We start from the raw sequence: 115,343 nt of genomic DNA, 5'->3' as shown, positions 1-115,343 counted from the left end.
ATCTGGTCCCGCTTCACTTTAAACAATTGGTTCGATGGCGCGTTTTCTCTATTCACGTATATATTTACGACAGAGCCTTTCTTGCCACGCATCAATCGATCAACAACTTTTTGTCCAATGTTTCGTCCAGAAACAAATGTCGTATCAATACGAATTATACGATCACCTACTTTCAAACCTGCTTTTTCTGCGGGACCATTTCCCACCACACCAACGACCAGTAAAGTGTCATTGAGATTAAAAAAATCTAAACCTATACCTTCGAAAGTACCTTCTAAAAGTTCATTTTGATTTTTGGACTCATTAGGAACTAAATACGTGGAATATGGATCAAGGTGCGAAATAATGTGGTTTATTGCGCCATTCTGCAAAGAATCCAAATCAATACTATCCACATACGAGTTTGACAGCAAATCAAGAACTTGCTGGATTTTGTACGAATTATCCGAAAGTCCAATCGGCACAAGCGATACACCTGGATTGTTATTCTGTTGCGCAACGTAATTTTGCCCCAGTATCAATCCGAGTAAAAGCGTAGCAGCATAAGTAGCAGCTACAAATAGATTCCTTCCAGTACCTTTTTGCATGAAATAAACGCGTGAGCAAAAATAACAGTTAATTCTATTTAATGTATAGATAATTCAATATTTATTAAAACAAATTGTATTCCAATCTCTTTATTATCAATAAATAATTACCAATCTTTGAATTTAATTTGGAATTTATGCACGAAATCGAACCTTTCTACAATTGGAGACATGACTATATTGCTGCGGATGATGAGAAATCTCCATTCTACGGCACGGTTTACAATGAGTTCGAATTTGATAAACAAGTGTATAACTACCTTTTACATCCCCAATGGGATGACTTTGGTTCACAGACACTTTATCTGAAGGTCATCTATACGGATTACGATAAACAGTTTGCTGTTATTGAATTTATTGGAGAGTGGAATGACGCCATTTACAATGACATTATGCTGCTCAAGCGAGAGATAATCGACATCATGATTGGCGAAGGCATTACCAAATATATTTTAATAGGTGAGAATGTACTAAATTTCCACGGTTCTGATGATTCCTATTACGAAGAATGGTTTCAAGACATTGAAGATGGTTGGATTGCAGGTTTGCATTTTCGAGAACATGTAATAGAAGAGTTGCAATCGCAGAATATTGATTATTATTTGAACATTGGAGGCTTCTTGAATGAAATTCCTTGGCGCACTTTAAAACCAAGACAATTGTTTCATCATATCGAAGAACATATGCAGAAGCGACTGGGCGTGTAATTATTCTACGATTTTATTGTCAAAGTCTTCTCTTCTATAAATTCCTGGTGAAGCATGATCCAATTCTGGAAAATCAAATTTTACCAAATTAACAGTGGAAATTTCAGTCAAACAATACACAACTTCAGCCATGAAAGCATAGTTGCCTGTCGAACCCAATTGTTCTAAATAAGAAACATCACCTAACTTGACATATACTGTATCAGCAGAAGTTCTTGAGAGACTTAAGTCTAACTTTTCATATCGTTTATTGAGCACATCCATCACAAAATAAACAGTCAAATCATCTGGAATATCATTTTTGACCATACTATCTCCCTCCGCATCATACGTCCAAAGCGTACCAAAAACATCGTTATCTATTGTTTGAGTCGTATCAAGTGTAGCGGATATTGAATCTGAATTATCCGTATCAGAACCACGTTCGCCTACACATGAAAAAATAAGAATAAAAGCACAAACTGATAAAATAAAACCTGTTAACTTATGAACATTCATCATAACATATAATTAGAGTGAAAGATTATTAAATATACTATTTTTTGACAATAATGTTGTTTTTCATATGCAGCTGCAAGTTTCTATTCTATATATAATTCAGTAACTTTGGGACACAAAAAAATAAAACTTTACTATCATGTCATTCAGAATAGAAAAAGATACAATGGGTGAAGTTCAAGTACCTGCAGACAAATACTGGGGTGCACAAACTGAACGTTCACGTAATAACTTTAAAATCGGACCTTCAGGCTCTATGCCGAAAGAAATTATTGAGGGTTTTGCTTATTTGAAAAAAGCTGCTGCGTATGCAAACCACGAATTAGGCGTATTACCTATCGAAAAACGTGATGCTATTGCTGCAGTTTGTGACGAAATTTTAGCTGGTAAATTGGATGATCAATTCCCATTGGTAATCTGGCAAACGGGTTCAGGTACACAATCCAACATGAACGTAAACGAGGTTGTGGCTAACCGTGCGCAAGTATTGGCTGGTGGCAAAATCGGTGAAGGCGAGCCTGTATTGAAAGCGAATGATGATGTAAACAAATCACAATCTTCAAACGATACGTACCCTACGGGAATGCACATCGCAGCTTACAAAGCGGTGGTAGAAATCACTATTCCTGGTGTAGAAAAATTACGTGATACATTACAACGTAAATCTCAAGAGTTTATGAACGTGGTGAAAATCGGTCGTACACACTTGATGGATGCTACGCCATTGACTTTAGGTCAAGAACTTTCAGGTTATGTAGCGCAATTAAACTATGGCATCAAAGCGGTTAAAAACACATTAGCTCACTTAGCAGAAGTTGCTTTGGGCGGTACTGCTGTAGGTACTGGTTTGAATACACCTGCTGGATATGATGTCGTAGTAGCTAAATATATAGAAGAATTTACGGGTCATCCATTTGTGACTGCACCTAATAAATTCGAAGCTTTAGCGGCACACGACGCTATTGTAGAAACACACGGCGCATTAAAGCAATTGGCCGTTTCATTGAATAAAATTGCGAACGATATTCGTATGTTGGCTTCAGGCCCTCGTTCGGGTATTGGGGAGATTTTAATCCCTGAAAACGAACCAGGTTCTTCTATTATGCCCGGTAAAGTTAACCCAACGCAATGTGAGGCTTTGACAATGGTAGCAGCGCAAGTAATGGGTAATGATGTCGCTATCACTATTGGTGGTACGCAAGGTCATTACGAATTGAACGTTTTCAAGCCATTAATGGCAGCTAATTTCTTACAATCAGCTCGTCTTATCGGTGATGCTTGTGTTTCATTCGAAGAGCATTGTGCTGTAGGTATCGAGCCTAATTATGCACGTATCAAAGAATTAGTAGACAATTCATTGATGTTGGTAACAGCATTGAATACTAAAATTGGATACTACAAAGCTGCTGAAATTGCACAAACAGCACACAAAAACAACTCTACGTTGAAAGAAACAGCTATTGCATTAGGCTATGTGACAGCTGAAGAGTTTGACGAATGGGTGAAACCAGAAGAAATGGTTGGAAGTTTAAAATAAGCTTAGTGATTAAACTTTCGAAAAAATACAATTTAACAAGAGCATACCTATCAATTTTGCTGGGTATGCTTTTCGCTTTTTCGAGCTGCTACCGTCATTCGGATATGCAGACTGAAGGCGTGAAAGATCTTCAAGGTGTATGGGTACAAGATAGTGTTGACAATAAGGAACAATTGTTGAATTATACGCTTCACGAATTCACTTTTCGTTGTGATTCCATTTATGCAGTAATGGATGTCCATGCAAAAACCAAAACAATGCCTGACTCTTGTTTCCAGAATGGAAATTGGAAAGAATATGCTAAAGGTGTATACGTACAACGTGGCGACAGTTTAGTCGTAGAAGGCGTATATACACGTGCAAACGGCAAACAAAAGATATCTGGCTGCTACAAAAATGGTCAGTATTTGCCCCGCTTTAAAATTATTTCTATTGCTGCTGATAGCATCGTCTTGCAAAATAAGTTTGAGTCCAAACCTATTACTCTCCGCAAAACGCAAGATATTACCTGCGTCCCTAAAAAACGTTGGGAAATGTAAAATTTAAATTAAAATGCCAAATAATATTGGCATTTTTAGTTTAAATTTTTAACCCAATATGAAAAGACTTTTATTCCTTATTGCCACAATTCTTATTAATGTTTGTTATGGTCAAAGTGATAGTACCAAAACTATTAATTTGATTTCTTATATATCAAAGGGAGAAACGTTAAATTATTCCGTGACTAAAACAAGAATTGATTCTAGTAGTACCAAAGACCCCAAAACTACAGAAGCTGCCTTTAACTTCAAGATTACGGTAAAAGACTCTACAGATTCTAATTATGTCATCAGTTATTATCGAACTGCCGATGTATTTTCCAATCCAAAGTTGATTGAATTGCCAGACGAAATGCAAAAAAAACTCATTGATCTTTCAACTATCAAATTCGATTACGAAACAAATGAATTAGGAACATTTAAGCGTATCTTAAATGAAGAACAACTTGCCGACAAGATAGCCTCAGATTTGAAACAAATATTTGAAATGTTTTCTAAAAAAAAATCGGATACCAATATCCAAAAATTTCTAGAAGATTTTCAAGGTTCAATAGATCCGAAGTCATTAATCACTACATATGCACAAGATATACAAGCATTACATTATGCGCTTGGGGCTTCATTTAATCTTCAAGATACTATTCCATTTGAAGAAGAAATTGTTGCACCAATTTTAAACGCTCCTATCACCATGAATGGAATACTGTATTGTGATGAATACGAACAAGAAAATGATTTTATCTCTATAATCCAAGAGAAGACAGTTGAAGGAAATTTCATGGAAAAAGTTTTTGATTTTTTCAAAAAATACGAAAACAAAGAAAAACCTTTTAACGAACAAGATTTTAAAGATCTGCAAATGGACATTTACTTCCATAATACGTATCAATATAATTCAGTTTATGGTGTAGCTACTTATATTGAACTTTACAAAGAAATAACAGCTGATGGAAAAGATGAAAGTATCAAGAGAATTGATATTTATGAAATTTCCCTGATAGAGGAATAAAATAATAGAATTTCTCCTACTCCTAACATCGAAATGACGCATATAATTAACAAGAGGCTGTCCAAAAAGGCTAGACAGCCTCTTAACTTATTTACACTTTCTTAAATTAGTGTTTCAAAATTTAATTTTTTGCATTTTTCATTACCAAATAAAATAGCTTTTTGCTAAAATCATATTTTAAATTTTTCATTTTATACTTTTTGGACAGCCTCTACTAGTTTATTAACTTCGAATCGTCTGAAGACTTCAGCAAATTCTGCTTTAATTCGTTTTCGGATTGTAATAATTCTTGCTCTACGACTTTACGTTTTTCGCGACCATCTCGTTGAATTTGTAATACCTGTTCGATTGTGCTGATAATGTCAACATTCGCCTTTTTGATCGTCTCGATATCAACTATTCCACGTTCCGTTTCACGTGCTACATTGATTGTAGATTCTTTGAGCATTTCAGAATTCTTACGTAACAATTCATTTGTTGCATCAGTCACCGCTTTCTGTGCTTCTAAAGCACGTTGCGAATGCGCAATACCCAAAGTCAATACCATTTGATTTTTCCAAAGCGGTAAAGTATTCACAATACTCGATTGGATTTTTTCCATTAATGAAGAACTGTTGCTTTGGATCATACGAATCTGTGGGGCAGTTTGCAAAACGACCATACGCGTTAACTTCAAATCATGAATCTTACGCTCAAAACGTACGACATGTTGCTCCATATCTTTGTACGCTTGGATTTTGTGTTGATCTCCCGATTCCTCCGCTGCTTTTCGTAATTGTGGCAACGTCACCGCATGTACTTCTTGCAATTTCTCCTCTCCTGCCGCAATATGTAAAGAAAGCTCTTTAAAATAGTTCTGATTTTCTTGGAAGAGCTTATCAAAAATATTGACATCTTTCAACAAGGTTTTATAATGTCCTTCCAACTTCAGTTCAATTTGATGAATATTTTTTTCTACCGAAGCATACTCAGTACGCAGTCGTTGCACCTTTTTCTTTAGTGTATCAAAAAAAGGAATCAACGGCTTTTTATTTAGATTTTCATCAAAAGATTTGATGTCCGAACGTAGATTCAACAAAATATCCTCTGCACCGCCCATATCTTTTGTACGAACTTGCTTTAAGATTTCATTCGAAAAATTACTTACTTTCGTCTGACTCGCCACACCAAATTGAATGATATCCGTAGTCGATTGCAAGTTTATTTTATCCTTATATTGTTTGATTACCGCTTTATCTTCTTCCGAAAAGTTAACCTGAATTTCTTGGTTATTATTCGGTGTATTATCGTCGTAAGTTGTCAAATCTATTGTACTCATATTTTAGTCATTAAGTAGTTTTTTATTTTTAAGCGTTTGAATGTACACATCCGACTCCGCAGATACATCCAACAAACGGTATTTAATCAAATTTGTCACATCCTGCTCGATAGCAGAAGAAGCTTGTACCAACACCGATTCCAACTTATTTTTAGATTCTAAGGTGATGGCATTATTCAATTTTGTTTGTTCTAAATCGTAATATTCACGCAATACATTGACCACGGTGCCATGTCTTACCAAAAATTTTTCAGCTTCCATAATATCACGTTGTTCCAGCAAATGAAACATGCGTATAATCTTTTCTGTGTGCGCTTGCAACGTTCTATTCAGAATGGACTTTTGGAAAAACATCAACTTAGTAACGAATGATTGTGGCGTTTCCACTTCGGCTTGCGCCAATTCCAATCGACGCTGATGCGCAATGTTATTGACCCAAGTCAATTGTCTGACTTCCGAAAGTTCTATACGCTGCAAATAATCTTTGGATTGCCCTAATAAGAGCCCATTACCTACGATATACGAACTTATGTATCCAACAATAGTTGCCAACATGCCCGAAGACATGGCACCCGCGAAATAATAAAATGAATAGAATAAGCCAAGTTGAATAGCTAATAATACCCACGCTAACGCATACCAAGAACGCACTTTACTTTTGGAAGCTTGCGACATCATCACCAAAGGATGTATCGGCGGAACAAAAAATAAAATAGACAAAAAAGTCCATTTCAGTTGTCCAAATTCCCATCTTTTAGTTTTCTTTGTCGCAAAACCCATTTTTATCAATTAATATAATCACTTCTAATATACTCAATTTTCAAGCTTTCTGCGGAAATAAATTCCACCATATAGACAGAAAACGTTCAATTCCTACTCCAATAATCAATATTTTTACATAATGGCTACAAAAAACAACTATATCAGCTACTTACGTGTCATAGCGACAGTGTTTGTCATATTGATTCATGCCAGCACTGGTTTTTTGAATCGCTTTGATGCCGATAGCTTTGATTGGAATTACGCCAATTGGATTAATTCGGCTACCCGATGTTCTGTTCCTATATTTGTCATGTTGTCTGGTGCATTATTATTACACAAGGACGAAGAGACATTACTTTTCTATATGAAAAGGATACCAAAATTGTTTTATCCATTTGCTTTTTGGACCATTATATATCTGATTTATTATTTCTATCGATATACCAAATTCTCGCTATTGTCGTCAGAAAAAATCATCGCTATTGCACAAGATAAAATTTTACATGGCGCAAATGCACATTTGTGGTATTTATATATGATTATTGGATTGTATTTAGCTATTCCTTACTTACGCAAAATAATAAATCAGGTGAGTATACGAGAACTAGAGATATTTCTAGTATTATGGTTTATTTCGATGATCGTAATGAACAAATTTTATTTTCCTGTAGTTCCGAAATTTGACCTTACATTCTTTTCGGGCTACTTAGGTTACTTGGTATTGGGCTATTATTTGTCCATAAAATCATTCAATTGGAACAAATGGATTCCTGTAATAGGATATATTTCGATTTCCATGTTCACAGCTTACATGACGTACACATGGAGTTTATCCGCAAATAAATACAATCCCCATTGGTATCATTATGTTTTTCCAAATACGGCTCTCGCAGCTGGCTTTTTGTTTATTTTCTTCAAAAAGATAATACCACAAGACGCCAAACTTCCCAAATGGATTCAGATTGTCGATAAACATAGTTTTGGGATTTATTTGGTTCATATACTACCCCTGAATTATATTCATCCTTTTATCTCCAAATATATGAGTACAGTTTGGGTGATTCCAATAGCGACACTATTAACAATACTAAGTTCTATTGGAATAATTTATGTCTTGAGGAAAATTCCTTATGGGAAATATGTGAGTGGGTAAAAAGCAAAAAAAGCTATCTCGATCGAGATAGCTTCCACTATATTATATACGGTTTTTATTTACTAGAATGGTAAATCATCGTCATCAGCACCTGATGATGAAATATCTACTGGAGCTGGCATATCATTGTATGAAGGAGCAGAAGCAGAAGCTGTATTAGCTAATTTTGTTACTCTCCAAGCTACCAAAGAATTGAAATAAGTTGTAACACCTTGCGCATTTGTCCATGGACGGCCACGTAAATTGAAAGAAACTTCAACCTCTTCGCCAACAGCTAAATTATCAAAAATATTAACTCTATCTTGCGTCGCTTCAAAACGAATATATTCCACAAATTGTGGGTTTTCAGCGTATGCAACAATCATATCTCTCTTTTTAAAAGACTCAGTAACCTGTTGTACAGCACCTACTTCGTGAACTTTTCCTCTGATTTCCATATCATTAATTGTATTAAACCGTAAAATTACACAATTTTTGCGTTCAAGATTAATTAACTTTGCACAAATATGAAAGAAGTTTTCAACACAGCAAGCAAAGTGATTATAACTTGTAACAAGAGATTATCACCATTCCTTCAAGAAGAAATTAAAGAATTAGGATTCGAAATAAAAAGAGCATTCAATACAGGAGTAGAACTTCATGCTTCTATCAATGACTGTATTCGTTTGAATCTTAATCTGCGTACCGCAAGTCAGGTATTATATGAAATCAGTGCATTCCGCGCGAACGATCCAAAAGAATTATACGATGCATTAGTGAAAATCGAATGGGAAGCGCTTATCCCATTTGATGGTTATTTCACGGTTACATCTAATGTACACAACGATACAATCACTACCCCATTATTTGCCAATGTAAAAGTGAAAGATGCGATTGTAGACAGAATAAAAGACAAGAAAGGTGTTCGTCCAGATACAGGTCCAGACGCGCACAAAACTGTGATTCATTTGCACTGGATGGAAGATCGTGCGGAGATTTTCTTGGATACTTCGGGCGAAACATTGGCTAAACATGGCTACCGTAAACATCCTGGAAAAGCACCTATGCTGGAAGCATTAGCGACTTCGACTATCATGGCGACAAAATGGGATGGCAAATCACCATTTATCAATCCGATGTGTGGTTCGGGTACATTGGCTATCGAAGCGGCATTGATTGCACAAAACAGAATGCCAGGATTGCAACGTATGAATTATGCATTCATGCATATCATTGGTTATAATGAGGAAGTCTTTTTTGAAGAAAGAAGATTGATAAAAGATAAGGCGAATAAACACAATATTCCTCAAATCATAGCTTCTGACCTTTCGGAGCAGGCCGTAGAGATTGCAAAGATGAATGCGCAAACTGCTGGTGTAGAGCATTTAATTCAATTTGAAGTATGTGATTTTGCAGAGACTACAGTTCCCGAAGAACCAGGGGTTATCATGTTCAACCCTGAATATGGTGAACGTTTGGGAACGCACAGCAAACTTGAACTTACGTACAAACGTGTCGGTGATTTTATGAAACAAGAATGCAAAAATTACCGTGGCTACGTATTTACAGGCAATCCAGACCTTGCAAAGAAAATTGGTTTAAAAGCTTCTAGGAGATTTGAATTTTTTAATGGTAAATTAGACTGCAGATTATTACAATACGAACTTTACGACGGAACAAAAGAAAAATCACATGCAACAAACAATTGATCTAACCGTAGCATTTGTACAAGATAGGCTGAAATTTGCTGAATCAGGACATGATTGGTGGCATATACAGCGTGTTTGGAACAATACGAAATTGATACTAGAAACAGAAGAAGCCGACCATCTTGTCTGCGAATTGACTGCACTCTTGCACGATATCGCTGACAGTAAATTTCATGATGGAGACGAAACCATTGGTCCACGTGTGGCTGGCGAATTTTTAGCTTCAATAGGTGTAGATCAAAAAATTATAGAGCATGTACAGAATATCATTCTGAATATGTCTTTCAAGGCTTCGTTGGGAGAAGTAGCATTTCATTCCAAAGAATTGGAAATAGCACAAGATGCGGATCGTTTAGATGCAATTGGCGCGATAGGTATTGCCAGAGCTTTTAGTTTTGGTGGATATAAAAATAGAGAGATGTATGATCCAAACATAAAACCGAAAACGAACCTGAGTAAAGAGGAATACAAAAATACCACAGCTCCTACAATTAATCACTTCTATGAGAAGTTGTTGTTATTGAAAGATAAAATGAATACGCCTACGGCGAAAGCCATAGCGGAACAAAGACATCAATATATGGAAGGATTTTTGCAACAATTTTATGCAGAATGGGAAGGAAAAAGATAATCGTACTTTAAATTAATATAAGATATTTAAATTAGGCAGTAATTATGAAAAATAGTACTGCCTTTTTATTTATAATCTTATTTCCCATACTAAGTTTTAGTCAAACAAGTAGCGAGAAAGATTCGCTCGCATTTGTACAACAATTTTGGCAAACTAAAAAAATTGCTAAAGGAATTCTGTGGAAAAGCGCTTCTACGTCAACCATATTCAATAGCAATCAGATCATAAACATCCTTGAGATTGATCTTAAGAAGAATCAAAAGAAACTTGGACTCAGAGCGCTTCCAAAAAGTCGTGAATTGACATCCAAGCTAGCGCAAGAAGCAAATGCGATAGTGGCGATAAATGGTGGATTCTTTGATATGAAAAATGGAGGAGCAGTTGATTTTATCAAAGTTGAAAATCACGTCGTGAACCAGACACTTTCTAAAAGTGTGCGTGCCAATGCTTATTTCGCGTTCGACAAAAAAACTACTCATATTACTTCCGATTCTTCTTCGATTGGCGCCTACCCAAATATTATGCTTGCTGGACCAATGCTTTTAGCTCAAGATGTAAGAGGACAACTTTCCAAAAATGCATTTAATGACAATAGACATCCGAGAACTGCCATTGGATTAAAAGGAAATAAATTAATCCTCATTACGATTGATGGACGTAGAAATGAATCGCAAGGCATGAACTTGCATGAGTTGACCAATATCCTAAAGTGGTATGGTTGCGAAAATGCAATGAATCTTGATGGTGGAGGGAGTACTTCGATGTATATTTACAATCAGCCGCATAATGGCATTGTGAATTATCCTGCAGACAATAACAAATTTGATCATGCAGGCGAGCGGAAAGTTTCAAATATCATATACCTTACTAAATAAATCTAGCACTTACGATTATGAAAAACATTTCATTACTATTATTATTTACCCTTTTAACGAGTACAATCTTTGCACAATCCACCAAAATAGTTGCTCATCGCGGTGTTTGGAAAAACACAAAAGTGCCTCAAAATTCAATTGCAGCGTTAAAACATGCCATTGAACAAAAAGTCTGGGGAACTGAATTTGACGTGGTATTAGCTAAAGATGATGTCTTGATTGTCAATCACGATAATGACTATCAAGGTACGGATATAGCCACTAACGATTACGCGACATTAAGTCAGAAAAAACTTGCGAACGGTGAAAAACTGCCTACGGCAGAAGAATACTTGCGCGAAGGCTTGAAACAAAAACGTACTAAAATGGTTTTTGAAATTAAACCTAGCGCATTGGGGGTAGAGCGTTCTGTTCAAGCTGCTGAATTAGCGTACAATTTGGTTAAAAAAATGAAAGGTTTGAAAAAAACGATTTTTATCTCATTCAGTTATGATGCATGTTTACACCTGAAGAAATTGGATAAAAAAGTACGCGTGCAATATTTGGGAAGCAATAAAAGTCCTATAGATCTCTACAACGACGGTTTTTCTGAAATGGATTTCAACTACAATGTATTCAAAAATAATCCAACTTATCTTCCACAAGCTAAAGAACGAAAAATGAAAATCAATGTTTGGACGGTGAACAATCAAGATGATATGCAATACTTCATTGATCAAAAAGTAGATTATATCACGACGGACGAGCCTGAATTATTGAAACAATTATTAAAGAAATAATATGAAAAAGACGCTTAGTTTGGTGCTATTGCTCTGGTGCTCCTATCAAGCATTTGCACAGTCCATGCATGTGGCAACTTATAATATTCGCCAACGCAATCAGGTAGACACGGGAAATCTGTGGATAGACCGTAAAGACAAAGTCTGTAACCTTATAAAGTATCATGAGTTTGATGTTTTTGGTGTTCAAGAAGCCTTTAAAGATCAAATGGATGATATGCAAAAGCTTTTACCAAAATATGCTTACGTTGGTGTAGGACGTGATGATGGTAAAGAAAAAGGGGAATATTCGGCTATTTTCTATAAAAAAGATCGCTTCAAAGTAATCAAAAGTGGAACATTTTGGCTTTCTACTACAGATACCGAAAATCCTAACAAAGGTTGGGATGCCGCATTACCGCGTATTTGCACTTGGGGAGTTTTTGAAGATCTAAAGAATGGTAAGCAATTTATTCTGATGAACACACATTTTGACCATGTCGGAAAAATTGCAAGAAAAGAAAGTGCGAAATTGATGCTTCAAAAAGCAAAAGTTTTAGCATCGAATCTCCCATTAATCGTGATGGGCGATTTAAATGTAGATGAAAACGATGAAGCCTATTTTACATTAGCTAACTCACTAAGCATTCAAGATACTTATGAGCTGGCAAGTATTGTCTACGAACCAAATTCAACATTCAACGGTTGGGGGAAAAGCATCAAAGCAAAAGGTCGTATTGATCATATCTTCGTTTCCAAACCATTTTCGGTCTCGAAGTATGGTATTTTGACAGATACCTACTTCGGAAAATATCCTTCGGACCATTTTCCTGTAGCCGTACATATGGACTGGAAATAAGATTTTGTATTTTTGCGTTTCAATAGTATAGATATGAAAACAATTAAATATTTGGCATTAGGCATTGCTTCGTTGCCGTTATTCACAGGCTGCGAGACAATGAGTCAAATCGCTAGTACATTACCGCAATCGAATCCGGGCTCAACGACTTCGAATCCAAACTCCAATAGTGGAACGATAACGCAAACGGAGGCTGCAACAGGTATCAAACAAGCATTGAATAATGGTCTGCAAAATAGTATCAAAACTTTATCTGCTAGCAATGGCTTTTATGGTGATGTGTTGGTAAAAGTGATGATGCCACAAGAAGCACAAAAAATCGAGCAAGTTTTGCGTTCTGCAGGAATGGGTAAATTAGTTGATAATTTTGTACTTAGTTTGAATAGAGCTGCTGAATCAGCAGTAAAAGAAGCTGCACCTGTATTTGTGAATTCGCTTTCGCAAATGACTGTGACGGATGCTTTTAATATTTTATTGGGTTCACAACAAGACGCTGCAACTACATTCTTTAAAAGAACGACTTCAGCTACTTTAACACAGAAGTTTAGTCCTATAATAGAATCTGCACTAGGTAGAAATAAAGTTAATACGTATTGGACGCAGTTAACATCAGCGTACAACACATTCTCTACGAATAAAGTACAAACGGATTTAAATGCTTATGTCACGCAAAAAGCAATCGATGGTCTATTCTTGAAAGTTGCTGATGAGGAATTAAAAATCAGACAAAATATTGGTGGATCTCGAAACTCCAGTATTTTGCAATCTGTTTTTGGATGGGCTGATAAACAAAAATAAGCGGGTAGGGAAGCCATAAACTTCCCTATTTTCTTTATTTGATCTTGACAATAAACATACCTTAAAACTTTCTTTCTTTGCTACATTTGTAATGCAAAACATGTTAAAATGGATAATTCTATTATAAATAATCTATCTAATCTTTCTGTTGCAGATCGTTTTATACGTTATGTTCAGATTGATACCCAATCCGATGCAGAATCGGTGACATTTCCTTCTACAGCCAAACAGTTGAATTTAAGTAAACTTTTGGTCGAAGAATTGAAAGAAATCGGCGCTACTAATGTGGAACTCGATGAAAACGGCTATGTTTATGCGACGATTCCATCGAATACTACGAAAGATGTTCCTGCTATTTGTTTTTGTTCGCACGTAGACACTTCACCAGATTGTTCGGGCACAGATGTCAAGCCAATTGTTCACTACAATTACCAAGGTCAGGATTTGGTTTTGCCTGATGACAATTCAGTCGTGATTCGCTTTGCGGAACACAAAGATTTGGCAGAACAAATCGGTAATGATATTATCACCGCTTCAGGAACGACATTGCTTGGTGCGGACGACAAAGCTGGAGTTGCTGAAATTATGGAAGCAGCTAAATTGTTAATTGCACATCCAGAAATCAAACATGGTGACATCAAAATTTTATTTACACCAGATGAAGAGATTGGTCGTGGTGTGGATTTTGTCAATTTAGAAAAAGTAGGTGCTCAATTTGCCTACACGATGGACGGAGAAAAGGCTGGAACTATTGAAGACGAAACATTTTCTGCTGATGCTGCCACAATCACCATTCACGGAGTTTCGGTACATCCAGGATTTGCCAAAGGAAAAATGCAATCGGCTATCAAAATCGCTTCTAAAATTGTAGAATCTCTTCCGACAGATAGACTTTCGCCAGAAAGTACATCGGGCAAACAAGGTTTTGTGCATCCAACAGGCATATCAGGTTCGGTAGAAAAAGCAATAATTCAATTTATCGTAAGAGATCATAATACGGCGAATTTGGCGAGCCACGCAGCAGAATTGGAAAGCATTGCAAGGGCTGTTGTGGCACAATATCCAGGTACTACTTTTACCTTGGAAACAAAGGAGCAATACCGCAACATGAAAGAAGTATTGGATCAATTTCCACAAATCATGGAAATTGGTTTGGAAGCTATTGAACGTGCAGGAATGACAGCCGAACGTCGTAGTATTCGTGGTGGAACTGATGGTTCAAGACTGTCATTCATGGGATTACCGTGTCCGAATGTATTCGCTGGAGGTCATGCTTTTCACGGTAAAATGGAATGGGTAAGTAAACAAGATATGGAAAAAGCGGTGAAAACTATTCTTCATATTGCCGCTCTTTGGGAAGAAAAAGCTTAATTTAATTATTAAAATATTATGTCAAACGAAGTTTTAAAAGCAATTAAATACCGTAGAACGGTTAATCAAAACAGTTTTACGGATCAAGATATTTCAAAAGAAGATCTACTTACGATTTTAGAAGCTGCAAATGCTGCTCCTACACACAAACGCACACAACCTTGGCGTTTTGTGATTTTCCGTAAGGATGGCTTGGAAAGATTAGGAAGTGAATTAGCACGTATTTACAAAAACATTACGCCAGTGGAAAAATACACAGAAGTGATGAAACAAAATATGGCGAAAAAAGCTACTCAATCAAATGTAGCTATTGCCATTATTGTGAATTACACAGGTGAATTACCGGAATGGGAGGAATTAGCAGCGACTGCTTGTTCGGTTCAAAATATTTGGTTGGCAGCGCATTCGTTAAATATTGGTGGATATTGGGCGACTCCAGGATTAATCAATCATTTGGGTGAATTCCTTCAATTAGAAGAAAACCAAAAATGTATTGGTTTATTCTATTTAGGACACCACAATGCGGAACCACGTGAGCCTGCTCGCTCTCCAATCGAGGATAAAATCCGTTGGGAAGAATAATAAAAAATGTAAAGGGTTGCCAAATTGCCAACCCTTTACATTTTTATTTTAAATTTTCGATATACTGCAAAAGTGGAATTGGTCTATCCGATTGTATAACATGAGCTCCCTTTTGAATTAACCAGCCCCAAGTTTCGTCTGGCTGATTTTGTTCTACAGCTCTATCATCATCTCTTCCTGCACACAAAGAAGCCCACAGTGAATTATACCACAATAAATATCCTCTTTCACGGACTTGCTTTAGATATTGGAAAGCCTCCTCATTTTCTTGTTGAAACACGGCTTGAAACATTGTGTTTTTACGCGAAAAATAAGACTCCACATATTCTTTGTAATCTTCTTTATTAATATTGATAATTGGCATTAGTTTAATATCAGGAGGGATTTTACCAAATTTTCTTTCTATATCTTGCAATGAATTACCACCATCGATGCTGATATACACTTCGTCTTGCATGCTCATTTTTTGAATTAATTGAACGACCAATTGAAAATGCTGAAAGCCTTTGTCAAAATTCAAAAATATGCGTCCCTTACTGCTTTGCATAAATTCCTCTAAGCTTGGAATTTTATGATCTGTTGTACGACCTAAACCATTGCGTAAACGAAAAGTCTGCAATTCAGCCCAAGTATAATCACTTACTTTCCCCTTCTTATTGGTCGTTCTATCTATAGTTTTATCATGCATGAGGTACAATACAGAATCCTTGGACAATTGTACATCCAACTCATATATATGCACGCCCATAGCTATTGCATTTTCTAGACTTTGGATACTGTTTTCTGGTGCGTTACGCCAATCACCACGATGTGCTGCTACTAAAGTCTGATCAGCAGACTTTGGGTTATCCAAGATTTGTTGGGTTTTTTTATACGTTGAAGTCTGGGCCTTTGCAAAGCTTACACCGCTTAAAAAAAACAGAATAGTAAAAAATAAATAATAATTTTTCATAGAGAATGTATTCTTTAGGTTTAGAAAAATTTAGAAGTTCAAATATACTTTAAAAGAAGTAAAGTTTGCACCTCTACGTAAATAGTAGAAGCACAAACTCTTAAAAGATTATAATTGATTTGAATGTAATGACTATTGGTATCCTGGATTTTGATACATTTTTATTGGATCCAATTTGTATTCATCAAAAGGGATAGGGAAGTATCGATCTTTAGTCGTAATATTCGACAACTTCGCATTACCATAATTAGCCTGTTCTTTTTTCTTGAAATAAGTAACCAATTCCTCTGGATTGTATACTCTTATCAAATCAAACCAACGGTGGTTTTCAAAAGCCAATTCCACACGTCTCTCGTGTAAAATAGCATCTTTTAACGTTGGATATTTGTTAGCATATGTAGCATTGACTCTAGAAATCTCATACGACGGAAGGCCTGCGCGATCACGTACTTCATTCAATATTACAATAGCTTCTGCATCTTTACCTAAATTCATTTTAGCTTCTGCCAACATCAGCATGACATCTGCATAACGAATCAAAATCCAGTCATTTCCACCCCAGCCAGCTGTCCCAGCCGCTTCGCTATTGTCTCTAAACTTAGTAATAAACCAATCATTTACCCTAGAATCAGTAGCAAACTTTACCGAAAAATCCTTACGAATGTCACCTGCTTCGTATTCGTTAACCAAGTCTTTACTTGCGCGTGTTCCCACTCCTGTAGATGGAAATTGAGAATTGATAGATTCACCTCGCGCTTGGTTATTACGAGCAATACTTGAATGGTAGTTTTGATCGCCTTGCAAATATTGTATTTGGAAAATCAACTCGTCACAATTCATTTTTTGTTCTACATCAAAAACAGTACTGTATGCTATTTCGGACAACTTACCAAAGTTTCTCATTCCATACGCGGTACTCAAATGTTCCTCTGCCTTTCTAAAATTTTCTACTTTATCGGCTTCTAGGGTACTTCCTATGGTCAAGTATACCTGTCCAAGAATAGAATGAATAGCCGCTTTGGACGTTCTTCCAACCGCATAATCCTTTTGTTGATTAGGTAAATTACTATCCAAAGCATCTGTTAAATCCTTAATAATTTGTGCATACACATCGGATTCTTTGGCGCGATAAGCCAACTGATCTGCTTGTGTTTTAGTAGTAACTTCTTCAGTCGATAAAGGCACATCACCAAATTTGCGTACCATATGAAAATAAAGTAATGCACGAACAAACTTTGACTCGGCCAAATAACGCTTTTTCAAGTCTTCTGCTGCAAAGGTCATGTTGTCAATTCGGCTAATCACTGTATTCGCACGTGCGATACCATCATACATCGATGACCAATGTGTACGTAAATAGCTATTGCTTGGTAAAATCGAAAAATCATTGAATTGGAAAGGCTCACCAGAATTAGACTGATTGTCATCACGCCCCGAATTATCTGAACGTTCTTCACTATACAATGCACTTCCTTCGCCAATCGTATTGCCCGATCGCAAAATCTGATACAAACCATTCACCGCTAACAAAGCATCATTTTCTGTTTGAAAGTAACTTTCAACAGAAACCGCATTCGGATCCAATTGGTTCAAAAAATCATCTTTACAAGAGCTCAATGCTAATATTAAAAATGGTAATATATATCTTTTTTTCATGTTGTTGTAGTTGATTAAAAGTCCTGCTTTATTGAAGATGGATTAAAAAGTAACTTTGACACCGAAATTAAACGATCTAACCAACGGGTAAAGACCGTAGTCAACACCTGGTGTTAAATTACCGCGTTGATTATAATCTGGCTCTGGATTGTACCCTTTGTATTTGGAGAATGTCAATGGATTGTCTACAGTAGCGTATACACGTAACCCGGCTAATTTCCATTTTTCTACTAGATTATTCGGGACAGTATAGCCCGCCATTATGTTTGTCATTCTCAAGAATGATCCATCTTGCAGATAAAATGTAGACAGACGTGTACTGTTACTCTGTGTACCACCACGTGCTGCACGATATACTTTTCCATTACCCGGATTAATTGCTGAACGGTAACGTTGCGCTACGTCAGCATACTGGTTGCCACTTCCTTCCATATTATACAAGTAGTAATCATAGCCATCCAACACCATATTGCCTTGCGAACCATTAAATGAAGTACGTAAGTCAAAATTCTTGTATCTTAAATCTACAGCAAAACCATAAGTGAAATTTGGATGTGGATTACCGATGACACGTTTGTCGTCATCATTCACTACACCATTCCCATCAACATCTTCGAAATATAAATCACCAGGCTGTAATGCTGTTGTAGAAGCTGAAGATGGAGCTACTTTATCGTAGTTTTCTTCCGTAGCAACGCCTAAGACTTTAAATCCATAAAACATTCCGATTGGACTTCCTTCTTGCGTGATATGCGTATGGTAAGAACGCTCAGCTCCATTAGTAATAATTGTCGAGCCTCCACCCAAATCAAGAACTTTATTTCTGTTTACATTGATATTTCCACTGAAACCTAGATCAAAATCAGAAGAGCGTATTATACGTGTATCTAACTGCACATCAAAACCCTTGTTTTGAACTTTGCTATTTGGTAAATTGGTTAAGATCGTCGTCGCACCAGATACCGCTGAAACGGGCTGATTGAATAATAAATCCGTTGATCTACTTAAATACAGGTTTGTAAGCAAGTTGATTCGTCCATTAAGGAAACCTAAATCCAATCCTGCATTATATTGAGATGTTTTTTCCCAACCGATGTTTGCATCTTTCAAATCCAATGGATAATATGCAGTCTCTACACGATCTCCGATGATCACGCCCGTTGGGCTACTGAAATTGGTAATATTTGCATAATCTCCAATATTATTATTACCACTACGTCCCCAGCTTGCTCTCAACTTCATGGTAGAACCTTGGCCTAACCAATTGTTATAGAATTCTTCGTTAGAAATCGTCCATCCAGCTGATAAAGAAGGGAAAACACCCCACTTATTGTTCACACCAAATCTCGATGAAGCATCCGTACGTATAGAAGCCGACAAGAAATATTTCGAATCAAAACTGTAATTAACGCGTGAAAAATAAGACTGCAAGGTCGTTACACGCTTAAATGCATCCTGTAAAATAAAGTTTGAAGGATCGGCTCCTTTATCTGTAATTTGGCCTATGGCATCATTTTGAAACCCTCTCGCACGCACCGCTATATAATCTGTATCTGTGCGCTGCGCCGAATAACCTGCCAAAGCACCAATAGTATGTTTTTCGTTGAAAGTTTTGTTGAAATTCAAAATTGCCTCGACCAACTTATCAATCTCACTTCTGGTATTTGCGTCAGCGTATGCTGCTGTTTTAGCGTTATCTGAGAAAGGTCTATTGTTTCCATTAGAAATACTCGTTGGTCTAAAATAGTCGTATTTCTGATCATTCGTAGAAATACCGCCATTTATCTTCAAAGAGAGACCATCTACAATTTTAAAATCAGCATACGCGTTGTATAAACCACGCTTACCTAATCGTGTATTTTTAATTTTAGATACATATGCTAATGGATTTTCTGGATTTTGAATCCCATATTGCGAAGCTGATAATTGGCCCATCCCAAACTGAGCATATGTGCCATCTTCATTATAAACAGGCAATGTCGGCAAATAAATCAGTGCTGACATTGATGGACTTCTGTCGAATCGACCCGTTGTCACTTCGTCATTGTCATTGAATGTAAAAGATACATTCGCGCCTACAGTAAGGCGTTCGCTAATTTTCGAATCTACATTCGTGCGGAAATTAAACGTTTGTTGCCCCGTATTCAACATAATACCTTTTTGATCTTGGTACGATCCACTTAAAAAGTATTTTGTTTTATCTGTACCTCCAAAAGCCGATAAATTATGTCGTTGAAAAGGTGCATTTCGGTATAAAGCATCTTGCCAATCAGTATCATATTGTGCTTTTTTAGCTGTGCCTGTAGCAAAATCATAGTACTCTTCAGGAATAGTGATCGATCCTGCATTACCCACACGTGCCACACGATCCGCATTACTATCAAAGCGCATATTGTCATTCCAAGAACCACCGCGACTTATTACTAGATCACGATACGTATTGTTTCTACCATCAATTAATAAATCGATAAATTCTTCCGAATTCAATAAATCAATCTTCTTAGACAACTGTCCAAAGCCTGCCAAAGCCTCATATTCTACATTACTCTTGCCTGACTTACCACGTTTAGTAGTGATTAAAACCACACCACTAGCTCCTCTAGAACCATAAATAGCTGCAGAAGCCGCATCCTTTAAAACATCTATACTTTCGATATCATTGGGATTGATATTCAAATTATTTCCTGCTGGATAGCCATCTATTACATATAAAGGATCAGTACCCGCATTGATCGACCCCATCCCGCGTACACGTATTTTCGTACCATCATACGGTGCACCAGAAGTTTGCAAGATTTGCACACCTGCTATTTTTCCTACCATCGCTTGACCCAATTTCGGTGAGCTCAAATTTAGTTCTTCCGCTTTCACACTGGAGATGGCACCAGTAACATCTGATTTACGAACTTTTTGATAACCAATAGACACCAAGACTTCCTCGATTTGCTGACCTTCTTCTTGTAGTACAATCGTGAAATTATCAGTCTGCGCCACCGTATGTACAACATCTTTAAAGCCTACAAACTTAATAACCAACACATCATTTTCTTTTCCTTCCAATTTAAACTGACCATCTACATCAGTTTGAACTTGTACTCTTGTCGAAGAATTCGTAACCGTTGCTCCCGCAATAACATTACCTTGTTGATCTAAGACTTTACCTGAAATCTTTTGTTGTTGTATAACAGAATTCAACGAATTGGTAGCTATGCCTTTAGGCGCAGCTTCAAGAGAAAAAGTTGAAACGGATAAGGACATTAAAAGCCAGAAAAGCTTTTTTGACTTGTTTTGCATAGTGTATGATACAATTGTTTAGTCGCAAAACTAGCCCAACCGTGTTAGCTTAATACGTGTTTAATGTTAAGAAAACAAGAATTACAACGTCAGAATTGCACTGAAAAGTGATTTATATAAAATTCACGTTAAGCCTTCGTTAAATAACAACTGAATACGTTATAAACCTTAATAAATACTTTGCTTATATTTACTTTTAAACCTACAAAAACCATTATTATTTATGAAAAAAGCATTCTATCTAGTCCTTATATTGTGTTTATTGATAAAAAAAGAAATAATTCATGCGCAGAAAATAGTAGAAAAGGTTAATGTATTTTTAGGTAGCTCAGGTGATCATGGTCAAATGTCTCCAGGTGCATCTTCACCATTTCACCAAATGAGTATATTGCCACATACGTATCCTCAGCTACACACAGGTTATGAATTTTTAGCCAAGAAAATCATTGGCTTCACACATAATAGAATGGAAGGAACGGGATGTAAAGGTAGCGGCGGTTTAATTATGATAAAACCCTATTTAGGTGAAAACTTCAGTAACACTATGTTTACCAAGATTTCTGAAAAAGCAGGACCAGGATTTTATGAAATAAACTTACAAGAAGGCATTCAAGCCAATTTTGCTGTTCATCATAATTATGGGATTCATCAATATACACTTCCTAAAGGAAATAAAGGTTTTCTTATTGATTTAGGATACGCATTAAACGATGCGCTCGTAGATAATAAAATGCAAATTAGCAATCAGTTAATCAAAGGTACAATCCGCGCAAAGACGACTTGCAATATCGGTATTTATACAATTTATTATGCCGTTGAAATAGAAGGCGCAACACTTAGACAAATAGAACAACAAAAAGTAGACGTTCGCATTCCTGCTGACAAACAAAAGCAAGAAATCAAGATTAGTTTTTCTGCTGTTAGTGAAGCACACGCAGTAGCCACCTTGAATGCAAATAGGTCAAATGATTTTAATCATACAAAAAGACTTTCTGAAGATAATTGGGAAAAAGAGTTATCAGCAATACTAGTTGAAGGAAATAACGAAGAACGTAAAAAACTTTTTTACTCACTGCTGTACCGCACGATGCAGTCTCCATACCAGATTTCAGAATCCGATTACGAGTTCAAAGCAACGGATGGCAACAGATATAAAGCTACTTCCCCGAGGTACCATGGTTGGGCTATTTGGGACAATTACAAGACACAACTTCCCCTTTTAGCGCTGCTGAATCCCAATCGTTTTCAAGATATTGTATATTCAATTACCAATCTTTATAAATACGGTAAATATGATTTTGCTGGTCCAAACGAGCCCGCGAACTCTGTCCGAACTGAACATGCAGCTGTAGTCTTATTGGATGCAAGGAACAAGAATTTTTCTGTTCCTATTGACGAAATTAAGGATAAACTAATTCAAGATACTGCAACTTTCGATTTTACAAAACCAGACAAATTCTTGGAAGCCACATACGATATGTGGGCGATGAGTAAGTTGATTCCTTCACAAAAAGAACAGTTCATTAATCGCGCAAAATCCTATAAATCGCATTGGCTCAAAGAATTTAAAGATTTGACCAAAAATGATGTCGATCGTATGTCCGCACGTAAAATGTACCAAGGAACGATTCGCCAATACCGATGGAATGTCCCTTTTGATACCCAAGGTTTGACTGAATTAATGGGTGGAAAAGCTAATTTGACAGCCCAATTGGATGATTTCTTTGACAATCATTATTTCAATAGAGCCAATGAACCCGACATTCAATCACCAACATTGTATTATGCTTCTAATAAACCTTGGCGTTATCAATCTTTAGTACACGAGCTTGCATTAGATACAGTTATACAATATTACTTCAATGACAATAGTCGAGGTATTGATCCATTTATCGATCGAATCTATAAGAATGAACCGAAAGCATTTATTCGCACGATGGATGATGACGCGGGTGCTATGTCAGGATGGTTTGTTTTATCAGCAATTGGAATTCATCAACCTCTAATTGGTGAGCCAATTTATTATGTCAATGTTCCTTTCTTCCCAGAAATAACAATTAACAATGGCAACAATAAGCTGCAGATTCTTGTTAAAAATTTTAGTGATAAAAACCGCTATATAAAATCTATAAAGCTTAATAATAAGCCGTTAAATAGACTTTGGGTTACACATGAAGAAATTTCTCAAGATGCTGTATTAGAAATTGAAGCTACAGGTAAGCCTACTACATTTGGTGTGGGAAGTATGTATGTTTCTTCTTTGGATGAATAAAAGATATATAAACAACAAAGTCATTTCGCAACCAACGAAATGACTTTGTTGTTAAAATCTATAACCTACTCCCAAAAACATATCAGTAGGTCCTGCTGGATCAAAATTGAAATCTACTTTTGGTTTATATGCTGCAAATATAGATATTGGCTTTAAAGAGAAATTATAAGTAAATCCAACCGTACCTGCTAAATACCATAGTTTATAATCTACTGATAATCCTATTAAATCCTCTTTATATCTATAACGACCAAGTCCTCCTCCAAGATTAAACTCAAGTTTATCTTCAATAATAGAAAAATCATAAACATAATCTGCACCTACATAAGAAATATTATTGCGAACAGCAAAATATCCAGACAGATTTTGTTTATCTCTTAGAGAATATTGATATTGAATTCCAATTGTAACGGGTCTAGTTGATTCAGTGACAATCTCAGCATCCAAGTCAGATATAAGCGATAATCTATGTTTTTGTTCTTGTGAAAAAGTTAGTAGAGATATAGATAATCCAAATGCTAATAATAAAAGTTTTCTAATCACATTTTAAGTTTAACAACGATTGTTTATTTATTAAAATAAAACAGAAAAATAATTATCAAAAAGAAATACTTTGCCAAAAACTAATCTACGCGTAACTTATTAATCTCAAGTGTAAAACTTGAACTTACGCCTTTCCACTTAACATTTTCAAAAATTTTGTAAATTAAACTATCATTCAAATCATCTGAGGAATAAGTACGATGCTCCGATCCTCCTCCAATAACCTTTCCCCCTTTATCAAATTCAAGATAAACTATTTCGGTACCATCACTAATATTTAAACCTTCAATTGACTTAGCAATCTTTTTTTCAATATCATCCCAACCATTCATAGGAAATCCATTATTTTGTTCAGAAGGATATATTTTAACATTATATTCCTTTACCGGCATTATCTCCACTTCTGTCAGTGTCGCATTCCTGTTTTGCGGAAAATATTTCATTAATAACAACGTACACACCACCATAAACATCACACCTGCAGCCATTCCGACAGCCAAGCGTTGCCAGCTATAGAATCTTCTATTTTTATCGTTTGCTTGCTCTTGCACACGTGTCGCTAATCGCTGTTGTAATATGCTTAGTTGCTTTGCATCCACTCCATTTTGCAATCGATAACCATCAATTGCGTCTTGCAAAAATGGGTCATCCAATGCTTCTCGCTCTAACGCATGCATTTCATCACGGCTCATCAAACCATGTACATAATTATGAATTCGCGATAGTTGGTAATTATTTTCCATTTTTCTTATTCTCCATACAAATTTTGAGATTTCGCTTTCCGTTTTGAATGGCACTTTTGACTTTATTCAAGTCCAAGCCCGTTTCCTCCGCGATATCTTTATAACATTTTTGTTCCAAATAAAATAAGCGCACACATTGCTCTTGCTCAACGTTCAACGTTTGCAGACAACCTTCGAGTTTTTCAAAATCCTTTTCTTCCCACTTATCCTCGGCAACATCACTTAATTTTTGTTCACTTTCCCAAAGATTCTCTTCAATATCAACTTGTGGTCTACGCTTATCTTTACGCAATTGCATCAAGCAATAATTTTTGGTATAAACGTGCAACCAGCTTTTGAAATTATCCACCTCATGTGTACGTAATTTTGGAATCAACTCTTCAAAAATCTGCATCACCGCATCTTGGCTTTGCTCCGTATCTTGCAAATACTTGAAGCATACACCATACAACAATGACATATACGGAGCATACAATTTGCCCAATACATCGAGACTGCCTGTCGTCTTATATTGTAATAGAAGCTCCTTTTCGGTCATGCACTTTATTTGCTATAATGATGTTTTAAGATACGATTTTCCATAAAATTATCTAAATAAAACCATCGCAATCACCAATGTCACGATAATATTAAATGTCTGTGCAATCAAAAATGCGTATAAAGGCTTTTTATTACTGTGTTGAAAAAGATCTTTGAAATTGGTTTCTAATCCAATAGAAGTAAAAGCTAACACAAACCAAAGGCTTTGTAAGCTTTTTAGACTTTCTTTGACTAAAGCATTGGTCTCTGGAGAGATAACGAACGAGAAAAGTAACGAAGCAAACACAAAACCGATTACGAATTTTGGGAAGCGCTCCCAGATGATTTTCAACGTTGGTTTTTCCTTTTTCGTTTCATCATCCACGGATTTGGAATAAGTCCAGTAGATACTAATCGCAAAAGCGGCAATTCCAAGCAATACATTTTGGGAAAATTTCACAATTGTACTGATCTTTAATGCTTCTTCACCGACCAAAGAACCTGATGCCACCACGGCACCTGTTGTATCGATAGAACCGCCCAACCAAGCTCCTGTAACTTCTTGCGATAAGCCCATCCATTCTGCCATGTACGGCATAAAAATCATCATCGGTATAGCCGTAATCAACACCAACGAAATTACATAGGACAATTTTTTGCTGTCACCTTTGATCGCTCCCGAAGTAGCGATAGCTGCAGAAACACCACAAATTGAAACTGCACTGGCTAACATCAGCGACATTTCTTTATCTATTTTGAGCTTTTTGCACAGCCAAAATGCAAAATACCATACCGAAATAACTACTACCAAAGCTTGTATCAATCCTAAAGAACCTGCTTTTAATATATCACCAAAAATTACAGTCGTCCCCAAAAGAACTAGACCTATTTTAACATACAATTCCGTACTTAATGCATTTTTGAACCATTCTGGCAAGGTAAATATATTGCTGATAAGCAATCCAATACCTAATGCAAAAATCACGGCTTCCAAATTATACTCTTTGACAGTGGAATTCCCAGCCAGAATTAAAGCAATAATGGTCAGAATAAAAACAGAAGGAAATACGATAAGTAAAGATTTTATGGATTTATTCAATAATAAAGCTCCTACAATAGCCGTAATATAAATGGTAATAAATTGACTTCCAATTTTACTGAGATTAGAAATTGAAAGAACTTTATCTGTTAATTCCGAAGTAGATTCCCAGCTAAAACTTGGTTTAGGAATAATAAGACCTAATAAAGCTAAAAGAACTAATCCCAATCCCAAAATCACCACTACCCAATCTTCGGTGAATGCTATTCTTTTTGTAGACATAATTTAGTTGTAATGTTATTTTTTAGTTAGATGTTCAAAAGCAACTGATGTAGTTGAATAATTATAGTTAAAACCTTCTTTTGAAGGTTGAGTAGCATATACAGAATTTGTGAGTAGAAGCATATCGCTTTCCACTCCTTTGAAATATGCGCCCATTTTTGCAAAAAGTGTTGGCAATGGCATTCCGATTGGCATTCCCACTGACCTTCGTAGATTTTTCATAAATTCTTTATTTGATATTGGTTCAGGTACACATGCGTGATATAGTGTCGATGGTGACTCGCGATCGATAATCCACACCACCATTCGAATTAAATCCAATTCATGTATCCAAGAAACATATTGTTCACCATCTGCCACTTGTCCTCCTAAGCCGAATTTTGCTAAAGGATATAACTCCTTATACATGCCAAACTTTTTGGATAATACTGGGCTTAACCTAAGAATGACTTTATGTGTTTTAGGTGTATTAGACTGGACAAAGGTTTGTTCCCATTGTTCGGTTAGCTTAGCTAAGAAAGTATTGCCATAATCTTTTGACTCTTCGTCATGATATCCTACTACTCCTTCAAAAACAGATATGCCAGAAAAATTAATCCATAATCGAGGTGGTAAATTTAATTTTTCTATTGCTTCACCCAAAATTTGAGTAGGTTTTAAACGAGAATGAAATAACTCTTTTTTATTTTCCTCTGTAAAGCGACATTGAATAGATTTCCCACTTAGATTGATTAAAGTATCTACATCTTCGAGCTCATCAACCCAAGATCCTATAGCTTCTCCATCCCAAAGAATATATTTGATTTTTGGGTTCATTGAATTCATTCTTTGTCTACTTAAGATGATAACTTCATATCCCGACTCAGCAAATGTTTTGGACAACAATTTCCCAATATTGCCCGTCCCTCCAGCTATTACAATCTTTTTCGAAACCATTATAAATTTACTTTTATGTTGAAATGATCTTTTAAGGCAATACGAGCTGCATGAAATCCACACATTCCATGTACTCCTCCTCCAGGAGGTGTAGCAGATGAACAGATGTAAACTGACTTATTGGATGTGCGATGTGGATTCAAAGAAATGGTCGGACGTGTATACAACTGCGAAACATCCATGATTCCGCCATTGATATCTCCACCTATGTAATTTGGATTGTACGCTTCCATTTGCTGCGGACTAAATGTATATCTTGCTAGAATAGTTTCTTTAAATCCTGGCGCAAAACGCTCTATTTGATTTTCTATAATATCGGTATAATCAACCGTTGAACCATTTGGTACGTGGCAATATGCCCAGCCCGTATGCTTACCTGCTGGCGCTCGGGATTTATCAAATTGACTTTGTTGCGTGAAAAGCACGAAAGGTTTATCCGTTATTTTCCCTCGATGTCCATCTTCTTCAGACAATGCTATATCATTGAATGTACCACCAATATGTATTGTTGCCGCTTGACGAGCACGCAAATCCGTAAATGGAGTTTCTTCAGAAAGCGCCCAATCGATTTTGAACACGCCCATTCCTTGTTTGTATCGTTGCAACTGCTTCGCATAGAAAGGTGTAAAACCTAAACCTTCAATATTTAACAATTGCTTCGGTGTCAAATCCAACAATAACACTTTATGTTCTGGAAGATCAAATCTATTTTTTAGCCAAAATCCAGTCTGAATTTTTCCACCCAAGGATAAATAATACGCTTCTAAAGCATTTGCAATAGACTGAGAACCTCCTGTCGGTATCGCCCAACCATAGCGATGCCCAACTCCCATAAGCACCAACCCAATAGCGGAAGTAGTGAAATTATCTAGTGGTTGAATACCATGCGCTGCCATTCCAGCCCATAGCGCTTTCGCCTTCTCTGTTTTGAAATGTTTAGCAAGCCATGAAGCAGGTTGTATCGCATGTAAACCAAAAGTTGCAAGATTAATTGGGAATTTGGGTAATCCCAATGGCCCCATCGTATCTTTAGCCAGTTTTTCCCAATTGTTAACGACTGGTTCTATCAAGCTTCTGTAGTATTCGCCGTCCTCCCCCAACTCCCTAATCGTCTCGTGTAAATCACGATTCAACACAGAACCTTCTTCGCCAATTAACGGATGTGCAGCTTCATATTTTGCATATTCGAAAGACAATCCATAATCTGCTAATGGAATAGAACGCATAAAAGACGACGCCATTGCCATAGGATGTATAGCTGAACAAACGTCATGCTTAAATCCTGGTAAGGTTAATTCTTTCGTCCGCATTCCCCCACCAATGGTATCCGCTCCTTCTATGATAAGCGTAGAAAGACCTTGCTGCTGCAATGTAATTGCGGCGGCAAAACCATTCGGTCCAGAACCTACTATTATTGCGTCGTATTTTGTCAAGAATTTAAATTATTATTACCTACAAAAGCTCAATTCGCTTTCTAAGTTAACAGTTATCTTGGTCAATTTTATGAATCAAATTTTTTCTTTTAAGATTCTACATTTTTATATACGAAAAAAGCTGTATCAAATAATTTGATACAGATTTATAAATTGATTGATAAGCCTTTATTTTAAAAAACTAAATAGACTATACCCAGAAGTAAGTACTACTAAGACACCAACTAATATTAATAAAACTTTGGGATTTACTTTTGATGCTACATAAGCTCCGATAGGTGCTGCGATTACTCCTCCTATCACTAAGCCCAGTACAATATCCAAATGCTGTACTCCTAAAATGAAGATGAACACAATGGTTGCAAAATAGGTTACAAAAAATTCTGCCGTATTCACAGTGCCAATTGTTTTACGGGGATTGTGACCTTGACTCAATAAGTTTGAAGTAACAATGGGTCCCCAACCACCTCCGCCAATCGCATCAAACAATCCACCAAATAAAGCTAGAAATGGTGCATACTTTGTTTTTGGCTTTGCATCACCTTTCTTGCGTACTGCTTTAAAAATCAAATAGCCTCCTAAAAAGATTAAATACGCAGAAATATAGGGCTTTATGACACCTCCATCCAATACATCGGACAAGAGATATGCTCCCAATCCAGCTCCTAGAACTCCTGTAAATACAATCTTGTAAAATAATTTCTTATCCAAATTATTGAATCGGATATGTGACAAGCCTGAAACACCTGTTGTAAATATCTCTGATGTATGTACACTGGCTGATGCCAATTTAGGTGGTATACCTAGACTGAGTAATAATGTTGTACAACTAACACCATATGCCATTCCTAAAGCTCCATCAATCAATTGTGCAAAGAATCCTGCCACAATGAACAAAAAGAATGTGGTATCAAAATCTACTGTATTGTTATGTACAGCTTGTGTAATCAAATAACCAAAATAGGATATGATTACAACTTTTAGTAACAATATAAATCCTACAATTGGCGATAATAGTTTTTTCTTATTTGCAACTGTGAGTATTTCTATAGCTTGTGTTTTATTACTCATATCTTGATTAGTTTATTGAGTTAATTTACTCTAATTATTATCTCAAATTATATCTTAAAGTCACACCGTAAGTAAGTGGATCTCCTACTACACCTGCATACTGACCAAAATTTCCTGGAGCTGCCAATAGTTGCTCATAGTAATCTTTGTTTGTTAAATTTCTGCTCCAAACAATTACAGATAATCCATTGCTCGCACGGAAACCAACACGTCCATTCAACAAAGTATATGCATCAATATTCAAATGTGCTGATGGAGAAGAACTGGACGAGAATTTAGAACGATAGAAAGCATCCACACCTAAGAAATAAGTACCTTGTAGACTCAAGAAATTACCTTTTTTAGTTAATTCAGGAGCGATAGTCCACGAATATTTTGAAATACCCGGTAGCTGACCGCCAGATACATCTTTGAATGCTTGTGCTCCACCGACTTCTTCCAATGGAACTGGCGCATTAGTAAATGAATCGTATTTACCATCTGTATAAGCAAACGCTGCGTTCACTCGTAACAAATTGCTGAGTTTAATACTTCCATCCAATTCCAAACCTTTCACACTTACTTTCTCCGCATTGGCTAGATATCCTCTATTTACACCTGGATCTGGCGTTTGCACTTGAGTTTGGTAATCTTTAATACTTGTTTGGAAAATTGTTAAATTCAAGAATGCATTCTGAATTGGATTTGTTTTTACCCCAAATTCGTAGTGATTGACAGATTCTGGTTTTACCTCTGCTAATTCTGTCGCTACTTTACCATCAATAACGGGCAGACCACCTACGTTGATACCAATTGGCTTATAAGATTTAGAATAAGTGACGAAAGTATTGTAATTCAGGTTAAATTTATATTGTAAAGACAATTGTCCAGACAAATTACCTGCATCCGCATCGACATCAAATTGTTGATTAGAATATATGCTGTTTACAGCAGCTAATTGTGCATCCGTATATTTGATAGTATTCTCGATATATTTAGTACGGTCATAGTTAGCTACTTTTTTGTCATAATTGTAGCGAATACCTGGCAATACGTGAATTTTGTCCGTAATAACCCAATCTAGCTGACCGAATACTGCTAAACTTGTACTCTTAATACCATATTTTGTACGAATACCTACTTTATCAATCAAACCAGGTCCCCATTGTGTAGCCGTAGCATTATTTTGCTGAAAGCGCCATAATGCGTCACCCGCCTCTTCTGTATGTACTGGGTCGGTACGTAAATCTTGCCACAATCCAAACACACCGACAACACCACTAATTTTTTCATTGATATTACCAGAATATCTGAATTCTTGGGACCATTGGTCATGCTTCGAAGTTCCTGATGAAATGGTGTAAACTGGAATACCCAAATAATCTCTATCATTCAATGGTACCCATTTCCAATATCTCCAAGCCGAAGTAGATGTTAGAGTTCCATTACCAATTTTATAGTCAAAATTTAATGAAGCGCCCCCCAATTCGTTATCTGCCTTTGATCGCGTATCTAAATCAACTTTACGTTCGAATGCACTTTTATAAGGGATTTCATAACCCAAATCTTCAATAATCTTATTAAACTGTCTATATTCTGAACGCTGATTTTTCACTACACCAGCAACTGCCCAACCATATCCATCTGGCTTTTGAATAGTTCGATCACCCGTCAACGTAACTTTCAAGTTTTCTGTTGGCGTATACAACAATTGTCCACGTAGTCCCAAATTGCTAATATCATTAATTTGACGATCTGTATGCACATTGTAAAATAGTCCATCACGTTGTGTACCAGAAAATGAAACTCTTGCCGCTAACTTATCCTTTACAAGAGGTCCTGTAATTGAAGCTTTACCTTGTACATAACCGTAATTACCATAACTTACTTCAAAATTAGCTCCCGGAATGAAGGAAGGAAGTCTTGAGGTAATATTGAAAGCGCCAGAAGTAGTGTTTTTTCCAAACAATGTTCCTTGAGGGCCACGCAATACTTCAATCTGTTCGATATCAATGAAATCTAACGCTGTAGCTGCTGGTCGTGCTATATACACACCATCCAAATAAAAACCTACACCTGGGTCGATACCATCATTTGTCAAACCGTATGTAGATCCAAGACCACGAATATTTAAAGTTGTATTACGCGGGTTGGAAGCATACAATTGTACCGAAGGAATAACCTCTTTAATACGGCTTACGTTGAATGCTCCGGCAACTTCTATAGTGCTTGCTTTTACTAATGAAACTGGGATAGGAATATCTTGAATCTGTTCTGTACGGCGACGAGAAGTTACAAAAACCTGCTCCAAAGAATTTACGCTTTGTTTTAATTCGATAACAGCTGGAGAAGTTTCGATAACTAATTTTTGAGTTTCATAGCCCAAGTAAGAAACGATAACCGTAAAAGGTAATTTTTGTCCAGTAACAAATTGAAATTTACCGTCTCTATCTGTTCTAACTTGGTGAGTCACTGCATCCAATTGCACGGTGACACCTGAAATTGGTTCTTTAGTATCTGCATCAATCACAGTACCAACCAACGAAGCATTAATAATAGGTTTTGGATCTTTTTGTTGTGCTTGTACCGCGCCCGCAGTTCCAAGTAATAAAGATAATCCGAAGGAAATGCTATAAATAGCTTTATAATTCATAAATTTAAATCGTTTAGTAGTGAATATTACAAGTATCAATGCCAATCGAAAACTTGTTCATTATTTAACAAAATCAAGGGGAAGCCTCACACTTCCCCTATCTATATACATAAGGGGAAAAGAAACTATCTGCACATTCGCATGTTCCCACGCAAAAGATTTTGTTTAATAAGTGTAGTCCGCGCTATCAGATCTGTTTTTAGTAATTTGTAAAATTGATTCATTCTCAAAAGTTTAATATTAAGGTTGATTAATTCCATCTTTGCTCTCATAATGAATGAGATAACGATGCAAATATAAAAACAAAAAATATAATGTCTACTAATTTTATAGATTTTATATACTTTATTATTTAAAAAACTGAATATCAATAATATAATTTTTTAAAATTAACTAGAATAATATTTTAATAACCATAATTTAATCCGTATGTAGAATTATTAGCACAAAAAAAGCCCGCTAAGAAGCGGGCTAAAATCAATCAACTTAATTAAAACTGTTATTTAAAAACAATACTTATTTTCTTCTATTAATTTTCGTGCAATACGTTGACGGGCATCCTTCACGTTGAAAGGTTGAGCTTTAGTAAAACGACGAATACCTACAAGCATCATATTCAATTCATCACCTTCTCCAAAAGAATACAAGGCTTCTTTCGCAGCCACATTAACCTTATCAATTGTAGTGTATAAATATACACGAGCCATGTCCGTTGCAAGAGCGGCTGCTTTGTCCCCTTTTGTATGGTATAATTTTTCCGCACGTAATAGCACAGATTCTGCAACATACACGTAACCGATAATATCCGCTATATTCATTAAGATCTCTTGTTCTTTCGACAACGACATCATCAATTTTTGAACCGCAGCACCTGCCACCAACAAACCTGCTTTTTTAAGATTAGCGATGACTTTTTTCTCCGCTGCAAAAGGTGTTTCATCTTCTTCACCAAAATCTGGAATAGACAGCAATTCACCAGCCACCGCTTGCGCAGGTCCCAGTAAGTCTAACTCGCCTTTCATCGCACGTTTCAACAACATATCAACCACCAACAAACGGTTTACTTCATTCGTACCTTCAAAAATTCTGTTAATACGTGAATCGCGATACGCTCTTTCCATCGGTGCTTCAGCAGAATACCCCATTCCGCCATAGATTTGAACGCCTTCATCCACCACATAATCCAACATTTCCGAGCACCAAACTTTGATAATCGCACACTCAATAGCAAATTGTTCTACAGATTTTAATTTAGCTTTTGCTTCATCCATTCCCCCTGCGACTAATGCATCGTATGCATCATCGATGTTTTGTCCAGCGCGATACGTGGCAGATTCAGTAGCAAAAAGTCGTATTGCCATTTCAGCTAATTTGTAACGAATAGCACCAAATTTGGAAATCGGTAAATTAAACTGCACACGCTCATTTGCATAGTTCACCGCGCGAGAAATAACTGCACGTGCAGAACCAATCGTAGCAGCACCCAATTTGATACGCCCAATGTTTAGAATATTCACAGCGATTTTGAATCCATTTTCGCGCTCCGAAAGCATATTTTCGACCGGAACAGGGCAGTCGTTAAAAAACACTTGACGTGTCGACGATCCTTTGATACCCAATTTATGCTCTTCTGGGTTCATAGTGATACCACCAAAATCTTTTTCTACAATGAAAGCAGTTAGATTTTTATCGTCATCAATTTTGGCGAAAACAATGAAAACATCTGCAAATCCACCGTTTGTGATCCACATTTTTTGACCATTTATCAAATAATGTGTCCCTTCTGCATTCAACTTCGCAGAAGTACGACCTGAGTTCGCATCGGAGCCCGAGTTTGGCTCTGTCAAACAATAAGCGGCTTTCCATTCGCCTGTTCCCAACTTTGGAATATATTTAGCCTTTTGCGCTTCATTTCCATAATACAAAATTGGCAATGTACCTATCCCCGTATGGGCTGATAACGCTACCGCAAAAGAAAATCCACCGCCTACCGCATCCGTAACCAACATCGATGTGTTGAAATTCTTACCAAAGCCACCGTATTCCTCTGGAATGGACACGCCCAACATGCCCAATTCACCTGATTTATCCAGCAAACTTTGCATCAAGCCCTCTTCTTGCGCATCAATGCGATCCAACTTATTTAGTACTTCCGTATCCAAAAAATCCAAACAAGTCTGACGAATCATCTGTGCTTCTTCATCAAATTCCTCTGGAATGAAAATATCTGTGTATGTAGTTTCTTTAATTACAAACTCCCCGCCCTTGATTGTTGCTTTGTTACTCATAGTTTTTAATTGATTAAGGAGAAAAGAATAAGTCTTAATTTCTTATTCTTTTTATCATAATTTATAATCTTTAATGTTTGCCCTCTTATTTCTAATCAAGCATTTCAAAAATTCCTGCTGCACCTTGTCCCGTACCCACACACATGGTCACCATGCCATATTTTCCACCGCGTCGTTTCAGTTCATTCAAAACCTGCACGGTTAATTTTGCTCCAGTACATCCTAATGGGTGACCTAAAGCAATAGCACCACCATTCACATTGATTTTTGATTCATCCAAACCTAACTCACGGATAACTGCCAACGATTGTGAAGCAAATGCTTCGTTCAATTCGAACAAATCAATATCCTCTTTCTGCAAGCCAGCCATCTCCAAAGCCTTTGGAATTGCTGCAATTGGTCCAATCCCCATGATGCGTGGAGGCACTCCTGCTACTGCATAAGAAATTAATTTTGCGATTGGTTTTAAGCCAAGTTCTTTCACTTTTCGTTCGGACATCACCAATACAAAAGCTGCACCATCTGAAGTCTGGGAAGAATTACCTGCCGTAACTACTCCGTCTGCTGCGAAAACCGGTTTCAATTTGGCCAACGCATCTAACGTTGAGTCCGCGCGAGGACCTTCATCTGTATCTACGACATATTCGCGTGTTGCCATTTTGCCATCTTTGACATAATTTTCCTTGATTTTAATCGGAACGATTTCATCTTTGAAAACTCCAGATTTAATTGCGCTCACAGCTTTCTTATGTGAATTCAACGCAAAAGCATCTTGATCTTCACGTGAAACGTTAAATTCATGCGCGACAGCTTCTGCTGTCAATCCCATTCCCCAGTACCAATCAGGATTCTCCTTTGCTGTCTTTGGATTTGGAACTATCTTCCACCCACCAAATGGCATCCCTGACATCACCTCTGCTCCACCAGCGATAATAATATCCGCCATGCCAGTTTTAATCTTTGCTGTCGCTGTCGCAATAGTATCTAAGCCCGACGCACAATAGCGGTTGACTGTTACACCTGGAACTTTGTCCGTATCTAATCCCATCAGTGAAATGAAACGCGCCATATTCATCCCTTGCTCAGCCTCGGGCATCGCATTACCGACGATGACATCGTCAATTTCTTCTTTATTTAAATTGGGCACTGAAGCCACTAAATGTTTTATAACTTCTGCTGCTAAATCGTCTGCACGCAAGAACCGAAAACCACCTCTCGGCGCCTTCGCTACTGCCGTACGATATCCTGCTACTATATATGCTTCCATTTTTCTGTGTTTTAGTAGTGCGTAATGTGTATTGCGTATGGAGATTACTTCATTGATTTCATCAAATTGTAAAGCATCTTTTGTACAGCTTCTACCTCATCACATAGTTTATTCTTAATCGAATCATCTATATACTCCAATCTATTAAGCAGTTCTAATTGTGTCTCCAATTCATATGCCGAACCGTTTGCAATTCCCAAAAATTGAACAAATTCACCTTTTGTATTTCGCCCCGCATCTTCAGCAATGTTAGAACAAATTGAAACAGCACATCTTCTAATTTGAGTCAGAAGGCCAAACTTTTCCGTGATAGGTAGATTTTCTGTACTCAGATATACTGAAGTAGCTAAATCCATAGCCTTTTTCCAAACAACTAATTCTCGAAATTTATGCATACTCAATTCTCACTACTTAATATTCAATACTTCAAGACTAGTTCCTCAAAGGCTTCCCTTTTGTCAACATATGCTGTATACGCTCTAATGTTTTGCGTTCAGCACATAATTCCAAGAAAGCTTTGCGTTCTAAGTCGAGTAAGTATTGTTCCGAAACTTCCGTTGGTGCTGAGAGGTCGCCCCCACACATCACATAACCTAGTTTTTCGGAGATTTTCTTGTCGTGATCTGAAATGTATTTACCTGCACGCATCGAGTCAGCGCCTACATAGACAATGCCCAAACCTTGGTTACCCAATACTTTGATATCCGTACGTGGAATTGGTTGTACATAACCTGCTTCTGCCAATTCAATAGCTTTAGCTTTTGCATCAGCCAATAATCGTGTACGATTCATCGTAATCGCATATTTTCCTTGTTGCAAATAACCTAACTCGAATGCTTCGACAGCTGAAGTTGACACTTTAGCCTGACCTATAGTCAAAAATCTATCTTTTAAAGTAGTCTGCACAATTTGCTCTGGCTTGTACTCATCCGAAGCACGCAATGCAAATTCTTTTGAACCGCCACCACCTGGAATTACACCAACACCAAATTCAACCAATCCCATATATGTCTCAGCGTGCAACTGCACAAAATCAGCATGCATCGAAAACTCACAACCACCACCTAAAGTTAATTGAAATGGAGCTGCAACTACAGGAATTGATGAATACCGAAGACGCATCGCTGTATTTTGGAACATACGAACCGCCATATTCAACTCATCGTAATCTTGCTCTACTGCCATCATAAATATCATACCGATATTCGCTCCTGCGGAGAAATTTTTCCCGTCATTCGAAATCACTAATCCACGGTAATCTTTTTCCGCAATATCAATTGCTTTGTTGATACCTTGAATTACATCACCTCCAATAGTATTCATTTTGGTATGAAATTCACAGTTGATAATTCCATCACCCAAATCAATGATTGAAACTCCAGAGTTTTTCCAAATCGTTTTCGAGTCACGGATATGGTCTAATACGATTAAATCTTCCGTACCCGGAATTGGTTTATACGATTTGCTTGCTATATCATAATAATGGCGAACACCATTTTCTACTTTGTAAAAGCTCTCAGCACCCGACGCCAACATATCATGCACCCACTGTGCTACTTCACCTGTTTGACCTGGAAGGCGTTTTTCCTCTGACTGAATCTTGCCTAAAGTTTCACGAACTCCCAAAGCATCCCAAACTTCAAAAGGACCTATTTCCCAACCGAAACCCGCACGCATCGCATCGTCAATACGGAAAAAATCATCCGTAATCTCAGGTACACGTTTTGAAACATATTCGAACAAAGGGTAATGCATAGCGCGAAAAAGTGCAGCCGCTTTATCTGTACCTTGTTCATATACTTTCATGCGCTTGCGAATATCTTCCACCAACTTAGTAGCTTCTAATGTCGAAGACTTAACTTTTTGTTGCGAGCCATATTCTAAGGTTTTCAAGTTTAAAGACAAAATTTCAGAACTACCGTCAGCCGCTTTTACTTTTTCATAAAAACCCTTTTTTGTCTTTTCACCCAACCATTTATTTTCGACCATCTTGGTGATGTAATCAGGCAATTTGAAGACACCTTTAGCCTCGTCATTTGGTGCATTTTGATCCAAACCATTAGCCACGTTGACTAAAGTATCCAAACCAACCACATCTGCAGTACGGAAAGTTGCCGACTTAGGATGTCCCATAGCTGGACCAGTGTATTTGTCGACTTCTTCGACTGACAAGTCTAACTGACTCACTAAATGTGTCAAAGCCAACATCGAGTAAACACCAATACGATTGCCTATAAAGGCAGGAGTATCTTTACACAATACAACTGTCTTACCCAACATTTTGTCACCAAAATGCATTAAGAAATCAACAACTTCTTGTTTAGTGAATGCTGTTGGAATAATTTCTAATAATTGCAGATAACGAGGAGGATTAAAAAAGTGTGTGCCACAAAAATGAGCTTTAAAATCATCCGATCTACCTTCATTCATCATATGAATAGGAATACCAGATGTATTGGAAGTGATTAAAGTTCCTTGTTTGCGGTATTTTTCGACCTGTTCAAACACAGATTTTTTAATATCCAAACGTTCGACTACAACTTCGATAATCCAATCAACCTGCGAAATTTTGGACATATCATCCTCAAAGTTTCCTGTCTGTATTCGCTTCGCATAAGATTTGCTAAATAGAGGCGCTGGATTAGATTTTATTGCGGTATCAAGTGAGGTATTAACAATACGATTTCTTACCGCAGCACTTTCTAATGATAACCCTTTCGCTTCTTCGGCGGGAAGCAATTCCTTTGGAGGAATATCCAAAAGCAACACCTCTACACCAATATTAGCAAAGTGGCATGCGATACGCGAACCCATCACCCCCGAACCCAACACTGCTACTTTTTTAATGCTTCTCATCATAAGTTTATATTTTTTTGATTACTCTTCAACCATGACTTGTGGTTCATATTTATTTGCCAAATCATTTAATTTAGCAAGCATTTGTGCTAACTGTTGTCTTTCTTTCTCGGTAAATTGCGCATCCAAATATTCATTGAAGCCTTTCACGACATCTTTTGCAATTTTTCGTTTCTCCACCCCCAAAGGAGTTAAAAATACCTTCACAGAACGTTTATCTTGTGCGCTAGCCTCTCTATAAATGAAGCCTAAACTTTCCAAATTCACTAACACGCGCGAAAGCGATGTCGTCTTTACACCTGTCAAAGTGGCTATTTGTGATACAGGTGTTCCCTCTTTGTGAATATTGATTAATATATACCCAGCTGCCTGCGTAAAACCATACTGTGTAGCTATTGCATTGTATTTATTCGCTACAGTTTGCCAAGCGGCTTTTAAAAAATAATCAATTGTTTTATTCTGGCTCATAGTCAATTCGGTAAAATGGCTAACCTGCATTTATTATGCACGCATAACAAATCTATAGATTAGAATTTAATATTTCAAGAATTATGTTGTTTTTTTTAATAAAATTGTGTCTGAAATTGATTAAACACATCATTGGTTAATAGATATAATCAGTATCAAGGCAAAATGTGGATAACTTTTAAGCATTGATTATCTAATAATTAGCGCGAATATACGATAGGTTATAAACATAATCAATATTGTATATGCGAATAATGCTTTAACTTTGTGAAAACAAAAAGCAAAAATATGGCATTAGTGAATATTCCTCGTCTAGATCTACATGATTATACTCAGGGGTCTACCGAGCTTCGCGCTCAATTTGTACAAAATATCGGTAAAGCATTTAATGAGACCGGCTTCGTAACAATTGCAAATCATGGACTTAGCCCTGCGTTGATCGAGGAGCTTTATGCTGTCGTAAAAGCTTTTTTTGATTTACCGCAAGAAACAAAAGATAAATATGAATATCCGGAGTTAGCTGGCCAACGTGGTTATACTAGTAAAGGCAGAGAAAAAGCCAAAGACGCTAAGGTTCCAGATTTGAAAGAGTTTTGGCAGCGTGGTCAAACTATTATAGGCGAAGAGTACTCAAAAGCGGACTTCCCGGACAATCCATCTGTAGCTGAATTACCGAAATTTAACGAGATAACTGCCGAAATTTACAAAAAACTTGAAGATGCTGGGCGTAATCTGTTGAAAGCCATTGCTTCCTATTTAGAATTAGAAGAAGATTATTTTGAAAAATATGTAATCAATGGCAATTCAATACTGAGAGCTATTCACTATTTTCCTATCGAAAATCCAGAATCTATTTCTGATGATGCCGTAAGAGCAGGTGCACATGAAGACATCAATTTGATTACTTTATTAATTGGAGCTAGTGCTGATGGTTTAGAGGTATTAACGAAAGATGGCCAATGGTTTCCAATAAAAGCTAAAGGAGAAGATATTGTTGTGAATGTAGGAGATATGTTGCAACGGTTAACTAACAATAAATTGAAATCAACTACACATAGAGTGGTGAATCCTCCTCGTGAATTGATGAAGACATCACGCTATTCTGTGCCATTCTTCTTACATCCAAAGGCAAGTATGAGCTTAGAATCATTAGATTCATGTATTTCGGAAGAATATCCAAAATTATACGAAGATTATACAGCAGGTCAATATTTGGACGAACGCTTAAGAGAAATTGGTTTGAAAATGTAATATAACTACAAAAGGCAATCTTGAGGATTGCCTTTTGTAGTTATATAGTTTCTCGCATACTTTTAGGAAGGGATTTGACCACTAAATCAAAGCTATGATCAATTAGATCTAATAACTGTTTCGGGTTCAATTCTCGACCAAGAAAAACCGTATTCCAGTGTTTTTTATTCATATGATATCCTGGAAATATAGTTTGATCGTATTTCTCACGTAGTTCAATTGCATATTCAGGATCACATTTCACGTTGAAACTCAAATTCTCCACTTGATCCAAACCGATTAAAAGAAACACTTTACCTGCAATTTTGAAAACAAGCGTATCAGGTCCAAAAGGTAATTCTTCAGTGACCAATTGATGCTTTTCTAAGCAATGCGATCTAATATCTTCAATATGCATAGTAAAATTATGTACTAAGATAAAAGTTTTATGATATCATTTTGAATTTCAACACCTTTATCTTCATTATACCACTTTTGAAGAGATTCTTTCATAGCGTTGAATTCAACACCTTCTTCTTTCCAAAACAAATATAACTCTTGGAGTTTTTGAGGACGCGGTCCCCAAACAGCTAAATCATTATTATTTGCATCTCGTATAATCAGCTTAGGAATAGACTTCCCCCCATTTGTTAAATAATTCTCAATCATAAAAGGCTCCTCGTCACGCAATTGAATATCCACCTTGATATTTGCATTATTCTCCACCATATTAATCAATTGTGGAACTGAATGTGCTGCATCACCACACCATGGCTCCGTAATAATAATCCAAGTTTGTGGCTCTTGTATTGAAGAAATTAGAGCTTTGAGCTCATCGTTGGGCTCAAATTTATTTAGCCAACGATTGGTTCTTGACCAATTTAGTTTGGCATAATTGTAATAATTTTCATCTTGATAAACAGGATATTGCTCAGGATTTAAGATGATCTGCTCGAAATAATTTAAGTATTCTTCAAAAGTCATATATCAGTGTTTTAAGGTTAAACAAAAGTACTTTTTTACGAAATATTATTTGTCATAAATTTGTTGGTTCTCGATTAAACCTTTTTATAAAACTTCCATCTAAGACCCTAATACCATAAACCAATTTTAATGAAAAGCATCATTTTTACCTTTCTTGGACTTCTGATTTCAAGCTTGAGTATAGCACAATCAAATTTAAATGGGAAAATCCTGGATAAAGCGGATAATACCCCCCTAACAAATGCAACAATTATATTACTAAATCAAGATTCGATCTTACAATATCATACCAGAGCGAATGAAAACGGAAATTTTGAATTCAAGAGAATTAAAAACAATGATTATATAGTAATAATCTCTTACCCCAAATTCGAATTGTATTCTCAACCAATCCAACTTAACAAGAATACCACATTAGATAACATTCTACTGAATTCTCAAGCTAATTTGATAGAAGAAGTGGTTGTGACAGGAAGAATTCCAATTCGTATCAAAGGAGATACTATCGAGTACGATGCCGGCAGTTTTGAAACAGAGAAGAATGCTAAATTAGAAGATCTATTGAGAAGGCTTCCGGGGCTTACAGTTTCTGGTGATGGTGCAATCACCGCTCACGGAAAATCAGTTGCTAAGGTATTGATTGATGGAGAGGAATTTTTTGGTTATGATCCTAAAATCGCTATTCGTAATGTCCGCGCTGATGCGGTTGACAAAGTTCAAGTGTATGAACGTAAGTCTGAACAAGCTGAGTTAACGGGCATCGATGATGGGCAGCGTATTCAGACGTTGAATGTAGTGCTCAAAGAAGAAGCACGCGTTGGTGTATTCGGCAACATCGAAGCTAACCTCGGAACGGAAGAATTATATACAGCCAATCTCTTTGCTGCAAAGTTTAACCGAACAGAACGCATTGGAATCACCGCTAACACCAACAATATGGGCGCATCAGCGGGAGGGCGTGAAGGTGGATTACGCATGAATAGCCAAATAACAGGTGAACCAAAAAACTCATCTATTGGAGCTAATTATGAAAATCAGTTCTTTAGCAAAAAGCTGAACGTGAACGCCAATTATAATTTTAATGATGCGAGTAACCGCAACGAACGTGATAGCTACAATAAAGAGATTGTTTCTAATGATCAAATCCAAGAGACAAACAGCAGCTCCAAAAATGAGAATGCTAACCAAGGACATAACTTTAGATCACAATTTAGATGGCGTATAGATTCGACGTCCAATATGGAAGTGCATTTAAATGCACGACAAAATCAAAGTACAGGCTTTAGTAGCTCGGAGAGTTTTATGCTTAACAATGCGACCGACTCTGTACGTGACTTTAGGAGTTCTAACCGCAATTTCGGAGACAATCTTTCCAACGATTTCCGAATAAATTATCGCAAACGACTCAACGCCAATGGAAGATCGATTAATATTCACGTGAGTAATGACATGAATCAGTCCAACCAAGAAAGTGAAGTCTTTCAACGCACTTATTTACACAAAGACAATAGAGAAACAATCGTCGATCAGACAAGGATAAATGAATCTGATGGTAATAATTTTTCTACACAATTACAGTTTTCTGATCGCATTACCCAACAAATGTATTACTCTATAGGCTATAATTTTGGGTACAATAAAAACAAGAATAAAATTGATGCATTTAATAATGATGGTGGGAATCAAACAATTGACGAACAATATTCACAAAATCTAATAAATGAGTCTAGCAATCAAAGCGTCGTAGCAAATTTGAATTATAATACTGAAAAATTAAATTTCTCTCTTTCAAATCGAACGAACTATAGAGATCAGGGGATAAATGACTCTTACCGAGATATTGATCTTAGCAGAAGTTTTTGGGATAATGATTTAAATATTAATGGTAATTATAGAATTTCTAATCGAAAAAATCTATCTGCATCTTACCAAAATAGTTTTGATGTACCTTCATTTGGACAATTGCAACCATTGCAACCACAAACTTCACCTATCTTTTTACAATTAGGAAATCCAGATTTGCAGCGAGCTGTGAACAATAATTTCAGGTTGAATTACAATACTATGAGTCTTTTAAAAGGGACAAGCTGGAATTTAAATTCTGCAATAAGTTTTAAAAACAATCCAATCGTAAACAAACGAACTGTAACTGACACATTGACGACAAGCACCTATGTCAATGTAATGGGTAGATCCAGTTGGAACGCAAACTTAAATGCAAACCATGGCAGACCTATATTTGACCGCAAGGTGCAATTGAATATATTTTCAGGAGCGAATTATGGAAATGGATTTACATATACACGCTATTCGGAAGATGGTTCACGAAACGATCAGGGGCAGTATGAACTAAACAATACGCAAAACGCATCTGTTTTTACAGGATTTAGTTTTAATGAACAAGATTCAAAAGGTTTGGACTATGATTTTAACTGGCGTGTGAATGTAAATAATCAACGTAACAGCCTACAACGTGATTTGAATTATACAAATCTAAGTACTGGCGGATCAACTTATTTACGCTACTTTTTACCAAAACAGTTTAATATTACCACACACATAAATTATAGTGTAGAAGGACCAACCAAATTTTATAACAAATCAATTCATCAATTCTACACAAACCTGGAAATGAGCAAGAAGCTATTAAAAAATCAAAGTTTAGTAGCTAGCGTAAAAGCATTTGACATATTCAAAACATTCAATACAACAAATAGAAATGTCTCGGATACACAATTCTCAGAATCAACACAATTGATGTTGACACGATACTTTTTATTTGGTCTAAAATGGGATTTTAACAAAAATTTAGGAAAGAAAAACAATGAATAAGCTAATACTAACATTTATATTATTAATCTGCTGGGGGCAGAGTGATGCACAGTACGCCTATTTCGGTACAAGAGGTAAAATTTCATTTGACAAAGTCACGTTCACCAAAGCAAGAGTACGCAGCATGACTCAAAATGCGGATCCAAATATGATGATGCGATTTGGTGGTGGAGGCGGATTTAATTTGGATAATATGCCCGAATCGACCACACAAAAGTTGATGTTATATTTTGATGAAAATAGCACCGTATTGACAGTAGACCCTTCGGCCGAAGAAACTGCAACACCAAATAATTCGGGCAATAGAGCTGTTGTGAGAGCTGGCGCAGGTGGCGGTAGAGGTGGAAATATGGGCGGTGGAAATTTTAGGATGAATGCTGGTGTCGGTGGAAATATGCCTCGAGGTAGAATGAATAACAATTCTAAAGTTTTTCATCAAAATCTAAAAGATGGCACCAGTAATGTGCAATTGGAAATCGACGAAAAGTACATCATATCTGACAGCCTTAACAATATTACATGGCGATTCACCAACGAATACCGAGAAATTGCAGGTTTCGAATGCCGAAGAGTAAATGGTTCTACACCTGATTCCCTTTATTTAGTCGCATTTTATACGGATCAGATTCCCGTTTCAGCCGGACCAGCCTTAAGTAGTGGTCTTCCGGGCATGATTATGGGATTGGCTATACCGGAAATGCATATTCAATATTGGGCAACAAAAGTGGATTATACAAATGATACTACACCTACAGATTGGAAAGACAAAAAAGCCAATGCATTGACATTAGATGATTTTGTCAAAAATTTTGGCAGAATGTTTCAACGTGGACGTGACAGTAATACGGCAAAAAGGCAAATTCAAGAACAATTAATTTACTAATCAAAGACAATTTGTCACACTATTGTGGCAGAATTAAGACATATTGATGATAAACATTAGATTTTATGGTCAAAATAGTTGTTGGCACAAGGGTTGATATATACTTATCAAATTTGAATAAATAGTAAACAACAAAATACATAATATGTCTAAAATAATAGGAATCGACTTAGGAACTACGAACTCATGTGTCGCTGTAATGGAGGGTAATGAGCCAGTAGTAATTGCTAACAACGAAGGAAAACGTACTACACCTTCAATCGTAGCATTTGTAGATGGTGGTGAGCGTAAAGTAGGTGATCCTGCAAAACGTCAAGCAATCACAAATCCATACAAAACGATTTATTCTATCAAACGTTTCATGGGAACTTCTTTTGATGAGGCTTCAAAAGAAACATCTCACGTACCTTACAAAGTAGTAAAAGGTGACAACAATACTCCTCGTGTGGAGATTGATGACCGTAAATATACACCTCAAGAAATCTCTGCGATGACACTTCAAAAAATGAAGAAAACTGCAGAAGATTATTTGGGTCAAGAAGTAACACGTGCGGTAATCACTGTACCTGCTTACTTCAATGATGCACAACGTCAAGCAACTAAAGAAGCTGGTGAGATCGCTGGTCTTAAAGTTGAGCGTATTATCAATGAGCCTACAGCTGCAGCTTTAGCTTACGGTCTTGATAAGGCAAACAAAGATATGAAAATCGCAGTTTTTGACTGTGGTGGTGGTACACATGACGTTTCTATCTTAGAATTAGGTGATGGTGTATTCGAAGTAAAATCTACTGATGGTGATACACACTTAGGTGGTGATGACTTTGACAACGCAGTAATCAACTGGTTGAACGATGAGTTCAAAGCGGAAAACAATGGTTTTGATTTGAAAAATGACGCTATGGCGTTACAACGTTTGAAAGAAGCAGCTGAAAAAGCTAAAATCGAGCTTTCAAGCACTACTTCAACAGAAATCAACTTACCATATATTACTGCTGACGCTACAGGTCCTAAGCACTTAGTACGAACATTATCACGTGCCAAATTCGAGTCTTTAGTAGCTGATTTAGTAAAACGTACAATCGATCCTTGTCGTACAGCATTGAAAAATGCAGGTTACACAACAGCTGACATCGATGAAATCATTTTAGTAGGTGGTTCTACACGTATCCCTGCTATCGTTGATGCAGTAAAAGAATTCTTCGGTAAAGAGCCTTCTAAAGGTGTTAACCCGGATGAAGTTGTAGCTTTAGGTGCTGCTATCCAAGGTGGTGTATTGACAGGTGAAGTGAAAGACGTATTGTTATTAGACGTTACTCCTCTTTCTTTAGGTATCGAGACAATGGGTGGTGTATTCACTAAATTGATCGAAGCGAATACTACTATTCCAACTAAGAAATCAGAAGTATTCTCTACAGCATCTGACAACCAACCATCCGTAGAAATTCACGTATTGCAAGGTGAGCGTCCAATGGCTGCAAACAACCGTACTTTAGGTCGTTTCCAATTGGCTGACATCCCTCCTGCTCCTCGTGGTATTCCTCAAATCGAAGTTATATTTGACATCGATGCGAATGGTATCATCAAAGTATCTGCGAAAGATAAAGCAACTGGTAAAGAGCAAAATATTCGCATCGAAGCTTCTTCAGGTTTGTCGGATGAAGAAATCCAAAAAATGAAACAAGAAGCAGAAGCTAACGCTGAAGCGGATAAAAAAATAAAAGAAGAGGCGGATAAAATCAATGCTGCAGATGCTTTAGTGTTCTCTACTGAAAAACAATTGAAAGAATACGGCGATAAAATCTCAGCTGATAAAAAAGCGCCTATCGAAGCAGGTTTAGAGAAATTAAAAGCAGCTTATGCAGCACGTAATTTCGAAGACATTGATACAGCTTCAGCTGAATTGAACAATGCTTGGACTGCTGCTTCTGAAGAAATGTATGCAGCTTCACAACAAGGTGGTGCACAACAACCTCAAGGTGACGCTGGTCAATCTTCACAACAAAAAGGTGGCGATGACGTTCAAGACGTAGAATTCGAAGAGGTTAAATAATCTATTTCACCAATACAAAAAAATCCCCTAAGAAAATTTTCTTAGGGGATTTTTTTGTATTGTAGCAGTCTAAGTATCTCTTCGATATATTAATATAAACTTACAATTATGAACAAACTCCTTCACTTCCTATTCTTTACACTGATACTAATTGGTTGTGGTAAAGATAAATTGGAGAATCAAAATGATTTTGAAAAAAGCTATGCCACTTTTCAAAAATTTAAAAAAGAAACAAAGAACACCTATACATATAAAACAACTGTACAATCGTATTATGATGGGATTGTTCGCGAGTAAACATTTGAAATTGTTGAAGGGGTGGTAACAAAACGATCCTTTATGTTCAAAGAAATTGGCAACAATAAACGTCCAGAAACAGGTTGGACAGAAGAATCAGCAAGATTAGCTTTCCAAGCTACTGATTATACCGATGAAGCAATTGCAAATCTGATTTCTAAATTAGAATGGGTAGAGGAAAAAGACCAATTAGGCACAATGGAAGCAGCCCCCTTAAACATATGGACTTTAGACCAAATTTATGATAAAGCTAAAGAAGAATGGTTGATTAAACGAGCAAATGCACAAATACACTTCGAAACTAATAATAATGGATTAATTTCCTTAGCGGGATATGTACATAATGGATGTCAAGATGACTGCTTCACAGGCATTAAAATTATAAAAGTAGAAAAGCTCGAAAATTAATAAATTCGTGCTTTCATATTTATCTTAAATATAATTATTTCTTAAGCTTCAACCTTTAATATAAAGGTACTATCATTTAAAGCCAATTTAACACCAATCTCATCAAATTGAATAGAAAATTCGCCTTCTAACTTCTTAGCAATTTCAACAACTTTTATATCGCACAAAGATTCTTGAACATAATTTACAGCTGCAACCAATAATACAGTCGCAATTATAATTCGTCCTAAACGACCAAAAAGTGGATAAAAGTTCATATGGTTTGATTTATTACCCAAATATAAATCATAAAACCTTTATAATTAAAATATTAGATATAAAAGAGTTGTTACAAATCGCTAGCTACTTATCGTACCCATACCACCGTAATATCCCTTTATCAAACACCGTCCAGATACCAGACGGAAGATCGGCCTTTTTGAGTGCAATATTAGTCCAAGTATTGCAAGAATAGAACATACTATAAGAACCCAGTGCTTCATAAAAAGCATCGGTATCACCATATTGGGCATTAGTTTCAATATAGATAGGCTTTTTGTCCTCCTTAGTTTCTAAACTTTCAAGCACATGTTCAATCAGTTTTTGATATTGATCTTTACTAACTTCAATTTTATAACATAACTTATCTTCAACTACGCTGTGATGAAAGGTCACATGCAATGCTGTTTCTCCTATTCCCAATGCAGCAACTAATGCTGTTTTGGCAGTTAGATCTTTCCATTCGGGTGTATTGAGATAGAATCCTTTGTCTCCCCAACCAATTCCAACCCATTTGTAGGTAGTATCTTTACTTTTTGTATCTGAAGTCGGAAAAATTTCACGCCAATCCAACAAATCTGTCTGTACGGGGAATACAATATCTGTGTGCACATCATTGGATAGCAAATAGATGTTGTAATGCGTTTCCGTACTAGCAGAAGATTGTGAGTTTGCAGGAATGCGCGACAAGATTGCATCCGCGGCAAAATACAACGCTACAAATACCACCAAAATACCTAAAATATACAGCAGTACCATTTTGAAAAATCTCATAATTTAAGTCATAAAAAAAGTGCAAAAAACTTCTGCACTTTATATTTTATTCAAAACAAATTGTGTTTAGAAAAGTTTTTCTGGATAAGCTCCTTGAGCAATTAATGTCGAAATGCTTTCTTGAACAATCGGTTTGTCTTCCGGATATGTCACACCAAACCATTTAGACGATGTTGGAATAACTTTGAAATCAGCCATTCCATTTTTTACCATATGATCTGGAATAGATGGAATAAAGAATTCTGCTTTCGGATTATTGGTGTTCGCTTCCACAAAAGCTGGAAATAAATCGAGACACACGTCAAAAACTTTGGGCGTAAAACCCCAAAAATTCATTGAAACACGTGTTTTTGGATCCAAATCGTATTCTACATCATTCTCATTAAATACAATTTTACGGTCTTCACCTTCGCCTTTATAATATATATTTGTACGTTCAGTTACAGAGTCCATATTACCCTCTGGACTTACTTCACATACACCACGAGATACATATCCGTAATCAGACATTGTATTTCCTACTTCAAATCCCATTAACGACATATTGCTATCTGAGACATCCGCTGTTAAAAACTTAGCCATTTTCTGAAATGCATCTGTACCGTAGAAATCATCTGCATTAATTACACAGAATGGACCATTAATTTTATCTTTAGCACTCATTACCGCATGTGCTGTACCCCAAGGTTTAGAACGTTCGATGACGCGATCTACGCCAAATTTAGTCAAATCAAAATCTTGAAAAGCGTAATCCACATCTATTTTACCTGCTAATTTAGCATCAAATTTAGCACGCATCATTTCTTCAAATTCCTGACGAATAATAAATACTACTTTTCCGAAACCTGCCTGAATAGCATCGTAAATAGAATAATCGACGATTGTCTCACCGTGTGGCCCGAATCCGTCCACTTGCTTCAATGATCCATAACGACTTGCCATTCCAGCTGCAAGCACTAATAAAGTAGGTTTTTCCATATTGTTTAGTAAATAATTAAATTCCGCAAATATACTATTTCTTTTTAAAGAATGTGTTCAATAATCCTGTTGCCAATTTACCTAAAAGTTTTACACCTTCACGTGCTAATGTTCGACTAGCTTGCGTCTGCGCTGCTTCTAACGGAGATTGTCTTCTCGAGCTTGAAGAACTTGATTTTGAGGATTGTTTTGCTGCCTCTGCTTGAGCTTTTTCACGCGCTTCCACTTGCAAGTCATGTGCTTCTTTTTCTTCTATTATTTCCGCTGCTGTACGTCTTTCGACCCGCTGTTGGTACTTGCTATAGAATTCGGAGGATTGTGTGATTTGATTATACGTTTGTGCTGTACAAGGTCCCATTACAGCTCGTGCAGGCACCAAATGCGTAGCGACCACTTCAGTCGGTATACCTTTATCATTTAACACAGTCACTAACGCTTGCCCAGTCCCCAAAGAAGTCAATACTTTGTCAATCTCGTAAAATTGAGATGTTGGATAGGTTTTGACAGTTTTTCGCAAATTCTCAGCATCATTAGGTGTAAAAGCCCGTAACGCATGTTGAATGCGATTACCCAATTGACTCAATACACTTTCTGAAACATCTGTAGCGGCTTGTGTACAGAAAAACACACCAACTCCCTTCGATCGAATAAGTCTAATAATTTGTTCTATTTGCGCCAAAAATGCCTTTGGGGCGTCGCTAAATAACAAGTGTGCTTCATCTAAAAAGAATACCAACTTAGGTTTATCTAGGTCGCCTGCCTCGGGTAACTTTTTGAATAACTGTGCTAATAAACTCAATAGAAAAGTCGAATATAAGACGGGTTGATCTTGAATATCAGAAATATTTAATAATGTAATCACACCTTTACCATCTACTCTTCCGAACAAATCTTGAATATCAAATTCTTTTTCTCCAAAAATATGAGCCACGCCTTGTTGTTCTATTGCCACAAGCTTACGTAAAATAGCACCCGAGCTTGCCGAACTTATCTTTCCATAATCATCCTTAATCTCAGCGGCTCCAGCTCCTTCTGACAAATAAGATAGCAATCGTTTTATATCATCGAAATCAACAATCGGCATATTGTTGTCTTGCGCATATTTAAATATAACGCTTAAGACCCCAGATTGCGTATCGTTCAAATCCAAAATTCGTGCTAACATCACTGGGCCAAAATCTTCTACTGTCAAACGCATGGAAGCTCCCAATTTGCCTGTCAGTGAAAATATTTCAATAGGAAAATTTGAGGGTTCGAAAGGAATACCTACAGCATTGCCTCGTTCTATTAGAGCATCATTCGTCTTCCCTGGCTCAGCTAACCCAGACAAATCACCTTTTACATCCAGCATGAAAACAGGGACACCCTTGTCAGACAACTGTTCTGCCATCAATTGTAATGTTCTCGTCTTTCCTGTACCCGTAGCTCCTGCGATCAGACCATGACGATTCATCATCTTTAAGGCTAAATTTACCTTCGCGTCCGTTACCACTTCCCCATTTAGTATTCCAGAGCCTAATTGAATATACTCTCCCTTCGGACTATATGAAGTTGTGATTTTATTGATGAATTCCTGTTTCATTAGTTTAAAAATAAGATTTTCTAATTTAGAGATAAATATACAAATCTCTATGATCAAATTATAACCATCACTTTAACAAGAATTTAATTTCCAAAATTGAAATTATTTGAAATTTTATCTTGTTTTTGTCACAATTTCACAACAAAATTCCTTTTTCACTTGTTTTTTTTGTGAGAAAAGTTATTTTTGTAGGGTATGAAAGGAAAATCTGCAATGTTTGATAAGGGAAAAAGAATCATAGCTGCAAAGCTTTGTTTTTTTGTCTTCTTTACGAAGATGCTTATTTCCGCTACACCCATTTTTAATAATATGCTTGACAAAGGCACGGTTTTACAAGTTGTCTTGCAACTTGAAATAGAACTTGGTGCTAAAAATGCAAACTCAAGCAATGAAGATTTACATGAGCATTCTATAAAGATTTTTAAACCTGACGCAATAGATTTAAGTTTCAATCCTGCCGTAGAAAATAGTGGCAAGCAAAGAAATTATTTAAGAAACGAAAAATCCATTTGCAGCTTCCATCCAAGAGTTCCGACCCCGCCTCCGAACTGTTAGTTTATTTTTAACGTTTTTATTGGGCTTTGCCAAGGTATTAACCCTTATTAAGACATATTCTTAATGAGATGGCATTTTCAATCTTGATTTTTAATAAATAAACAACAATTATCATAAATTATTATGTTTGGAACTCGTGTGTCCGCTTTTCTTAAATTATCGAAAAGGGACTTAAAATATGATTTACCAGCGTCAATAGTCGTATTCTTAGTCGCTTTACCCTTGTGTTTAGGTATTGCTATGGCATCAGGAGCACCATTATTCGCTGGAGTATTAACAGGTGTTATTGGAGGAATAGTGGTAGGTGCTATCTCCGGTTCTCCGTTGAGCGTATCTGGACCTGCTGCGGGATTAACAGTTATTGTTTTTGGAGCAATTCAGAAATTAGGCGCTTACGAAACTTTCTTATTAGCAGTCGTTATTGCTGGTGTGCTTCAATTAATTCTGGGAATTATCAAAGCAGGTATGATTGGAAATTATTTTCCATCATCTGTAATCTTAGGAATGCTTGCAGCAATTGGTATTACGATAATTTTAAAACAATTGCCTTTGGCATTTGGAATGACAGAAGCGCACGCGTTTGAATTGGATAACGGAGGTGGCATTGCTGCATATACGGATACGATCTTTTCCAGTGTGAATTGGGGAGCTACAATCATTTGTTTCTTATCGTTGGCAATACTTATATTTTGGCCATCTATTAAATACCTGAACAAAATGCCGGCACCACTTGTGGTGGTATTGTTGGGGGTAGGATTAGGCTTTGCTTTTCAAGGTACCGAAATGGCGTTAATTCCATCGCATTATGTTTCCATACCGGAAGTATCATCTATAGCACAGTTTACACAGTTATTTGTTTTCCCAGACTTCACGCAAATTGCGAATAAAGAAGTTTGGATAGTTGCCTTCACTTTGGCAATTATTGCAAGTTTGGAGACATTATTAAGCTTAGAAGCTGTGGATAAGTTGGATCCATTCAAAAGAAATTCGCCAACAAATAGAGAATTAGTTGCTCAAGGTGTAGGTAATATGACTTCTGGTTTTCTAGGTGGTCTACCAATGACATCCGTTATTGTTCGTTCATCAGCCAATGTAAACTCTGGTGGTCGTACACGTCAATCCGCTATTTTCCATGGTATCTGGTTATTAGTTGCATTGATGGCAATTCCAGCAATCATCAATCTAATTCCATTAGCATGTTTGGCTGCCATTCTTTTGCACACAGGATTCAAACTAGCTAAACCTGCTTTATTCCAACAAATGTTTCGCAAAGGATTAGATCAATTTATACCATTTGCAACTACTGTAGTAGCGATTGTATTTACAGATTTATTAATGGGTGTAGGTATTGGTATCCTAGTAGCTACATTTTACATCTTGCGTGCAAATATGCAAAATGCCTATAAATTTGAAATCACCGAAGAGCAAATTGCGGTATTGACTTTGGCAGAAGAGGTTTCTTTCTTAAATAAAGTACCAATCCAGCAAAAGCTATATAGCTTACCAAAATCCGTTGATAAGGTAATCATCAATGGCGAGAACAGTAAATTTATTGATAAAGATGTATTGGAAGTGTTAAAAGATTTTGAACAGAATGCCATGAGCAAAGGTCTTGAAATCGAGCTGAATGACGTGACATACAAACGCAGGACAGCACGCACCAAACAAAACAAACTACAGAAAATAGTATAATATTTATCAAGCAATAACAAATTAAAAATATATAATGAAGGCACATACTTTAGAAACTCAAGCGACAATTACTCCAGATAAAGCATTTGAAATATTAAAAATTGGTAACGATAGATTTGTTCAAAACTTAAAAGCTAATAGAGACTTATTATCTCAAGTAAATGATACGAGAGAAGGACAGTGGCCATTTGCGGTTATTTTAAGCTGTATAGATAGTCGTACATCTGCAGAATTAATATTTGATCAGGGATTAGGAGATATTTTCAGTATTCGTATTGCTGGAAATTTTGTAAATCAAGATATTTTGGGTTCTATGGAATTTGCTTGTAACGTCGCTGGCTCTAAATTAATTGTTGTTTTAGGACACTCGAAATGTGGTGCATTAAAAGGAGGTTTAGATGCGGCTGCAATCCAGCAGACGGAGATGAATAATCTTAGCCATTTAGTTGGTCATTTCAACCCTATCATTGAGAATATACTTGAGGAAGGAGAAGAGCGTTCTTCTAAAAATGAGGATTTGTTGGAAAGATTAAACGTTCAAAACGTAAAACAAACAATGGAAGATATCCGCAATCAAAGTAACACTTTGAATAAAATGGAAAAAGATGGAAAGATCAAAATAATAGGTGCGAACTATAATGTAGAAACTGGTGTGGTAAGCTGGATATAATTTCGATCACACTTTTCATTAGGTTATTCTTTCTGCGAAAAAAATAACTGGAGAAGTAAAAGACCTCATAAAGCAGTAGTAATTTAATTTTGCTACTGCTTTATTGTTCTAATATACCTTTTTACAATGCCTTGTAAATAAAATTCCAAAAACACAAATTATCATATCGAAGATTCGAATTATTAATAATAAATACGGTAATTCGTATATTCAAACAAAAAAAACCTAATAATTATTAAAATGGGTAACAAAGAATTAGAATTAGGATTTAAAAAAATATTACAAGGGAACAAAGAGTGGGTTGATTTCGTAAAACAAGACGAATCAGGCAGATTTCAACAATTAGCAAAAGGTCAAAGTCCAGAAGTATTGTGGATTGGCTGTGCGGATAGTAGAGTTCCGGCAAATGAAATCACAGGTAAAAAACCAGGTGAAGTATTTGTACACCGTAATATTGCAAACATGGTAATCCACTCTGACATGAGTATGTTATCTGTATTGGATTATGCGGTTAATGTATTGAAAGTGAAACACGTAATCATTGCAGGTCACTACGGTTGTGGCGGTGTAGCTGCTTCTTTGAGCCGTCAACAATTTGGTGTAATTGACAACTGGTTGTGCCATATCAAAGATGTTTACCGCTTGCATGCTGCTGAAATTGATGCTATCGAAAATCACGAGGATAAAGTAAATCGTCTTATTGAATTGAATGTTCAGGAGCAAGTTTTCAACCTATGTACAACTTCTATCGTACAAAATGCTTGGAAAGATCGTGATGATTTAGCGGTTCATGGAATGGTTATCAATATTGGTACAGGTGAATTAACTGACTTAGGCTGTACTTTTACAAGTAACGAAGATCTTGGTGAAGTATTCGCTTATAAATAGGAAGCTGAATTTGTATAGCTTAAAAAAGGGTTTGAAAATATGTTCGAACCCTTTTTTATATAATTTAGAATTTGGAAATATATTTATTTCTTTTTGTGCCCTGTAACTACAACTTCTTTCACCTTGTCATTTGACATAGTTTTGCTTGAATCTGTATGTGATTTATCGATTTTGAAACCTGTAACTACTACCTCTTTCTGATCATTACCTTTTGTTTGAATGGAAATAACTCCATTTTTTCCTTTATCACCATATAAGGCTGTTGCACTTTGATCCTTTAACACAGAAATTGACTGAATATTATTTACATTTAAAGAATTCAAATCAAAATTACTCTCCATTTCCTTTTCATCAACAATGATCAAAGGCTTATTCGTTTGAAAAGAACTAAAATTTACACGCTTTTCTTTAGTAATTAAAGAAGCATCATCTATTGAAATCCCATTAATGACTCCTTTTAGCTCTATTTTAGATTGAGGTTCCTGTTTATAGCCTACTACTAAAACTTCATTTTTCTGACGTTCATTTTCAATTTCTCTAGTTATTGCTTCCTTGATTTTAACATTAACTTTCTTTTGGTCGTAATCCTTAGTATTTATCACCACAACCCCATCCTTTCCTTTATCACCATAAATCGCTGTGGCACTTTTATCTTTTAATACCGAAATAGATTTAATGTTATCGGGACTTAAAGATCTTACAATTTCGCCTGTGCTTACTTTACCATCCACTACATAAAGAGGTTTTATATCTGGATTTGAAAGAATAACAGATGCGCCACTTTTACTTGACGATATAATATCCTTACCTAGGCTATCTTTGGAAATTAGCTTTATTGGACTAGAAGTATCTGATTTCATAAAAGTCAATTCAAACTTCTCATTAGTTTGAGCATTTTTCCTATTCTTTGAAGATTCGTAATCATAGAATGGAGCTAACTTTTTCAAAGCTTCAAAATCTGCAGATTGACCTTTTATTACACGTTTTTTACCATTTTCTTCTACTGTAAAAGTAAGGCCACGTTCGTTTCCCTCGTTCACCATCTTTTGCAACTGCTCTACCGGATAATTTTTCGCAATCCAATCACGCGAAGTAATCACAAAATATCCTTCAGCGTTTTCTTTGCCTATCTTCTTCCGTATATACTCTTTATCTGTATAAATATCTACTGCATAAATGTCGGATCTAGAGAAATCATAAAATTCATCTAATGACACTAACTTCTCATCAATTTTGAAAAAGAGATTCTTACCTCTCAATTCTTCTTTGTTAAAAGTTGAAGGAGCTAACGGATAATCCGCATTATAAATTTGTTGACTAGTGTCGACGGATATAATATCCGTACCAATCGTATTTTTCAACAATTCACCTACTTCACCTTGCATTTTTACTTTTAGTGGTTCAGATATTACAGTAGTTTGTTGTGATTTCTCAACTATTTTCTCAATATTATTTTCGGCTTTACTTACTGTAAAAGACATTCCCGCGATCAGAAAAACTGGTAGTAAGAAAGCATACTTGCTCAATTCCAATTTGGAAGAGCGCTTTTTGTTCATCATCATAATGCGCTTTTTTAGGGTTTTAAAATTAAAATGGTTACTCATGCCCACCGCAACACCTTGTCGCGTGACATGCAATAGAGAATATTGATAGGTTTGCTTGTCCACGCCCTTATTCAGCACCTGTTGATCGGTCAGGAATTCTAAATTTTGACGTACAGCTTTGCGCATTAACCATACGAAGGGATTGTACCAACAAACCACCAATATGATTTCGAACAACAAAATATCTACCGTGTGATGGCCTCTCACATGTACAATCTCGTGCGCGAAAATATCTTGCAATTCAGTTTCCTGATGTTGCTCTTTGTGTATATATATTTTATTGAAAAATGAAAAAGGAACAATTGGAAAAACTACATTGCGAAAGATGTAGGATTGCCACGAAGAATTTTTGGAATGCAAATGTATTCGCAACAAACTAAATAGCTGCATCAGCAATTTAAATACAAATAGCACTGCCAAGATGGCTACAACCGTGATAATGACATCCAACAATGTAATTTGACTAGTACTAGTAGCTGGCATATCGAATGTTGTAATTAATTCTGGTGGTAGAACAGTTAGCATAACTTCGTTTCTCGTAAACCAAGATTTAATATCGATAAACGGGTACGCAAATGCATACAGACTCCCTACGACAAAGTACACCCTATTCAACGTGTAAAAAGTCAAACCCTTCAATAAGAAATAATAACCCAAAAAGATTAACGATATAAGAAGGTTTACTTGAAGTATGTAGGTTAGTAGATTTTCCATCTCTTTAAGATTTATTGTCCTTGATCATATTGAGAATTTCTTTCAATTCACTTTCACTAAGCTTCTCTTCCTTGATAAAGAATGAAACCATTTCTTTGTACGAGTTTTTGAAATAATCGCCCACGAATGAATTCATAAATTTAGCGCGGTAATCCTCCAATGAAATAAGTGGCTCATAACGTTTGGCATTTGCGTATTTAACAGCCTTTACATAGCCTTTACGTTCTAAGTTTTTGACTGTAGAAGCAAGTGTAGTGTAAGGAACTTGCTCTTCTGGCTTCATATTATCTAATATTTCTTTCACAAAACCACCATTCAATTGCCAAATGGATAACATTGCCTCTTCTTCTTGTATCGTTAATTTCTCTAAGTTCATATCGTCATGATTATATTTCACAACACTAATCTACGAAAATTTCGTAGAATAAAAAATTTTTCGTAAAATATTTAACACTTTTTGACGGAAATAGATAATCAGATAGTTAAAGAATTATTTAGTTTACGATTTATGACTGATAAATGTCATTTAAACTTGTTTTAAGTTTAGTTTTTCTTGTTGAATTTTATACTTTTGTGTATATACAAGAAATTTGATTATGTCGGAAACAGCATCTATTACTTTAAATGGCAAGACGATCGAGTTGTCTGTAATCACAGGAACGGAGAACGAGAAAGCTATTGATATTTCAAAATTAAGAGACCAATCAGGATATATTACTTTAGACCCAGGATTCAAAAATACAGGTGCAACTAAAAGTGCAATTACATTTTTGGATGGCGAAAAAGGTATTCTTAAATACCGTGGATATAAAATTGAAGAATTAGCAGAAAAATCCACTTTCTTAGAAGTTGCTTACTTATTGATATACGGCGAATTACCATCTAGAAAAGTTTTAGAAAAATTCAGATCTGATATCAAAGGGAAAATGTTGGTACACGAAGACATGAAAAATTTCTTCGCTGGTTTTCCATCGAAATCCCACCCTATGGGTCAACTTTCGTGTTTAGTAGGTGCTTTATCGGCATTCTATCCAGAATCATTAAATCCAAATCAAAACGAAGAAGAAGAATACGAAACGATCGTAAACTTGTTGGGTAAAATGCCAACAATCGTTTCTTGGATTCAAAAGAAATCATTAGGTCATCCAGTTGTATATCCTAAAAAAGATTTAGGATATATTGACAACTTCATGAACATGATCTTTGGTGAAGTGAACTGCGATAAAATCTTTGATGATGCAGTACTTGACGCTATGCGCGTTTTATTAATCTTACACGCAGACCACGAGCAAAACTGTTCTACATCGACAGTACGTATCGTAGGTTCTTCGAATGCGAATTTATATGCTTCTATTTCGGCAGGTATCAATGCTTTATGGGGACCACTTCACGGTGGAGCTAACCAAGCAGTAATTGAGATGTTGGAAGACATCAAAAACGATGGTGGCGATGTAAAAAAATATTTAGACAAAGCGAAAGACAAAAACGATCCTTTCCGTTTGATGGGATTCGGTCACCGCGTATACAAAAACTTCGATCCTCGTGCTAAAATCATCAAGAAAGCAGCAGATGATGTATTGGAGAAATTAGGTATCAATGATCCTGTATTGGATATCGCAAAAGGACTTGAAAAAGCAGCTTTAGAAGATCAATATTTCATTGACAGAAAATTATATCCAAATGTTGACTTTTACTCGGGTATTATCTATCGCGCCTTAGGTTTTAACTCAGAAATGTTTACTGTATTATTTGCATTAGGTCGTCTTCCAGGATGGATCGCACAATGGAAAGAAATGCGTGACAACAAAGAGCCTATCGGTCGTCCGCGTCAAGTATACACAGGTGATGTAGATAGCGTTTATATCGATTTAGATAAGAGATAATTTTCAATAATAATTATATAAAAGGCAGAATGTAACGTTCTGCCTTTTTAGTTATATCCCATTTTCGTTTGTTATGAAATCAATTTTAAGCCTATTAACTGTTATAATATTCATAGGATGTACTTCATCTTCCCCTTATAAAAAGGAGGCTATCGCATTGAATAACAAAGCTACACAGCTATTTCTTACCAACCCTGATAGCGCTTTAATCTTATTCGATGAAGCAATTGCCCTAGATTCGTCCTATCATTTACCTATTCAAAATAAAGCTAATCTTCTGATCGATCAACGCAGATATGAAGAGGCAAAAGTAGCAGTAGACGAATTATTAGCTAAAAAAGAATACCCAGAAGCTCTACAAATGAAAGGAATGCTACTAGAGAAATTAGGTGATGATACTGAAGAAGCACAACTTACTTACAAAAAAGCTCTTACTATACATCAAAACCATATCGATACACTTCCTGAAAATAAAATTGCCGCGGAAAACATGTCAATAGCACTTACATATTTTCTATTAGGTGACACCACTCAAGCCAAAAAACTTATTCTGGAAAATAATGTTAAGGTAAGAAATGTGGGAATAGGTGATTCCATTCTGAAATACATCGATAACAGACGACGAATAATTGATATTATAATAAAGTAATTATTCTTCGTTTTCCCACCATTCACTCGCTTTCAAATCATCGATTTCACGGCGATCACGTTTTGTAGGTCTACCTGTTCCACGATCACGTTTTAGAATCGGAGCTTGGAACATTGATTTATAACTATGTGTTTCTTCCACAGGCGTACGATCTTCATAAAATTGCACAGCAGTTTTTGCATCTACGCGACGCTCTAAAAGTCCAACTACATAGATAAGTTTGCGTTCGATACCTTTTTGTACGGCATACGTATCTCCCACCTTCACAACGTATGAAGGCTTTATATTCTGTCCATTCAATTTGACACGTCCAGCTTTGCAGGCTTCAGTCGCCAAACTACGCGTCTTGAAAACCCGAATAGCCCATAAATATTTGTCAATACGTAATTTTTCAGATTCATTTGCCATGCCCAAAAATACTACATTCTTTCAAAATAATGACCTTAATTGGCTATTCATTTCGAGAAAAATGAGCATATTTGTAGTTAGTATTTAGTGATTTATAAAAGAAAAAATGGAAATTCAAAAACTTCAAAAATTAATCGAAGAAGCTTGGGAAGATAGACAATTATTAGGCAATAAAGAATATTTTGAGGCTGTACAGACTATCATTATGAAACTGGATATTGGCGAATTGCGTGTAGCAGAACCAATTGGCAACCGTTGGCATGTAAATGATTGGATCAAAAAAGCTGTAATTCTTTATTTCCCAATCCGTGATATGAAAGTCATTGAAAACACGCCTTTTGTGTATCACGATAAAATGAAATTAAAAACTAACTACAAAGAATTAGGTGTACGTGTTGTACCTGGAGCTTCTGCACGTTACGGTGCTTATTTAGCTAAAGGTGTAATCATGATGCCTTCATACGTAAATATAGGTGCATTCGTTGATGAAGGTACTATGGTCGACACTTGGGCTACTGTAGGTTCATGTGCGCAAATTGGTAAAAATGTGCATTTATCTGGTGGTGTAGGTATCGGTGGTGTATTAGAGCCTGTACAAGCTGCTCCAGTGATTATCGAAGACAACGTATTCGTCGGTTCTCGTGCAATCGTGGTAGAAGGTATTCGCGTAGAAACAGAAGCTGTATTGGGAGCTAATGTAGTTTTGACTGCGTCAACAAAAATTATCGATGTTTCAGGTCCAGAACCAGTAGAATACAAAGGCTATGTTCCAGCGCGTTCGGTAGTAATCCCAGGTTCATATACAAAGAAATTCCCTGCGGGTGAATACCAAGTCCCTTGTGCTTTAATCATTGGTCAACGTAAAGAATCTACAGATAAGAAAACATCATTGAATGATGCATTGCGCGAGCACAACGTAGCTGTTTAATCTAATTTCGACATGGCCAGTACATTTGTAGATAGAGAGGATATCAATCAAGCATTAGAGACATTGAAAAACGGTGATCTCATTTTGTACCCAACGGATACGATTTGGGGTATAGGTTGTGATGCGACGAATCCAGAAGCGGTAGAGAAAGTATTTGCCTTGAAAGGAAGAGATAAAAGCAAAAGTATGTTGATTCTTCTGCATAATGACAATCAATTGGCAAGTTATGTACGCGAAATTCCAGAAGTTGCTTATGAATTGATAGAAGTTACGGAAAGACCATTAACTATTATTTATTCTGGGGCTAAAAATTTGGCAGAAAATGCTATTGCTGAAGATGGCACCATAGGTATTCGCGTTGTAAATCATCCTTTTTGTCAACAATTATTGCAACGGTTTAGAAAACCTATTATTTCGACATCAGCAAATATTAGTGGTCAATCATCTGCTGGTAATTTTGATGAAATCTCTGATGAAATCAAAGATGGTGTTGATTATATCGTTAAGTTTGGTCAACATGATACCTCTAAAGGGAAACCGTCTCTAATAATGAAATTAGATCCTTCTGGAAAATTTGAATTTATACGTAAATAATAATTCTATGAAAAAGTTAATTACACTGTGTGTGTCTTTGATGGCGATGACTGCTGTAGCTTTTGCCCAACAAGACATTAAGCCTGCAAAAGTAGGTGTTCAATACGGAAAAGCGATCACGAGCAAAGATGCTATTTCTGTAGCAAAACTAGAAAGCACTTTAAAAACCAAAAAACAATATTCAGGTAAAATAGAGGGTGAAGTAGTCGGAGTATGCAAAAAGAAAGGTTGTTTCTTGACCTTGAAACGTGCTGGAGAGGTTGATCCTATCAATGTACGTTTCACGGATTACGGTTATTTTGTTCCCGCTGATCTTATCGGAAAAACTGTTGTTGTTGAAGGAAAAGCAAAAGTAAAAGAGCTTTCTGTAAAGCAATTGCAACACAATGCAGAAGATGAAGGCAAAACCAAAGAAGATATTGCTAAAATTACACAACCCAAAACAGATATTAGCATCGTAGCTGATGGTGTTTTGGTTGTAAAATAGTATTTTATACCACATTGAGGAAAGGCTGTAGTGAATATTACAGCCTTTTTTATATTTTTACAAAGTATGAATAAGCTGAAGACTTCTCCTTGTCAATCTATCAATATTAAAGGCACGTTGATGACATTTGAAAAGCCCTTAATCATGGGAATTTTGAATGTTACACCTGATTCATTTTTTGATGGGGGGATGCACAATTCATTAGAAAATGCGTTAAAACGCACAGTACAAATGATAGCGGATGGTGTAGATATAATTGACATTGGTGCTTATTCTTCACGTCCAGGTGCGACACTTATATCTTCACAAGAAGAAATAGATAGAGTGATCCCGATTATCGAAGCCATTACTGAGAAATTCCCAGAGATTCCACTATCAATTGATACGTTTCGTGCTGATGTGGCAAAAGCTGCAATTCAAGCTGGCGCACATATTATCAACGATATTTCAGGAGGAATTTTGGATGATGAAATGTTTGCAACTGTTGCAGAATTGCAAGTACCTTATATATTGATGCACATGCGTGGCACACCAGAAACTATGCAACAACTCACGGATTACGACGATGTCGTGAATGATGTGGCAGTGGATTTGGGTACTAAAATTGCTAAATTACGAGCATTGGGCGTTAAGGATATTATTCTGGACCCAGGATATGGCTTCGCCAAAACGATCGAACAGAATTACGAATTGCTGTTGCGTGTAAATGAATTGCATTATCATGGGCTACCTATTCTGGGAGGCATCTCCCGAAAATCCATGATTTATAAAAAACTTGGTATCACGCCACAAGAATCTCTAAATGCCACTACGGCATTGAATACTATTTTACTCGAAAGAGGTGTACAAATCCTACGTGTGCATGATGTCAAAGAAGCAAAACAACTGATACATTTATTATACTAAACCTATCTATAATGACGAAAAACAAAGATACAATCACCATAGGATTTGCTTTATTTGCGATGTTTTTTGGGGCAGGAAATCTCCTTCTTCCTCCATTCATCGGCCTGCAAGTCGGTCATCACACGTTCATAACTATTATCGCATTCGGATTAACGGGAATTATATTACCTTTTTTAGGCATTCTTTCTATTGTAAAGTCAGGGAATACCATATACGATTTGGGAAATCGCATACACCCTTTGCTTGCTCCGATTCTTGGAACGATCATTATGTTGTGTATCGGCCCGCTGATTGCTATACCGCGCACGGGAGCGACAACATTTGAAATTGGAATAGCTCCAAATTTCCCTACTTTCAGTCCAATCCTTTTTTCTATTATATTTTTTGGAATAACTTGGGCTTTGAGCATATCGCCCTCAAAAGTGGTAGATATTATCGGCAATATACTCACTCCCTTATTGTTGGTTCTTCTTTTCGCATTGATCTTAATGGGGATAATAAATCCTGCTGGAGATTTTGCATCGACAACATTAAGCACTACCGAGTCATTTAAATTCGGATTTACCGAAGGCTATCAAACGGTGGATATGTTGGCATCGTTAGTATTCGCTGGAATAATTATCGCAGCAGCGCAAACAAAAGGCTATACTAAAATGAGTGACAAAAGTTCAGTGGTAATTTCTTCGGGCATTATATCATCCGTTTGTTTGATATTTATTTACGGAGGACTTGTATATCTAGGTGCAACTTCAGGTATCGAGGACAAAGGAATCAGCCGTTCGGCGTTGCTTATTCATATTGCCAAAAGTACTTTAGGGGACTATGGTATGATTGGTATCGGAATTTGTATTGGCTTGGCATGTTTGACCACATCAATCGCCTTGACCTCTGCTGTAGGTTCATTTTTCTCCGAATTGACAGGTGGAAAATTAGGTTATAAATTATTAGTAACTGTTTGTTGTGTTTTCTCAGCACTATTGGCTATTCTAGGAGTCGATAAAATCATTCAATTTGCTTACCCCCCACTGGCTTTCGTATATCCTATCGCCATTACGTTGGTTCTTTACATCATTATTTTTGGTGGATTTATAAAAAGTAAAGCTCCATATATAGGTGCTTTAATAGCTTCTACGATTGTCGCATTTTTTGGTTTAGGAATTATGTTGAATTGGTGGAAAGCTGATTTGTACAAATTGCTACCTTTTGCTGATGTGGATTTAGGCTGGGTTGTTCCATCAGCTATTGGATTCTTAATCGGATTCTTAATAAGAAAAAATCAAAGCAAATCCTCTGTTTAATTTTTGTATCATACATATTACTTTTCATAACGGTTACTTTATTCTCCTAAAAGTATATAGAGAAAATAACCGTTATGAACAGATTAAACACCTTATCCACAATATGTGGATTACTTACATTGATAATCATAAGCTGCGGACCAACTGCAACATTCGACGATCCCCAACCTATTGACCTGAAAAATGAAAATAGCTTTGATAAAAAGTATTTAGGTACTTATCAATCTTCCGATTCTGCGACAACTTTATTTATAACAGATCAATTAATAACACAATCTTACAGCCATTACATCGAGACATTACTAGACTCTTTAGACACTATATATCAATTGTCAGCTGACACGTTGATAAATAGTAAATCTAAAAGTAGAGAAATTGTACTCCGAACAGATGGTTCCATTATTCAAAAATATCAGAACCTTGATACTCTATTCGAATTTAAAGAAGGTCATGTTTTGAAAAAATACAAAGGACATTATTTTCTCAATAGGCAAGATAAGAATGATAAGAAATGGAGCGTTGGAAAGTTGACTTTAGAAAAAGACATACTCACATTATCCTATATTTCAGGTAAAGAAGATATTGATTTATTGAATGAAATAACTAGAACACCTGAAGATACTTCAAAAAGTACCATAAATTACGATATAAACAAAAAGCAATTCAAAAAATTTCTTAATTCGGATGGATTTAGGAATATTGATACGTTTATTCGAGTAAAGGACTAAACGAAAAAGAGCAAAGACGATTACCATCTTTGCTCTTTGTTCTATTATATTTAATCCAAAAATTATCGCACTGAACTTCCTACTGTAATACCTGATGTCGGATTTACAAAGTCTAATCTGCCATCTGCATCTTCAGCCATCAAGATCATACCTTGCGATTGGATGCCTTTGATTTCGCGAGGTTCTAAGTTTACTAAAATAGAAACCTGTTTTCCAACGATATCTTCAGGCGCGAAAAACTCAGCAATACCCGAAACGACTGTACGTTGGTCGATACCTGTATCAATTTTTAATTTCAACAATTTCTTCGTTTTAGCTACTTTTTCTGCTTCTAAAATTGTTCCGATACGGATATCCATTTTCATGAAATCATCGAAAGAGATATTTGGTTTTGCTGGCGCTACAGTTGTATTTGCCAAAGCATTGCTCGCTTTTGCTTCAGCCAATTTTTGCAATTGTGCTTCTACTTCAGCGTCCGTAATTTTATCAAACAACATTTGAACTTCACCCAACTGTTTATCTGTTGCAATAAGATCAGCTGTTCCTGCTTTATCCCAATTTTGTTGAGGTAAGTCTAACATTTCAAATAAAGTAGTTGAAGTTTTTGGCAAGAAAGGTTGACCCAAAATAGCCAAGTTAGCTACGATTTGTGTCGCTACATTCAATACCGTTTTGACGCGCTCTTCATCCGTTTTGAAAACTTTCCAAGGCTCTTCATCGGCTAAATATTTATTCCCTAAACGTGCCGCATTCATAAAATGTGCTAACGCCTCACGGAAGCGGTAATTTCCAAGAGATTGCTCGATCAATCCAGGATATTTTTTCAGTTCTTCAAAAACAGCGTTATCTGTCTCATTGAATTCAGAACCCTTCAATACTTTACCGTCAAAATATTTGTGCGAAAGCACCATCACACGGTTTACAAAATTTCCCAAAATTGCAACCAACTCATTGTTTATACGTGCTTGGAAATCTTTCCATGTAAATTCAGAATCCGATGTTTCTGGAAGGATCGAAGTCAACACATAACGTAATTCGTCTTGCTTATCTGGAAATTCTTCCAAATACTCGTGTAACCAAACTGCGTGATTACGTGAAGTCGAGAGTTTATCGCCTTCTAAATTCAAAAACTCATTAGCTGGTACATTTTCTGGCAAGATATATTCACCGTGTGCATGCAGGATCGCAGGGAAAATAATGCAGTGAAATACAATATTATCTTTTCCAATGAAGTGAATCAACGTAGATTCATCTCCAGAATTCTCTTGCTTCTTCCAATAGTCTTCCCAATTCTTACCGTGGTCAATAGCCCATTGTTTTGTCGCTGAAATATACCCGATAGGTGCATCCAACCACACATACAATTTCTTACCCGTCGCTTCTTCCAAAGGAACATCCACTCCCCAATCCAAATCACGTGTCATTGAGCGTGGTTGCAAACCCGATTTCAACCAAGAAGAACATTGGCCAAACACATTCGATTTCAGTTCATTCCTTTTACCTTCAATCAACCATTCTTCCAACCAAGGTTGGTATTTATCCAATGGCAAGTACCAGTGTTTGGTTTCTCTAAGAATCGGAGTTTTACCGCTTAAAGTTGATTTTGGATTAATCAAATCCGTTGGACTCAACGATGTACCACATTTCTCACATTGGTCACCATAAGCGCCTTCATTTTGACAATGTGGACAAGTACCTGTAATATATCTATCGGCTAAGAATTGGTGAAATTCCTCGTCGTAATATTGCTCTGAAAATTTCTCAATAAACTCTCCTTTTTCGTACAAATTCAAGAAAAATTCTTGGGATAATTCGTGATGGATTGGCTCTGAAGTACGGTGATAAATATCGAATGAAATACCAAATTCTTCAAAAGATTCTTTGATCTGCTTATTATATTTATCAATAACTTCTTTTGGCGTAACACCTTCTTTTTTTGCTCGTATCGTAATAGCTGCGCCATGCTCGTCTGAACCACACACATATACCACATCTTTATTGTTCAGACGCAAAAAGCGCACAAAAATATCGCCCGGAATATATGCTCCAGCCAAGTGACCAATATGCAATGGACCATTCGCATAGGGCAAAGCCGAAGTAATCGTATAACGTTTTTTAGTCAAATTGCTCAATATATCGTATTTTTAAGGTGAAACTTTTTGAAAAAATTAGAGTACAAAGATAATTCAATTTGTCCTTAATAAATAAGCCTTACTCAAAATATTCAAAAAATCGATAAGAAATATTTATATTGAAAAAAATCACAATAACACATTGAATATGAATACTCCTCCCTTCTTAACTAAAGGAGATAAAATAGCCATTATTTGTCCTGCCAGTTATATCAGTGCAGATTTGACAGAAGCCTATTCCGTATTGAAAAATTGGGGATTAGAGCCAATAATATATCCTTCTGTCACCGCGCAATTCAATCAATTTGCGGGCTCAGATGAATTACGAGCACAAGACTTTCAATATGCGTTAGACAATCCAGAAATCAAAGCGATAATCGCGGGTCGTGGTGGCTATGGCTGCGTACGGATCATTGACAAAATTGACTTTATGTCCTTCCAAAAAAATCCGAAATGGATTATTGGATTTAGCGATGTAACGGCAATTCATAGCCATATTCAAAATCAATTTCAAATCCCGACCATCCATGGTCAAATGGTAAAATCATTTTTGGATGCTAGTAAAGAATCAATAGATACTTTGTACAATGCGCTTTTTGGCGGAAATATAGACATCAGCTATACGTATAACGAATATCCAAATCGTCCAGGAACTGCGCAAGGCATTTTAATAGGTGGAAATTTAGCATTGTTGCACAGTGTTGTAGCTTCCAATTCTGATGTGAATTATGATGGTAAGATCCTATTCATAGAGGATGTTGGTGAATCGCATTATAATATTGATCGAATGTTGTGGACATTGAAACGAGCGGGTAAATTGGACAAGCTTCAGGCTTTAATTGTTGGCGGCTTTACCGAACTTAAAGACTCAGAACCTGCTTTCGGTCAGCGATATGAAGATATAATAATGGATAAGGTACAAGAGTTCGATTATCCAGTTGCTTTTGGATTTCCTGCTGGACATATAGAAGATAACCGCGCCTTAGTTTTCGGCAAAGAAGTTTTATTAACAATCAATGAAAATCATATAAACCTTAAATACACGAACTAATTATGAGTCGATCAACAACACACATCCGAAAAGATGTAGGACTATTACTAATAAGGCTTGCCATAGGAGGCTCGATGTTAGCCTTTCATGGTATTCCGAAATTAATGAAAGGTCCTGAAAATTGAGAAAAAATAGGTTCTGCTATGCACAAAATAGGTATAACATTCATGACTTCATTTTGGGGATTTTCGGCGACTATGGCCGAATGTATTGGCTCTGCATTAATTATTATAGGTTTATTCACTCGTCCAACAGCATTAGTATTGGCCTTCACCATGTTGATTGCTTTCATTACGCACTTAGCAAATGGCGATGGAATTATTAAATCATCCCACCCCATGGAGTTGATGTTTATTTTTATCTCACTAGCGATTGCGGGAGCAGGGAAATACAGTTTAGATAAAAAGTAAACATATTTTGTCATTTTAATTTGAGTTTTTTGAGTTATCAAAAAACTCAAATTAAATTTTTATTAAGTCTTTCGGGCTTTTCAATATTGAATATTAAAAATCCATTTTCTTACGGATAAAAAAGTTAAAGAAATCAGCATTATATAATAATTTTTGCAAAAATAATAGAGGTTAATTCCGACCTCTATGAACTCCCTACCTTAGTACCATAAATTCACAAATTATGATAATGGAGCGCATAGAAATAGGGAATGAAGCCATAAAATTAGCAATAAGCCAGATTGAAAAACAAGCACAAAAGGTTTATTGGAATTTGAGTAATGACGAACTAACGCAGCAAACGTTAGAGTTAAATCAAGGAAAGCAAAATGATTTAGGAGCTTTATGTGTAGAGACAGGGAAATTCACTGGGCGATCACCAAAAGATAAATTCATTGTTAAAGATGACTTGACTTCAGAAAGCATAGATTGGGGTGATGTAAATATTCCAATTACAGAAGAAATTTTTGACAATTTATTTCAAAAAATGACTTCCTTTCTTGCTGAAAAAAATATTTGGGCTAGAAAATGTCATGCTGGAGCTGATCCACGATACAAAATAAATGTTACCGTAATTAATACGCTACCTTGGGCGAATCTATTCTGCAACAATCTTTTCATAACTCCAAGCTCAGAAGATTTAGCCCTTTTTGAACACGAATGGTTGATTCTTCAAATTCCTGAATTCGAAGCTAATCCTGCTATCGATGGTACACGTTCATCAAATTTTACCATCGTAAATTTCACCAAAAAAGTGATTTTAATAGGAGGTTCTGCTTACACAGGAGAAATGAAAAAAGGAATATTTTCTGTCCTAAATTTTATACTTCCTCATGAACACGGTGTATTACCTATGCATTGCTCTGCAAACGAAGGTAAAGACGGTGATGTGTCGCTTTTCTTTGGTCTAAGTGGTACTGGTAAAACTACGCTTTCGGCAGATGCCAATCGTTCATTGATTGGTGATGATGAACACGGCTGGGCTGATAATTCGGTTTTCAATTTTGAAGGTGGATGTTATGCAAAAGTAGTAGATTTAAGTGCTGAAAAAGAACCAGAGATTTATGGAGCAATAAAAGAAGGTGCATTATTAGAGAATGTTACTTTCTTCGAAAACTCGAATGTAGTTGACTTTTCAAATACCAAACTTACTGAAAACACACGCGTAGCCTATCCTATTGATTATATCCCCAATGCAAAGCAACCATCATTAGGTGCTATTCCTAAAAATATATTTTTCTTGACTTGCGATGCATTCGGAATTCTTCCTCCGATTTCAAAATTAACAAAAGCACAAGCCATGTATCACTTCATTTCGGGTTATACGGCTAAAGTAGCTGGAACAGAAGTGGGTATTACAGAACCGCAGACTACATTCTCAGCATGTTTCGGGCGCGTTTTTTTACCGTTGCATCCCACACAATACGCTGAATTATTAGGCAAAAAATTAGAACAACATCCTGAAGTAAATGTATGGTTAATCAATACAGGATGGACTGGTGGAAAATACGGTGAAGGAAAACGCATGAACCTGAAATACACACGTGCCATGATAAATGCGGCAATGCGTGGAGATTTGGACAATGTAGAATATGTACCACACGTGATATTTGGAGTATTGAAACCCCAATCTTGTCCTGGTGTTCCACCGGAGGTGTTAAATCCAAGAACAACTTGGGCTGATGTAGACGCATATGACAAACAAGCATTAGTATTAGCTAATTTATTTGTGAATAACTTTAAGCAATACGAGGATCAAGCAAGCGCAGAAATATTATCCGCAGCACCAAAAACTGCATTATAAACGAAAAGGATGTACGTCATGTACATCCTTTTTTGTTTTACTTTATGAGTATTCTAAAAGACCTTACTGTGCCAACTTTGTGAAAATGGAATTTTCCAATTTGTTGAAAGTTCTTCTGATGTTTGAATTAGATTGTTGTAAACTAATGTATCTGCATTAACAGTATTACTATTCACTAAAGCCTGAAATTCTTCACGACTTGCAAGTTGTAATTTGCCTTCTTCATCGATATAAGACACACGCATTCTATCAAAGAAATCAATACCAAACTTCTCTCCTAGAGATATTATAAAATGCACTGACTTATCAATAGAACATCCAGTCACTCCTGCTACTTCTTCATCTACTTCTAGTATTAAAAATAGGTTGTCAATAAGCGTAACCTTTCCAGCTAATGCTGATCCATGCGCCGTCCATGAAGCTACAAACCGTTGAGCTAAATCAATAATTTCTGATACTTCCACCGCAGTTAAAAATCTATCAGCTTGATATATCCAAACTCTATTCATCTTTATTAATGTGTATAATAAGGTGATATCATTACATAGACTATCACTCCAGTAACGGCTACGTACAACCACATCGGATACGTGATACGCGCTAGTTTTTTATGACGTTGGTATGCTCCAGCAATACCTCTTACAAATGTGAACAATACAAAAGGGATAATAATAATTGATAATAAGATATGTGAAATTAAAATGAAGAAATACACATAACTAATAGCTCCCTCACCTCCATATGGTGTAGAAACTGATGTCATGTGATATGCCACATACATTATTAAAAATAAACCAGAGCAAACCATACATATTTTGATCAAGTTTTCGTGCAATTTAGCATTGCCTCTTTTGATTGCTGATACCGCCCATACCAATAAGACAGCTGTTAAGCCGTTAATTGTCGCATAAATTGGTGGTAAAAACGATAAGGGTTCTACATCGTAGCCCATTTTTTGCAAATTTATACCAAATAATGCTGCTACTGCTAAAGGCACTACAATTGATAATGTCCAAATAATACCTTTATACTTCTTTTCTTCTTCTGTCATTGCCATACTATTTCTTCTCAATTTTTAATGGATTATTACGCGCTTCCTCTACCAATTGAACTTTGATCTCGTCCTCCAGTCGTTCCATCTCCTTATTTGCGTTGATGTCGTAAAAACCACGAATTCGCCTTTCTGTGTCAATTAATAAATAATTGTTACTAAAAGCAAATGTAGAATCTGAATTTACATGTGCATCAATCAAAAAGTTTTGTTTTACATATTCCGTTATTGCCGAATCTGGACGCACGATAAACCAAGTTGGACCAAACTCTTTCGCATATAGCTGTTGTATTTTTTCCAAATCTTCGCTGCTTTCATTTGGATTGAGCAAAATTGAATAAAATTTCACCTTTTGCACATTCTTAAAACGTTCTGCCACTGGTTTAAGATTCGTAAGTAATGTACGAGATAAACCACTGTCTTGCGCTGCAAACAAATGTACAACTGTGATAACAGTATCTTGATTTAGAAAATCAACTTTCTCACCATTAGCATTAAACACAGTTAATGGTTCGATCTGATGATAAACCGTATCGGGAATCTCCCGTCCCATCTTGCGATTCATCTTACCAGAAAGCACTTTCTCACCGTATACTGGAAGCTTCAAATATTGGTTTGAACCAATTTTATTAAGCGTTATATACAAAAATCCTGGCACTAGTAATACTATAGCCAGGATTATAAAAGTTGATATATTTCTCTTTTTAGAGTTATTATTCATTCTTATTTATTAGGAAAAATATCATGCTCTTGTAAGTGATATAATAAATAATCACCTTCTACCAACATCAATACGATGAAATAGATGATCAAAATAAATACTATACTACAAGTAACAATAAAACTTGATTTTTCAAACTTCAAGTGCATAAAGTATGCAACAATATAGTATGCTTTCACAAGTGTCAAAACGATATAAATCGTATTAACTAAAGCGCCTTTTTGCAAAATTCCCCAGTGATGAACAAAACCTAATGCGATTAAGAATTCTAATGCTGTTAATGCCAACAATACAAAGAATACTTGCCAGATTTGCTTTTTCCCCATTCCCTCACCATGCTCGTGAGCATCGTGTGTAGCTATATGATCGTGATGTGCCATTTTCTATAATTCGATAAAAGTCAATAATTAGATTAAGTAGAAGAATGTAAATACGAATACCCACACTAAATCTACAAAGTGCCAGTAAAGACCTACTTTTTCAACCATTAAATAAGTACCTCTATTCTCAAATGTATTATTCAATGTCATACAAAGAATAATGATATTCAACAAAATACCGATCGAAACGTGGAAACCGTGGAAACCAGTGATAGTAAAGAATAAATTAGAGAATTGTAATGCTGCTGTATAAGAAATATCCTTTGTAAAATATGGCTCTAAAGCTGCTGCAATAGCATCTGGATCAACTAATCCTGTAGCAGGGTTTCTTCCAAACCAAAATCCTTGGTGATGCAAGTGAGACCACTCGATAGCTTGACAGCCAACGAATAATAAACCACCTAAAATGGTCCAGATCATCCATTTAACAACTTCTTGTTTTGAATTTCGATGCCCTGCTTCTACGGCTAATACCATCGTCACAGAAGACATAATCAAAATGAAGGTCATGATACCTACAAAAACCAAAGGTTGACCTGACTCAGCAATACCTGGTACAGATTGGAAAATTTTATCCGCATCTATCCATGTAGGTTGAGCAAATTTTTGAGCACCATAATAAATTAGGAATGCCGAAAACGTAAAAGCATCTGAAACTAAGAAAAACCACATCATGATTTTTCCATACTCTAAATTCCAAGGTGACTTACCACCAGACCATGGTCCGTCTTTTACCTTATCCAATTGCGATACAGTTGTTGTACTCATTGTTTACTATTATTGATTCAAAAGTAAGAAAACATATATATAAATCCATAAAAGATCTAGAAAATGCCAAAAAATAGCTGCTAGATCCATTCTAAAAACATTGCGGTCGGAAGCAATTGGCTTAACAGCACCGAAATATGCGCGTACCAACACCAAAAGTCCAGCTACAATGTGTGCCAAGTGCAATCCAGTGAAGATGTAGATAAATGACTGTGAAGCATTGTTGTTTATAAAATAAACGCCCTGCTCTGTCAATATACCCCACGATTGTACTTGAAGTATAAAAAATACTATGCCTAACACGATCGTGATAATCAATAGCATCTTTTGTTTTGCAAGCTGATTTAACTGAGCAGCTTTAACCGCGAAATGCAAAGTCAAACTACTTGCCACTATTACTAGTGTACTGTAAATAAACGCTTGTGGTAATATTGTTTTAATTCCTTTATCAACACCACTTGCCGTATATACGATAAATCCACTTGAAAGTGCAGCGAACATCATAAACATCCCAATCAAACCCAACCAAAGGTTGAATTTTTGAGCTTTACGCTTTCTTTGCAAGTCTTCCAATTCTATTTCGTTAGCTCCCATTTATATTATTTAAAAGGAATAAAATCAAAAAGTAATACTAATTGTGTCAACGGTAAATATAAGAACGAGATATACATTACCTTTTTAGCCGTCTCGTCTTTTAACTCTACAAGATGCTTGTATCCGTACCAAGTGAATGCTAAACCACCTAACAGCGATACTATCGTAAATATCCAACCACCAAATCCATAATACATTGGCAAAAAGCCAACTGGAATCATTAGTAAAGCAGATATAAAGATAAAAACAGCTGATGCTTTATCTTTCTTTAGGCTTGGTAATAATTGGATACCAGCTCTATTGTAATCTTCGTCCGCTACCCAAGCAATCGCCCAATAATGTGGATATTGCCAGAAAAACTGAACAAGGAACAAAATAAATGGTGTAATGATAATAGCAGATTCACTAACCGATGCATAAGCTAATCCAAATCCTAACGATTCGAACGCCGCGAAATACCCAATCAGTGGTGGCAATGCACCAGGAATTGCGCCTATGAATACAGCAATTCTGGATTTAGGTTTTAAAGGTGTATACACAAATGCATACAAAAATATTGAAAACACCGATAGTAATCCTGCAATAAAATTCAGTTTTACCAATACCAAAGTGCCAATAATGCCCATAAATAAACTCAACACTAAAGCTTGACCTGTAGTCATTCTTCCGGCTGGTAATGGACGATCCATCGTGCGCTTCATTAATTTGTCGATGTCCTTTTCAATGATTTCATTAAAACCATTCGCTGCTCCTGTCACCAAGAATCCGCCAATCGTTAATAATAACCAATTGAACCACATGATATCACCCTGTTGCTTCGCGCCTATCAAAAATGAAATAGATGCTGAAAATACAACAGTTAACGTCAAACGTAATTTTACAAGTTTGTTAAAATCTGAAATAAAAGTTTTCATTGAGTGCTCTTTCTCCTTTTCTCCTCTAGATAATAATTGTATTTGCTATTATCTATCTTTTCAGCTTCGTCATCAAAAGCATCAAATAATACTGTGCTCCGAAAAACAAACTTGCTAGTACTAAGTGTGATGTCTGCGCAAAAGCTGGAACTGCAAATCTAGCTAATATTATCCCAGACAACATTTGTAATACTACTAATATTAAGATTATCCATGCATATTGACTTTGAATTGACGTTTTGCTAAATCTATTTTTCACTAGAAAGAAAAACAAAACAGTAATCAATAAAGTCACATAAGCTAATATTCTATGGATATCATAATTAACACCTATAGATTCAATCCATTCTCCTCGTGCTACGCCATCTGCATTCAGATGATCAATTACCTCTCTTACTTCTGTACCGTATACTACTTGTACCAATGTAACTATAAGAGATACTATGGCGATAGCTTTAAGTCCCGTCGAAGGATAATTGACTAATATCGTCTTATTGCGCAGAGTAGTAGCTATATAGAAAGTATAAATACTTACACCAACAATAATCAGTGCTAACAACATGTGCACGGTGATAATCCAAGGCATCAGGTTGGTTGACACAACAATTGAGCCTAACCAAGCTTGAATTACGACTAAGATGACATTAAGAACACTCCATATGAAAATGGAAGGTTTTGACTTGATATAAATAAACGAATATACTGCCGTAAATAATAACGCAAACCCTGCTAAAACACCGACTAGACGATTAATGTATTCTGTCCATGTCTTCGCGGCGTTAAATTCCTCATGTACTAAAATTGATTCATCATGACGAATTTTATCTGCCTTTTCCGCGTCTCCAAAAAATTCAACAATATTTGCAAAACGTTGATTTTTCTTGACACGACCATCTATATAATGCTGCTCATACCCTTCTGGTAATTGGCTAACATCAGTAGGTGGAATGATTTGATTGAAACATTTAGGCCAGTCTGGACATCCCATTCCCGAACCTGTGCTTCGTACTACGCCACCAGCGATAATAACAAGAAATAAGGTGATAATAGTAATTCTATTAACATTTATAAACCTCTTCTCACCTGCTGGATACATTACGCCTCTTTATATTTGTCAAAATAGTATTAAATAGAAGGTAGGTATAAACCTAACCTTCTACTCTGTTATTTTCTTTATTCCATTGCTCTTGAATACGAATAGCTTCTTCATTTCCTTCGAAATCATGTGGCATATTCGAACTCATAGTTTGCGAATGAGGAACACTTTGAGGAATGAAATCCTCGTGGTGACCTGGCTTACTGTAGTCATAAGGCCAACGGTATACTGTAGGAATCTCACCCGGCCAGTTTCCGTGGAAATGCTCTACTGGAGTAGTCCACTCTAATGTATTAGAGTTCCAAGGATTTTGCGTTGCTCTCTTACCGCACCAAATAGATCCGAAGAAATTAATTAAGAATGCTAACTGACCAACACCTGCAATAATAGCAGCCCAAGTAACTAGAATATTTACAGAAACCCATTTTTCCATGAATGCAAACTCAGTGAATGAGTAGTAACGACGAGGTACACCATCAATACCCATAAAGTGCATTGGGAAGAATACTAAGTACGCACCGATGAAAGTCAACCAGAAGTGGAAATATGCCAACTTCTCATTCATCATTCTACCGAACATCTTAGGATACCAGTGATAAACACCACATAACATACCAAAGATAGAAGCAGATCCCATTACCAAGTGGAAGTGAGCTACTACGAAGTAAGTATCGTGTAAGTTGATATCCAATGCAGCGTTACCTAAGAAAATACCTGTAACACCACCTGAGATAAAGAATGATACCATACCGATAGCAAACATCATCGCTGGAGTGAAACGAATGTTACCTCTCCACAATGTAGCCATATAGTTGAATGATTTTACTGCCGAAGGAACTGCGATAATCAACGTCGTGATCATAAAAACACCTCCCAAGAAAGGATTCATACCAGTCACGAACATGTGGTGACCCCATACGATGAATGATAATACCGTGATACCTACTAATGAGTAAACCATCGCGTGGTAACCAAAGATTGGTTTACGTGAGTTTGTTGAGATTACTTCTGAAGTCAAACCTAATGCAGGCATTACAACGATGTATACCTCAGGGTGACCTAAGAACCAGAATAAGTGCTGGAATAAGATTGGAGAACCACCTTCATTAGGTAAAATCTGTCCTTGAACAACTAAGTCTGACAAGTAAAATGATGTACCTGCCGAACGGTCAAAGATCAATAACACTACTGCTGAAACTAATACTGGGAACGATAACAAACCCACGATAGCTGTTAAGAAGAAAGACCAGATAGTTAAAGGCATTTTCCAAAGATCCATACCTTTAGTACGCATATTCAAGATTGTAGAAATGTAGTTTACACCGCCCAATACTTGAGATACGATAAATAAAGTCATAGATGCTAACCACATCGTCATACCTAATCCAGAACCAGAAATGGCTGTAGGAACGGCAGATAATGGTGGATAAATAGTCCATCCTGGTGATGCTGGACCACTTTCAATAAAGAAGGATCCAATCATGATAACACAAGCGATAAAGAAGAACCAGTATGACAACATGTTCATCAATGGAGATGCCATATCGCGAGCACCAATTTGGTATGGAATTAATAAGTTACTAAATGTACCCGATAACCCCGCAGTCAATACGAAGAATACCATCATTGTACCGTGGATAGTAACTAATGATAAAAAGAAATCAGGCTTAATACGACCACCTTCTGCCCATTTACCCAAGAATACTTCAAGAATAGGGAAATCTTTGTCCGGCCAAGCTAATTGAATACGGAACAAAAGAGACAAGATCATGGCAAAAACCGCCATAATGATACCTGTGATCAAGAATTGCTTCGCAATCATCTTGTGATCCTGACTAAATATGTATTTAGTTAAGAACGTCTCATGGTGATGACCATGTGCATCATGATGAGCTGCGTCGTGTGATAAAACTGTACTTGACATATTACTTTATAAAAATCTTTTATAATTAATTTACTGAAGCTGTTTTCACACCTTCTGAAACATTGTTACTAGCAAACTCTTTTTGTAAATCTTCTGTGAAGTATTTACCCTGTTGAGCTAACCATTCTTTATATTCAGCCTCAGTAACAACGATAACTTTTTTACCCATGTTATAGTGACCTTGACCACAGATTTTATTACACAACATAATGAAATCATATTTCGGATCGTTCATTTTGTCACGCATCTCTTCAGTAGTCACTGTTGGCGTAAATTGGAAGTAATTCGTCATACCTGGTACTGCGTTGATTTGTACGCGGAAATCAGGAATATAAAACGAATGAATAATGTCTTTTGAAATAATATGGAAACGCACGGATTTATTAACTGGAATAACGATATCCTGTGTTTGTAAATCATCCCAAGATGCTTTATCGTTGAAATCAATACCGTAAGGGTTTGTAGGCGTAGTCAATTTATAGTTACGCTTACCGATTTCGCCATCTACACCTGGATATCTTACATGCCAAGCAAATTGCTCACCTAATACCTCGATTTGAATAGCTGATTTTTGCAATTCTTCTGGCACATTTGTAATAGCTCTCCATGTGAAGAAACCAAACAATACTAAAACTGTCAATACAATCGCAGGAACAATAGTCCACAATTTCTCGATAGAGTCATTATGTGGATAGTAGTACGCTTGTCGTTTTGCTTTAGCTCTATATACATATGTGAACACAAATAAAACGATGTGTGTCAATATTAATACAGCAGTAGTAATTACTAATGTGATAATGAACATACGGTCAATTTCTTTACCATGCTCAGTCGCAGCATCTCTCCAAGACCAGCTTCCCCATACATCGTATGAATAGTATACAAATGTTAAGAAGGCAAATAAGAAAATTAAGAACAATGTAGCTTGTAAATTATTATTACCATACTCATTGTATTTTCCATTCATCTTTCTCGTCAATACATACACTGAATGAATTTTGCCAATTACAGCGATTATTGTACAAATAACTAAGAACAATAATACATAGTAGAAAAAGTTTTTATAGACTTGAGGATCTATTTGTTTTACTTCTTCCACCTTAGCAGCCGCTGTAGTTGTAGTACCCGCACTTGCATCTGCCGCTACAGTAGCCGTAGCTGCTGTATCCGTAGTTGCCGCTGCACTATCAACAGTTGCCTCGCCGGCAGTAGCTGCTGCTACCGCCGTTGTGTCAACTACTGTCGAATCACTCTGCATTGCCATAGCTGGCGCAGCAAAAAATAAGCTGATTAAAAGTAGTAAACCCGCTATGGATTTAAACCCGTTATTAATTTTTAAATTCATTTCTTCTATAAACGTTTGAACGTAAATTCTATCAATTCTATATTAAATTTGATGGTTTAAACTTTCATCAAGGAATGGATGATGTTTAGGAGCAAGAGGATGCTTGCTAATTTTATTCATCACTAAGAATGAAAATAAACCTGCAAAACCTATCGCTGTACCAATTTCAATTAATCCAAAACCTCTATCAGTCTCTACTGTACCAGGCATGATCATAATATAGTAGTCTAACCAGTGTCCACACAATAATAAAATTGCTACGAACAACATTATATTCTGTTTACGTTTCGCATCTCTATCTACCAATAATAATAATGGCGCTAAGAAATTAATAATGATGCTTAACCAAAACCATGGTTTGTATTCTGGCTCCCAACGCTTGTAGAAATAAACTGTTTCCTCTGGAATGTTAGAGTACCAAATCAACATGAATTGCGCAAACCAAACATAAGTCCAAAAGATAGAGAAACCAAACATTAACTTACCTAAGTCATGTAAATGATTCTCATTTACCCAAGCCATGTAACCCGCTTTTTTCAATAAGATTAAGATTACAACAACAACTGCGATACCACTAACCCACATTGCTGCGAAATTGTACCAACCAAACATTGTAGAGAACCAGTGTGCCTCTAATGACATGATTGTGTCGAATGACCAAATTGGAGTTGTAAAACCAAATATTACTAAGAAAATAGCAGATAATTTAAAGCTTTGTTTGTAAGATCCTAAGCCTCCTTCTAAATCCTCTTTGTATGACAATTTAGCTAAGATAAAAGCGAAGATACTGTAACATCCCATAAACAAAATCTGACGGATAAAGAATCCTGGAATGTTTAAGAATGCTTGTTTACCAGCAACTAATTTATCGTAATTAGCGTGATTTGGATCGAATAATGTTGGATCTGTCCAGTGGTGGTATAATGTATGTGTGTAAATACCTCCTGCCGCGATGATTAATAAAATCACGGATGCAATAGGTAATACTGACGCCATAGCCTGTGGAATACGAATTAAACCTGCAGACCATCCAGATTGAGTTACCATTTGCAACGCAATGAAGAAAGCTCCAGCAGCACATACACAAGCGAAATAATATCCCATCAATAGTAGATTGGCAAAAGTTCGCATTGTATCACCAGTGTACAAACCATATCCAATGGCAGCAACACCTAATACAATAGCAACTAAGCTAACAATCTTCGCTGTACCAGCAAATGTATATTGCTCGCTGAAATTATAATCGTGATGATGATTGTGAGTTCCCATTTATTAAATTGATGTTAGATTATTTCTTTTGTAATTCTTGAACATACATAACTACTTTCCAACGCTCCTCTGGATTCAATTGAGATGCGTGTGATCCCATTGTATTCAAACCGTAGTAAATAGTATGATAAATTTTACCTGCAGACAAATCTGCCATTAACCCACCTCTAGATGAATTTGCACCGCTTGATCTTCCATATGCTGGAGGATTAGGGAAGTTCTCTAATTGACGAGTACCTCTTGAATCCGTGATCGAACGATCTTTAGTAATAGAGCCATCACCTTTACCTTCTTTACCATGACATACGGCACAGTTTACTAAGTATAAATGTTGACCTTGAGCTAAGTTTTCTTCATTTACATCTAGTGGATTAGTAACTTCAGCTCCTGCTCTTGTATAATCCTCTGGTGTATTTGAATATTCATCTGCAAACTTCTCAAAACCTTGAGGAATACTACCTGCTGGAGGAGTTTGAGCTGTTTGTTTATTTTTAAAATTATTGTTTGGCTGATCTGGATTGTATGCTAACGGATCGTACATATTACGCGAAAATTCCAAACCTGTGCTACGCGTAGTACCATCTCCACAAGCAGTAGTTACTGCTGCGAAAGCTACAGCCATACATACAGCGCCAAGAAAATTCTTCTTATTCATAACTAACATATTTTCTTTCATTGTATTTAACTTCTACTGCTCCAGCTTCTTTCAACAAACTATCCACTAAAGCGTGATCTGTATTTTCGCTTGCATCTACTGCAATGATAAAACGATCGTCCGTAGCTCTCAAATCCATTACACGTGGTGCACGTCCTGGGAATAAGTGATTACGGTAAAAGAATGTCGCTACCATACCCAAAGCACATAATAAAATAGTCACCTCGAATGTAACAGGCACAAAGTTTGGCAATGCTAAAGATGGCTTTCCACCGATGTTCATTGGCCAATCGTATGCCATAGTATAGTATAATAAACTAAATCCTAATGTCGTACCTAGCGCACCAAAGCAAAAAGCTGCGATAGGTAATCTTGAAGGTTTTACACCCAATTTTGCTTCGATTCCGTGAATCGGCATTGGTGTATAACAATCATATATGCTGATATTGTTTGCTTGCAATTTATCAATCCCGTGCATCAAATCATCAGGATCCGCAAAACTTCCTAATATATATTTTGTATTGCTCATTGCTATTATTTTTTACGTAATGCGTTAATTTCCTCTTGTGATACTGAATCGTATTTCTCCAATGATTTTTTGAAGAATTCTACTTGATCTTCTGGGAATGCTCCTTCTTGGATCAACTTAGTTTTATGTTGTAAGCTAGAACTTTTCAATAATAACTTAACCTCAGCGATTGCGATACCTGGTAAGAAACGTAAGAACAATAAGAATAATACAAAGAATAAACCAATCGAACCTACAAAGATACCTACGTCAACCCATGTTGGGTAGAACATTGCCCATGATGATGGCAAGTAATCACGGTGTAATGAAGTAACGATAATTACGAAACGCTCGAACCACATACCAATATTTACAATGATTGACAATACCCAAGAGATAGGAATACTTGTACGTATTTTTTTGAACCAGAACAATTGAGGTGAAATTACGTTACATGTCATCATCGCCCAATAAGCCCAAGCGTACGGACCAGCAACACGGTTTGCAAAAGCATACATCTCATATTCAGAACCCGAATACCAAGCAATGAACAACTCTGTCAAATATGCAACACCTACGATAGAACCTGTCACCATGATGATTTTGTTCATCGACTCGATGTGGAACATCGTGATGTAGTGCTCAAAGTTTAATACTTTACGTAAGATTAATAATAATGTTTGTACCATCGCAAAGCCTGAGAAAATCGCACCTGCCACGAAATATGGAGGGAAGATTGTCGTGTGCCATCCTGGAATCACAGATGTCGCAAAATCCATAGATACGATAGTGTGTACCGAAAGTACAAGTGGTGTAGAAATACCTGCCAAAATTAATGACACGATTTCAAAACGTTGCCAAGTTTTTACTGAACCATTCCATCCGAATGAAAAGATAGAGTAGATTCTTTTTCTTAAACCTGAAGCACGGTCACGTACTGATGCGATATCTGGTAATAATCCACAGTACCAGAATACCAATGATACAGTGAAATATGTAGAGATCGCGAACGCATCCCATACTAATGGTGAGTTAAAGTTTACCCATAATGAACCAAACTGATTCGGAAGTGGGAAAATCCAGTATGCTAACCAAGGACGTCCCATGTGCGCTACAACGTAAGTTGCGGCACAAATTACGGCGAAAATCGTCATCGCTTCCGCAGAACGGTTGATGGAGTTACGCCAGTTTTGACGGAATAATAATAATACGGCTGAGATAAGTGTACCCGCGTGACCGATACCTACCCACCATACGAAGTCGGTGATATCCCATGCCCAACCTACTGTTTTGTTTAGACCCCAAGCACCGATACCCGTCCAAAACGTGTATCCAACGCTAATAACCCATAACATAGCTCCACAAGCAGCTACGATAAATCCAATCCACCAAGCCTTGTTGGGTTTATTTTCAACCGGTAGTAAGATATCATCCGTAATTTGTGCATACGTGATGTCCTTACCGGTCATTAATGGTTCTCTTAATATTGATTCGTTATGCGATGACATAGTTGTTTTATTTCAAATAAAGAATAAAATTATGCTTCAAATGTGTTTCTAACTTTAGTCATGTAACCGATATTCGGTTGAACATTGATCTCTTCTAACACATAGTAAACACGCTCATTGCGTAATGCTCTTGAAACTTCTGATTCTGGATCATTAGCATCACCGAAGATAATAGCGTTTGCCGAACATGCAGCTTGACAAGCCATTTTCACATCTCCGTCTACCAACTTACGGTTTTCCATTTTAGCTGTTAATTTACCAGCTTGGATACGTTGAATACACATTGAACATTTCTCCATCACACCACGAGAACGTGTTGTTACATCTGGATTCAATACTAATTGTGTAAACTCATTATTCAAGTAGTTATCAAAGCGTGAATCATTCCAGTAGTTGAACCAGTTGAAACGACGCACTTTGTATGGACAGTTGTTTGCACAGTAACGAGTACCGAAACATCTGTTGTAAGCCATGTGGTTAAGACCCTCTGAAGAGTGTACTGTAGCTAATACAGGACATACAGTCTCACAAGGAGCATGCTCACAGTGTTGACACAACATTGGTTGGTGAACTACTGTTACATTCTCGAAGTCTTGAACATTTGCTATATCGTTCTCTTTTGTGAATTTCGAACCATTCTCTTCGATAGTATAGTAACGGTCAATACGTAACCAGTGCATCTCACGACGACGACGAACCTCGTCACGACCTACTACTGGGATATTGTTTTCAACGTTACATGCTACGATACAAGAACCACAACCTGTACATGCATTCAAATCAATAGCCATCACCCATTTGTGACCTGGTTGCTCATATTTATTCCACAAATCATACGTTTTGTGTGAATCAGCGAAACGTCCAGATTCTGAGTTAGGATCTTTTTGGTATTTCGCGAAAGTAGTTTCGCGAATGATGTTACGACCTTCAATTGTATGGTGTGTTTGAGTTTGTGCTAACTCGTATGTTCCAACAGCTTTAGAAACTGAAGCTTTAGCCGCAAATTGAACCGTACCATTAATTAATGAAGCTAATGGATAAGCATTTTTACCTACATTATCACCAGCCTTACCTACTGAAGTGCGACCATAACCAACAGCTACAGAAACTGTACCCATTGCTTGACCTGGTTGCAATACAACTGGTAATTCGATAGATTTACCGTTAGCTTCAACTGTAACTTTGCCATTCTCACCTAAACCTAATTGCTCAGCAAATTTAGGGTTGATAGCAGCATAGTTATCCCAAGTTACTTTTGATACTGGATCAGGAAGTTCTTGCAAATATGCGTTGTTAGCGTAACGACCATCGCGCAATGTAGTAGATTCGTATAATTTCAATTCTACATCACCAGCGATTTTTTTCGAATCAGCAACAATGACTGAAACTACTGAAGCCAGATCTACGTTAGCTGAATAAGCTGAACCAGCAGCTGTTGCTTTAGAAATATAACCTGCTTGTAATACTTCTTTCCACGACTTACCAGTTCCTGCTAAAATATTAGTTTCCCAATTTTGTCTTACGAAATCATAAATGTTCGTAGTCTCACCTGCCCATACTAAGAAAGATTGCTCAGCTTGACGTGTGTTATAAATTGGGTTAATTGTTGGTTGAACAACTGTAAATACACCTTCTTTTGCTGAAGCATCACCCCATGACTCTAAATAGTTAGGAACTGGTGCAATTGCTTTTAATAAAGAAGCTGTTTCATCTTTACGGTCTGCGAATGATAACGTAAAGTCAACTTTCTTAATAGCTTCTTCAACATCGGCTGAATTGAAGTAGTTATAAACAGGGTTACTGTTCAAGAATAATGCTACACCTACTTGACCACCTTTAGCAGCAGTTAAGAATTGTTGGAAAGCAGCATCCGAACCTTGGTATTGTTTCGAGTAATTATCTAAATCGATAATTGCGCCGTAAGCACCCAATTGTGTATTGATAGCGTTTACTAATGATTGAATATTCACATCATTTGCGCCTGCTACTACTACTGCAGCACCTTTAGAAGCAACTAATTCTTTAGCTACTAATTTGATAGCTGTTTGTGCTTTTGCATTTGTCGTACCACCTGTTACAGATTGACCAGTGATTTCATTGTACAATGAAATCAAGACAGCACCTTCTTCCGAAGGCTTAATCGCGATACGCACATCTGCATTCGAACCTGTCATCGATAGACCTGACTCGAATTGGATATGACGTGACATTTTACCATTTTTCAATGATTTGTAGTCACGATTTTTGATGAAATCTTGTGAATGTTCTTCACCTGACAACCATGAACCTAAGAAGTCCGCAGCTACTGAAACTACAACCTGTGCATTACCGAAATGGTAAGAAGGTACTACAGCTTTGCCAAAAGAATTTTTATTTGCCTCAATAATACCACTGTAAGAAACAGCATCTACTTGCACTAATGAAGTAGTCGGATATTTAGCTGTTAATTTAGCGATAGAAGCTAAAGTTGACGGAGAATTAACTGTTGTCGATACGATAGCAATTTGTTTTCCAGCTTGTGCAGCTTTATTCAAAGCAGCGATTACTGTGCCATCTAATTTAGACCACTCTACATCTTTACCGTCTAATTGGGGATTTTGTAATTTAGACATGTCGTAAAGATCCAATACCGAAGCTACTGTAGTAGCATCTGTACCTTGCGTCAAACCAACCCCATTTGGATTTGGCTCGATAAAGATTGGACGACCTTCACGTGTTTTTACTAAAATACTTTGTCCATTGAATGATGAAGCATAATAGTTAGGAATACCTGGAGTGATTTCCTCCGGCTTAATTACATAAGGAACAGCTTTGTGAACCGGTGTACGGTTACACGCTGCCAATGTAACAGCTCCCAAACCAAAACCTAAAGCCTTCAAGAAATCACGACGTGGTGTTCTTGTACTTAAGCCTGCTTCGTTTAATACATCTTCTACAGGAATAGGCTCAGCAAATTCACTCTTACTTTCTTTCACGAAAGCAGGAGTTTGATTTAACTCTTCTAAACCTTTCCAATATTTTTTATTGCTATCCATTTAAGCTGTATATAAGATTGCGTTTTCCTAATTAATTATTAATAGTGACACTTACCACACTCTAATCCACCGATCATCGCAGCTGTCATCTTCTCTCCTTTTTTCAATTTCTCGTGCGCTTCGATCAACTGATCATAGTATTTATTATCAGCATTTACTTCTGTAGTCTTATGACAGTCCACACACCACTTCATTGTCAATGGAGAATATTGATAAACTTCTTCCATAGACTCAATCGGACCGTGACAAGTTTGACATTCCAAACCTGCAACACTAACGTGTTGAGAGTGATTGAAATAAGCAAAATCTGGCAAGTTGTGAATTCTAACCCACTCGATAGGACGAGGATTATTTCCATACTCACGTGTATCTGGATTCCAATCTACAGCGCGGTACAACTTCATAATCTCAGGAGAAGTTTCGCCATCGTAATGATCTGCAGCAGTAACCGTGTTATGACAGTTCATACATACGTTTGCCGAAGGAATGGATGCGTTCTTAGATTTGTACGCACCACCGTGACAATATTGACAATCAATTTGATTTACACCAGCATGTACTTGGTGAGAGAATTTAATTGGTTGAACTGGTTTATACCCAGTATGTACACCAACATTCCACATTGTCTGCCATCCCAAAACAGCCAACAACGCCACAACCATCAATGCTGTAAACCCAACTAACTTCTTATTCTTTAAGAATTTTTGCGCAAACTTAACTTTATCCGATTCTTCATGAGCCTCATTACGTGCTTTAGCAGCTTCAATTGCAGCAGCGTTATTAGCGATTACCTTCTCCAAAGTCTTGATAACACGACTTAAAATTACGATAACACCAACAGCCAACAACAAAATAGCAGCAACACCAAGAATCATCAATGTGTTTGCATCAGAACTCGCAGCAGCTTCAGCAGTAGCACCACCTTTATCACCACCAGCAGCAGCTTTCGCCTCCTCTTCTTTCACATACGCAATGATTCCTTTAATTTGATCATCTGAGAATTGTGTAAAAGCCGGCATCGCCACTTTGTTCCATTCTTCAAAAATCTGATTAGCAACGGGATCACCAGAAGCAATCAAAGCACCTGAATTTTTAATCCACTTCACCAACCACTCTTCAGAATGTCTTTCTGACATTCCAGCTAATGCAGGACCTGTCATTTTTCTGTCTACCTTGTGACAAGCAGTACAGTTTGCCTTAAATAACGCCGCACCTTCCTTAGCATCCTGCGCATTCGACGACATCGTAACAGCAAATAACAACACCAAACTAACGGATATTGACTTTGCAAATCTTCCCAATACGGATGAGATATTTCTCATATTTAGCACTTTATACTATTTAATTATGAATATAAAAATTACTTCTCCTCTTGTCAGAAGGGTTCACACCCATCAAACAATGCACAAAAGTATAACTTTATAAGCAATCCCTGACAATTTAATGACGCAAATTGTCAATTTAAAATCATTCTAAATAAAGCACTTTTATGCCAATAATTAACTTTAAAAGCCATTATTCAGCGGTTTACAATAACTTTGATATGGGATAATACAAAGAAATATCATCAGAAACATTTTTTTATTTCGTTTGTCATTTATTGTACAGTAAAATACATATATTTTGACCGTTATGCACTATAAAATATTAAATATTTTGTTGCTTGTGATCGTATTAATTACGCAATCCTGTCAACAACAAAAGAAACAAATCTATAAAACAGTAAAAACAGAAAATATGGATACCACAAATTACAACAAACTTACAGCAGAAGAAGAATACGTTATTCTACATAAAGGGACAGAAAGACCTTTTTCCGGAGAATTATTAGATAATAAAGAAAAAGGCACGTATATCTGTAGAAGATGCGATGCACCACTTTACAAATCTCAAGACAAATTCGAATCGCACTGTGGTTGGCCAAGTTTTGATGACGAAATACCAGGAGCCGTAAAACGCGAAGTTGACGCCGATGGCAGACGCGTTGAAATATTATGCAATAAATGTGGCGGACATCTTGGACATGTTTTCGAAGGCGAAGGCTTTACTGTAAAAAACACCAGACATTGCGTGAATTCAATTTCAATGAAATTTGTTCCGGGTGAATAAAACTTAGCGTGCTATCAAATTACAAGGAACAATTACATGTTCGATCTTGTCAAGTTTTCCATTAATTTGTTGCACTAAAATACGAACTACCTCTTGCGCTATTTCTTGGATATTCTGAGAAATAGCCGAAACAGGTGGATTGACTAATCCAAAAGTTGTATTCTCATCAAAAGAAATCAGCTTATCAACAGTCAAATCATATTTTTTGATGGCTTTAAGACCGTTTATTGCCAAATAATTCGTTGCAAATAAAACAGCATCCAATTTATTATCTGCTATAAAGTCTTTCATCTGTAAGACAACCTCGTCTTCGGATTGCGCAGGATTAATTTTCTTTACCAACAAATCCATCCCAATAGTATCAACTGCTTTCATGTAGCCCTCCAAGCGACCTTTCATTTGAGATTGCGTACTATTGGTCGTCACAAAACCAATGCGTTTAGCATTTTTTTGTTCCAATAAAAATAGAGTTCCTTGATAAGCACCTTCCACGTTTTCCGAAATCACAGTATGCGTTTCAACATCCGCTAAGGGTCTATCAAATAAAACCACAGGAACTGAGCTTTTTAATAAATTATTAATATCATCACTAAGACCTTCTGTTGGAGCAATAATGAATCCATCGATTTGACGGTCGTAGAAAAGCTGAATTAATTCCTTAGCGCGCTGTTCATCATTTTTCATACTACAATAAATAATATGATACCCGTGGTCATACGCCAACTTCTCAATACGATCTGCAATATTTGCAAAAAATGGATTTGAAATATCTTCTACCAAAAGCCCAATACTCTTTGATTTTCCCGTACGCAAACTTTTTGCAAGTTGATTAGGTTTGTAATCGACTTTCTTTACATAATCTAGCACTCTTTTGGTTAATGCATCGCTAATACGCTTCTCTTTTGCTTTACCATTCAAGATAAAAGAAACAGTAGTAACAGATACCCCAAGATTATTAGCTATATCACTAATGGAAAGTCTTTTCTTCATATTTCTAAAATAATTGATAAATAGATTCTCCTAATCTAATCAAATCTTTCAAAAATTGTGAAATAAAATGATGTTATATTTGCTAAAAGGTTTTATCTTACAACAATTTTAGTACATTTTAATTTAAAACCTATTATGAGAAAGATATTTAGATCAGCGTTGGCTGTATTTGTATCCATTTCTTCTAGTTCAATTCTGAATGCGCAACAAACGGATTTCACCCAATTTGTTAATCCATATATTGGTTCTGCAGACCACGGACACGTTTTTGTAGGCGCAAATGTGCCCAATGGCGCTGTACAATTAGGACCAAGCCAAATATCGCAAACATGGGACAAATTCAATGGCTGGGATTGGTGTAGTGGCTATAATTACAAAAGTGAAGAAGTCCTAGGTTTTACCCACACCCATTTGAGTGGAACGGGCATTGGAGACCTAAACGACATTTTGATTTTACCAGCTAATGGCAAACATCATATCCATCAAGCACCATTCAAAAATATGAATGAAGGATACGGATCTAAGATTAGCAAAGCGAATGAATCTGTTTCTCCAGGATATTATAAAGTATTATTGGAAGATTACGATATCTTGGCAGAATTAACGTCTTCCGAACGAGTTGGCTACCACAAATATACTTTTAACAAAAAGGACAACCCACACTTATTGATAGACCTGTCTTTCAAGATGAATTGGGATAAACCAACAGACACCTACCTGAAAGTCGTTAATGATTCCACTATCGTAGGCTACAGATTCTCTACAGGATGGGCTAACGATCAAAAAATATATTTTGCTATAAAATCAAATACAAAATTCACTAAAGTAGATTTGTACAACGACAGCACCGCTGTGACCGGATACCAAATAGCAAAGGGTTTAGGAATGAAAGCAATTCTTTCTATTAATCCTACTAAAGCGGTGGAACTAAAGGTCGGCATTTCGCCAGTTAGCACGGTAAATGCATTAGAAAATATAGCAGCAGAAATTCCATATTGGGATTTCGAAAAAGCTAAAAATCAGACTAAATCAAAATGGAATCAAGCTTTAGGTAAAATAGACTTCAAAGCAGATGATAATACAAAAACTATTTTCTACACTGCATTATATCATTCTTACTTCGCTCCTACAGTATTTAGCGATGTAAACGGTGATTATATGGGAACAGATAAGCAAGTTTACACCGACAAAAGCCATCAGAATTATACGGTATTTTCGCTTTGGGATACGTATCGTGCATTACATCCTCTCATGACTATCCTAGAGGAAACAAAAAGTAAAGACTATGTGAGTTCCATGTTGAAAATTTACCAGCAACAAGGAAAACTTCCAGTGTGGCACTTGTGGGCTAATGAAACAAATACCATGGTAGGCCTACCAGCTATTCCTGTGATTGCTGATGCAATTTTGAAAGGAATAGTAGACAAAAACGAATTAGAGTTAGCTTACGAAGCAATAAAAACAACAGCAATGGGAACAGATTTCGGATTGAAATATGTCCGTGATTTGAAACATATTCCAATCGAATACATGAATCACGAATCTGTAGCATGGGCTTTAGAATATGCTATTGCAGACTTTGGAGCCTACCAAGCTGCCAAATTTTTGGGAAAAACTGAAGATGCTTCTTATTTCGAAAAACGCTATAAATTGTACGAGCAATATTTTGATAAAGAAGTCGGTCATTTTTTGGGACGTCATGAAAACGGCAATTTCAGAAGACCTTTTGATCCGTTGATGGCTAAACACCGTGCAAATGATTATTGCGAAGGAAATGCATGGCAATATACTTGGCTCGTACCGCAAGATGTACACGGATTGATTAACCTATTCGGTGGAGAGAAGAATTTCATAAATAAATTGGATGAATTTATTGCCTTACCAGAGTATTTGAACGATGCCTCACCGGACATCTCGGGGATGATTGGGCAATACGCTCAAGGTAACGAACCCAATCATCATGTTCCATATCTATATGCGTATGCAGGTGAACAATGGAAAGGTGCAGCACTGGTTCATGAAGCAATGACTAAATATTACACCAATGAACCTACTGGAATATGCGGCAATGATGATGTCGGTCAGATGAGTGCTTGGTATGTATTCTCTTCGATGGGTATTTACCCAGCAAATCCAATGGATGGCAAATATGTATTTGGTTCACCGCTAATGGAACAAGCTTCAATTAATTTACCTAGCGGAAAAACATTTCACATTAAGGTCAAAAACCACGGTAAAAACAACATTTACATAAATAAAGTTACACTCAACGGAAAAAGCCACGAAAACAGCTTTATCACGCATAATGACATCATCAACGGTGGGGAATTAGTATTCGAAATGTCTGCCAAACCAAACAAAAAGTTCGGCTCAAATAAGACATTTCGTCCTTAAGCACTGCCATAATAGCAACGGCACGCAAATTGCCTATATACCCGAAAGAAATAGAAAGGATATTACAATGAGTGACTTCAACAACATCAACATCACAGATATAAATGACAACAATGGTGCTGATTTTTACAACAGCTTCAGGCAAAAATTAATTGATATAGAACAATTTCCTTCTATCTATACCTTTAAATTTATTTTACCAGTAATAGAAAATAAAAGAGAAGATGTAGAGAAGATATTTGATCATCCTAGCACAAAGATATCAATCAAAGAATCTTCAACAGGAAAATACAATTCTTTGACAGTGGAAACTTATGTGAATTCTGCGGATGCTGTAGTAGATTACTACAAAAAAGTCGCCGCTATAGAAAAAGTCATCATGTTATAACACATAAAAAAGGCTTTCCGAATTCGGAAAGCCTTTTTTATGTTAAAATCACCTAAGTGATATTACGCTTCTACTTCTTCTGAAGCAAACTCTTCATACAATGTAGAGAATCCTTCGTAATCTTCTGCAGATTCAGGTGAGAATACACGAATGTTTTGCTCTTCAACAAATTTCAATACCTCAGCATTCAAATTATCATCAGCTTTCACGACGATATCTGTATACGTCAATGCACCTTTGTACACATCCGCATAGCTTCCTGAACCGTACACTGCAGCATCTTCTGCACTTACGTCTTCTTGTGCTGCCAATTCACCATACTTCGCAGTCAATGTATCTTGACCAAAGTCAGCATCTTCATTGAACAACGAATAGAATACTTTCGCATCTTTGAATGTAGGATCATTGTGATACACTTTTTTCAAGTACAATGGAATCATTGCTGTGAACCAGCCATGACAGTGTACTACATCTGGAGACCATCCTAATTTCTTAACAGTCTCAAGTGCTCCTTTGCAGAAGAATAACGAACGCTCGTTATTGTCCTCAAAGAATTTTCCACTCTCATCTCTGAACACCTTTTTACGTTGGAAGTATTCCTCATTATCTAAGAAATAAACCTGCATACGTGCCGCTGGCAATGATGCTACTTTAATGATTAATGGATTATCGTTATTATCCACCACTATATTCATTCCCGACAACCTTATCACCTCGTGTAGACGATTTCTGCGCTCATTAATATTACCAAAACGTGGCATTAGAATTCGAATTTCAAATCCTTTTTCTTGCATTGCTTGTGGTAATTGGCGTGTTATTTCAGAAATTTTACTTATTTCAAGGAAAGGCGACATCTCGTGGGTAATAAACAATATTTTCGTTTTAGCCATCTCCAATTGTTTTTTTTATTATTTGAACAGTAAAATCGGTCTACAAAGATACGAATAATAAACAGATTTTACAATTCTTTGTAATTTATAGCTTTCTAATTACAAATTTATTATGCAATTTTGCGCCCTATTTTACCCATACCGATATGGAAATTTTCAATACCCAAAAAGCACTTCGCGACTACCTTATTCAGCCGCGTGCGCAACAACAGAAAATAGCTTTAGTTCCTACCATGGGCGCACTTCATGAAGGACATATGTCTCTGATTGTTGAAGCAAAAAAACACGCCGATTTAGTGGTATGTAGTATCTTCGTAAACCCTACCCAATTCAACGATCCAAAAGACTTAGAAAAATATCCTCGACCTATAGAAAAAGACATTAAACTTTTAGAAGAACAGGGTTGTGATATTTTATTTCTCCCTTCGGTCGAAGAAATGTATCCGGAGACAAATGAAGAATGGCACATTGATCTGGGGAGACTTGATCAAATCTGGGAAGGCGCACAACGACCAGGGCATTTTCAAGGCGTTACGCAGATCGTTTACAAATTATTCAAACTTGTAAATCCAGATGTAGCTTGTTTTGGGCAAAAAGATTTTCAGCAGGTCATGGTGGTTCAGCGCATGATCGAAATCAAAGATTTGAACATCGAACTTATCATATGCCCTATTATTCGCAGTGACAAAGGACTGGCGTTAAGCTCGAGAAATGCGCGACTTTCCGAAGAAGGAAAAACGAAGGCTTTAGTTCTTTTCAACACCTTGAAAACAGTAAAACATGCCTTCAATGAAAATGTTACACTTGGCGAATTACAAAATATAGCTGAAGATATGATTGCTGCAAATCCTGCAATCGAATTGGAATACTTTGCTATTAGCGAGACGCGTACACTGGAAAAAGCAGAATTCGTCGAAGCAGGCAAGCAGTATGTAGCACATGTTGTGGCTTGGATAGAGGGCGTTAGGCTCATAGACAACATGTTGTTGAACGATTAATGACATTTAGATTTTAAATATAAAGCGTAACTTTGCAATATGATGATTGAAGTAATGAAATCCAAAATTCACCGTGCACGTGTCACACAAGCCGAGTTGAATTATGTTGGAAGTATTACCATCGATGAAGATTTGATGGATGCAGCAGATATACTTGCTAATGAGAAGGTACAAATCGTAAATAACAATAACGGCGCAAGGTTAGAAACTTATGTGATACCTGGAGAACGTGGCACAGGCACAATCTGTTTGAATGGTGCGGCGGCGCGAATGGTGCAAGTTGGTGATATCGTAATCATTATTTCTTATGCCCTGATGGATAGAGAGGAAGTTAGAGCGCACAAACCGAGATTGGTTTTCCCTGACGATAATAATAGACTAATAAAATAAGCATATAGCATTTGTGATAAATACTATTTCAACATATCGCAGACTCATCGCCTCACTATTAGCGTGTTGGATGACGTTAATTGTGATAAGCGGAATAGTATTTATGCACAAAGAGGTTACTTCAAAAGGTAAAATTGTCACGCACATTCACCCTTATGATTTTACCAACAAAAATAAACATCAGCACAAAAGTGACGCGGAGATTCACTTTTTGGATATACTTTTCCAAGGCACATTTATTGAAAGTGATTTCATTACTTTCGAAGTTCCAATTATCTCCGAATTCTCCCTTAAAAATGAATCTTCATACAGCAGTATTTTAAATGCTGTCGCCATATTTCACGCTTACTTGCGTGGCCCTCCCACCCTTGTCTAATGATTCTTAACGTGTTGCAAGCTATAATTATGGTTTGTGATTTGACCTTTTTGATTAAAATCAATAATTAAATTGATGCTATTCTTCTGCTTTGGAATTACACCTAATGTGTAGTTCTAATTGCATCGTAAATGGTATCCAATTGCCGAACATTTTACTAATCTTAAACAAGAAATTATTTATGTCACAATATATGAAAAGTGGTATGCTGACTGTACTTTTAGTTAGCTTCGCTTTTATTCTTCATGCACAAAACGTATTAAAAGGAACTATTAAGGATTCAGATGGAAATCCAATCGTAAATGCAACTGTTTCGGTAGACGGAACTAAAGTGTCTATTTCAACTGATAATGCGGGACAATTTTCACTACACATACCAACAGGAAAAACAAAGTTAGCAGCACGTGCAGTCGGTTTTTTGATGATCAAGAAAGATATTGCGGCAGCAGATTATCAAAATGGAATTGAAATACTTTTAGAAAATGACAACCGTAATTTGGAGGAGGTTGTTGTCTCCGGCACATTAAAACAAGTTTCAAAATTAGATAGCCCTATTCCAGTTGAGGTTTTTACTTCTAAGTTTTTCCAAGCCAATCCTGCGCCTACGATTTTCGAATCGTTGCAAAATATAAATGGCGTTCGCCCACAAATCAACTGTAGTGTATGTAATACGGGAGACATTCATATCAACGGCCTAGAAGGGCCATATACGATGGTCTTGATTGATGGATTGCCAATTGTATCAGGACTTTCTACCGTATACGGGTTGAACGGTATTCCTCAAGCCTTAATCGAAAGAGTAGAAATTGTGAAAGGTCCAGCTTCGACGCTTTACGGTAGTGAAGCTGTCGGCGGATTAATCAATATCATCACAAAAAGCCCAAGTTCAGCACCTACTTTCAATTTGGAAACAATGGGTACTTCTTGGCAAGAATACAATTTGGATTTAGGAGGTAAAGTGAATGTAGGTACAGCGCAGTCATTAATCGGTGCCAACTACTTTAACTACAATAATCCTATTGACAAGAATGGCGATAATTTCACGGACGTAACTATGCAACAACGATTCTCGGTATTTAATAAATGGAACTTTTCTCGTAAAGACAATAAGGTGTTCACACTTGCGGGTCGTTATGTCTACGAAGACCGTTGGGGTGGAGAAATGAATTGGAGTAGACAATACCGCGGTGGAAATGAGGTGTACGGCGAAAGCATCTACACCAAACGTTGGGAAATGATGGGCGCGTATGATTTGCCAACAACAGAAAATTTGACATTCACTTTTAGTGTTAATGGTCATGACCAAAACAGTGTGTACGGTGAAACAAAATATTTGGCAGACCAAAAAATTGCTTTCGGTCAATTGACTTGGCGCAAAGAAATCCAAAATCACGATATTTTGACGGGGCTAGCGTATCGTTATACCTATTATAATGACAATACAGCAGCGACAGCCAAGGCTTCGAACACGCATTTGCCAGGTATCTTTGTACAAGATGAAATCACATTACATGGACAGCATAAACTTTTATTGGGTGCACGTCTGGATTATAATTCATTACACGGTACTATTTTATCACCTCGCATTAACTATAAATGGAATTCACGCGACAATACACAAGTTCTTCGTCTAGGTGTGGGTAACGGCTATCGTGTAGCAAACATTTTTACCGAAGACCATGCTGCGCTGACTGGGGCACGTGATGTGATATTCGTTGGCGACCTTAAACCAGAGACATCTTGGAATGGAAACCTTAATTATATCAAGAAGTTCTACATGGATGGCGGATCTGTATTTGCACTAGATGCGAGTGCATTTTACACGTATTTTGACAACAAAATTATTCCGGACTACGAAACTAATGTCAATCAAATCATCTATGAAAATCTAGATGGTCATGCCGTATCCAAAGGATTATCCCTAAACTTAGATTGGGCACACACGAGCGGTCTAAAAGCGATGATAGGCGCCACAGTAATGGATGTTTATAGTGTAGAAAATAATATCAAACAATGGCAAATGTTGACTGAGAAAGCAATGGGAACGTGGACAATTGGTTACAAGATCAAACGTGCTAACTTAAGTATAGACTATACTGGAAATGTGATTGGCGCAATGCGCTTACCAACTTTGAGTGTGGTAGGCGGAATTCAAGATCCTCGTCCAGATAAATCAAAAGCTTGGAGTATTCAAAATATTCAGTTGACCAAACATTTTAATAATGGTTTAGAAATATTTGGTGGTGTCAAAAATCTATTGAATTGGACACCTACCAAAGGTGGAATCGAAATTATATCTAGAGCTCATGATCCGTTCGAAAGAATTGATGATCCTAATTTATTGCCGTTCGATCCAAGTTATGTTTACGGTCCGAACCAAGGTATCCGTGGTTTCTTGGGCGTGCGGTATAATTTATTTTAAGAAAAAAACCACAAATTATGGGAACAAGATGTTTAACTCGGTTTCTTATAGTTATACTATTCATTTGTGCATGGCAAGTAAGTCATGCACAAATTTTACCAACTAAAATTGAACAAATAGATAGTCTAATGGCTAAACAGCCTAAACCTATCTTAGTTTTACTTTCTACAGACTGGTGTCAATACTGCGCTATGCAACATCGCCAAATCCAAAGAAATAAGAACTTTAAACAGAAGTCTGATCATTTCTATTTTGTAGATTTCGATGCTGAAAGCAAAGACAAAATCAAATTTCAAAACAAAGAGTACGTGTACAAGCCTACTGGTATCAACATTGGGACACATGAATTGGTTTTTGTTATGATTGGCAGCAACAAAATTTCATACCCATCATGGGTGTTATTAGACAAACAATATCAGCCAATCTTTAGGCATAATGGCCTTCTTAATCCGCAGCAACTTAATGAATTATTAGACGCTATCGTCGAAACTATCAAAAATAAATAGTGAAAAAGAAAAATATTTTAATTTCTTTGTAGCAAAATGTCCTTATGAGGCGTTTTATACCTATAAACTATTTTAATATTCTTATGAAAAACTTATTAGGCTTACTTACTGCATTTGCATTATTAGCAACGACATTCACTTCTTGTAATAAATCCGATGATTTCAATTATGAAGAACAAATAGAGGCCGCAAAAAAAGAGGAAAGAAAACAAGATTCTTTATTCACTGCACAAAAATCAATTATTGAAGCGTACGTAAGTAATAATTTCGGAGCTAACGCTATTGAAGATACAACCAAACACTATTTTCAGTATTTAGAAAAAAGTGTAAAAAGAGGTATTTGGTATGAAATTATTACTCCAGCAACGGATAATTCTTATGAATACAAATTGAACGCTAGTCAAAATGGTGTATTGTATCCAACTTGGAAATTAAAATATAAAGTAAATCTATTGACAAGCGAAACGCCTGTTTTATCGGATCTTGAAGGATCAAATTATAATTTGTCTTTATCGAATAGCAATAATATTTTTACGTCAGCTTGGGTTGTAGCTTTATTTCCAGCTAAATATAAAGTAAATGGTCAGGACATTAATTATGTCGGATTAACTAAAGATGGCGTAAAAAAAGGCACTAAAATTAGAGTAATAGTTCCTTCTATATATGCCTACGGAGCTCAAGGCTTGACTACGAAAAACATCCCTGCTAACGCCCCTTTAGTATACGAATTTGAAATTTTAGATATTCAGTAACAAAACAATAAAAAAGAGATAAAACATTACTATTTTATCTCTTTTTTATTAATTTAGAAGCATGAATTTTTTAAGACCAATATTTTACCTTACAGTACTCTCATTCTTATTTCTTTCCTGTGCAAAGGAAGAAATGTTTGATCCTATTGCTCAATTCGAAACTGAAAAGCCTATTATAAAATCATACGCCAACACAAATTATCCAGATATGGTCTACTCAAATGATGAGACAGGTATTTGGTATGAGGTGGTAGAACAAGGTGATGATAATAGTTATGAATACAAAACTATAGATGTCGTTAATAATTATGGGCAAACAGTTAAGACTGTTCAAATACCAACTATCACTGTGCGATATACAGGAAAATTAATTTCTAACAATATCGTTTTTGATTCAAATTTAGATAAATCAGAGCCGTTAGTAAGTAAACTAAATCAACTAATACCTGCTTGGTATTTTAGTTTTATACCAAAAAGTATAGGATCATCAGAGTTTGGTGGCTTAACAGCTCGAGGGTTAAAAAAAGGAAGTATTATACGAATAATCACACCTTCTTATTATGCATATGGGAATACAAGCAGGGGTTCTATTCCAGCTAATTCTCCACTGTTTTTTGAAATCGAAGTCATAGACATCAAAGATGATGTCCAATAATAAAAATGGTCAATCTTAAAAGATTGACCATTTTTATTTTCCTTTATATTTCGAACCTTCTAATATTTCCTGTGCATTGTCTATACCAAATAAATCTGTCAACGACAGTGAAGGATTTCTATCCATAAATTTTCGAACCATCATCCAGCCCATATACGATCCAAGTTTAGGTGCAGATTCATTCTTCTCCCCCAGTTCGGGTGTAAAGGGGGCTTCAGTGAAGTATTTTTGAATACGTAACATATCGGTACTGTACAACAGACTTTCTTGTAGAAACCAAGTCCATATATCGCTTTGATATTTTTGAGCCCATTGTATCTGTGCCTTAGTATACCCAATTTTTAAATCATCCGATACATTTTCTAGCATAATATCCATCGCGTACAATATCTTTCCATTGTAGACCATATGTTGCAATGTATTTTGTGTATTTTCAGGATGCGGATAAAGTTCTTCGCGCAATATGGTTTCTATAACCCGAGGTGTAATATTTTCGGGCGTAAATCGTCTAGAAATGTACAAAGGGATAGACTGCACAAGCGCTGGATAAAATTCCGAATCAGCCCCTAAGAACATATCCAAACCAACACCAACATAATTATCACCTAGTGGGGCCTGAAAAGCAAAGCCACTCACATACGATATTATCCGAGGTATATCATAAGTTGGAAAATAGTATTTAATATATTTAAAAGCTTTTGACAATTCCTTCTCTTGTTTATCCAAAGCAGGGTATACTTTAGCAACAGCCTTGTTTAAATCAATAAAATCTTTTTGTTTTAGTATTTGGGCTAAACTTTCTTTAATTCGTGAAGAGTCTTGGGGATGACCAATTTGCAACATATCTTGTACGTAATTCGTGTAAAACGCACCATACTTTTGTTGCCACTGCTTGTTCATTTTGGATATATCTTTCAATTTGAGGCTAGCAAGTTCCTTATCAAATCGCTCGATATGAATGTCTACCCCTATATTCGCTACATCTGGTCGATTTATTGTAGTTGTTTCACGACAAGATACTATAGTAACTATTAAAAAAAAGAAATACTTTTGTAGTGGTTTTAGTTTCATCAGTACAACGAAGTTAAGACCATAAATTTAAAACTAATAATATAAGTATGCTAAATTTTACAAAAACTACATTTGCGACATTAATGGCATTAGCTCTATTATTCACTACGAAAGTAAATGCGCAAGATTACTACACACGTACGCAAAACACTTCTGAAGATAAAAACTTCCGTTTAGGTCTTTCGATAAATCCAAATATCGGTTGGTTGCGTTATGATGATGATTATGAAGCAAGTGCTAAAGCAGGTTTTTCATATGGATTAGTTGCAGATTTGGGATTTGCTGATAATTACTATTTCTCTACAGGTTTATTAATCAATTCTATTGCTTCGAAGGTAGATTTTCCTAGTACAGGTGTAGATAGAGATAAAATTCGTTTGCAGTATGTAGAAATCCCTTTGACTATTAAATTGAAATCTGTTGAAAATGAAACAGGTAGATTTTATGGTCAATTTGGTTTCACCACTGGTTTTAAAGTTTCTGGAAAAGAAAAACTGGCTGGTGCGGATAAGAAACAATCTATCGATGGCGATGATTTATTCCGTTTAGGTCTACAAATCGGTGGCGGTAAAGAGTGGAAATTAAGTGATAACTTAGGTTTAATGACAGGTTTGACATTTAATAATGGATTTACAAGAGCAATCAAAGAAGGAAAACCAAAAACTTCATATGTAGCACTTAATTTTGGTCTTTTCTTTTAAAAGATTCATAAAAATTACATTAAAAACGAGGTTAATACGAATTCTATCTTTAAATTCGTATTAACCTCGTTTTATTTTAAAAGATTCCTAATATGCAAGCAGAAAAAATTATAGATAGAATTGTAATCTGGTTAAAAGATTACGCGAAACAAGCAAGAGTAAAAGGATTTGTAGTAGGTGTATCGGGTGGAGTAGATTCTGGCGTTGTTTCGACACTGTGTGCGATGACAGGTTTAGAAGTATTAGTGTTGCAAATGCCAATTCGCCAAAAAGCCGATCAAGTTGACCGTGCGTCGGAGCATATCGCCTATCTAAAATCAAAATTTTCGAATGTAAGAGGATTAAATCTTGATTTGACTTCTGCATTTGATGAATTAACCAATATTTTTGATGCAAATCAAGAAGATATTCCTAATCGAGATTTAGCATTAGCAAATACAAGATCACGCTTACGTATGTTGTCTCTTTACTATTATGGGCAGATCAATTCGCTATTAGTATGTGGCACCGGCAATAAAGTGGAAGACTTTGGTATTGGTTTCTACACCAAATACGGTGATGGTGGCGTAGATCTTTCGCCAATAGCTGATCTTTATAAGACCGAAGTGTATGCATTAGCTCGTGCACTTGAATTGCCAGAAAGCATCAAAAATGCGATACCAACGGACGGTCTATGGGATGCTGAACGTACTGATGAACAACAAATTGGTGCTACTTATCCAGAATTAGAAAAAATACAAAAAGAGTACGGTACAAAAACCGAAAGTGACTACAGTGGCAGAGATTTAGAAGTGTTCAAAATATTTGATAGAATGCATAAAGCTGCGCAACACAAAATTCAACCTATTCCTGTATGTGCAATTCCTGATGAATGGAGATAGTTGAAAAAATATTTTAAACCTTTCTACTATCTAACTGTCAAACATCATATAATTGGGCTTAGTTATGAAAAATTTTGGTATACTATTTTCAGCTTTGGTACTGTTGGTCTTAGCTTCTTGTTCTTCCAACAGGTATCATACAACGCGCGTTCAAAATTTAGATTTTACGCAATATAAAACATACGGTTGGTTACCGCCTGTCGATTCTTTATCAAAAGATTACTTCAGTAATGATATTGCAAAGCACAATATTATGACCACTGCAAATAAAGAAATTGAGGATAGAGGATTAACATATACTAAAGAAAATCCTGATGTACTATTTCGTTATGTAGCCATAGTAAACAACAAAAGTAGAATGGTCTATTCATCCTACCACAGTGGTTTTGGATGGGGTGGTCCTTGGGGCTGGTATCGACCATGGGGTTATTATGGTTTTTATTCTCCATCTTATCCTGTTGGCAAAGAAAGAATTCGCTATGGTCATCTAATCTTGGAAGCGGTAGACCGCAATAAGAAAACAGTAATTTGGCAAGCACGTGGAACTACCGAAGTAGATAATCCAGAAAAAGCAATCAACGGATTACCAAAATTGATACAGGGTATCATGAAGCAGTATCCGTTAAAGATTAACAAATAGAAAAAGCTCCCTATGGAGCTTTTTCTATTCTAAGTAAAACACTATTTCCTATTAGCTCCCGATGTTTATAAAAATTGGAAGAGTAATTTAATGTGTCTTTATCTGTCTTTCCAAATACAGAATAATTTCTTTAGGTCTATTTAAAGATTAATTTATACCAAAACCGACATTTAGGTCGGCTATTTTTGTTTATAAACAAATAATTTAACAACTTTACGTAAATCAACATATTAAGAAGCATCAGCAACACTATGTATAAATTATTTTTCTCTACAGTTTTTACACTGATTTCGTTTGGAATTTTTGCACAACAACCTACATTACAACAAAAATTACAATCTAATTTACCTTTACATACGCAATTTCAAGTATTGTTAAATCAATCTAGAAATCAAGATGCAGACTTCAAGATTATTCGTAAATCTAATATTGAAATCGTACAACGAAATGTCGCTGACTCTATAGCTAAATATACAAAGGAAATAGCCTCTCTGAAAAGCAATTCATCTTCCTCGGTACAACAAGTACAATCTTTGAAAGATTCGGTACAAACACTATCTCAAAGTTTAAAAATTGAGCAAGACAAAACTGATAGTATTTCTTTTTTAGGTATTGATTTTGGAAAATCTTCTTATCACACGTTAGTATGGACGATTATTGGCGTGCTCGCAGTTGCGCTATTTATTATATTGATTTCTTTTAGAAAAGCTAAAGTAGATGCTGTAGAGCATCAAAAAACTGCTGAGGAAGTTCAAAATGAATATCAAGCTCACAAAAAGAAAGCCTTAGAAACAGAACAAAAACTAAAACGTCAATTGCTTGATGAGCAGATGAAACGAGATTCATAATATGAACCAAGTTATAAGTATACTAAAAGGGGGGGGGCTGTATCATAAATCATTGATACAGCCCTTTTTTTGTTTATTTCTTTTCATTAAAATTTCAATTAATCATTTGATTTTCATATATTTATAATATAAAAATCAGATAAATGAGTCGTAAAAAGTCTGCTTTTAAACCATATTATCAGAATCAACTTATTATGCTTCCTCCAACACTCGAGGAGTTGATTCCAGAAAACCATCCTGCACGAGTGGTCAACCAAGTCGTTGACTCCATAAATATCGACCCACTATTAAATGCTTATAACGTTAAAGGAGCCTCCAGTTATCATCCCGCCATGTTATTAAAAGTTGTGGTTTATGGCTACTTAAGTAATACCTATTCCAGTAGAAAGATCGCCAAAGCGTGTCAAGAACATATTCCGTTTATGTGGTTGAGTTCCATGGATCGTCCTGACCATAATACAATCAAACGTTTCCGAGGCGTTCGCTTAAAAAATGCACTTCGTAATATCTTTGAGGAAGTCGTTTCTTTATTAGCAAAAGAAGGATTATTGAGTATTGAAAATATTTACGTTGATGGTGCTAAAATAGAAGCCAATGCTAATAAGTACACCTTTGTCTGGAAACGCGCTATTCAGACCAATAAAGAGAAAATGCGTGCACAGTTAGCCGATATTTGGGAATACGCACAGCAGGTAGCGAAAGACGAAGATAATCTACCTCCTGAACCACCTACGAAAGAAAAAATAGACAGTGAAAGTGTAAAAGCAACAGTAGAGAAGTTGAATGATATCTTAAGTGGTCGCAAAGATATCAGTCCAAAGTCTAAGGCGAAGTTGCGCTATATCAATAAAAACTATCCTGTAAACATAAAAAAATATGAAAAACAGGAAGAAATCCTGGCCGAAAGGAATAGTTATAGTAAAACTGATCCAGAGGCAACGTTTATGCGAATGAAAGACGACCATATGCAAAATGGACAACTAAAAGCGGGCTACAATGTTCAAATATCAACTTCAAATCAGTTTATTGTTAATTACACCATACATCCCAATCCTAATGATACGCTCACGCTAGCTTCACATCTTGAGCAGCACAATAAGAGTTATCAAAATCTACCTAAAACAGTAACTGCTGATGCTGGATATGGCTCCCATGAAAACTAGGAGCTCATGGAAGAGAACGAGATTACAGCCTATGTTAAATACAACTACTTTGACAAAAATCAGGGCGCGAAGGAGAACAAAAAGACTCCATTTACAGTAGATATGCTGTATTATGATCAACAGAAGAACCAATACATCTGTCCTATGGGGCAAGCAATGAATTATATCGGTAATAGCGCCCGCAGAACAAAATCTGGCTATCTACAGCAGCATAGCCTTAACCAGGCTAAAAACTGTGATGGGTGTCCTTTGCGAGGAGTTTGTCATCAATCCGCTCAGAACCGAATAATAACTGTAAATCACGACCTAAACAGATACAAGAAAAAAGCGCACGCGTTACTAAATTCTGAATCCGGAATAGAGCATATAAGAAAGCGATGTTGGGATGTAGAAACAGTTTTTGGAAATATCAAACAGAACCACGGGTTCCGCCGCTTTATGCTTCGAGCTAAGAAAAAAGTCGAAATTGAATGGGGATTATTAGCCACAGCACAAAACATAAAAAAGAAAGCAGCCTAATAAGGTTGTTTTTTGATTTTTAAAGACTAAAATTGCCTAATATTCAAAACGTACATTTTACAGCTTGAAGAAATCGGATGAAATCTATTTTCATCCAAAAAAATCATAAATAGAAAAGGCTGTATCATTTATTCTGATACAGCCCCCTATGAATAAAATTCTATAATTCTTAGATTTTAGTCAAAAAACTTCCTAAGAAAGGCCTTCCCAAATTTTTTGAAAAGGCACTTTCTCAAGCTTTTTTTCTTATACAAATGTAGTAAAAAGATAATAATTTCAGCCTCCTATTAGTAATCAAAGTTACAGGTATCCATTAGATTTAATTTGATGATCTGCTACACACTCTTAATAAAGAAACTTAATTCAGGCTGTCTCAAGTAGTCAGAAGCATCAAGTAGAAATTATCTTTTCACTTACTTTTTATTTTATATTTATCTTAATAATCCTTTTTCATAGAGTCTTGTATTAGTCCATATATGATATATTCGTGATAGCAATTTTCTGGCGATGACCACTATTGCGCGTTTCTTAGTTCTACTCTTTATGAGTTCCTGAAACTTCAGTGCTAGAGCAGGATCCGTTCTAATGGCTATCCAAGCCGCTTCGATAAGTAGCGGTCGTAAGGCAGAATTTGCTCTTGGAGTCATCTTTCCTTTTCTTATATTCTCACCAGAAGAAAATTCACTTGGACATAGGCCGATAAATGAATTGAACTTCGCAAAGTTATTGAACCGTTTGATTTCGCCAATTTCGGTCAGCATCGTCATAGCTGTGATAATGCCTATACCTGGAGCAGAAATCAATATTGAATAGACTTCTTTATATCTCTCATGCGAAGAGAGGTGTCGTATGTCCTTATTAATCTGCAATAACCGTTTTCGTAGAAATTCAACATCATCTATCACGTGGCTTATTAGTATTTGTGAAGAAACTTCTTCGGGCTTTAGATTACGTATCCAATCAATAAACTTTTTGGTCCAATAAGGTTTGTCGTACTCTTTAGGAATGATTATACCCATAGAATGAAAAGCGGATTTTAATATTTTACGCTTTTTCTGTAAATCTGTTAAAGTCTTTTTACGGTATCTTATGAGCTGTCTATCTGACTCGGTAAGTTTATCAGGAATATAGATAGGGGGCAAAAGTCCTCTAGATAGAGCCATTCCCAATCGACGGGAATCAGAAGTGTCTGTTTTGGACAATATTCCTTTATTCGTTTGTGAAATATCTGATGGATTGACAACAATACAATCGATCCCAAGTGACTCAAGTTCACGTTGAATCGAGAAACCAGAGAAACCAGCCTCATAGCAGGCTAAGTAACGCGCTTCTGGAAAATGAGAGTTTAAATAATTTAAAAGAAGCAACGAATTCGCTTCCTGATGAAAATTCTGAAAGAATATATCATCGATAAATACACTAATATTCCAGTTTTTTTTATGAACATCAATTCCTAAAAAATCTGCCGACCAGAAAAACTAACTCTTAATTTATCTGGGCCTGTTTGTATATTTGTATCCATAGCCTATGGTGTTTTGTGTTAAATCTGTAGCAAGTTAATTGACTACTTACAAAAACCATAGGCCTATTTTATTTCATGGATACTCTTATAGTTTTACAGCATGCTAATACTAATAACCCGGATTCTGCATTGCTTGTTTTTCTGCTGGAGACAGTGCTATTCCATTTTCATTTGTAATAGCATCCAAGAATGATTGCGGCAATGGTCTGTAGTAGTGCGTATTCGGATTGAACACTGAATTTCCTCTTACAAATCCATCGTTGAATGCTTTCCATCTTGCTTCCAACGTTTTCGTACGCGCTAAATCCTCCCAGCGATACAATTCTCCACACAATTCTCTTGTACGCTCATTCAATATAAATTGCAACATCTTTTGCGCGTTACTCGTAGCACCCAGTTTGTTGTAAATTGGGAGATCAACAGGCGAATTGTAAATATCGTTCACAGAGTTGATCACAAGTGACGAAGTAGTAGAAGATGTCGATACAGGCATGTCATTGTTTGACTCGTAGTATGTGTTTTTATTCCAATAAATTGCGCCTTCTGCGGAGAATCCTCCCCCTTTGCCTGCAGCATATTGATTGTTTAAATACGATTGTCCACCATCAATATGTCTTGTACGGTCTTCCCCTTCTTTAAATCCTGCACGATTTCGTAGTCGATTTATCCATGCAATAGCATTTGCATACTGTCCTTCGCCTTTACGCACATAAGCCTCTGCTACCATCAATACGTCTTCAGCTGACCGCGCCATGATAGCGTCACGCGTACCAAATTGAGATGCAATATTAATACGATAACCATCACGGAATTTGGACAATGCGACATAGCGTGAATGCGTACTCGCTCCTTGTGCCAAGAAATAGCCATAATTGCCATGTGCACCTACCCAGGCTTGAGGTTGTCCTTCAAAATATCTTACAAACGTATGTGTATTTTGCATTACACCAGCCTTTGCTACCGATGTAAGATCTGTACCAACTTTAGTAAATCTATTATCTCCCGCGTTATTAACAATATATTTAATAGCTAAATCTCCGCCTTTAAAACGCTTTGTGCCAGCTACAGTTCCTGGAGGGCCTATTGCAGCTTGTTCTGCTGTCCAAGAAGGAGCAGTATTTGTATTGTTGCTACCATACGTAGTGATAAAAGATTTCCAAAAGCGAGAATCATTCACACGATCAAAAACATCTAAAGTGTAATTTGTTGATCTAGCATATGAAAATTCACGACCACCAGAAATATCTCTTGAAGTACCTGCCAAATCTTGATATACTGCTGGATAATACAAATGGATTTGATTACCATAACGTCCCCAAGTCGCTTGATCGTCTGAAAATTGAGCCGACAATACAACTTCAGATACACGCTCATTTGCGCTATTTGCTCTTTGGTAATCCCATAATTCCGTAAAATCATTTACCAATGGATGCGCATTTACAACTTCTGTCCCATATTTAATCACCGCATCTAAATCAGAACTCACAAAATTTGTATTCCAACCGCTATATAATTCACTTGCTCTAGTGAGATGTGCTTTAGCCAAATAGTGAGCTGCCGCCCATTTCGTGACACGACCAAATTCCGTTCCTGTTGGTTTCAATAACTTATAAGCTTCTTCCAAATCTGAAATGATTTGTGCAAAGCACTCCTCTTCAGTATTTCGTTTGAAATAGGTGGATACACCATCAGAGGGAGTCAATTTAAGCGGTACTCCCCCAAATTGAGTCACCAGTTGCAAATAGAAATAACCGCGCATGAAATAACCTTCACCCAGACGTACATCATAGTTGCTATTAGACTTATCATAGTATAAAGGAACGTTTTGAATCAAGGTGTTAGCCGACTCAATTCCTGAATACATATTATCCCATAGTGGCGCGATATTTTGCCCGCCATAAGTCGATTCTGTTGGATTTAAATCCGTACCATAACTATTAAAACTTGGAGATGCATTATTTGCATCTGTAAATTCATCTACACCAAGATTGAAAAGGGCCATACCCCAAGTGTAGTTGAATTTGAATTTCAATTTGGAATATACCCCAATTGACAAATCATCTAAACCTTGTACAGTCGTAAAAATGTGCGTACTAGGTGGGCTAAGTTGTTCCTCTTTTAAAAAGTCTTTACTACAAGACTCAAAGATTGATATACAAGCAACACCTAAGACAGACGCTGCTATTATTTTAAAATTAATTTTTTTCATCTTTTTCTTTTTAAATATTAATCAGCGTTACTATTAAAAACCTACACTTAAACCCAAAACAAAACCTCTGGTGGTAACTGAAGAACCAATTTGATTGGAGTTGTTGTTGTAATTCGAAAGGTCTGTATCTAAAAAGTCGATTTTTGAATATAACATCGCAGGGTTCATTAGCTGACCATAAATTTTAATGTTACTAGCACCTATTCTTTGAAGTTTATTCATTGGAACATTATATCCAAAACTTACATTTCTCAATTTTATAAAAGATCCGTCTCTATAATTCATAGAAGAGCTGTACGTGTCTGCCGCTTCACCATTAGAACCAGGCATATAATATTCTGCGTCTTCATTTACACCCGGGATAAAATAATCCAACTTACGCTGCATATAACGGCCATCCAACGTCGCTGCTCCAGCATTCACTAAGAATCCCCAACGCGAATAGATGAAAAATGAAAGTTCAAAATTTTTGTAATTAAATGTATTAGAAATACCACCAGACCATTTAGGACGATAGGAACCAATAATTTGTTGATCATGATTACGGTCAATTTTTCCGTCAGGAACTCCATCAGGACCACTTAAATCTTTCACGCGGATTTGCCCTGGCTTTCTTCCAAATGTCGCAGCTTCAGCTTCTTCCGAGGTTTTCCAAATACCATCGTATACCAAATCGTAAGCTACAGCCAATTCACTTCCTACAAACCATCTATTACCTACATCTTGCAAATTCCCGTTCGCTAATTCCACGATTTCACCTTTATCTTTTGACCATGTCAAAGATGTACTCCATTGAAAATCTTGTTTCTGGATATTCACGGTATTTAATTGAAGATCGATACCCCAACCTTTTGTTTTTCCAATATTCGCATTTGTCGATGTATAGCCCAAGATAGATGGGATAAGCATTGACATTAATAAATCATCAGTCTTAGTGCTATAAACGTCTACCGCACCATTGATTCTATTATTGAAAAATCCATAATCCAAGCCCACATTAAATTGTGTTGTACGTTCCCATCCTAATTGAGGATTAGCCATTTTTTGTGGATTTGCTGCCGATGGATCTGAAGCCACATATCCTGGAACAGATGAAGTACCACTCCAGTTATAGAAAATCTGGGTTAGCCCCCCTTTAGATGCATAAGGACCGATACCTTGGTTACCTACAACCCCCATACCTGCTCTTAATTTTAATGCATTTACAAAAGATGCATTTTGCATGAAATTCTCTTTGTCAATACGCCAAGCCAAAGAAACGGATGGGAATGAATCCCATTGGTAACCAGGCGCAAGAACCGAAGAGCCATCCCAACGTGTGAATGCTGTTAATATATATTTGTCTTTGTAGATGTAGTTCAAACGTGCAAGATAGGACTCTAATTGATACTCGCGCAATCCTGTACCATATGATCCCGTAAATCCTCCAGAAGAAATATTGTACCACAACTCACGTGCACTGTATACGTCCGTAGCTCGCATAGTCGCACTTTCGAAATTGTAAGCTGACGCTGACTGTAAGAAAGTTAAACCTAACTTATGATCCGTACCAAAATCTCTATCGTAAAACACCAAATTGTCCAGTGTCCACGCCATAGTTCTATCCGGACTGTATGTCACTGCATTATTGCCATCACCGTTAATGCCTTCTGCCGCGTTCGCAATACCTAATCTGTAATGTCTATATTCTGGACCAAACTGCATTTTATAGCGTAATCCTTTCAAAGGAGAAAAGATATTTCCAAAATCTATTTGTCCGAAAAAGCTACCCGTAGCCACTAAACTTTGACGCTGATTGGTATTGTGTTCCAATTCATTGATCGGGTTTATTATATTGATATCACCAGCAGCCGGATTGCGCAGGTAATTTCCATCAGCATCAAAAGGAACTGTCCACGGTAACATACCACGCAAAGCGTTGTAATAATCACCAGCTCCTGTAGTAGATTTTGTAAAACTGTATCCATAATCTTGGTCACCATACGTCAAATTCATATTTAGCCCCATTGTAAACCATTTGGTAGGTGAAGCTTCATAACTAATTTTCGAGGTAAATCTTTCATATAATTGGCCTGGTTGCGTTGCATCTTGTTTCAAATAACCAAATGAACCATATCCCTGCGTAATATCAGTACCTCCAGATACACTCAATGTATGCTCCGTCGATAGTGCATTCTTTCTACCGATTGATGCCCAATCAAATTCACCGACTAAGGAAGGATCCCAAACTGTATTATTTTGTGTCCATCCTTTTGCAATATTTGCCCAAGATGCTGCTACTGATCCCCAACGCGATAGATCTTCGCTATAACTAGGTGTAGTAGATTTTGTCTTAGCCAATCTTGCGTAATCAATCCATTCAGCGGCACTCATGTATTCAGTCACATCGATCATTTTCTCTGATGTAGCTGTACCAGCATAATTCAAGGATGTTCTGCCCTTCTTACCTTTTTTGGTTGTTACCAATACAACACCATTTGCTCCACGCGATCCATACACGGCTGTAGCAGAAGCATCTTTCAAAATGTCAATAGTCTCAATATCTGATGGATTGATATTATCGATTCCACTGCCTTGCAAAGGCATACCGTCAACTACATATAACGGACTATTGGTAGCAGAAAGCGAGCGTAGACCACGAATCACAATGCTACCTGTAGTACCTGGACGTTGATTTGATGTAATGTCTACACCAGCTGCCTTACCCTGCATAGCTTGTAAAGCATCCTTTACGGGCATAGCTTTAAGCTCTTTTTCTCCAATACTAGCCACAGCGCCTGTCACATCAGATTTCCTTACTACGTTGTAACCAACTACCACCACCTCATCTACTTCGAGATTCTCAGCAGTTAATTGAACATTAATCGTAGTTCTTCCCGCAATAGATTCTTCCAGCGTCGCATAACCAATTCCACGAAAACTCAATACGCCATTGCTAGGTGCATCAATGTTATATTGTCCTGAAGAACTCGTTGAGACGATTTTTGAAGAGCCTTTTAAAGAAACTGTAATTCCTTCAATCGGATTCCCAGATATATCGGTGACTTTACCAGTGACTGGGGTTTGACCAAAAGACAGTGAAATACACATGCACATTAAGCTGAAAAGCAGTGTAGCCCTCATGCTTAAATACTTTTGGAAAAATTGGTTAGTTTGTTTTTTCCTTTTCATTGTTTATCATCTAGTAGTTTATTTTGATTCCAAAATTGAAAAAAGTAGCAACCTAACGTTTACATAACTGCATACAAGCCTTGTATGAAAAGTGTCTCGCTATTCACATTACTTGTTTTAATTAAGTTCTAATTTTCTATTGGGTGGTAGAAAATAAAGTAGGTTTAAAATTTTTTCAGGTAGAATACTCCTTGTTCATAATAACTAAAGATAGGTACGCGTCTTTAGTTTTGCATCCTGTATTGTCCTGTATCAAATGGAAGGTCGATAGTTGGCATAGAACGGGACTTCAACTTGCTTTTTTTCGTTATCCTTAATGATTTGTGCTGCGTACTTCCCCATTAATTCGAAGTCAGTAGAAATCGTTGCAATACCACTCAAAATAAATTTTTTCAAGGCTGTCTCGTTGTAAGAGATGATGCCTATATCCTTACCTATTTTTAATCCCTTCTTTATACTCTTCTCCAGAATAAGTTCTAAATCATCTTCGGCAAGGTTGATATAACATTCTCCCTTTTTGATTGATTCTTTGGCAAGATTACCCACCAGAATGTGATCGAATGCGTATTGATTACAAAATTTGTAGAAACCTTTTATTATAGCTTTGGGGTAATCGCTGTTATCGGGAAAAACAAGTTTGATCATTTGATAACGAGAGAGTGGCTCTAAAAACTTTTCAAGTGCTTCATAAATATCTTTCTCGTAATTTTCATAAACACAATCTACATTATCACTGATCCCTTCAATATGTTTACCCAAAAGCATCAATTTGTCTTCTGGTAGCAGTGAAAGCACTTCAGGAGCTTGATCACGGCCCTCTTTGAAATGCGGAAAAACTACATAACGGTCGTATTGTTTATTGAGATTCAGCAATAATCTGCGCAGGTGAGAAATATCACTATTGTACACGAATAAATCTATGGAAGCTTCATCTCCTAATTCCTTCACAAAAGAATCATACACAATCTTTTTGTGCGCACTCAATTTATTAAGAAACAGTGCAATTTTTAATTTTTTAGCAACATCGGTTCTTGCTACAAAATACCCTTTGCCTGGTGTCGAAGAAATTATTCCTGACTTCTTAAGTTGTTTGTATCCTTTTTCGACTGTATCGCGCGAAATATCCAAGTATATACTCAATTCATTGATTGAAGGCAAAATGTCTCCTTGTTTGAGGTAATTATTTCGAACTCCATCGATTACTGCATCTACCAATTGAATATATTTCGGTGTAGATGAGAAATCACTGATTTGAATATTTTTATTGAAAGAGGAACTGTTCATTGTTTATAGTTGGTAGTGTTAGCATAAAGAAAATACATTTTTTTTATACTAACAACTACCGAATACTTTTTTATTTGTCTTTATATACTATACAACTTATAACCAATTAATAACTAAATAATTTTACAGGACCTTGCAAACCACTCTCCAAAACTTTCCATTGACTTGCGTCAAATTCCTTATAATTTATATTTACAAAGTTTATTTCGTGGTAATTTTTCCATTTCACTTTTTTCTCATCCAGATCGCGCATACGATTTGCCATTAAATTCGCTACCTCAATACGAACGGTATTTTTGCCATTTTGCAATAACTCGCCAACTTCGATTTGATAAGGATGCGCCCACAAAATCCCTGCTTCTTTGCCGTTAATAATCACACGAGCACTCTCACCTACACTTCCCAATTGCAACAAATAGGATTTACCTTCCTTTTTTGTGATATCAATTGTCGTCTCATACGCCCCAATGCCAGAAAATTTATTCAACGAAGACTTATTCAGTGCCGTCCAATAGCTTAGCTTCGCTAATGTTTCTGCTTGTGGCAATTGTGGACCTCCCTTGATAAATGATAATTTCCAAGGGGATGCAAAGGAACTTTCTTCCTGAAGCTTTTCAATATATGGGTACGATTTTTCAGCTTTAATTTCATTAGAAGCAATGACAATCCAAGCATATCCCGAAGGGATTTGCATGCGAATAAAATCGTCATTATGCGGTAAATTAAACACTTTACCTGTTTGTGGATCTAGTAGCGTGTAATGCTTTTTAAGATTATTTAATGCAAAAACCTGATCTATATCTTTTTTACTATGATTTACGATGTAGTAATAGTTGTCGTTACCAATTATTCTTCTTGTAAATTTCAGACCAGCACGTGTCAATCGCTCACCAAATAATTGTTCGGTCTCGAGCGCAGAAGTCACATCTTTTGTCAAATAAATTTTCCCTTTTCCGTATTTGGTATATTGATTTTGAACGCCTTCTTTGAATTTCAATAAAGCTATTTGTTCAGCCAATTCTTTTTTGCGAGAATCGTAATTATGATATCCCTCGAT

Annotated in this window: 105 protein-coding genes and 1 pseudogene (2 of these 106 running past the window's edge); 51 read left to right on the top strand and 55 right to left on the bottom strand. The window is 36.4% G+C overall.

All coding sequences use genetic code 11. The features are described from left to right. Positions 1-587 carry the 5' portion of a S41 family peptidase gene (locus FLS47_RS08535; RefSeq protein ID WP_149913947.1) on the bottom strand. Its footprint begins 1,030 nt before the window's first position, so only the first 587 of its 1,617 coding nucleotides appear in the window; the start codon lies at positions 585-587; its stop codon lies beyond the left edge, outside the window. A gap of 137 nt (positions 588-724) precedes the next feature. Between FLS47_RS08535 and FLS47_RS08530 the strand changes: the two genes are divergently transcribed. Then, positions 725-1,294: a hypothetical protein gene (locus tag FLS47_RS08530; protein ID WP_149913946.1), complete on the top strand. Its 570-nt coding sequence runs from the start codon at positions 725-727 to the stop codon at positions 1,292-1,294. On the opposite strand, the gene FLS47_RS08525 is transcribed toward FLS47_RS08530, so the two are convergent. Further along, positions 1,295-1,795, bottom strand: a complete 501-nt coding sequence (locus FLS47_RS08525) for a hypothetical protein (RefSeq protein ID WP_149913945.1) — start codon at positions 1,793-1,795, stop codon at positions 1,295-1,297. Positions 1,796-1,931: 136 nt separating this feature from the next. On the opposite strand from FLS47_RS08525, the gene fumC reads away from it, so the two are divergent. The 3 genes from fumC to FLS47_RS08510 are packed head-to-tail and all read left to right on the top strand — an operon-like array spanning position 1,932 to position 4,877. Continuing rightward, positions 1,932-3,329: a class II fumarate hydratase gene (gene fumC, locus FLS47_RS08520; protein ID WP_149913944.1), complete on the top strand. Its 1,398-nt coding sequence runs from the start codon at positions 1,932-1,934 to the stop codon at positions 3,327-3,329. Next, a complete protein-coding gene (locus FLS47_RS08515) occupies positions 3,290-3,868 on the top strand; it encodes a fumarate hydratase (protein WP_223225191.1) in 579 nt (192 codons plus the stop codon). The genes fumC and FLS47_RS08515 overlap by 40 nt, the downstream gene beginning before the upstream one ends. A gap of 58 nt (positions 3,869-3,926) precedes the next feature. Further along, positions 3,927-4,877 carry a hypothetical protein gene (locus tag FLS47_RS08510; RefSeq protein WP_149913943.1) on the top strand — a complete coding sequence of 317 codons (951 nt, stop codon included), beginning with the start codon at positions 3,927-3,929 and terminating at the stop codon, positions 4,875-4,877. Between the two features lie 214 nt (positions 4,878-5,091). On the opposite strand, the gene FLS47_RS08505 is transcribed toward FLS47_RS08510, so the two are convergent. Together FLS47_RS08505 and FLS47_RS08500 are read right to left on the bottom strand one after the other, a co-directional pair. Next, the gene (locus FLS47_RS08505) at positions 5,092-6,195 is read right to left on the bottom strand and encodes a toxic anion resistance protein (protein WP_149913942.1); all 1,104 of its coding nucleotides are present in this window, start codon (positions 6,193-6,195) and stop codon (positions 5,092-5,094) included. Positions 6,196-6,198: 3 nt separating this feature from the next. Then, the gene (locus FLS47_RS08500; protein WP_149913941.1) at positions 6,199-6,975 is read right to left on the bottom strand and encodes a hypothetical protein; all 777 of its coding nucleotides are present in this window, start codon (positions 6,973-6,975) and stop codon (positions 6,199-6,201) included. Between the two features lie 121 nt (positions 6,976-7,096). Here FLS47_RS08500 and FLS47_RS08495 point away from each other — a divergent pair, with 121 nt between their 5' ends. Further along, positions 7,097-8,110 (top strand): acyltransferase, encoded by a 1,014-nt coding sequence (locus FLS47_RS08495; protein WP_149913940.1) that lies wholly within the window; start codon positions 7,097-7,099, stop codon positions 8,108-8,110. Positions 8,111-8,172: 62 nt separating this feature from the next. Here FLS47_RS08495 and FLS47_RS08490 read toward each other — a convergent pair whose 3' ends face one another. Then, the gene (locus FLS47_RS08490; RefSeq protein WP_149913939.1) at positions 8,173-8,547 is read right to left on the bottom strand and encodes a DUF3127 domain-containing protein; all 375 of its coding nucleotides are present in this window, start codon (positions 8,545-8,547) and stop codon (positions 8,173-8,175) included. Between the two features lie 69 nt (positions 8,548-8,616). On the opposite strand from FLS47_RS08490, the gene FLS47_RS08485 reads away from it, so the two are divergent. The 8 genes from FLS47_RS08485 (at position 8,617) to FLS47_RS08450 (ending at position 15,672) form a co-directional block, all read left to right on the top strand. Next, the gene (locus FLS47_RS08485) at positions 8,617-9,798 is read left to right on the top strand and encodes a THUMP domain-containing class I SAM-dependent RNA methyltransferase (RefSeq protein ID WP_149913938.1); all 1,182 of its coding nucleotides are present in this window, start codon (positions 8,617-8,619) and stop codon (positions 9,796-9,798) included. Next, positions 9,782-10,429, top strand: coding sequence for an HD domain-containing protein (locus tag FLS47_RS08480; RefSeq protein WP_149913937.1), 648 nt, complete (start codon positions 9,782-9,784; stop codon positions 10,427-10,429). The genes FLS47_RS08485 and FLS47_RS08480 overlap by 17 nt, the downstream gene beginning before the upstream one ends. A 44-nt stretch (positions 10,430-10,473) precedes the next feature. Beyond that, positions 10,474-11,304, top strand: a complete 831-nt coding sequence (locus tag FLS47_RS08475; protein WP_149913936.1) for a phosphodiester glycosidase family protein — start codon at positions 10,474-10,476, stop codon at positions 11,302-11,304. 17 nt (positions 11,305-11,321) lie between these two features. Further along, positions 11,322-12,083: a glycerophosphodiester phosphodiesterase family protein gene (locus tag FLS47_RS08470; RefSeq protein WP_149913935.1), complete on the top strand. Its 762-nt coding sequence runs from the start codon at positions 11,322-11,324 to the stop codon at positions 12,081-12,083. A 1-nt stretch (position 12,084) separates the two neighbouring features. Continuing rightward, positions 12,085-12,921, top strand: coding sequence for an endonuclease/exonuclease/phosphatase family protein (locus FLS47_RS08465; RefSeq protein WP_149913934.1), 837 nt, complete (start codon positions 12,085-12,087; stop codon positions 12,919-12,921). A gap of 33 nt (positions 12,922-12,954) precedes the next feature. After that, positions 12,955-13,719: a DUF4197 domain-containing protein gene (locus FLS47_RS08460; protein ID WP_149913933.1), complete on the top strand. Its 765-nt coding sequence runs from the start codon at positions 12,955-12,957 to the stop codon at positions 13,717-13,719. Positions 13,720-13,827: 108 nt separating this feature from the next. Then, positions 13,828-15,090, top strand: a complete 1,263-nt coding sequence (pepT, locus tag FLS47_RS08455) for a peptidase T (protein WP_149913932.1) — start codon at positions 13,828-13,830, stop codon at positions 15,088-15,090. Positions 15,091-15,108: 18 nt separating this feature from the next. After that, entirely contained in the window at positions 15,109-15,672 is a 564-nt protein-coding gene (locus FLS47_RS08450) for a nitroreductase family protein (RefSeq protein ID WP_149913931.1), read from the top strand. A 43-nt stretch (positions 15,673-15,715) separates the two neighbouring features. Here the strand turns inward: FLS47_RS08450 and FLS47_RS08445 are convergent, their stop codons facing one another. The 3 genes from FLS47_RS08445 to FLS47_RS08435 form a co-directional block, all read right to left on the bottom strand. Next, positions 15,716-16,525 carry a glycerophosphodiester phosphodiesterase family protein gene (locus FLS47_RS08445; protein ID WP_188347391.1) on the bottom strand — a complete coding sequence of 270 codons (810 nt, stop codon included), beginning with the start codon at positions 16,523-16,525 and terminating at the stop codon, positions 15,716-15,718. Between the two features lie 231 nt (positions 16,526-16,756). After that, complete coding sequence (locus tag FLS47_RS08440; RefSeq protein WP_149913929.1) at positions 16,757-18,280, bottom strand: RagB/SusD family nutrient uptake outer membrane protein; 1,524 nt, start codon at positions 18,278-18,280, stop codon at positions 16,757-16,759. 42 nt (positions 18,281-18,322) lie between these two features. Further along, a complete protein-coding gene (locus FLS47_RS08435; RefSeq protein ID WP_149913928.1) occupies positions 18,323-21,574 on the bottom strand; it encodes a SusC/RagA family TonB-linked outer membrane protein in 3,252 nt (1,083 codons plus the stop codon). 223 nt (positions 21,575-21,797) lie between these two features. Here FLS47_RS08435 and FLS47_RS08430 point away from each other — a divergent pair, with 223 nt between their 5' ends. Further along, complete coding sequence (locus tag FLS47_RS08430; RefSeq protein WP_149913927.1) at positions 21,798-23,846, top strand: glycoside hydrolase domain-containing protein; 2,049 nt, start codon at positions 21,798-21,800, stop codon at positions 23,844-23,846. 51 nt (positions 23,847-23,897) lie between these two features. On the opposite strand, the gene FLS47_RS08425 is transcribed toward FLS47_RS08430, so the two are convergent. The 13 genes from FLS47_RS08425 to FLS47_RS08365 form a co-directional block, all read right to left on the bottom strand. Next, positions 23,898-24,389 carry a hypothetical protein gene (locus FLS47_RS08425; protein ID WP_149913926.1) on the bottom strand — a complete coding sequence of 164 codons (492 nt, stop codon included), beginning with the start codon at positions 24,387-24,389 and terminating at the stop codon, positions 23,898-23,900. Between the two features lie 80 nt (positions 24,390-24,469). Then, a complete protein-coding gene (locus FLS47_RS08420; protein ID WP_149913925.1) occupies positions 24,470-25,132 on the bottom strand; it encodes a hypothetical protein in 663 nt (220 codons plus the stop codon). Continuing rightward, entirely contained in the window at positions 25,122-25,670 is a 549-nt protein-coding gene (locus FLS47_RS08415; protein WP_149913924.1) for an RNA polymerase sigma factor, read from the bottom strand. Before FLS47_RS08415 ends, FLS47_RS08420 begins: the two co-directional genes overlap by 11 nt. A gap of 48 nt (positions 25,671-25,718) precedes the next feature. Further along, the gene (locus FLS47_RS08410; protein WP_149913923.1) at positions 25,719-26,972 is read right to left on the bottom strand and encodes a YeiH family protein; all 1,254 of its coding nucleotides are present in this window, start codon (positions 26,970-26,972) and stop codon (positions 25,719-25,721) included. A gap of 15 nt (positions 26,973-26,987) precedes the next feature. Next, on the bottom strand, positions 26,988-27,908 hold the full coding sequence (locus FLS47_RS08405; RefSeq protein ID WP_149913922.1) for a TIGR01777 family oxidoreductase: 921 nt from the start codon (positions 27,906-27,908) through the stop codon (positions 26,988-26,990). Then, positions 27,908-29,341 carry a phytoene desaturase family protein gene (locus FLS47_RS08400; protein WP_149913921.1) on the bottom strand — a complete coding sequence of 478 codons (1,434 nt, stop codon included), beginning with the start codon at positions 29,339-29,341 and terminating at the stop codon, positions 27,908-27,910. The genes FLS47_RS08405 and FLS47_RS08400 overlap by 1 nt, the downstream gene beginning before the upstream one ends. Positions 29,342-29,509: 168 nt before the next feature. Then, complete coding sequence (locus FLS47_RS08395) at positions 29,510-30,412, bottom strand: sulfite exporter TauE/SafE family protein (protein ID WP_149913920.1); 903 nt, start codon at positions 30,410-30,412, stop codon at positions 29,510-29,512. A 37-nt stretch (positions 30,413-30,449) separates the two neighbouring features. Then, on the bottom strand, positions 30,450-33,044 hold the full coding sequence (locus FLS47_RS08390) for a TonB-dependent receptor (RefSeq protein WP_149913919.1): 2,595 nt from the start codon (positions 33,042-33,044) through the stop codon (positions 30,450-30,452). Between the two features lie 503 nt (positions 33,045-33,547). Further along, the gene (locus FLS47_RS08385; protein WP_149913918.1) at positions 33,548-35,332 is read right to left on the bottom strand and encodes an acyl-CoA dehydrogenase family protein; all 1,785 of its coding nucleotides are present in this window, start codon (positions 35,330-35,332) and stop codon (positions 33,548-33,550) included. Positions 35,333-35,423: 91 nt separating this feature from the next. After that, a complete protein-coding gene (locus FLS47_RS08380; protein WP_149913917.1) occupies positions 35,424-36,599 on the bottom strand; it encodes an acetyl-CoA C-acyltransferase in 1,176 nt (391 codons plus the stop codon). 44 nt (positions 36,600-36,643) lie between these two features. Further along, positions 36,644-36,994 carry a four helix bundle protein gene (locus FLS47_RS08375; protein WP_149913916.1) on the bottom strand — a complete coding sequence of 117 codons (351 nt, stop codon included), beginning with the start codon at positions 36,992-36,994 and terminating at the stop codon, positions 36,644-36,646. Between the two features lie 37 nt (positions 36,995-37,031). Continuing rightward, positions 37,032-39,458, bottom strand: coding sequence for a 3-hydroxyacyl-CoA dehydrogenase/enoyl-CoA hydratase family protein (locus FLS47_RS08370; RefSeq protein WP_149913915.1), 2,427 nt, complete (start codon positions 39,456-39,458; stop codon positions 37,032-37,034). Between the two features lie 18 nt (positions 39,459-39,476). Beyond that, positions 39,477-39,923: a MarR family winged helix-turn-helix transcriptional regulator gene (locus FLS47_RS08365; RefSeq protein WP_149913914.1), complete on the bottom strand. Its 447-nt coding sequence runs from the start codon at positions 39,921-39,923 to the stop codon at positions 39,477-39,479. A 288-nt stretch (positions 39,924-40,211) separates the two neighbouring features. Between FLS47_RS08365 and FLS47_RS08360 the strand changes: the two genes are divergently transcribed. Further along, positions 40,212-41,174, top strand: a complete 963-nt coding sequence (locus tag FLS47_RS08360) for an isopenicillin N synthase family dioxygenase (protein ID WP_149913913.1) — start codon at positions 40,212-40,214, stop codon at positions 41,172-41,174. 40 nt (positions 41,175-41,214) lie between these two features. Here FLS47_RS08360 and FLS47_RS08355 read toward each other — a convergent pair whose 3' ends face one another. Further along, entirely contained in the window at positions 41,215-41,571 is a 357-nt protein-coding gene (locus tag FLS47_RS08355; protein ID WP_149913912.1) for an MmcQ/YjbR family DNA-binding protein, read from the bottom strand. Between the two features lie 14 nt (positions 41,572-41,585). Next, entirely contained in the window at positions 41,586-42,137 is a 552-nt protein-coding gene (locus FLS47_RS08350) for a thioredoxin family protein (protein ID WP_149913911.1), read from the bottom strand. A gap of 129 nt (positions 42,138-42,266) precedes the next feature. Between FLS47_RS08350 and FLS47_RS08345 the strand changes: the two genes are divergently transcribed. From FLS47_RS08345 to FLS47_RS08325, 5 genes are all read left to right on the top strand, one after another. Further along, the gene (locus FLS47_RS08345) at positions 42,267-44,969 is read left to right on the top strand and encodes a TonB-dependent receptor (protein ID WP_149913910.1); all 2,703 of its coding nucleotides are present in this window, start codon (positions 42,267-42,269) and stop codon (positions 44,967-44,969) included. Then, on the top strand, positions 44,962-45,852 hold the full coding sequence (locus tag FLS47_RS08340) for a GLPGLI family protein (RefSeq protein WP_149913909.1): 891 nt from the start codon (positions 44,962-44,964) through the stop codon (positions 45,850-45,852). Before FLS47_RS08345 ends, FLS47_RS08340 begins: the two co-directional genes overlap by 8 nt. Positions 45,853-45,997: 145 nt before the next feature. Then, positions 45,998-47,902, top strand: coding sequence for a molecular chaperone DnaK (gene dnaK, locus FLS47_RS08335; protein ID WP_149913908.1), 1,905 nt, complete (start codon positions 45,998-46,000; stop codon positions 47,900-47,902). 108 nt (positions 47,903-48,010) lie between these two features. Beyond that, complete coding sequence (locus FLS47_RS08330; protein ID WP_149913907.1) at positions 48,011-48,199, top strand: hypothetical protein; 189 nt, start codon at positions 48,011-48,013, stop codon at positions 48,197-48,199. A gap of 42 nt (positions 48,200-48,241) precedes the next feature. Next, on the top strand, positions 48,242-48,607 hold the full coding sequence (locus tag FLS47_RS08325) for a hypothetical protein (RefSeq protein ID WP_149913906.1): 366 nt from the start codon (positions 48,242-48,244) through the stop codon (positions 48,605-48,607). A gap of 41 nt (positions 48,608-48,648) precedes the next feature. Here the strand turns inward: FLS47_RS08325 and FLS47_RS08320 are convergent, their stop codons facing one another. From FLS47_RS08320 to FLS47_RS08305, 4 genes are all read right to left on the bottom strand, one after another. After that, positions 48,649-48,864 (bottom strand): hypothetical protein, encoded by a 216-nt coding sequence (locus tag FLS47_RS08320; RefSeq protein ID WP_149913905.1) that lies wholly within the window; start codon positions 48,862-48,864, stop codon positions 48,649-48,651. An 85-nt stretch (positions 48,865-48,949) separates the two neighbouring features. Further along, complete coding sequence (locus FLS47_RS08315) at positions 48,950-49,639, bottom strand: TIGR02117 family protein (RefSeq protein WP_149913904.1); 690 nt, start codon at positions 49,637-49,639, stop codon at positions 48,950-48,952. Positions 49,640-49,705: 66 nt separating this feature from the next. Next, positions 49,706-50,617 carry a nucleotidyltransferase family protein gene (locus FLS47_RS08310; RefSeq protein ID WP_149913903.1) on the bottom strand — a complete coding sequence of 304 codons (912 nt, stop codon included), beginning with the start codon at positions 50,615-50,617 and terminating at the stop codon, positions 49,706-49,708. Positions 50,618-50,651: 34 nt separating this feature from the next. Next, positions 50,652-52,199, bottom strand: a complete 1,548-nt coding sequence (locus FLS47_RS08305; protein ID WP_149913902.1) for a helicase HerA-like domain-containing protein — start codon at positions 52,197-52,199, stop codon at positions 50,652-50,654. Positions 52,200-52,394: 195 nt separating this feature from the next. On the opposite strand from FLS47_RS08305, the gene FLS47_RS08300 reads away from it, so the two are divergent. The 4 genes from FLS47_RS08300 to FLS47_RS08285 all read left to right on the top strand — a co-directional run bounded on the left by FLS47_RS08300 (position 52,395) and on the right by FLS47_RS08285 (position 56,004). Further along, the gene (locus FLS47_RS08300) at positions 52,395-52,754 is read left to right on the top strand and encodes a hypothetical protein (protein ID WP_223225190.1); all 360 of its coding nucleotides are present in this window, start codon (positions 52,395-52,397) and stop codon (positions 52,752-52,754) included. 123 nt (positions 52,755-52,877) lie between these two features. After that, entirely contained in the window at positions 52,878-54,446 is a 1,569-nt protein-coding gene (locus FLS47_RS08295) for a SulP family inorganic anion transporter (RefSeq protein WP_149913901.1), read from the top strand. A 34-nt stretch (positions 54,447-54,480) separates the two neighbouring features. Further along, positions 54,481-55,116: a carbonic anhydrase family protein gene (locus tag FLS47_RS08290; RefSeq protein WP_149913900.1), complete on the top strand. Its 636-nt coding sequence runs from the start codon at positions 54,481-54,483 to the stop codon at positions 55,114-55,116. A gap of 240 nt (positions 55,117-55,356) precedes the next feature. After that, positions 55,357-56,004 carry a carbonic anhydrase gene (locus tag FLS47_RS08285; protein WP_149913899.1) on the top strand — a complete coding sequence of 216 codons (648 nt, stop codon included), beginning with the start codon at positions 55,357-55,359 and terminating at the stop codon, positions 56,002-56,004. A gap of 83 nt (positions 56,005-56,087) precedes the next feature. Here the strand turns inward: FLS47_RS08285 and FLS47_RS08280 are convergent, their stop codons facing one another. Both FLS47_RS08280 and FLS47_RS08275 read right to left on the bottom strand, forming a co-directional pair. Continuing rightward, positions 56,088-58,322, bottom strand: a complete 2,235-nt coding sequence (locus FLS47_RS08280) for a M56 family metallopeptidase (RefSeq protein WP_149913898.1) — start codon at positions 58,320-58,322, stop codon at positions 56,088-56,090. A 4-nt stretch (positions 58,323-58,326) separates the two neighbouring features. Beyond that, entirely contained in the window at positions 58,327-58,698 is a 372-nt protein-coding gene (locus tag FLS47_RS08275) for a BlaI/MecI/CopY family transcriptional regulator (protein WP_149913897.1), read from the bottom strand. A gap of 220 nt (positions 58,699-58,918) precedes the next feature. Here FLS47_RS08275 and FLS47_RS08270 point away from each other — a divergent pair, with 220 nt between their 5' ends. Both FLS47_RS08270 and FLS47_RS08265 read left to right on the top strand, forming a co-directional pair. Then, positions 58,919-60,205, top strand: a complete 1,287-nt coding sequence (locus FLS47_RS08270) for a citrate synthase (RefSeq protein ID WP_149913896.1) — start codon at positions 58,919-58,921, stop codon at positions 60,203-60,205. 73 nt (positions 60,206-60,278) lie between these two features. After that, the gene (locus tag FLS47_RS08265) at positions 60,279-60,854 is read left to right on the top strand and encodes a hypothetical protein (protein ID WP_149913895.1); all 576 of its coding nucleotides are present in this window, start codon (positions 60,279-60,281) and stop codon (positions 60,852-60,854) included. Here the strand turns inward: FLS47_RS08265 and FLS47_RS08260 are convergent, their stop codons facing one another. Further along, positions 60,855-61,262, bottom strand: coding sequence for an RNA-binding S4 domain-containing protein (locus FLS47_RS08260; protein WP_149913894.1), 408 nt, complete (start codon positions 61,260-61,262; stop codon positions 60,855-60,857). 106 nt (positions 61,263-61,368) lie between these two features. On the opposite strand from FLS47_RS08260, the gene FLS47_RS08255 reads away from it, so the two are divergent. The 6 genes from FLS47_RS08255 to FLS47_RS08230 all read left to right on the top strand — a co-directional run bounded on the left by FLS47_RS08255 (position 61,369) and on the right by FLS47_RS08230 (position 66,203). After that, a complete protein-coding gene (locus FLS47_RS08255; protein WP_149913893.1) occupies positions 61,369-62,190 on the top strand; it encodes a 2,3,4,5-tetrahydropyridine-2,6-dicarboxylate N-succinyltransferase in 822 nt (273 codons plus the stop codon). 12 nt (positions 62,191-62,202) lie between these two features. Then, complete coding sequence (locus FLS47_RS08250; RefSeq protein ID WP_149913892.1) at positions 62,203-62,784, top strand: L-threonylcarbamoyladenylate synthase; 582 nt, start codon at positions 62,203-62,205, stop codon at positions 62,782-62,784. 7 nt (positions 62,785-62,791) lie between these two features. Then, a complete protein-coding gene (locus FLS47_RS08245; protein ID WP_149913891.1) occupies positions 62,792-63,271 on the top strand; it encodes a DUF4920 domain-containing protein in 480 nt (159 codons plus the stop codon). 66 nt (positions 63,272-63,337) lie between these two features. Continuing rightward, positions 63,338-64,177 carry a dihydropteroate synthase gene (gene folP, locus FLS47_RS08240; protein ID WP_149913890.1) on the top strand — a complete coding sequence of 280 codons (840 nt, stop codon included), beginning with the start codon at positions 63,338-63,340 and terminating at the stop codon, positions 64,175-64,177. Positions 64,178-64,188: 11 nt separating this feature from the next. Further along, the gene (brnQ, locus tag FLS47_RS08235; protein WP_188347390.1) at positions 64,189-65,475 is read left to right on the top strand and encodes a branched-chain amino acid transport system II carrier protein; all 1,287 of its coding nucleotides are present in this window, start codon (positions 64,189-64,191) and stop codon (positions 65,473-65,475) included. Positions 65,476-65,549: 74 nt separating this feature from the next. Next, a complete protein-coding gene (locus tag FLS47_RS08230; protein WP_149913888.1) occupies positions 65,550-66,203 on the top strand; it encodes a hypothetical protein in 654 nt (217 codons plus the stop codon). A gap of 62 nt (positions 66,204-66,265) precedes the next feature. Here FLS47_RS08230 and metG read toward each other — a convergent pair whose 3' ends face one another. After that, complete coding sequence (gene metG, locus FLS47_RS08225; RefSeq protein ID WP_149913887.1) at positions 66,266-68,335, bottom strand: methionine--tRNA ligase; 2,070 nt, start codon at positions 68,333-68,335, stop codon at positions 66,266-66,268. A gap of 148 nt (positions 68,336-68,483) precedes the next feature. Here metG and FLS47_RS08220 point away from each other — a divergent pair, with 148 nt between their 5' ends. From FLS47_RS08220 to pckA, 4 genes are all read left to right on the top strand, one after another. Continuing rightward, positions 68,484-69,386, top strand: coding sequence for a S66 peptidase family protein (locus tag FLS47_RS08220; RefSeq protein ID WP_149913886.1), 903 nt, complete (start codon positions 68,484-68,486; stop codon positions 69,384-69,386). Positions 69,387-69,388: 2 nt separating this feature from the next. Continuing rightward, positions 69,389-69,511: a hypothetical protein gene (locus FLS47_RS18780; protein WP_262713862.1), complete on the top strand. Its 123-nt coding sequence runs from the start codon at positions 69,389-69,391 to the stop codon at positions 69,509-69,511. Positions 69,512-69,529: 18 nt separating this feature from the next. Further along, complete coding sequence (locus FLS47_RS08215; RefSeq protein WP_149913885.1) at positions 69,530-69,796, top strand: DoxX family protein; 267 nt, start codon at positions 69,530-69,532, stop codon at positions 69,794-69,796. A gap of 229 nt (positions 69,797-70,025) precedes the next feature. Then, the gene (gene pckA, locus FLS47_RS08210; RefSeq protein WP_149913884.1) at positions 70,026-71,639 is read left to right on the top strand and encodes a phosphoenolpyruvate carboxykinase (ATP); all 1,614 of its coding nucleotides are present in this window, start codon (positions 70,026-70,028) and stop codon (positions 71,637-71,639) included. 53 nt (positions 71,640-71,692) lie between these two features. On the opposite strand, the gene FLS47_RS08205 is transcribed toward pckA, so the two are convergent. The 16 genes from FLS47_RS08205 to FLS47_RS08130 are packed head-to-tail and all read right to left on the bottom strand — an operon-like array spanning position 71,693 to position 88,729. Continuing rightward, on the bottom strand, positions 71,693-72,148 hold the full coding sequence (locus FLS47_RS08205; RefSeq protein ID WP_149913883.1) for a 6-phosphogluconolactonase: 456 nt from the start codon (positions 72,146-72,148) through the stop codon (positions 71,693-71,695). A 5-nt stretch (positions 72,149-72,153) separates the two neighbouring features. Continuing rightward, entirely contained in the window at positions 72,154-72,696 is a 543-nt protein-coding gene (locus FLS47_RS08200) for a DUF420 domain-containing protein (RefSeq protein ID WP_149913999.1), read from the bottom strand. A gap of 1 nt (position 72,697) precedes the next feature. Continuing rightward, on the bottom strand, positions 72,698-73,411 hold the full coding sequence (locus FLS47_RS08195) for a thioredoxin domain-containing protein (protein ID WP_149913882.1): 714 nt from the start codon (positions 73,409-73,411) through the stop codon (positions 72,698-72,700). Between the two features lie 2 nt (positions 73,412-73,413). Further along, entirely contained in the window at positions 73,414-73,791 is a 378-nt protein-coding gene (locus FLS47_RS08190; protein WP_149913881.1) for a cytochrome C oxidase subunit IV family protein, read from the bottom strand. A gap of 27 nt (positions 73,792-73,818) precedes the next feature. Continuing rightward, positions 73,819-74,559 carry a cytochrome c oxidase subunit 3 gene (locus FLS47_RS08185; protein WP_149913880.1) on the bottom strand — a complete coding sequence of 247 codons (741 nt, stop codon included), beginning with the start codon at positions 74,557-74,559 and terminating at the stop codon, positions 73,819-73,821. Between the two features lie 9 nt (positions 74,560-74,568). After that, positions 74,569-75,153 carry a cytochrome c oxidase subunit 3 gene (locus tag FLS47_RS08180; protein WP_149913879.1) on the bottom strand — a complete coding sequence of 195 codons (585 nt, stop codon included), beginning with the start codon at positions 75,151-75,153 and terminating at the stop codon, positions 74,569-74,571. Positions 75,154-75,158: 5 nt separating this feature from the next. Then, positions 75,159-76,067 (bottom strand): heme o synthase, encoded by a 909-nt coding sequence (cyoE, locus tag FLS47_RS08175; protein ID WP_149913878.1) that lies wholly within the window; start codon positions 76,065-76,067, stop codon positions 75,159-75,161. 52 nt (positions 76,068-76,119) lie between these two features. After that, entirely contained in the window at positions 76,120-77,163 is a 1,044-nt protein-coding gene (locus FLS47_RS08170) for a COX15/CtaA family protein (RefSeq protein WP_149913877.1), read from the bottom strand. Positions 77,164-77,215: 52 nt separating this feature from the next. Further along, positions 77,216-79,087 carry a cytochrome c oxidase subunit I gene (locus FLS47_RS08165; protein ID WP_188347389.1) on the bottom strand — a complete coding sequence of 624 codons (1,872 nt, stop codon included), beginning with the start codon at positions 79,085-79,087 and terminating at the stop codon, positions 77,216-77,218. 25 nt (positions 79,088-79,112) lie between these two features. Then, positions 79,113-80,432 carry a cytochrome c oxidase subunit II gene (locus FLS47_RS08160; RefSeq protein WP_223225189.1) on the bottom strand — a complete coding sequence of 440 codons (1,320 nt, stop codon included), beginning with the start codon at positions 80,430-80,432 and terminating at the stop codon, positions 79,113-79,115. A gap of 42 nt (positions 80,433-80,474) precedes the next feature. Next, positions 80,475-81,701 (bottom strand): quinol:cytochrome C oxidoreductase, encoded by a 1,227-nt coding sequence (locus tag FLS47_RS08155; protein ID WP_149913876.1) that lies wholly within the window; start codon positions 81,699-81,701, stop codon positions 80,475-80,477. 19 nt (positions 81,702-81,720) lie between these two features. Then, positions 81,721-82,356, bottom strand: a complete 636-nt coding sequence (locus FLS47_RS08150) for a c-type cytochrome (RefSeq protein ID WP_317131686.1) — start codon at positions 82,354-82,356, stop codon at positions 81,721-81,723. After that, complete coding sequence (locus FLS47_RS08145; RefSeq protein WP_149913874.1) at positions 82,349-82,885, bottom strand: DUF3341 domain-containing protein; 537 nt, start codon at positions 82,883-82,885, stop codon at positions 82,349-82,351. The genes FLS47_RS08150 and FLS47_RS08145 overlap by 8 nt, the downstream gene beginning before the upstream one ends. Before the next feature lie 5 nt (positions 82,886-82,890). After that, positions 82,891-84,372, bottom strand: coding sequence for an NrfD/PsrC family molybdoenzyme membrane anchor subunit (gene nrfD / locus FLS47_RS08140; RefSeq protein WP_149913873.1), 1,482 nt, complete (start codon positions 84,370-84,372; stop codon positions 82,891-82,893). Between the two features lie 29 nt (positions 84,373-84,401). Then, the gene (locus FLS47_RS08135; RefSeq protein ID WP_149913872.1) at positions 84,402-87,407 is read right to left on the bottom strand and encodes a TAT-variant-translocated molybdopterin oxidoreductase; all 3,006 of its coding nucleotides are present in this window, start codon (positions 87,405-87,407) and stop codon (positions 84,402-84,404) included. A gap of 38 nt (positions 87,408-87,445) precedes the next feature. Next, entirely contained in the window at positions 87,446-88,729 is a 1,284-nt protein-coding gene (locus FLS47_RS08130; RefSeq protein WP_149913871.1) for a cytochrome c3 family protein, read from the bottom strand. Positions 88,730-89,144: 415 nt separating this feature from the next. Between FLS47_RS08130 and FLS47_RS08125 the strand changes: the two genes are divergently transcribed. After that, the gene (locus tag FLS47_RS08125; RefSeq protein ID WP_317131685.1) at positions 89,145-89,516 is read left to right on the top strand and encodes a methionine-R-sulfoxide reductase; all 372 of its coding nucleotides are present in this window, start codon (positions 89,145-89,147) and stop codon (positions 89,514-89,516) included. Positions 89,517-89,519: 3 nt separating this feature from the next. Here FLS47_RS08125 and FLS47_RS08120 read toward each other — a convergent pair whose 3' ends face one another. Then, positions 89,520-90,506, bottom strand: coding sequence for a LacI family DNA-binding transcriptional regulator (locus FLS47_RS08120; protein ID WP_149913869.1), 987 nt, complete (start codon positions 90,504-90,506; stop codon positions 89,520-89,522). A gap of 135 nt (positions 90,507-90,641) precedes the next feature. On the opposite strand from FLS47_RS08120, the gene FLS47_RS08115 reads away from it, so the two are divergent. Together FLS47_RS08115 and FLS47_RS08110 are read left to right on the top strand one after the other, a co-directional pair. Continuing rightward, positions 90,642-92,900, top strand: a complete 2,259-nt coding sequence (locus tag FLS47_RS08115) for a GH92 family glycosyl hydrolase (protein ID WP_149913868.1) — start codon at positions 90,642-90,644, stop codon at positions 92,898-92,900. Positions 92,901-92,967: 67 nt separating this feature from the next. Continuing rightward, positions 92,968-93,288, top strand: coding sequence for a DUF493 domain-containing protein (locus FLS47_RS08110; RefSeq protein ID WP_149913867.1), 321 nt, complete (start codon positions 92,968-92,970; stop codon positions 93,286-93,288). A gap of 62 nt (positions 93,289-93,350) precedes the next feature. Here FLS47_RS08110 and FLS47_RS08105 read toward each other — a convergent pair whose 3' ends face one another. Then, the gene (locus tag FLS47_RS08105; protein ID WP_149913866.1) at positions 93,351-94,178 is read right to left on the bottom strand and encodes a glycogen/starch synthase; all 828 of its coding nucleotides are present in this window, start codon (positions 94,176-94,178) and stop codon (positions 93,351-93,353) included. Positions 94,179-94,324: 146 nt separating this feature from the next. Here FLS47_RS08105 and panC point away from each other — a divergent pair, with 146 nt between their 5' ends. The 7 genes from panC to FLS47_RS08070 all read left to right on the top strand — a co-directional run bounded on the left by panC (position 94,325) and on the right by FLS47_RS08070 (position 100,277). Continuing rightward, complete coding sequence (gene panC / locus FLS47_RS08100) at positions 94,325-95,176, top strand: pantoate--beta-alanine ligase (RefSeq protein WP_149913865.1); 852 nt, start codon at positions 94,325-94,327, stop codon at positions 95,174-95,176. A gap of 39 nt (positions 95,177-95,215) precedes the next feature. Then, positions 95,216-95,566 (top strand): aspartate 1-decarboxylase, encoded by a 351-nt coding sequence (panD, locus tag FLS47_RS08095; RefSeq protein ID WP_149913864.1) that lies wholly within the window; start codon positions 95,216-95,218, stop codon positions 95,564-95,566. A gap of 13 nt (positions 95,567-95,579) precedes the next feature. Then, positions 95,580-95,942, top strand: a complete 363-nt coding sequence (locus tag FLS47_RS08090) for a hypothetical protein (protein ID WP_223225188.1) — start codon at positions 95,580-95,582, stop codon at positions 95,940-95,942. A gap of 181 nt (positions 95,943-96,123) precedes the next feature. Continuing rightward, a complete protein-coding gene (locus FLS47_RS18775; protein WP_317131684.1) occupies positions 96,124-98,364 on the top strand; it encodes a TonB-dependent receptor in 2,241 nt (746 codons plus the stop codon). 17 nt (positions 98,365-98,381) lie between these two features. Further along, a complete protein-coding gene (locus tag FLS47_RS08080; protein WP_149913863.1) occupies positions 98,382-98,870 on the top strand; it encodes a thioredoxin family protein in 489 nt (162 codons plus the stop codon). Between the two features lie 83 nt (positions 98,871-98,953). Next, positions 98,954-99,622 (top strand): FKBP-type peptidyl-prolyl cis-trans isomerase, encoded by a 669-nt coding sequence (locus FLS47_RS08075; RefSeq protein WP_188347388.1) that lies wholly within the window; start codon positions 98,954-98,956, stop codon positions 99,620-99,622. 61 nt (positions 99,623-99,683) lie between these two features. Beyond that, positions 99,684-100,277, top strand: coding sequence for an FKBP-type peptidyl-prolyl cis-trans isomerase (locus tag FLS47_RS08070; protein ID WP_149913861.1), 594 nt, complete (start codon positions 99,684-99,686; stop codon positions 100,275-100,277). A 33-nt stretch (positions 100,278-100,310) separates the two neighbouring features. Here the strand turns inward: FLS47_RS08070 and gldB are convergent, their stop codons facing one another. Beyond that, positions 100,311-101,348 carry a gliding motility lipoprotein GldB gene (gene gldB, locus FLS47_RS08065; RefSeq protein WP_149913860.1) on the bottom strand — a complete coding sequence of 346 codons (1,038 nt, stop codon included), beginning with the start codon at positions 101,346-101,348 and terminating at the stop codon, positions 100,311-100,313. 47 nt (positions 101,349-101,395) lie between these two features. On the opposite strand from gldB, the gene FLS47_RS08060 reads away from it, so the two are divergent. The 5 genes and pseudogenes from FLS47_RS08060 (at position 101,396) to FLS47_RS08040 (ending at position 106,100) form a co-directional block, all read left to right on the top strand. Next, the gene (locus tag FLS47_RS08060) at positions 101,396-102,049 is read left to right on the top strand and encodes a porin family protein (RefSeq protein WP_149913859.1); all 654 of its coding nucleotides are present in this window, start codon (positions 101,396-101,398) and stop codon (positions 102,047-102,049) included. Between the two features lie 92 nt (positions 102,050-102,141). Further along, positions 102,142-102,930 carry an NAD(+) synthase gene (gene nadE, locus FLS47_RS08055; protein WP_149913858.1) on the top strand — a complete coding sequence of 263 codons (789 nt, stop codon included), beginning with the start codon at positions 102,142-102,144 and terminating at the stop codon, positions 102,928-102,930. 64 nt (positions 102,931-102,994) lie between these two features. Continuing rightward, positions 102,995-103,570 carry a DUF4136 domain-containing protein gene (locus FLS47_RS08050; protein WP_149913857.1) on the top strand — a complete coding sequence of 192 codons (576 nt, stop codon included), beginning with the start codon at positions 102,995-102,997 and terminating at the stop codon, positions 103,568-103,570. 251 nt (positions 103,571-103,821) lie between these two features. After that, positions 103,822-104,418 carry a hypothetical protein gene (locus FLS47_RS08045; protein WP_149913856.1) on the top strand — a complete coding sequence of 199 codons (597 nt, stop codon included), beginning with the start codon at positions 103,822-103,824 and terminating at the stop codon, positions 104,416-104,418. Positions 104,419-104,561: 143 nt separating this feature from the next. Continuing rightward, positions 104,562-106,100 (top strand): annotated as a pseudogene (locus FLS47_RS08040) (IS1182 family transposase). A gap of 431 nt (positions 106,101-106,531) precedes the next feature. On the opposite strand, the gene FLS47_RS08035 reads toward FLS47_RS08040, so the two are convergent. The 5 genes from FLS47_RS08035 to FLS47_RS08015 form a co-directional block, all read right to left on the bottom strand. Beyond that, on the bottom strand, positions 106,532-107,503 hold the full coding sequence (locus tag FLS47_RS08035) for an IS110 family RNA-guided transposase (protein WP_262713863.1): 972 nt from the start codon (positions 107,501-107,503) through the stop codon (positions 106,532-106,534). A gap of 228 nt (positions 107,504-107,731) precedes the next feature. Next, positions 107,732-109,831: a RagB/SusD family nutrient uptake outer membrane protein gene (locus FLS47_RS08030; protein WP_149913854.1), complete on the bottom strand. Its 2,100-nt coding sequence runs from the start codon at positions 109,829-109,831 to the stop codon at positions 107,732-107,734. A gap of 33 nt (positions 109,832-109,864) precedes the next feature. Then, complete coding sequence (locus FLS47_RS08025; protein WP_223225187.1) at positions 109,865-112,921, bottom strand: SusC/RagA family TonB-linked outer membrane protein; 3,057 nt, start codon at positions 112,919-112,921, stop codon at positions 109,865-109,867. Between the two features lie 333 nt (positions 112,922-113,254). Then, positions 113,255-114,286, bottom strand: a complete 1,032-nt coding sequence (locus tag FLS47_RS08020; RefSeq protein WP_149913852.1) for a GntR family transcriptional regulator — start codon at positions 114,284-114,286, stop codon at positions 113,255-113,257. Positions 114,287-114,392: 106 nt separating this feature from the next. Continuing rightward, positions 114,393-115,343, bottom strand: the 3' portion of a protein-coding gene (locus FLS47_RS08015; protein WP_149913851.1) for a glycosyl hydrolase. Its footprint extends 1,794 nt past the window's final position; 951 of the gene's 2,745 nt are visible here — the last part of the coding sequence; its start codon lies off the right edge, out of view; its stop codon occupies positions 114,393-114,395.

This window comes from Sphingobacterium cavernae, assembly GCF_008520265.1.
Classification (GTDB): domain Bacteria; phylum Bacteroidota; class Bacteroidia; order Sphingobacteriales; family Sphingobacteriaceae; genus Sphingobacterium; species Sphingobacterium cavernae.
Note: the sequence above shows the minus strand (reverse complement) of the source record. Positions and strands in the feature narration are given on the sequence as shown.

Bases quoted from the DNA above. Each gene is read 5' to 3' on its own strand.
- FLS47_RS08320 (WP_149913905.1), bottom strand. From the start codon at position 48,864: ATGAACTTTTATCCACTTTTTGGTCGTTTAGGACGAATTATAATTGCG.
- FLS47_RS08370 (WP_149913915.1), bottom strand. From the start codon at position 39,458: ATGATGAGAAGCATTAAAAAAGTAGCAGTGTTGGGTTCGGGGGTGATG.
- FLS47_RS08280 (WP_149913898.1), bottom strand. From the start codon at position 58,322: ATGGAAAATCTACTAACCTACATACTTCAAGTAAACCTTCTTATATCG.
- FLS47_RS08245 (WP_149913891.1), top strand. From the start codon at position 62,792: ATGAAAAAGTTAATTACACTGTGTGTGTCTTTGATGGCGATGACTGCT.
- panD (WP_149913864.1), top strand. From the start codon at position 95,216: ATGATGATTGAAGTAATGAAATCCAAAATTCACCGTGCACGTGTCACA.
- FLS47_RS08410 (WP_149913923.1), bottom strand. From the start codon at position 26,972: ATGTCTACAAAAAGAATAGCATTCACCGAAGATTGGGTAGTGGTGATT.
- FLS47_RS08475 (WP_149913936.1), top strand. From the start codon at position 10,474: ATGAAAAATAGTACTGCCTTTTTATTTATAATCTTATTTCCCATACTA.
- FLS47_RS08215 (WP_149913885.1), top strand. From the start codon at position 69,530: ATGCACAAAATAGGTATAACATTCATGACTTCATTTTGGGGATTTTCG.
- FLS47_RS08285 (WP_149913899.1), top strand. From the start codon at position 55,357: ATGGGTAACAAAGAATTAGAATTAGGATTTAAAAAAATATTACAAGGG.
- FLS47_RS08470 (WP_149913935.1), top strand. From the start codon at position 11,322: ATGAAAAACATTTCATTACTATTATTATTTACCCTTTTAACGAGTACA.
- FLS47_RS08125 (WP_317131685.1), top strand. From the start codon at position 89,145: ATGGATACCACAAATTACAACAAACTTACAGCAGAAGAAGAATACGTT.
- FLS47_RS08500 (WP_149913941.1), bottom strand. From the start codon at position 6,975: ATGGGTTTTGCGACAAAGAAAACTAAAAGATGGGAATTTGGACAACTG.
- FLS47_RS08350 (WP_149913911.1), bottom strand. From the start codon at position 42,137: ATGACTTTTGAAGAATACTTAAATTATTTCGAGCAGATCATCTTAAAT.
- fumC (WP_149913944.1), top strand. From the start codon at position 1,932: ATGTCATTCAGAATAGAAAAAGATACAATGGGTGAAGTTCAAGTACCT.
- dnaK (WP_149913908.1), top strand. From the start codon at position 45,998: ATGTCTAAAATAATAGGAATCGACTTAGGAACTACGAACTCATGTGTC.
- FLS47_RS08270 (WP_149913896.1), top strand. From the start codon at position 58,919: ATGTCGGAAACAGCATCTATTACTTTAAATGGCAAGACGATCGAGTTG.
- FLS47_RS08505 (WP_149913942.1), bottom strand. From the start codon at position 6,195: ATGAGTACAATAGATTTGACAACTTACGACGATAATACACCGAATAAT.
- cyoE (WP_149913878.1), bottom strand. From the start codon at position 76,067: ATGAAAACTTTTATTTCAGATTTTAACAAACTTGTAAAATTACGTTTG.
- FLS47_RS08380 (WP_149913917.1), bottom strand. From the start codon at position 36,599: ATGGAAGCATATATAGTAGCAGGATATCGTACGGCAGTAGCGAAGGCG.
- FLS47_RS08020 (WP_149913852.1), bottom strand. From the start codon at position 114,286: ATGAACAGTTCCTCTTTCAATAAAAATATTCAAATCAGTGATTTCTCA.
- panC (WP_149913865.1), top strand. From the start codon at position 94,325: ATGGAAATTTTCAATACCCAAAAAGCACTTCGCGACTACCTTATTCAG.
- FLS47_RS08325 (WP_149913906.1), top strand. From the start codon at position 48,242: ATGTTCAAAGAAATTGGCAACAATAAACGTCCAGAAACAGGTTGGACA.
- nadE (WP_149913858.1), top strand. From the start codon at position 102,142: ATGCAAGCAGAAAAAATTATAGATAGAATTGTAATCTGGTTAAAAGAT.
- FLS47_RS08310 (WP_149913903.1), bottom strand. From the start codon at position 50,617: ATGGAAAAACCTACTTTATTAGTGCTTGCAGCTGGAATGGCAAGTCGT.
- FLS47_RS08360 (WP_149913913.1), top strand. From the start codon at position 40,212: ATGGCATTAGTGAATATTCCTCGTCTAGATCTACATGATTATACTCAG.
- FLS47_RS08080 (WP_149913863.1), top strand. From the start codon at position 98,382: ATGGGAACAAGATGTTTAACTCGGTTTCTTATAGTTATACTATTCATT.
- FLS47_RS08155 (WP_149913876.1), bottom strand. From the start codon at position 81,701: ATGGGAACTCACAATCATCATCACGATTATAATTTCAGCGAGCAATAT.
- FLS47_RS08185 (WP_149913880.1), bottom strand. From the start codon at position 74,559: ATGAGTACAACAACTGTATCGCAATTGGATAAGGTAAAAGACGGACCA.
- FLS47_RS08165 (WP_188347389.1), bottom strand. From the start codon at position 79,087: ATGTCAAGTACAGTTTTATCACACGACGCAGCTCATCATGATGCACAT.
- pepT (WP_149913932.1), top strand. From the start codon at position 13,828: ATGGATAATTCTATTATAAATAATCTATCTAATCTTTCTGTTGCAGAT.
- FLS47_RS08265 (WP_149913895.1), top strand. From the start codon at position 60,279: ATGAAATCAATTTTAAGCCTATTAACTGTTATAATATTCATAGGATGT.
- FLS47_RS08060 (WP_149913859.1), top strand. From the start codon at position 101,396: ATGCTAAATTTTACAAAAACTACATTTGCGACATTAATGGCATTAGCT.
- FLS47_RS08420 (WP_149913925.1), bottom strand. From the start codon at position 25,132: ATGGAAAATAATTACCAACTATCGCGAATTCATAATTATGTACATGGT.
- FLS47_RS08105 (WP_149913866.1), bottom strand. From the start codon at position 94,178: ATGGCTAAAACGAAAATATTGTTTATTACCCACGAGATGTCGCCTTTC.
- FLS47_RS08485 (WP_149913938.1), top strand. From the start codon at position 8,617: ATGAAAGAAGTTTTCAACACAGCAAGCAAAGTGATTATAACTTGTAAC.
- FLS47_RS08415 (WP_149913924.1), bottom strand. From the start codon at position 25,670: ATGACCGAAAAGGAGCTTCTATTACAATATAAGACGACAGGCAGTCTC.
- FLS47_RS08250 (WP_149913892.1), top strand. From the start codon at position 62,203: ATGGCCAGTACATTTGTAGATAGAGAGGATATCAATCAAGCATTAGAG.
- FLS47_RS08365 (WP_149913914.1), bottom strand. From the start codon at position 39,923: ATGAGCCAGAATAAAACAATTGATTATTTTTTAAAAGCCGCTTGGCAA.
- folP (WP_149913890.1), top strand. From the start codon at position 63,338: ATGAATAAGCTGAAGACTTCTCCTTGTCAATCTATCAATATTAAAGGC.
- FLS47_RS08510 (WP_149913943.1), top strand. From the start codon at position 3,927: ATGAAAAGACTTTTATTCCTTATTGCCACAATTCTTATTAATGTTTGT.
- FLS47_RS08135 (WP_149913872.1), bottom strand. From the start codon at position 87,407: ATGGATAGCAATAAAAAATATTGGAAAGGTTTAGAAGAGTTAAATCAA.
- FLS47_RS08160 (WP_223225189.1), bottom strand. From the start codon at position 80,432: ATGAATTTAAAAATTAATAACGGGTTTAAATCCATAGCGGGTTTACTA.
- FLS47_RS08385 (WP_149913918.1), bottom strand. From the start codon at position 35,332: ATGAGTAACAAAGCAACAATCAAGGGCGGGGAGTTTGTAATTAAAGAA.
- brnQ (WP_188347390.1), top strand. From the start codon at position 64,189: ATGACGAAAAACAAAGATACAATCACCATAGGATTTGCTTTATTTGCG.
- FLS47_RS08025 (WP_223225187.1), bottom strand. From the start codon at position 112,921: ATGTGTATTTCACTGTCTTTTGGTCAAACCCCAGTCACTGGTAAAGTC.
- FLS47_RS08050 (WP_149913857.1), top strand. From the start codon at position 102,995: ATGAAAAATTTTGGTATACTATTTTCAGCTTTGGTACTGTTGGTCTTA.
- FLS47_RS08450 (WP_149913931.1), top strand. From the start codon at position 15,109: ATGTCAAACGAAGTTTTAAAAGCAATTAAATACCGTAGAACGGTTAAT.
- nrfD (WP_149913873.1), bottom strand. From the start codon at position 84,372: ATGTCATCGCATAACGAATCAATATTAAGAGAACCATTAATGACCGGT.
- FLS47_RS08305 (WP_149913902.1), bottom strand. From the start codon at position 52,199: ATGAAACAGGAATTCATCAATAAAATCACAACTTCATATAGTCCGAAG.
- FLS47_RS08495 (WP_149913940.1), top strand. From the start codon at position 7,097: ATGGCTACAAAAAACAACTATATCAGCTACTTACGTGTCATAGCGACA.
- FLS47_RS08230 (WP_149913888.1), top strand. From the start codon at position 65,550: ATGAACAGATTAAACACCTTATCCACAATATGTGGATTACTTACATTG.
- FLS47_RS08490 (WP_149913939.1), bottom strand. From the start codon at position 8,547: ATGGAAATCAGAGGAAAAGTTCACGAAGTAGGTGCTGTACAACAGGTT.
- FLS47_RS08290 (WP_149913900.1), top strand. From the start codon at position 54,481: ATGAAGGCACATACTTTAGAAACTCAAGCGACAATTACTCCAGATAAA.
- FLS47_RS08045 (WP_149913856.1), top strand. From the start codon at position 103,822: ATGTATAAATTATTTTTCTCTACAGTTTTTACACTGATTTCGTTTGGA.
- FLS47_RS08115 (WP_149913868.1), top strand. From the start codon at position 90,642: ATGAGAAAGATATTTAGATCAGCGTTGGCTGTATTTGTATCCATTTCT.
- FLS47_RS08345 (WP_149913910.1), top strand. From the start codon at position 42,267: ATGAAAAGCATCATTTTTACCTTTCTTGGACTTCTGATTTCAAGCTTG.
- FLS47_RS08145 (WP_149913874.1), bottom strand. From the start codon at position 82,885: ATGAGCAATACAAAATATATATTAGGAAGTTTTGCGGATCCTGATGAT.
- gldB (WP_149913860.1), bottom strand. From the start codon at position 101,348: ATGAAACTAAAACCACTACAAAAGTATTTCTTTTTTTTAATAGTTACT.
- FLS47_RS08515 (WP_223225191.1), top strand. From the start codon at position 3,290: ATGGGTGAAACCAGAAGAAATGGTTGGAAGTTTAAAATAAGCTTAGTG.
- FLS47_RS08525 (WP_149913945.1), bottom strand. From the start codon at position 1,795: ATGATGAATGTTCATAAGTTAACAGGTTTTATTTTATCAGTTTGTGCT.
- FLS47_RS08170 (WP_149913877.1), bottom strand. From the start codon at position 77,163: ATGTATCCAGCAGGTGAGAAGAGGTTTATAAATGTTAATAGAATTACT.
- FLS47_RS08440 (WP_149913929.1), bottom strand. From the start codon at position 18,280: ATGAAAAAAAGATATATATTACCATTTTTAATATTAGCATTGAGCTCT.
- pckA (WP_149913884.1), top strand. From the start codon at position 70,026: ATGGAGCGCATAGAAATAGGGAATGAAGCCATAAAATTAGCAATAAGC.
- FLS47_RS08480 (WP_149913937.1), top strand. From the start codon at position 9,782: ATGCAACAAACAATTGATCTAACCGTAGCATTTGTACAAGATAGGCTG.
- FLS47_RS08120 (WP_149913869.1), bottom strand. From the start codon at position 90,506: ATGAAGAAAAGACTTTCCATTAGTGATATAGCTAATAATCTTGGGGTA.
- FLS47_RS08375 (WP_149913916.1), bottom strand. From the start codon at position 36,994: ATGCATAAATTTCGAGAATTAGTTGTTTGGAAAAAGGCTATGGATTTA.
- FLS47_RS08255 (WP_149913893.1), top strand. From the start codon at position 61,369: ATGGAAATTCAAAAACTTCAAAAATTAATCGAAGAAGCTTGGGAAGAT.
- FLS47_RS08260 (WP_149913894.1), bottom strand. From the start codon at position 61,262: ATGGCAAATGAATCTGAAAAATTACGTATTGACAAATATTTATGGGCT.
- FLS47_RS08355 (WP_149913912.1), bottom strand. From the start codon at position 41,571: ATGCATATTGAAGATATTAGATCGCATTGCTTAGAAAAGCATCAATTG.
- FLS47_RS08150 (WP_317131686.1), bottom strand. From the start codon at position 82,356: ATGAATAAGAAGAATTTTCTTGGCGCTGTATGTATGGCTGTAGCTTTC.
- FLS47_RS08220 (WP_149913886.1), top strand. From the start codon at position 68,484: ATGAATACTCCTCCCTTCTTAACTAAAGGAGATAAAATAGCCATTATT.
- FLS47_RS18780 (WP_262713862.1), top strand. From the start codon at position 69,389: ATGAGTCGATCAACAACACACATCCGAAAAGATGTAGGACTATTACTA.
- FLS47_RS08430 (WP_149913927.1), top strand. From the start codon at position 21,798: ATGAAAAAAGCATTCTATCTAGTCCTTATATTGTGTTTATTGATAAAA.
- FLS47_RS08340 (WP_149913909.1), top strand. From the start codon at position 44,962: ATGAATAAGCTAATACTAACATTTATATTATTAATCTGCTGGGGGCAG.
- FLS47_RS08300 (WP_223225190.1), top strand. From the start codon at position 52,395: ATGAAAGGAAAATCTGCAATGTTTGATAAGGGAAAAAGAATCATAGCT.
- FLS47_RS08110 (WP_149913867.1), top strand. From the start codon at position 92,968: ATGAGTGACTTCAACAACATCAACATCACAGATATAAATGACAACAAT.
- FLS47_RS08130 (WP_149913871.1), bottom strand. From the start codon at position 88,729: ATGAGAAATATCTCATCCGTATTGGGAAGATTTGCAAAGTCAATATCC.
- FLS47_RS08465 (WP_149913934.1), top strand. From the start codon at position 12,085: ATGAAAAAGACGCTTAGTTTGGTGCTATTGCTCTGGTGCTCCTATCAA.
- FLS47_RS08195 (WP_149913882.1), bottom strand. From the start codon at position 73,411: ATGAATAATAACTCTAAAAAGAGAAATATATCAACTTTTATAATCCTG.
- FLS47_RS08315 (WP_149913904.1), bottom strand. From the start codon at position 49,639: ATGAGATTTTTCAAAATGGTACTGCTGTATATTTTAGGTATTTTGGTG.
- FLS47_RS08070 (WP_149913861.1), top strand. From the start codon at position 99,684: ATGAATTTTTTAAGACCAATATTTTACCTTACAGTACTCTCATTCTTA.
- FLS47_RS08330 (WP_149913907.1), top strand. From the start codon at position 48,011: ATGAACAAACTCCTTCACTTCCTATTCTTTACACTGATACTAATTGGT.
- FLS47_RS08030 (WP_149913854.1), bottom strand. From the start codon at position 109,831: ATGAAAAAAATTAATTTTAAAATAATAGCAGCGTCTGTCTTAGGTGTT.
- FLS47_RS08295 (WP_149913901.1), top strand. From the start codon at position 52,878: ATGTTTGGAACTCGTGTGTCCGCTTTTCTTAAATTATCGAAAAGGGAC.
- FLS47_RS08200 (WP_149913999.1), bottom strand. From the start codon at position 72,696: ATGGCAATGACAGAAGAAGAAAAGAAGTATAAAGGTATTATTTGGACA.
- FLS47_RS18775 (WP_317131684.1), top strand. From the start codon at position 96,124: ATGTCACAATATATGAAAAGTGGTATGCTGACTGTACTTTTAGTTAGC.
- FLS47_RS08205 (WP_149913883.1), bottom strand. From the start codon at position 72,148: ATGAATAGAGTTTGGATATATCAAGCTGATAGATTTTTAACTGCGGTG.
- FLS47_RS08395 (WP_149913920.1), bottom strand. From the start codon at position 30,412: ATGAGTAATAAAACACAAGCTATAGAAATACTCACAGTTGCAAATAAG.
- FLS47_RS08405 (WP_149913922.1), bottom strand. From the start codon at position 27,908: ATGGTTTCGAAAAAGATTGTAATAGCTGGAGGGACGGGCAATATTGGG.
- FLS47_RS08075 (WP_188347388.1), top strand. From the start codon at position 98,954: ATGAAAAACTTATTAGGCTTACTTACTGCATTTGCATTATTAGCAACG.
- FLS47_RS08460 (WP_149913933.1), top strand. From the start codon at position 12,955: ATGAAAACAATTAAATATTTGGCATTAGGCATTGCTTCGTTGCCGTTA.
- FLS47_RS08530 (WP_149913946.1), top strand. From the start codon at position 725: ATGCACGAAATCGAACCTTTCTACAATTGGAGACATGACTATATTGCT.
- FLS47_RS08180 (WP_149913879.1), bottom strand. From the start codon at position 75,153: ATGGGAGCTAACGAAATAGAATTGGAAGACTTGCAAAGAAAGCGTAAA.
- FLS47_RS08275 (WP_149913897.1), bottom strand. From the start codon at position 58,698: ATGAACTTAGAGAAATTAACGATACAAGAAGAAGAGGCAATGTTATCC.
- FLS47_RS08435 (WP_149913928.1), bottom strand. From the start codon at position 21,574: ATGCAAAACAAGTCAAAAAAGCTTTTCTGGCTTTTAATGTCCTTATCC.
- FLS47_RS08190 (WP_149913881.1), bottom strand. From the start codon at position 73,791: ATGGCACATCACGATCATATAGCTACACACGATGCTCACGAGCATGGT.
- FLS47_RS08390 (WP_149913919.1), bottom strand. From the start codon at position 33,044: ATGAATTATAAAGCTATTTATAGCATTTCCTTCGGATTATCTTTATTA.